Here is a 114751-nt window from a genome sequence, read left to right as displayed (position 1 = left end):
TCGTGTAGCCCGCGACGGAGCATCCCGCTGCAGCGGCCAACATCTTGGCGTAAGCCAAGCTCAGCTGTTCTTTCATAGTCGATTCCGAAAGAGAATCGTCCGGCAATGTGCTGACTATGCGCGCCTGAGTCATGTTTAGTTGCTCGCCCCCATCCTGGGACTGTATCCCGCGCCTTTCCGATTCAGCAGAGGAACACGAACTGCTGGCCACGTCGATTTCTGGGGCAGCGCTGAGCGCCTGAAGAAAAGGCCAAGGCTAATGCTGCGACGCACTCATGTTGAGATCTTCGTCATCGTCTGGAGGTCGGTGGCGACAAGAAGTCCGGTAGCCACCCCGTCGCAATCTTTGATGCCACCTCCTATCTCAACCCCCCTCCGACTGGCAGTCCTCGAGCCGCGCGATGCGTGCTGGTTTCGTCGCCGCTTTAGGCGACGTCGCAGTCAAATACGATGAAGCGCAACAATACTGCGCGGCGCAGCATACCGGGGCACGATCTCGCTGACCTCCCCAGGCGGCAGCTAAGACAGGAAGGACATAGTGCGGGTGCAGGGCGTATCGGGATGACGTCTTTGAAACGTCGAACCATCGACACGGCGCCGGGTCAATTCGGCGATGGCGGCCAACCGGCGGGCCGCAGCCTGAGCCTCGTCCCTTGCGGCTTGCTCGATCGCGCCCACCAAAGCTTCGTCGGCGACGTCGGCGAACATGTGTTTAAACATGGTTCTCAGTATGCCGCCCTGCGCAGACGATTCGGCCCGCGAGAGCGCCCCGGGCCGCCGCCTGTGGATGAAACTCGATGTGGGGATAACTCCGGCGGGCGCGCAGCCCCGTAGGTCAGCCGAGCAGATCGCTGATCGGTGCACCCGCAGCGATCTTCGCCCGCACCTTCATGACCTTGCCGGGCATCCCACCGCCGACGACGCCCACGACGACACCGTCGCGCTCGTAGTAGGCCAGGAACTTGCGGCCATCGTCCTCGACCACGTGCACGACATCAGCGGCCTCGGGCTCACCCAGCGCCTGGATCTTCACGTCGTACTGGTCGCTCCAGAAGTACGGCACGGAGACCGCGGCGGGCGCGTCCTGACCCAGCAGTGCGGGTACCAGAGCCCGCGCCTGATCGGCGACATTGCTCCAATGCTCTACCCGCACTTGGCCTTTGGTCTCATCGCGCCAGGACGCGACGTCTCCGATCGCCCAGACGTGCGGCGCACTGGCGCGGCCGGCGTGATCGCACACCACGCCGTTGTCCACCGCGATGCCGCTGCCCTCGAGCCAGTCGGTGGCCGGATGGGACCCGATGCCCACGACCACGAGGTCGGCGTCGATCTGCTCACCGTCCGACAGGGTCACCGAGCGCACCCGGGAGTCCCCGGTCACGGAATCGACGCCGACGCCGCACCGCACGTCCACGCCCTCGGCCTTGTGCAACCGCGTCACCAGGGCGCCGATCTGCTCGCCCAGCACTGATGCCAGCGGGGCCGGTTGAGGTTCGACGAGTACCACGTCGACACCCAGGGTGCGCAGGCTCGCCGCGACCTCACAGCCGATGAAGCCAGCACCGATGACCACCGCGCGACGCGCGTCCGCCGACTCACGCCGCAGCGCCAGGCTCTCGTCGACATTGCGCAGCACGTGGATGCCGGCCAGATCAGGGAACGACCGAATGCGCTTGGGCACCAGACCCGTCGCGATCACGAGCTCGTCGTAGCCGAGCTGTGAACCGTCGGCCAGCGTCACCGTCTGCGCCGCAGTGTCCACCGAGCGCGCACCGTTGCGGAGAACGAGCGTGATGTCCTTCTCCGCGTAGAAGTCGGCCGGCTTCAGCGTCGTCTCGTCGAGCTCGGCCCGCAGCACCTCCTTGGACAGAGGCGGCCGGTCGTAGGGCAGGTGCTCCTCGTCGCTGACGATGGTCACCGGCCCCGCATACTCCGCCCGGCGCAGCTGCTCAGCCGTGCGAGCCGCCGCCAAACCGCCTCCGACGATCACGACACCAGAAGTGCTCATCAGGGTGTTCTACCGCATCGGCAGGCGCCGCCGAGCGCCACCCTCAGCTCAAGGCCCGCTCGATGATGTTCGACAGGACGACGATGCTCTCGCTGCGTTCGATGTCGGCACTGGACCTGATGCGCTCGAGCGCCTCTTCGAGATGACGCATGTCGCGGGCCAGCACGTGCAGCATGGCGTCGGCCGTGCCCGTGACCGTGGCCGCACTGACCACCTCGGGGATGTCCTGCCACGCGGCACGCAGCTGGTCCGGCGCGATCGTGCCGTGGCAGAACACCTGCACGTAGGCCTCGGTCGTCCAGCCGAGCGCGGTGCGATCGACGACCGTGGTGAAGGTGCGGATCACCCCGCTGTCCAGCATGCGATCGACACGTCGTTTGACCGCGGGCGCCGAGAGGTTCACACGCTGACCGATCTCGGCGAATGTCGCACGAGCATTGTCGGCCAGCTCCGCGAGGATCCGTTCGTCGGTCTCATCCAACCGCTCAGCCACCGATTCCCCTCTCCACGCAACAAACGGCCGCCGATACGAGTTTGGCACAACAAACAGCGCGTAGACACGCAACATCTGAAGATTGATTGCGTCAGCCACCGCGAAATATCGTGCAGTCATGACGATGGACATTGCCGCCACCGCCCTCCCACTGCCCGAGACGCGGCCCCACACGACGGTCGACCGCACCGCCCGGCATCGCCGCTTCGTGATGATCCGCCCCACCCACTTCGCCGTCGACTACGTCATCAATCCGTGGATGGACCTGTCCACGCCCGTCGACACCGCACGCGCCGTTGCCCAGTGGGAAGCGTTGCGGCAGGCCTACATCGACCTCGGTCACACCGTCGACGAGGTCGATCCGGCGCCTGGCCTCCCCGACATGGTCTACGCCGCCAACGGCGCCATGACGGTCGGCGGGCGCGCTGTCGTGGCCCGCTTCGCCCACGCCGAACGCGCCGGCGAGGCACCGGCACACGCGGCCTGGATGCTCGATCACGGCTTCGTCAGCGTGCAGACCCGGCACACCAACGAAGGCCAGGGCGATCTCCTGCTCGTCGGCGCGACGATCCTCGCCGGTTACGGATTCCGCACCGACCGACGGGCCCACCACGAGGTCGCCGACCATCTCCAGGTCCCGCTCGTCAGCCTGGAACTGGTCGACCCGCGGTTCTACCACCTCGACACCGCGCTGGCCGTTCTCGACGACGAGAGCATCGCGTACTACCCGCCCGCGTTCGCCGACCACTCACTGGCCACGCTGCGCAGGCTCTATCCCCACGCCATCGAAGTCGCCAGCGCCGACGCCTACGCCCTCGGCCTCAACGTCGTCTCAGACGGCCTCAACGTCGTGATGCCCGCCGCCGCCACCGGCTTCGCCGATCAATTGCGCCAGCACGGATTCCGGCCGGTGGGCGTCGATCTGTCCGAGTTGCTCAAGGGCGGTGGCTCGGTGAAATGCTGCACCCTGGAGGTTCATTCATGACCGCGATGCATGCCCCCACCCGCACCGAGGACGCCATTGCGCTCGACAGCCGCAATGTCGCGCACAATTACGCGCCTCTGCCCGTCGTCGCCGCGCACGCTGACGGCGCCTGGATCACCGATGTCGAGGGCAGGCGCTACCTGGACTGTCTGGCTGCGTACTCGGCGGTGAACTTCGGCCACCGCCACCCCGACATCATCGCCGCCGCACACGCCCAACTGGACCGGGTGACGTTGGTGAGCCGCGCTTTTCACGCCGTGCCTCTCGCGCCGTTCTGCGCCGCACTCGCCGGACTGTGCGGCAAGGACATGGTGCTGCCGATGAACAGCGGCGCCGAAGCCGTCGAAAGCGGCATCAAGGTCGCCCGCAAATGGGGCCACGACGTCAAAGGTGTACCTGCGGACACGTCGAACATCATCGTCGCGCACAACAACTTCCACGGTCGCACCACGACGATTATCAGCTTCTCCGACGACGAGACGGCGCGGCGCGGATTCGGTCCGTACACCCCCGGCTTTCGGTCCGTCCCGTTCGGTGACGCCGACGCCCTGGCCGCCGCGATCGACGACCACACCGTCGCTGTTCTGCTCGAGCCGATTCAAGGTGAGGCCGGCATCATCGTGCCGCCCGACGGCTACCTGCAGCGGGTGCGCGCACTGTGCACCCAGCACAACGTGCTGATGATCGCCGACGAGATCCAGTCCGGTTTGGCCCGCACCGGCGCGACGTTCGCCTGCGACCACTGGGGAGTCGCGCCCGACGTCTACCTGCTGGGCAAGGCACTCGGCGGCGGGGTGGTGCCGCTGTCAGCGGTGGTCGCCGACCGTGACGTACTGGGTGTGCTGCATCCGGGCGAGCACGGGTCGACGTTCGGGGGCAACCCGTTGGCCGCCGCGATCGGCCACACCGTGGTCGAGCTGCTCGCGACCGGCGAATTCCAGCGCCGCGCAGCCGAACTCGGCGAGGTGCTGCATGCCCGGCTGACGACCCTCGTCGGCCGCGGTGTGCTGAGCGTGCGCGGCAAGGGACTGTGGGCAGGGGTGGACATCAACCCGGTGCACGGCACCGGAAAACAGATCAGCCTGAGGCTGGCCGAGCGCGGTGTGCTGGTCAAGGACACCCACGGCTCGACGCTGCGCTTCGCGCCTCCGATCGTCGTCACCGAGGACGAGATCACCCGGGCCGTACAGCAATTGGCCGAGGTGCTGGCCTAGTACTTGGCCGTGCCCCGGTCGACGGCGATCTGCGAGCCGGAGATGGTCGCCGAACCGTCGCCGGCCAGCCACGCGACCACGTCGGACACTTCCTCGGGAGTCATGAACTCCTTGAGACCCTTCTTGCCGTCGTGGTTCACCGGGTGATACGGCATCGGCGAAAAGCTGTGCAGGAAGGCGGGATACTTCCCGAAGATCTCCATCATCGCCTCCGGCTGCACCATCGGCGTGTCGATCGAATACGGATGGATCGAGTTCACCCGGATGCCGAACTCACCGGCTTCGATCGCGAGCGCGTTCGTCAGCGCCACCAGACCGTGCTTGGACGCCGCATAGTGGGCATTGCCCGGCGTCGCCTTCGTGCCGGCCGACGAGCTGACGACGATGATCGACCCGCCGTTGCCCGCCTCGATCATCGCCGGCACCGCAGCCTTGATGGTGCGCCACGTCCCGTTGAGATTGACGTCGATGACGGTGTCCCACTGCTCTTCCGACATCTCCCAGATCCGGCCCCAGCTGAGAATGCCGGCGTTGGCCACCACGATGTCGAGCCTGCCGAACTGCTCGATACCGTCAGCGACGAGCTGCTGCTGCGCGGCGAGATCTCGGATGTCGACTTCGCGGGTCAGCACCTTGCGGCCGGCCTCTTCCACCAGCCGCGCGGTCTCGGCGAGATCCTCGGCGGTGGGCATCGGATAGGTGACGGTGTCGGTGACCGCCTTGCAGACGTCGATCGCGATGATGTCGGCGCCGTCAGCGGCCAACCTGACGGCATGCGCACGGCCCTGCCCACGCGCGGCCCCGGTGATCAGCGCAACGCGCCCTTCCAGTGATGTCACCGGCTCAGGCTAACAGCAGAACTAGAACGCGTTCTAGTCCCTAGAGCTCGGCGATGATCTGCTGCCGTTTGGCGGTGTACTCGGCCTCGCTGATGGTGCCCGTCGCACGCAACGTCTCGAGTTCTTGGAGCCGCTGTGCCGTCGTCGGCTCTGCGGGTGCCATGGGTTGAACGGCAGGGGTGACCGGCACCGGCGGCGGCGCCTGCTGCGCGGCCGCCCGCCTCACGATGGCCTGCACCTGCTGACGCGCGGCAGGATTGGACCGCAGGTCGACCATGCTGTCGATGCCGATCCCGTTGGCCTTGAGTACCTGCATGATCTCCATCAGCGGCTCCACCTGGCCGGCCAGGTCATAGGTCCGGTTGTCGTCGGAGACCCAGAACGTCGCCGGCATCAGGCCACTGATCAGGGCGCTTCGCTCCCAGTCGATCTGGTAGTCGTTGGTGACCGGATCGACCAGCACCACGAGGCGGCGACTCATGATCATCGGCTGCCGACCCATCGACGCGACCACCTTGTCCTGTGTGGCGAACGGCGTGATCCCCGGCCCGGAGACCCGCAGATCGAGCTTCACCAGGGGCTGTTCGTTGATCCGCGTGTTCGTCTCGTGAATCCCGACGACCTGCGCCAGCGCGAGTACCCCGCTGGCCTCCAGCTCCTGGGTCTTGGCCGCAGCCCGAGCGCCGAAGCTGGTGATACCCAGCGCGATGAGGATGTCGACCGCGGTGATGAGCAGGCCGCCCCACAACAACCAGCTCATCATCGGGTCGCGGCCCGAGACGACATAGATCACCAGGAAGATCGGCCCGACGATGCCGCAAAGCAGCACGAATGCCTGGACCTTCAGATAGCGCCAGAGTGTCGCCACGGGTCAGATTATGACCCGATCGTTCACGCTCCGGGCGGGACCTGAACAGGATTGGCGTCGGGAACAGGGACGGGACGCTGCTGCACCAGCCGGTACAGCGGCGCCACCCAGGCGTCGACCGACGACTGCGAGCGCGCATAGCTCGTGTGGACCGCCACTGCGGCCGGGTTCTCGGCGTCCTCGGCGTCGGGGTCATAGTCGCAGACCGCATCCCCGAGATCGCAGACGCTGATCGTGCGGGCGCCCATCACCGGGGTCAGCGGAGCCGGCGCATGGGCCAGGATCGGCCAGTCCTGCGCGACACCCTTGCCACGTCCCGGTATAGAGCTGACCGAACCCAGGTTCAGCGTCGGATCTGCAGGCAGGCGGTCACCGTCGGCGACCAGCAGGGCGGCGGCGAGGTTGGGGCTGGGCTCCAGTGCGGCCAGGTTGCGGTGCACGACCATCGCGCCCTGCGAATAGCCGGCGAGCACCACCTGCGTCGTCGGGCACTGTGCGACGAACGCGGCATACTGCGCGCCGAGCGCAGTCGCGCCGGTGTCGACGCTGCCCATGAAGCCCAGCCACTCCATCGCACCGCCGTCGGCGGGCACGGGAACAGCCGGGTAGTTGACGGCTTCGGCGGTGATCGTGCGGCCGCTCTGCTGGACGAGCTGGGCGAAATCACGGTACGAGGAGTTCACGACGCGGCCCATACCGTCATCGGCGGCGATGTCGGCGGGAGTGCGCTCACCGGACCCGGCGGCGCCGATCCAGTGCACGTCAGGACATCCCGGCTGAGCCGAGGCAGTGCCGGCGGACAGGCCGATCATCGCGGCGCCGCCGACGAGCGCGGCGGCCGCAGCTGCAGCAACAGAACGAATACTCAAGAAACCGATCCCAACCTTCGACCAAAAGTGAAGGCGGCGGACCCCTCGACCGCCGCCGTGTAGTACATCGTCACCGGGCGTCGAAGCGTTACGGCTGGTGGAGACACAAAAGTGGCGCCCACCCTTTCGGGTGAGCGCCACTCTCGCAGCTTGTATCTAGATCACTTGATGATCTTGGACACGCGGCCGGCGCCGACGGTACGGCCGCCCTCGCGGATCGCGAAGCGCAGGCCCTCGTCCATGGCGACGGGCTGGATCAGCTTGACGGAGATGTCGGTGTTGTCACCGGGCATCACCATCTCGGTGCCCTCGGGCAGGGTCACCACGCCGGTCACGTCCGTGGTCCGGAAGTAGAACTGCGGACGGTAGTTGTTGAAGAACGGCGTGTGGCGGCCACCCTCGTCCTTGGACAGGATGTAGACGCTGCCCTCGAACTCGGTGTGCGGGGTGGTCGTGCCGGGCTTGACGATGACCTGGCCGCGCTCGACGTCCTCGCGCTTGATGCCACGAACCAGCAGACCGACGTTGTCGCCGGCCTGGCCCTGGTCGAGCAGCTTGCGGAACATCTCGACACCGGTGACGGTGGTCTTGGTGACGCCCGGGCGGATGCCGACGATCTCGACTTCCTCGTTCACGTTGATCACGCCGCGCTCCACACGACCGGTGACCACGGTGCCGCGGCCGGTGATGGTGAAGACGTCCTCGACGGGCATCAGGAACGGCTTGTCGGTCTCGCGGACCGGATCCGGGATCGACTCGTCCACGGCCTCCATGAGCTCCTGGACCGACTTGACCCACTTCTCGTCGCCCTCGAGCGCCTTGAGCGCCGAGACGCGCACGACCGGGGCGTCCTCGTCGAAGTCCTGAGCGGCCAGCAGTTCGCGGACCTCCATCTCGACGAGCTCGAGGAGCTCCTCGTCGTCGACCATGTCGGACTTGTTCAGCGCGACCAGGATGTAGGGCACGCCGACCTGACGGGCGAGCAGCACGTGCTCGCGCGTCTGCGGCATCGGGCCGTCGGTGGCGGCGACCACGAGGATGGCGCCGTCCATCTGCGCGGCACCGGTGATCATGTTCTTGATGTAGTCAGCGTGACCGGGGGCGTCGACGTGCGCGTAGTGACGCTTCTCGGTCTGGTACTCCACGTGGGAGATGTTGATCGTGATACCGCGCTGACGCTCCTCGGGCGCATTGTCGATCTGGTCGAATGCGCGCGACTCGTTCAAATCGGGGTACTGGTCGTGCAGCACCTTGGTGATTGCTGCGGTCAGCGTGGTCTTGCCGTGGTCAACGTGACCGATGGTCCCGATGTTGACGTGCGGCTTCGTCCGCTCGAACTTCGCCTTCGCCACTTCTGTGTCCTCCTGGACTTGTTGGTGCTCTTACTTAAGCAGGGTTTGATCTTTGCAGTTGTGGTTCACCGCACCGGCGGCAGGTCAGACTACTGAACGGTACCGATGAGGCCGTTCACTTCGTTCACTGACCTGTCGCCTTCGCGATGATCTCCTTCGACACGTTCGCCGGAACTTCGGCGTACGAGTCGAACACCATGGAGTAGTTGGCCCGGCCCTGGGTCTTCGACCGGAGGTCGCCGACGTAGCCGAACATCTCCGACAGCGGCACCTGCGCCTTGACGACACGCGCACCGCTGCGCTCCTCCATGGCCTGGATCTGACCACGGCGGGAGTTCAGGTCGCCGATCACGTCACCCATGTAGTCCTCGGGTGTCGTGACCTCGACGGCCATGATGGGCTCGAGAATGACGGGCTGCGCAGCCTGCGCGGCCTTCTTGAGCACCTGCGAGCCGGCCACCTTGAACGCCATTTCCGACGAGTCGACCTCGTGGAAGGCGCCGTCGAGCAAGGTGACCTTGATGTTCACCAGCGGGTAGCCGGCCAGCACGCCGTACTGCATGGCGTCCTGGGCGCCGGCGTCCACCGACGGGATGTACTCACGCGGGATGCGGCCACCGGTGACCTTGTTCTCGAACTCGTAGGTCGCACCGTCCTCGCCGCTGAACGGCTCGAGGTCGATGAGCACCTTCGCGAACTGGCCGGAGCCACCCGTCTGCTTCTTGTGGGTGAACTCGACCTTCTCCACCTTGCGGCGGATGGTCTCGCGGTAGGCCACCTGCGGCTTGCCGACGTTGGCCTCGACCTTGAACTCGCGACGCATCCGGTCGACGAGGATGTCGAGGTGGAGCTCGCCCATGCCGCCGATGACGGTCTGGCCGGTCTCCTGATCGAGGTGCACCTTGAAGGTGGGGTCCTCTTCGGCGAGCTTCTGGATCGCGGTGCCCAGCTTCTCCTGGTCGCTCTTGGTCTTGGGTTCGATCGCGACCTCGATGACCGGGTCCGGGAACGTCATCGACTCGAGGACGATCTGGTTGTTCGGGTCGCTCAGGGTGTCACCGGTGGTGGTGTCCTTGAGCCCGATCACGGCGTAGATGTGGCCGGCGGAGGCCGTCTCGACCGGGTTCTCCTTGTTGGAGTGCATCTGGAACAGCTTGCCGAGCCGCTCCTTCTTGCCCTTGGTCGAGTTCACGACCTGCGAGCCCGAGTCGACCTTGCCGGAGTACACGCGGACATAGGTCAGCTTGCCGAAGAACGGGTGGGTGGCCACCTTGAACGCCAGACCCGAGAACGGCTCGTCGGCCGACGGCTTGCGCGAGATGACCTCGTCTTCCTTACCGGGGACGTGTCCCTCGGCAGCCGGCACGTCGAGCGGGTTCGGCAGGTAGTCGATGACGGCGTCGAGCATGGGCTGCACACCCTTGTTCTTGAACGCCGACCCGCACAGCACCGGGTAGCCCTGGCTGGAGATCGTCAGCTTGCGCAGACCGCTCTTGATCTCGTCGATCGTGAGCTCTTCGCCGCCCAGGTACTTCTCCATCAGGTCGTCGTCGGTCTCGGCGACGGCCTCGATCATGGCGGTGCGGTACTCCTCGGCCTTCTCCTGCAGGTCGGCCGGGATGTCCACGGTGTCGTACTTCTCGCCGAGCTTCGTCTCGCCGCGCCACACCTTGGCCTTCATCTCGACCAGGTCGACGACGCCCTCGAAGTCACCTTCGGAGCCGATCGGCAGCTGGATCGGGACGACGTTCGCGCCGAGGCGGTCCTTCATCGTCTGCACCGAGAAGTAGAAGTCGGCGCCGAGCTTGTCCATCTTGTTGACGAAGCAGATACGCGGGACGTCGTACTTGTCGGCCTGGCGCCACACCTGCTCGGACTGGGGCTCCACGCCCTCCTTGCCGTCGAACACGGCAACGGCACCGTCGAGCACGCGCAGCGAACGCTCCACCTCGACGGTGAAGTCGACGTGGCCGGGGGTGTCGATGATGTTGATCTGGTTGTCGTTCCAGAAGCAGGTGGTCGCAGCCGAGGTGATCGTGATACCCCGCTCCTGCTCCTGCTCCATCCAGTCCATCGTGGCCGCGCCGTCGTGCACCTCACCGATCTTGTAGCTGATACCGGTGTAGAAGAGAATGCGCTCGGTCGTCGTCGTCTTGCCGGCATCGATGTGCGCCATGATGCCGATGTTGCGGACCTTCGTGAGGTCGGTCAGCACGTCCTGTGCCACGGCTAAATTCCCACTCTTTCGCTTGCTTGGTTGCTGTCGTCTTGCACCACCCTCGGCAGCACTGCCGGGGGTGCTAAATCACCAGCGGTAATGCGCGAAGGCGCGGTTGGCCTCAGCCATCTTGTGGGTGTCCTCGCGGCGCTTGACCGCGGCACCCAGACCGTTACTGGCGTCGAGGATCTCGTTGGCCAGACGCTCGATCATGGTCTTCTCGCGGCGAGCCTTGGAGAAGCTGACCAGCCAACGCAGTGCCAGCGTCACCGAGCGGTCCGGACGGACCTCGACGGGAACCTGGTAGGTGGCACCACCGACGCGGCGGCTACGCACCTCGAGCGAGGGCTTGACGTTGTCCATGGCCCGCTTCAGCGTGACCACCGGATCGGTGCCGGTCTTCTCGCGAGCCTGTTCGAGCGCACCATAAACAATGCGCTCGGCCAGCGATTTCTTCCCGTCCAGCAGGACTTTGTTGACCAGCTGGGTGACCAGCTGCGACCCGTAGACCGGGTCGTTGACCAACGGACGCTTGGGCGCGGGTCCCTTGCGCGGCATCAGCTCTTCTCCTTCTTCGCGCCGTAGCGGCTGCGGGCCTGCTTGCGGTTCTTGACGCCCTGGGTGTCCAGCGACCCACGGATGATCTTGTAACGCACACCCGGGAGGTCCTTCACACGACCACCACGCACCAGCACCATCGAGTGCTCCTGCAGGTTGTGGCCCTCACCGGGGATGTAGGCGGTGACCTCGACCGAGCTGGTCAGCCGGACACGCGCGACCTTGCGCAGCGCGGAGTTCGGCTTCTTGGGGGTCGTGGTGTACACGCGGGTGCACACGCCGCGACGCTGGGGGCTCCCCTTCAGCGCCGCGGTCTTCACCTTGGCGACCTTGTCGTGGCGACCCTTGCGGACCAGCTGGTTGATCGTTGGCATGTACCGGCTTCCTGTGTTGCTTTCGTCTTCTATAAGTTTCGTGTTGCGGGCTACCCCGCATCCGGGCGTGTCGCATGCGGCCGCCGCGTGTTCTCGGAGTATTTTCCAAGGCACCGCGGCGCTAGACATGCGAAGTTGCCCAGCGTGCAGGCGTGCTCGAGGCCTGAGAAAGCCTCAAGCGCCTAGTCTGCCAGGCACGACGGTCCACGATACCAGGGCCCGCGACCTCGACAAAACCCGCTGACCTGCGCACCTGCGATGATGTGTCACCGATGCCGCATACCGGCGGCCAACCGCATGACCATATCGCTGAACACCGCGTCGGTGTCGATACCGGTCATCACCCCGGTCATCTCCAGAAGCACGAACCCGTGCATCGCCGACCAGAACTCCAGCGCCGCGTAGAACGCCGACTCCTCGGTCAGCCCGTAGGTCGACAGCACGGAGATGACGGGCGCCGCGGCGTCATGGGTGGCAGCGGTGAACTCCGGATCGTCGCCGCCGAGCGGCATCCGCGTGAACGCCGAATAGCGGCCCGGGTGATGGTGGGCGTAGCTGCGATAGGCGCCGGCCATCACCATCACCGCGTCGTCAGGGGTCCGGCCCTGCCCCACCGTATTGAGCATCTCGATGATGTCGCCCACCACCCGCATCCGCACCGACCGGCGCAGATCGTCGAGGCTGTGCACGTGGTTGTAGAGCGACGGACCCTTGGTGCCGAGCTGATTGGCCAGCGCATTGATGGTCAGCGCATCCCAGCCCTCGCGATCGAGGAACGTCAACGCGGCGTTGACGATGGCTTCACGGCTCAGCCTCGCCGTACGCGGCGGCCGAGTAGCCATCTCGTCGTTCCCCCTTCGCGCCCGTGTACCCGGGTCGACGAGAGACTCTAGTTCACGCGGTCCTGGCTGAGCTGCGCAAGCTGCCCCACGATCGTGCACAGATCCGGCAGGGTCTCGGAGTTCAGGGTCTGGATGGACCAGGTGATCACATCGCCTCCCTTGGCCACGTAGATGCTGCACGCCGAGTCGTCATACGCCTTGAACCCCTTGTTGCCGTCCAGCGACAACTCCGTCAGGGTGCGGCCGGCCTGCTGCTCCAGTTGCCGCTCGGTGTCCATGTCACTGCCGCGGTACCACCAGGTCGAGATGCCCATGCCGGCGCCGACGTCGCCGATCATCGAGTTCTCCTGCCAGAAGCATCCGGTGTCGCTGACCAGGGCGCGGGTGAACAGGTTCCCCCCGGCCGCGGCGGCGACGTCGGAATCCGAGATGCCGTTGCAGTCGGCGCTGCGGAATCCGCCGCTCGACGACGAGCCGGCGTCTGCGGGCTGTACCGGCTCGGCGGGTCCGCCGCATGCGACCAGCGCCCAAGAGACGGTGAAGGCCAGGCCAAGGCCGGCCAGGGCGCGCGTGATGGTCACGTCACATGTCCGAGCGCAGGGTCGCCGTCAACAGCTTCACCGCATCGACGCACGGATCGCCGGTCTTGCGGCCGCGGTACTGCACCCACCAGCTCAGCACGCCGGTGCCCGCTGCCGCGGTCGCCGAGCACGCCGCTCCCGTGACGTCGCGGCGCGCCGAGAACGCCTGATGCCGTTCCAGCACAGTGTCTTTGACGACGGCACCGCGCGCAGCGGCCACCTCGCGCTCGCGGGCGAGCGAGCCGGTGTCGAACCAGGAGAACGTCACGTCCACCGTGACCGCCCCCGGCCGGGACAGGATGTACTGGCACACCGCCCCGCTGAACGGTCGGATCACGTCGTCGGCACCGAGGGTCGCCTGCACCGTGCTGTCGTCGAGCAGACCGCAGCGATCGTCGACGTATCCGTAGGAACGATCGGGGTCGGGGACCGATCCCTCCTGGCGCTGCGCGACACCGCCCACCGTGTGCGCGCAACCACCCGCCGTCGCCGTCACGAGGACACCGGCGACAGCAACGGTGAGGGCACTCACCACACGTCGGCTCACACGCTGGCACATCGCAGCTCACGCTACCCAGCGCAACTCGCTGTGGCGACTCGCTCGACGTCGTAGGCTGCCGGGGTGACCACAACGGGACGAGTGTTGGCCGCGGGCGTGCTCACGGTGTCCGCCGTGCTGATCGCCGCGCCGAGCGCGCAGGCAGAGAACGGTGACACCCACATCACCGGCCAGGGCGTGACACGCACCATGGACTGCAACAACGCGACGCTGATCGTGGTGGGCACGGGAAATTACATCAACGCGCTCGGAACCTGCTGGGCGGTGACGGTGCAGGGGTCGAGCAACGTCATCGTCGCCGACAACGTCATCAACGACATCACCGTGTACGGATACGACCAGGCGGTGTTCTACAAGAACGGGTCGCCGGTGGTGTGGGACCGCGGCCGCGAACTGGGGATGACAAATCGCGTCGATCGGGTACCCGCGTAGCCGTGAAGCGACTTCTCCTCGGCGGGGCCGCGCTCTGCGCGGCCACCCTCGGTCTCTCGGCGTGCGGTTCCACCAGCTCCGACACCGATCAGCCCACGGCGACAGCCGGTTCATCGGGCGCGCAGATCGAGATCGGCAACACGATCAACTACGGCTCGTTGGGGACGACGGCCGACCTGGACTGCGCCGACGGCAAGTCCCTCAACGTCGGCGGATCGAACAACACGCTGACGGTCACGGGGACCTGCGCGAACGTGAACATCGGCGGGGCCGACAACAAGATCACCTTCGATCGGGTCGACAAGGAACTGTCCGTGGTGGGGATCAACAACACGGTCACCTACCGGGACGGCGATCCGAAGGTCAACGACACCGGTAGCAACAACACCATCAGCAAGGGCTGATCCCGCGTCGGCGCGGCTAGGCGCTGGCCCCGTGCCGACCCGCGCCCGCCGCGAAACGCGCTGCCCCATCCAGGGATTCCGCGGCGACCCGCGACATGCTGCCGAACTCGACGTCCATGGCGTCGGCCTCCGAGAGTCCCCACTGGCGCAGCGCCGAGAGCCGGTCGTTGCGCATGCACTGCTGCGGAAGGCGGGCCAGCTGCGCAGCGAGGTCCTCTGCCGCAGCGCGGGCCTGCCCCGTCGGGACGACCCGACTGGCCAGCCCGATGGCCAGCGCCTCGTCGGCATCGACCGCCCGTCCGGTCAGAATCAGGTCCATCGCCCGGCTCTGGCCGATCAGCCGGGGCAGGCGCACCGTGCCGCCGTCGATCAGCGGCACCCCCCACCGCCGGCAGAACACGCCCATCACGGCGTCCTGTTCGACCACCCGTAGATCGCACCACAGCGCGAGCTCCAAGCCGCCGGCCACCGCGTGGCCGCTCACGGCGGCGATCACCGGCTTGGACAGCACCATGCGACTCGGACCCATCGGGCCCGGGCCGCTGCGATGCACCGCGTTGGCCTCGGGTGTTCCGAACGCCTTGAGATCTGCTCCGGCACAGAAGGTTCCGCTGTCGCCCCACAGCACAGCCACCGCGGCGCTGTCGTCGCGGTCGAACTCGTCGAAGGCCGTGTACAGCGCCGCCGCCGCGGGGCCGTTGACCGCGTTACGGGCGTGCGGGCGGTTCATGATGACCGTGGTGACCGGGCCGTTCTTCTCGACCCGCACTCCTGAAGTCGTGTCACTCATGTTGCCTCCATGATCTCCTCGTGACGCCGGGCGGCCAGTTCCGCGGCGAAGTCCTGATAGGCGGCCCGCAGCGCCGCGCCCGGCCAGCCCGCCGGCACGAGGTCTGCGGGCAGTACCGGGTCGGTGCGCAGATGCCGCACGATGCCCGCGGCCGCCGTGAAGCGAGCCGGAACATCAGGGGCGGCGGCCATCTCGGCGAGCAGCTCATCGCCGTCGGCCACCCACCCCGGGAGATCCCACAGCGCCGCCGCGAGCCCCGCCGGATCGTCGTCGTGCACGCGCAGCACCCGGGTGTGCGGCCGCACATCCTCCGGTAGCTCGACATCGAGGTTGGTCGGACGCAACCACAACCCCTCACGTAGTTCACCGAACCTGCTGTCGTGCAACGCTGTTCGCATCGTCGACCGGGTGCGGGCGTCATTGCCGACGCTGGTCACCACCACCCCGATCCAGGAGCCGTCCCAAGGCCGGGTGCGCGGGTCGATCGCGTCATCCTGTCGGCGCTGCCGCGCCAGCAGCCGGTCGGACAGGCGGTAGCCATCATCGGAGCGCACCAGATCCCCCGCGCTGACCATCCTGGTCAGCGCAACCCGCACCGTCGGCTCCCTCAGATCGAAATCGGCTGTCAGGCGTAGCAATTCACTCGCCGTCGCCCATGCCGGATGCGCCCCCAGCAGCACGCTCAGCACCACCGAGCGCGCCGTCATCCGCCTCACCGGCTGAGGCATTCACACCCCCGAAGTGGCGCGCCCGTGATCGCCGTACGGTTCGTCGCGGCGGCGCACCGCCTCCCGGAAGCCGTGCTCGCGGGCCTGCGCGACGAACGCGTGCCCCTCCGGGGTGTGCCGGGCGATGCCGTCGAACACCGTGGAGATCATCGCGCTGGTGTCGACCCCCTGGCTGTAGAGGGCGCTGTTCATCGCGAGCTTGACCATGATGAGCTGGTTCACCGGCATCGCCGCGATGCGCTCGACGAGGCGCTCGGTGCGCTCGTCGAGATCCTCGGGTGCGGGCGCCTCGACCGCCAGTCCCCACTCCGCGGCCTGCGCGCCGGTGATGCAATCCCCGGTCAGCAGAAGCCTTTTCGCACGCTGATCACCGAGGCGATGCGCCCACAGGCCCGCCGCGGGCACACCCCAGACTCGGGTGGGCGGATATCCGATCTTCGCGTCGGCGGCGGCGATCACCTGGTCGGCGTGCAGCGCGATGTCGGTGCCGCCTGCCACGCAGTACCCGTGGATCTTCACCACTGTCGGCTTGTCGGCGCGCATCAGGCTGCCGAAGCCGCGCACGAACCGGCTCATCATCTGATAGTCGATCATCGGATCCCACGGCTGATCGGGCAGATGGTTGATCGCCTGCGTCTTACCCGACAGCACGGTGTCGCGATACGGACTGCCGCCACCGGCCGACGACGATCCCTCGGCATAGGCCGAGAGGTCGAACCCGGCGCAGAACCCCTCGCCCCGGCCGGAGATCAGGATGACGTGCACATTCGGATCGAGATCGGCCCGCTCGACCAAGGCCGACAACTCCAGCGGAGTGTCGGCGACGATCGCGTTGCCCTTCTCGGGCCGGTTGAACGTGATCCGGGCGACGCGGTCGGTGACCTCGTAGGTCATCGTCTTCAGGTCGTCGAAGTCCACCGGCCTGATGGCGTGAGTCATGCGCGATCCCGCTTCGCTTCTCGCTGGGAAGTCATGCCTTGACCATCGCGCGCTCGAGGATCGGCGCGAGATCCAGCCCGGTGGGCAGCGTGCCGAACGCGCCGCCCCACTGCCCGCCCATCCGGGTGGCCAGGAACGCTTCGGCGACCGCCGGGTGCCCGTGCCGGACCAGCAGCGCGCCCTGCAGGGCCAGCGCGATGTCCTCGGCGACCTGGCGGGCCCGGTACTGGATCGTCACTGGATCGAAGTCACCGAGCGACTGCCGAAGGCTCGTCACGTGCGCATCCTGCCGCGGATCGTGTCCCGCGGTCGCAGCCAGTTCGTCGAACAGCACGTCGATGCACTCGGGTCGGGTTGCCATGGCGCGCAACGTATCCAGCGCGCTCACGTTGCCCGAACCCTCCCAGATCCCCATCAACGGCGCCTCACGGTAGAGCCGCGGCATGCCCGAGTCCTCGACGTAGCCGTTGCCGCCCAGGCACTCCATCGCCTCGGCGGCATGCGGCGTCGCCCGCTTGCAGACCCAGTACTTGGCGGCGGCCAGTCCGATCCGGCGCAGCAGCGTCTCCCGTTCGTCGCCGCGCACGGCGTGATCGGTGGCACCGGCCATTCGCATCGCGAGCATCGTCGCCGCCTCGGCCTCCACGGCGAGATCGGCCAGCACGTTGCGCATCAGCGGCTGATCGATCAGATACGCACCGAATGCCTTGCGGTGCTGGGCGTGGTGAATGGCCCGCATCAAACCGGTCCGCATGCTCGTCGCGCTACCCAACGTGCAATCCAATCGCGTCAGGTTGACCATCTCGATGATGGTCGGCACCCCGCGGCCCTCCTCCCCGACCAGCCAGGCCGTCGCGCCGTCGTATTCGACCTCGCTGGAGGCATTCGCATGGTTGCCGAGCTTGTCCTTGAGCCGCTGCAGGAACATCCGGTTGCGACTGCCGTCGGGCAGCACCCGCGGCAGCAGGAAGCAGCTCAAGCCGCGCGGAGCCTGGGCGAGCACCAGGAAGATGTCGCACATCGGAGCTGAGGTGAACCACTTGTGGCCGCGCAGCGAGTAGGTGCCATCGCCGTTCGGGGTCGCTTCAGTGGTGCCCGCGCGGACGTCGGAGCCACCTTGCTTCTCCGTCATCGACATTCCCGCGGTGATGCCGGCCTTGGTGGTGGCCATTTTCAGTTCGGGGTCGTAGACGCGGCTGGTGAGCAGAGGCTCGTAGACCGCGGCCAGATCGGAGTTGTGGCGCAGCGCGGGCACGACGGCGTAGGTCATCGAGATCGGGCAGATGTGACCGGGCTCGGGGGTCCACACCGAGGTCTTGGCCGCGCGCACGACATGCGCCCCCGCGCGGTCGTCGGCCCACGGCGCGGCGTGCAGACCGTGGCCGACGGCGACGGTCATCAACTGGTGGTAGGCGGGATCGAACTCGATCTCGTCGACCCGATTGCCCACCCGGTCGTGGGTGTGCAGCACTGGCCGGTTGCGGTCGGCGAGCTCACCCCACCGCTGCGCCTGCGAAGAACCGCCGAGCGCGCCGAGTTCGTGCACCTCGTCGGCACCCCACTGGCCGCCCTCCCGGATCAGCGCCTCGGCCAGGACGGGCGAGGCGGCGGGGTTGAAGTCCTCCAGCGGAGGGACCTGATTGGTGACGACGTGCGTGTCCATGCCCACACTGTTACATCTTTACGACGGTCACACAAGATCTGTAATAGTCGCGCGAGCGCGCCACGCGTCGTAGCGATGCAGCCCGATCAGGACCACCGCCGCCAGCGCCCAGCCCAGCAGCAGATCGATCACGTAGTGCTCGGCGCTGTAGACCAGCGTGAACGCCATGACCAGCGGATAGGCGACCAACAGAGGGCGCCAGCGCCGCTGCACCCGCGTCCACAGGAATGCGGCCAGCGCCGCGGACATGCCGGCGTGAAGCGACGGGATCGCAGCCACCAGGTTCACGCTGGCCTGCCCCTGGTCCAGCAGCGCGGTGGCCGAATGGAGGTTCAGCTTGCCCCACCCACGGCCCACGATGCGCTCGACCCATCCGTGCGCGTCGTCCTGGGTGAACTGCATCGAGCCGAGCAGACCACCGTCGGGCACGCCGCGCGCCGAGCGGAACATGCAGCCCGGCCCGGACGGCCCACCGGACACGTCACCGGGCGTGCAGCGGGCCGCGGCCCATGGCGGGGCGGCCGGCAGCAGCGCATAGATCAGCAGCGCGATCAGGTTCAGCCCGACGAACAGTCGGACGAACGCCTTCCACTCCTCCCGGTCGCGAAGCCACAGCACCCCCGCGATCACGTACGGCAGGATGAAGAACGACATGTAGACGGCGCTGATCACCACCTCCCACCACGGCGGAGTCGGCATCTTCAGGCGTTCCTGCAGCCACACCGTGGGTATCGCGCCACCGAACATCGCGCGGTCGGCGTCGGCCTGCCAGTGCCACAGCGTGGGCCGGCCGATCAGCGTGGCCGCTCCCCTGCTCAGGTCATAGGCGATGAGCACCAGCGCGAACGGCAACCAGTCGCGGATCACCGCGATCATCCGCCGTCCCTGGCCGATGCTGGCGGCCAGCAGACCGGTGCAGATGTAGACCAACAGCAGCTCGCGGTTGAACGCCAGACCGTCAGTGACCGTCCGGTACGCCACGACGGCGGCCCACACCGCGACCGCGATCCAGCGCACTATGCGCAGCCGGCCGATCCGGCGCCGCGGCGGGGTGTCGAGGTCGGGCGCGGACGCAATCGACGTCTGTTCGATTGCGGACACATGAGCCTTTCGACGCGGGAAGGGCAGGGATTCCCGGCGCCAGACTAATTAACCTCGCGGCCAGCTGCCGTTCAACATGGCGTCGGCTACGAAGTTGTGACCGTCAGGTGTGTCAGAGGTTGTCGCGCAGGAACGCGATGTCGTCCTTGCGGCCCTCGTCGGCGGTCTCGCAGATGACGGGTGCATTGGCCGCGGACACGACCGCGACCAGCAGCTGCGGATCGATCTGCCCGGTGCCGAAGTTCGCGTGCCGGTCCGCACCCGATCCGGCCGCATCGCGCGAGTCGTTGCAGTGCACCAGGTCGATGCGGCCGGTGATGGACTTGATGCGCTCGACGGCGTCGATCAGGGCCTCGCCGGCCGCCCAGGCGTGGCACGTGTCCAGGCAGAAGCCGATGCCCTTGTCCCCGATGTGGTCCCACAGCCGGCCGATGGTGTCGAAATGCCGGGCCATCGCGTGGTCGCCGCCCGCGGTGTTCTCGAGGTAGACCGGAACGTCGGTCTCGAGATAGTCCAGCGCCTTCACCCAGCGTTCGAAGCCGGCATCCATGTCGTTGTCGTCGGCGTGGCCGCCGTGCACGATCACCGCGGTGGCGCCGACCTCGGCGGCCGCATCGCAGGTGTCCTGCAGGATCTTGCGCGACGGGATGCGCACCCGGTTGTTCGCCGACGCCACGTTGATCAGGTACGGCGCATGCACGTAGATCGGTGTGCTCGCCGCCCGCAGCGCCTCGGCGTCCTCGCGTGGTTTCGGCTTCTTCCAGCTCTGCGGGTTGCCGAGGAAGAACTGGACGACGTCGGCGCCGTCAGCGGCCGCCGCTGCCAGGGGGTCGTCACCGTGGACGTGGGATCCGATGAGCACGCCGCCGAGTCTAAACGCGGCGTCAGACAGGGGTGCGAAGCGGCGAATTGGGGAAAGGTAAGGGCATGGCGTCGCAGACGGAATACGACCTGGTGGTCATCGGCTCGGGCCCCGGAGGGCAGAAGGCGGCGGTGGCCGCAGCCAAACTCGGCAAGTCCGTCGCGGTGATCGAACGCGGCTGGATGCTGGGCGGGGTGTGCGTCAACACCGGGACGATCCCGTCGAAGACGCTGCGCGAGGCCGTCATCTACCTGACGGGGATGAATCAGCGCGAGCTGTACGGCACCAGCTACCGGGTCAAGGAGCACATCACCACCGATGACCTCCATCAGCGCACCCAGCACGTCATCACGCGGGAGATCGACGTGGTCCGCTCCCAGCTGATTCGCAACCGGATCGACCTGTTCACCGGACACGGTCGCTTCGTCGACCCGCACACCGTCATCGTGGAGAACGACAACGACAGCGAGCACATCACGGTCAGCGCCGAGAACATCGTGATCGCCACCGGCACCAAACCGGCCCGGCCCGACGACATCGAGTTCGACGGCGAGCACGTGCTCGACTCCGACGGAATCCTCGGGCTCAAGAAGGTGCCGCTGTCGATGGTGGTGGTCGGCGCCGGCGTCATCGGAATCGAGTACGCCTCGATCTTCGCCGCGCTCGGCACCAAGGTCACCGTCATCGAGAAGCGCCCCTCGATGCTCGACTTCGTCGACTCCGAGATCGTCGAGGCGCTGACGTTCCACCTGCGCGACCTCGCGGTGACGTTCCGGTTCGGCGAGGAGGTCACCGGGGTGGAGATCGGCGAGAACACCACGTTGACGACGCTGGCCTCGGGCAAGCGGATCGCCGCCGACACCGTGATGTACTCGGCCGGGCGGCAGGGCTTGACCGAGACGCTGGACCTCGAGGCGGCGGGCCTGGAAGCGGACAAGCGGGGACGCCTGCAGGTCGACGACGATTTCCGCACCTCGGTCGACCACATCTTCGCCGTCGGCGATGTCATCGGGTTCCCGGCGCTCGCCGCGACCTCGATGGACCAGGGGCGCCTGGCGGCCTACCACGCGTTCGACGAACCGGCCAACGACATGACGGCACTGCAGCCGATCGGGATTTACACGATTCCCGAGGTGTCGTTCGTCGGCGCCACCGAGGCCGAACTGACCGAGAAGTCGGTGCCGTACGAATTCGGGGTGGCCCGCTACCGCGAGTTGGCCCGTGGGCAGATCGCCGGCGATTCTCACGGCATGCTCAAGCTGCTGGTTTCCACCGAAGACCGGAAGTTGTTGGGAATCCACATCTTCGGCAGTAATGCCACCGAGCTGATCCACATCGGGCAGGCCGTGATGGGCTGTGGGGGCACGGTCGACTATCTCGTCGACGCCGTGCTGAACTATCCGACGTTCTCCGAGGCCTACAAGATCGCCGCCCTCGACGTCACCAACAAGCTGCGCGCCGTCGAAGAGTTCCAGAAATAGAAAGAACCCCCACTCGTGGTAAGTGGGGGTTCTTCCTGTCTGACTCCGACTACCTACCGGTAATCGCTGTAGCCGTAATCGTCCAGCGGCACCGCAGCGCCGGTGGCCTGGCCGAAGTCCGGGCTGTAGTACTGATCCTCGTAGGACGGGATCGTGTACGCCGCAGCACGGGCCTCTTCGGTCGGCTGAACCTGGATGTTGCGGTACCGGTTGATGCCGGTACCGGCCGGGATCAGCTTGCCGATGATCACGTTCTCCTTCAGACCCTGCAGCTTGTCGCTGCGGCAGTTGATCGCCGCATCGGTCAGCACGCGAGTGGTCTCCTGGAACGACGCCGCCGACAGCCACGAATCCGTGGCCAGCGATGCCTTCGTGATGCCCATCAGCACCGGACGGCCCGCCGCGGGCTCGTTGCCCTCGGCGACGACCCGACGGTTCTCCGACTCGAACTCGCCACGCTCGGTCAGCGAGCCGGGCAGGAACTCCGTCGCACCCGAATCGATGATCGTGACGCGACGCAGCATCTGCCGGACGATGACCTCGATGTGCTTGTCGTGGATCGACACACCCTGCGCGCGGTACACCTCCTGGACCTCCTTGACGAGGTGGATCTGCACCTCGCGGGGACCCTGGACGCGCAGCACCTCGTGCGGGTCGGCCGAGCCTTCCATCAGCTGCTGGCCGACCTCGACGTGGTCACCGTCGGTCAGCAGACGCTCGGAGCCGTCGTCGTGCTTGAACACCTTCAGGCGCTGACGACGAGAGAGCTTGTCGTACACGACCTCTTCGCCCCCGTCGTCGGGAACGATGGTGATCTTGTAGAACTTGTCGCTCTCCTCCAGGCGAATCCGCCCGGTGACGTCGGCGATCGGGGCGCGGTTGCGGGGCACGCGGGCCTCGAACAGCTCCTGCACGCGGGGCAGACCACCGACGATGTCCTGCCCACCGGTGACACCACCCTGGTGGAAGGTACGCATCGTCAGCTGCGTGCCGGGCTCGCCGATCGACTGCGCGGCAACGATGCCGACAGCCTCGCCGATGTCGACCAGCTTGCCGGTCGCCATCGAACGGCCGTAGCACATCGCGCACACACCGGTGCCCGTCGTGCACGTCAGCACCGACCGCACCTTGACCTCGGTGATGCCCGCGGCCAGCAGTGCGTCGATCGCCGGGTCACCCAGGTCGTGACCACGCTCGACGACGACGTTGCCGTCGGCGTCGACCGCGTCGGTCGCCAGGGTGCGGGCGTAGGCCGACGTCTCGATGTGCTGATCGCGCACCAAGGTGCCGTCGTCCTGCTTCTCGGCCAACGTGACGTTGATGCCACGCTCGGTCTCGCAGTCGTTCTCGCGAACGATGACGTCCTGGCTCACGTCGACCAGACGGCGGGTCAGGTAACCCGAGTCGGCGGTACGCAGCGCGGTATCGGCCAGACCCTTACGAGCACCGTGGGTGTTGATGAAGTACTCCAGCACCGTCAGGCCCTCGCGGAACGAGGACTTGATCGGACGCGGGATGAACTCACCCTTGGGGTTCGTCACCAGGCCCTTCATGCCGGCCAGGGTGCGGGTCTGCGTGAGGTTACCCGTCGCGCCGGACTTCACGATCGTGATGATCGGGTTGTCCTCGGGGTAGTAGTCCTCCAGCGCCTTACCGACCTCTTCGGTCGCGTCCTGCCAGATCTTGACCAGGGCCTCGTTGCGCTCGTCGCGGTTGAGCGCGCCGCGCTGGTACTTCTTCTCGATCCCGTCGGCTTCGCCTTCGTAGCGATCGAGGATGGCTGCCTTCTGCGGCGGCACCAGCACGTCGGCCATCGAGACCGTCACCCCGGAACGCGTTGCCCAGTAGAAGCCGGCGTCCTTGAGCTTGTCGACGGTCTGCGCGACCACGATCATCGGGTAGCGCTCGGCCAGATCGTTGATGATCCGGGCCTGCACCTTCTTGTGCATCTGCTCGTTGACGAACGGATAGCCCTTGGGCAGCAGCTCGTTGAACAGCACGCGACCCAGCGTCGTGTCGGCGGTCCAGGCGTCGCCCGGGGTCCAGCCGTTCTCGAACAGTTGCGCCTCCAGATCCGCCGGCGGACGCTGCTGCGTCAACCGGACGCGGATCTTCGCGCGCACCGACAGGGCACCGCGGTCGAGCGCCATGATGGCCTCGGCGGGGCTGCTGTACACACCGGACTCCGGCTGATCCGTGGCGGCCGGCGTGTACTCGCCGGTGTCGCCGTCGATCTCGGTGGTCAGGAAGTACAGGCCGGTCACCATGTCCAGACGCGGCATGGCCAGCGGGCGGCCCGACGCGGGAGACAGGATGTTGTTCGAGGACAGCATCAGGATGCGGGCCTCGGCCTGCGCCTCCGCGCTCAGCGGGAGGTGCACGGCCATCTGATCGCCGTCGAAGTCGGCGTTGAAGGCCTCACACACCAACGGGTGCAGCTGGATGGCCTTGCCTTCGACCAGTTGCGGCTCGAAGGCCTGGATACCCAGGCGGTGCAGCGTGGGTGCACGGTTCAGCAGCACCGGGTGCTCGCCGATGACCTCTTCGAGGACGTCCCACACCTGCGGACGCTGACGCTCCACCATCCGCTTGGCGCTCTTGATGTTCTGCGCGTGGTTCAGGTCGACCAGACGCTTCATCACGAACGGCTTGAACAGCTCGAGAGCCATCAGCTTCGGCAGACCGCACTGGTGCAGCTTGAGCTGCGGGCCGACCACGATGACCGAACGGCCCGAGTAGTCGACACGCTTGCCGAGCAGGTTCTGGCGGAACCGGCCCTGCTTGCCCTTGAGCAGATCCGACAGCGACTTGAGCGGACGGTTGCCCGGTCCGGTGACCGGACGGCCGCGGCGGCCGTTGTCGAACAGCGCGTCCACCGACTCCTGGAGCATGCGCTTCTCGTTGTTGACGATGATCTCGGGCGCGCCGAGGTCGATCAGCCTCTTGAGCCGGTTGTTGCGGTTGATGACGCGGCGGTACAGATCGTTGAGATCCGAGGTCGCGAAGCGGCCACCGTCAAGTTGCACCATCGGGCGCAGCTCCGGCGGGATCACCGGCACCGCGTCGAGAACCATGCCCATCGGCGAGTTCCGGTTCGTCTGGAACGCCGCGACGACCTTGAGCCGCTTGAGCGCACGCAGCTTCTTCTGGCCCTTGCCGTTCTTGATCGTGTCGCGCAGCGACTCGGCCTCGGCGTCGATGTCGAAGGTCTCGATGAGCTTCTTGATCGACTCGGCACCCATGGCGCCTTCGAAGTACTCGCCGTAGCGGTCCTGCAGCTCGCGGTAGAGCTGCTCGTCGACGATCAGCTGCTTGGGAGCCAGCTTGGTGAACGTCGTCCAGATCTCCTCGAGCCGGTCCAGCTCGCGCTGGGCACGGTCACGCAGCTGACGCATCTCGCGCTCGCCACCGTCGCGGACCTTGCGCTTGACGTCGCTCTTGGCGCCCTCGTCCTCGAGCTCCTTCATGTCGGCTTCGAGCTTCTGCGCCCGGGCCTCCAGGTCGGCGTCGCGCTGGTCCTCGAGCGCCTTGCGCTCGACGGCCATCTCGGCCTCCAGCGTGGAGAGCTCGTTGTGGCGCATCTCGTCGTCGACCGCGGTGATGACGTACGCCGCGAAGTAGATGATCTTCTCGAGATCCTTCGGGGCGAGGTCGAGCAGGTAGCCCAACCGCGACGGCACACCCTTGAAGTACCAGATGTGCGTGACGGGCGCGGCCAGCTCGATGTGGCCCATCCGCTCACGGCGCACCTTGGCGCGGGTCACCTCGACGCCGCAGCGCTCGCAGATGATGCCCTTGAAGCGGACGCGCTTGTACTTACCGCAGTAGCACTCCCAGTCGCGAGTCGGTCCGAAGATCTTCTCGCAGAACAGGCCGTCCTTTTCCGGCTTGAGCGTGCGGTAGTTGATGGTCTCCGGCTTCTTGACCTCACCGAAGGACCAGTTACGGATGTCGTCCGCGGTGGCCAGGCCGATGCGGAGTTCATCGAAGAAGTTGACGTCTAACACGTAACTCCCTTTCCCCTTTCGGGACTAGAAAACTTAAGCAAGATCTTCGACAGAGGCGGACTCGTTGCGGGACAGGTTGATACCGAGGTTGGCAGCAGCACGCTCCAGGTCCTCGTCGTCACCGTCACGCATCTCGATCGCCGCGCCGTCCGAAGACAGCACCTCGACGTTTAGGCAGAGCGACTGCAGCTCCTTGAGAAGCACCTTGAACGACTCCGGAATGCCCGGCTCGGGGATGTTCTCGCCCTTCACGATGGCCTCGTACACCTTGACGCGGCCGACCGTGTCGTCGGACTTGATCGTCAGGAGCTCCTGCAGCGTGTACGCCGCACCGTAGGCCTGCATGGCCCAGCACTCCATCTCACCGAACCGCTGACCACCGAACTGCGCCTTACCACCGAGCGGCTGCTGGGTGATCATCGAGTACGGACCGGTCGAGCGGGCGTGGATCTTGTCGTCGACCAGGTGGTGCAGCTTCAGGATGTACATGTAGCCCACCGTCACCGGGTACGGGAACGGTTCGCCGGACCGGCCGTCGAACAGTTCGGCCTTGCCCTGCGCGTTGACCATGACATCGCCGTCGCGGTTCGGGAGCGTCGAGCCGAGCAGGCCTTCGAGCTCCTTCTCCTGCGCACCGTCGAACACCGGGGTGGCCACGATGGAGTCGGACGGAGCCGACTGCATGCCCTCGGGCAGCTTCGCCGCCCATTCGGGTGCACCCTCGATGTTCCAGCCGGCCTTGGCGACCCACCCGAGGTGGGTTTCCAGGATCTGGCCGATGTTCATACGACGCGGCACACCGTGGGTGTTCAGGATGATGTCCACCGGGGTGCCATCAGGCATGAACGGCATGTCCTCGACGGGCAGGATCTTGCCGATGACGCCCTTGTTGCCGTGGCGTCCGGCGAGCTTGTCGCCGTCGGAGATCTTGCGCTTCTGGGCCACGTAGACGCGGACCAGCTCGTTGACACCGGCGGGCAGCTCGTCGTCATCCTCGCGACTGAACACGCGGATGCCGATGACCTTGCCGGACTCACCGTGCGGCACCTTGAGCGACGTGTCGCGGACCTCGCGGGCCTTCTCGCCGAAGATGGCGCGCAGAAGGCGCTCCTCGGGAGTCAGCTCGGTCTCGCCCTTCGGGGTGACCTTGCCGACCAGGATGTCGCCGTCGCGGACCTCGGCGCCGATGCGGATGATGCCGCGCTCGTCGAGATCGGCCAGCACCTCATCGGAGACGTTCGGGATGTCCCGGGTGATCTCCTCGGCGCCCAGCTTGGTGTCGCGGGCATCGATCTCGTGCTCTTCGATGTGAATCGAGGTGAGCACGTCCTCTTCGACCAGGCGGTTGGAGAGGATGATCGCGTCTTCGTAGTTGTGGCCCTCCCACGGCATGACGGCGACGAGCAGGTTCTTGCCCAGCGCCATCTCACCGTTCTCGGTGCACGGACCGTCGGCGAGCACCTGACCCGACTCGACACGCTGCCCGGCGTCCACGATCGGGCGCTGGTTGGCGCACGTGCCGTGGTTGGAGCGGGCAAACTTGCGCATCCGGTAGGTGTGCCGGCTGCCGTCGTCGGCCATCACGGTGATGTAGTCGGCCGAGACCTCCTCGATGACGCCCGCCTTGTCGGCGACGATGACGTCACCGGCGTCGATGGCGGCGCGCAGCTCCATACCGGTACCGACCAGCGGGGCCTCGCTGCGGACCAGCGGAACGGCCTGGCGCTGCATGTTGGCACCCATGAGGGCACGGTTGGCGTCGTCGTGCTCGAGGAACGGGATCATCGCCGTCGCGACCGACACCATCTGGCGCGGCGAGACGTCCATGTAGTCGACCTCGGCGGCCGAGACGAATTCGACCTCGCCGCCCTTACGGCGGACCAGGATCTTCGCCTCGGTGAAGCGACCGTCACCGTCGAGCGGCGAGTTGGCCTGCGCCACGACGTGGCGATCCTCCTCGTCGGCGGTGAGGTAATCGATCTGGTCGGTGACCTGGCCGTCGATGACCTTGCGGTACGGCGTCTCGATGAAGCCGAACGGGTTGACCCGCGCGTACACCGACAGCGAACCGATCAGGCCGATGTTCGGGCCTTCCGGGGTCTCGATCGGGCACATGCGGCCGTAGTGGCTGGAGTGCACGTCGCGGACCTCGAGGCCGGCGCGCTCACGCGACAGACCGCCGGGGCCCAGCGCCGACAGGCGGCGCTTGTGGGTCAGACCCGACAGCGGGTTGTTCTGGTCCATGAACTGGCTCAGCTGCGACGTGCCGAAGAACTCCTTGATCGCCGCCACGACGGGACGGATGTTGATCAGGGTCTGCGGCGTGATCGCCTCGACGTCCTGGGTGGTCATGCGCTCACGCACGACGCGCTCCATCCTCGACAGGCCGACCCGGATCTGGTTCTGGATCAGCTCGCCGACGGTGCGCAGGCGGCGGTTGCCGAAGTGGTCGATGTCGTCCACCTCGACCGGCACCTCGACCCCACCGGGCACCGTCATCGAGGTCTGGCCGTCGTGCAGACGAACCAGGTACTCGATGGTCGCGACGACGTCCTCTTCGGTCAGCGTCGAGCTGGTGATCGGCTGGCCGGCGTTGAGGCCCAGCTTCTTGTTGACCTTGTAGCGGCCCACCCGGGCCAGGTCGTAGCGCTTCTCCTTGAAGAACAGGTTCTCCAGCAGGGTCTGCGCGGACTCCTTGGTCGGGGGCTCGCCCGGCCGCAGCTTCCGGTAGATGTCCAGCAGCGCCTCATCGGTGCCTGCGGTGTTGTCCTTCTCCAGCGTGCCCATCATGATCTCGGAGAAGCCGAAGCGCTCGGTGATCTGCTCGTTGGTCCAGCCCAACGCCTTCAGCAGCACGGTGACCGGCTGCCGGCGCTTGCGGTCGATACGCACGCCGACGGTGTCGCGCTTGTCGACGTCGAACTCCAGCCACGCACCGCGGCCGGGGATGACCTTGACGCTGTGCAGCGTCTTCTCGGTCGACTTGTCGATCGTCTCGTCGAAGTACACGCCCGGCGAACGGACCAGCTGGCTCACCACGACACGCTCGGTGCCGTTGATGATGAAGGTGCCCTTCTCCGTCATCATCGGGAAGTCACCCATGAACACCGTCTGGCTCTTGATCTCGCCGGTGTTGTTGTTGATGAACTCGGCGGTCACGAACAGCGGCGCCGCGTACGTCATGTCCTTGTCTTTGCACTCGTCGACGGGTGCCTTGACCTCGTCGAAGCGCGGATCGGAGAAGGACAGCGACATCGAGCCCGAGAAGTCCTCGATCGGGGACAGCTCCTCGAGGACCTCCTGCAGACCACCCTTGGGGTCCACGTCGCCGCGGTCGACGGCACGCTGGAACCAGTCCTGCGCACCGATCAGCCATTCGAACGATTCGGTTTGGACGTCGAGAAGCCCGGGAACCTCGAGGGGCTCACGGAGCTTCGCGAAAGAAATCCTGTTTGGTGCTCCGGGAACGGAGTTGTTGGTTACTGACTCGATCTGGCGGGACCCTGCCAAGATGCATCCTTCCAGCACCTCATGCGACCGTAGTACCGGTGGACACCGGACCGTCGTGCCGCGATTCTGCGTCGGTTCGGCTGGCTCCACGAGCCGCCTCCGGCGCACGGCACGCGTCTAGATCGCTGAGCAGGGCTCAGGCTTCGACTACGTGGGCGGTGCGGATGAGGTGGGCAGGATGCAGCCAGCGCAACGTCCAACGATAGCGCAGGACGGACTATTCCTCAACATCCGGCCATGGATCGCATGCCACGAAGGCTTGGTCGCTGGCTGGCGTCCTCATCCCGTGCAAACATGCTGGCCAATAGATTGGCCCGGTTTCGCTCTTCCGTCAAGAGACAACGCGGTGTTTGGGGGTAATTGCCGCATCAGATGCTCATCAGATCGTCACGGCGCGTACGCGCCGGGTCGATGACGAGGTCAGCTGATCCCACCACCAGCCGGTGACGACGCTCCACGCCGAGGCGCCGCTGTTGTAGAGCCGGTCGGTGTGGGTGCCGTCGAGCATGTCGTTGATCCAGCCCGCGGCGAGCACCTTGTTCGCCAGCACATCCACCGGCGACGAGTGCCCCATCGCGAGGTAGGCGAAGTACTGCACGATCGGCGCGGTGGTCTGCATGCCGTCGGCGTGCGAACCGTCCCGGAAGGTGACGCCCGTGAACATGCCCGGCCGCACGGAGTTCAGCTTGCGATTCGTGTCGCCGTACCAGTTCCACGAGCTGGGCCCGGCGGCGATGTTGTACACCGGGATCGACGTGGGGATGGCCGCGATGTCCTGCCCCAGAAAGCTCAGCGTGCCAACCCCGTCGAACATGATGAGACCGGCCAGATCGTCGGCATTGCCGGTCTCGACCATGTATCTGCCGACCATCGCCACCAGGCCGCCGCCGGCCGAGTGTCCGGCGAGCACGACCCGCGTGGGCAGGACCCCGTCGTAACCGGCGGCGCGCGCACTGGCGGTCAGCGCGGCGCGGTCGCCGGCGAACAGAGCCGCGATCGCGCGCCCGGTGCTGGGCCATTCGAGGGGATAGTCGTCGATGTCGAACGGGTTCCACGTCAGCGACGGCACCACCACGATGCTGTCGGTCTTCTCGGCCAGGTAGGCCGCCGTCGCGCTGTAGAACGAGGCATTGGCCAGGAAACCGTGCTGCAGGTAGATCAGCCCGGCCGGTGAGTCGGTGTCCGGGAAGTACCAGTCCGCGGGGACGTCCTTGTGACCGCCGATGGTCAGCGTCGAGGACTCCACCCGGACGCTGCTGCCAAAGGGTGTGCGGACCGGACCGGCGAAGAACTGCATGGTGTCGGTGTAGAAGTCGTAGAACTTCTTCCCGATGGTGTTCAGCACGTCCAGCAACGTCGACTTGGTCTGCACCGGCGGCGCCTCGGCAGCGGCCAGCTGCATCACCATTGCGCCGTCCTGTGCACCCAGATCGGTCTCGACACTCGTGGCGAACGCGCTGAAGTGGGAGCGACGCTGCTCGGAGGACGTGGCGGCGGGCTCACTGACGGGTTCGGTGACGGATGCACTCGTGGGCTCGGTGACGGACGGTTCGGCCTTCACCCCGTCAGATTCCGGGTCAGACTCCGGCGCGCGGTGCTTGCCGCCGCCGAACAGTGACCGCACGGGCTTGCGCGTCGGACCGGTGGTTTTCGGGTCGTCCGTCGCCGTGGTCGGCTCGGGATCCGGGGACGCCACGACAGGCGTTCCCGCGTCGGGATCGCTCGCGTCGGGATCGGTTTCAGGCTTGTCGGCGTCCGGTTTCGTCGCGTCCGGTTTCGTCGCGTCCGGTTTCGTCTCGGACTCGTCCCGGTGCGGCTTGAGACCGAGCCTGCGGTCCCGCTTCGGAGCAGTCTTCACCGTCGTCGCGTCATCGCCGCCTCGTGTGGCGTTCGATGATGCCTGGGTGTCCGTGCCCGACGAGGTCCCCTCGTCAGCCGCCGCGACACCCGCACTGGTCAGCATCGCAGCTGACATTCCCCCCGCTAGTAAGCCTGTCCCCAACCAGACCCGATAGCGGTCGACCATTTTTCTCCTGTTTCAGACAGCACCGAGAAATCACGCGCAACTGTCGTGAGTGCGGTTTTCCGCGCGACGACGCGATTCTGGCAAACTGTATAGCCGCTATGACGGCCCCGCAAGAGAACGGGCGATGAAAACTTGACAGGCGCCGAGAACGGCGCCTGTCGGGGGGTTGATCAGCGCGCGGCAAAGCCGCTCACGTCAGATGATTGTGTCGCCCGGGGAACGGGCTGCCGTCAGCGTTCGCCGCTGACGGGGATACGCCCGGTGGGCGCATCGTCCTCGTCACGACGCGACTGCTCGCCGTCGTAGTCGCGAACAGAGGAATTCTGCGTGCTTTCGAGGTCCTCGCGGATGGCTTCCTGGGCAGCCGGGGGCAGGGTGTGCATGATCTCGCGCACCCGCGCCTGACGACGCGCGACGGCTTTGCGCTCGGGCATGCCCGGCGTGGCCATCACCTGCGGCGGCACACCCTCGATCTCCTCGACACCACCGTCGTGGTGGCCGGCGTCGACCATGGCCTGCTCCTCGGCCATCGTCGACTCGTCCTTCTCCTCCGACATACCGATCGGACCGAGGCGGCGGCCGTTGAGGAACTGGCGCACCACCGGCTCGTCAGAGGTCAACAACACCTCACGCGGCCCGAACATCACCAAATGCTTGCGGAACAACATGCCCATGTTGTCGGGCACCGTCCGCGCGATGTTGATGTTGTGCGTCACGATCAGGATCGTGCAGTCGATCTGGGCGTTGATGTCGATCAGCAGCTGCGACAGATACGCCGTACGCACCGGGTCCAGACCCGAGTCCGGCTCGTCACAGAGAATGATCTGCGGGTCCAGCACCAGCGAGCGAGCCAAGCCGGCACGCTTGCGCATACCACCGGAGATCTCCCCGGGGAATTTGTTCTCGTCCCCACCCAGACCGACGAGGTCGAGCTTCTCCATCACGATCTGACGGATCTCGGATTCCTTCTTCTTCGTGTGCTCACGAAGGGGGAACGCCGTGTTGTCGTACAGGCTCATCGAGCCGAACAGCGCGCCGTCCTGGAACATCACGCCGAACAGCGTGCGGATCTCGTAGAGCTCCTTGGCCGAGCACTCGATGATGTTCGTGCCATCGACGATGATCTTGCCGCGCTCCGGCCGCAGCAGGCCGATCAGCGACTTCAAGAACACCGACTTACCGGTACCCGACGGGCCCAGCAGCACGCTCACCTCACCGGCGGGCAGGTCGAACGTGACGTCTTCCCAAATTCGCTGCGAACCAAAGGACTTCGTCAATCCCTCGACCTGGATACCAATGCCCACGCGAATTCCTCTCGCCTCACCAGCACGTGCTCGCCACGGATTACCCGCCTGTGGCTTGAGTCACTGTAACCTACCGGCCCACGTGCCGAAGCCGGACCGGCCTGAACGCAGTGTGGGGCTGGTCTGTTTGCCAGACCAGCCCCACTTTTGACGTTGTCGTCGATGCCCGATTCGAACCCGACGGCTACGTAACTGCGTCTTACTTGACGGACACCGATGCGCCGGCGGCCTCGAGCTTGGCCTTGGCGTCCTCGGCGGCCTCCTTGGTGACCTTCTCGAGCAGCGGCTTGGGCGCGCTGTCGACGAGGTCCTTGGCTTCCTTGAGGCCCAGGCCGGACACGATCTCGCGGACGACCTTGATGACGCCGATCTTCTTCTCGCCGGCACCCTCGAGGATGACGTCGAATTCCGACTGCTCCTCGGCGGCCTCGGCGGGGGCACCGCCGGCCGGGCCGGCAGCAGCAACGGCGACCGGCGCCGCAGCGGTGACCTCGAAGGTCTCCTCGAACGCCTTCACGAACTCGCTCAGCTCGAGCAGGGTGAGCTCCTTGAACGCGTCGAGCAGCTCTTCAGTGGACAGCTTGGCCATGATGGTCCTTCCTTCGTTACTTCTTGATGTCTGTGGGTGGGTGGAACGTGCGGGAGCCGCTATGCGGCTTCCTCAGCGGCCTTCTTCTCTTGCAGCGCGGCAGCCAGACGTGCGACCTGCGACGCCGGAGCGTTGAACAGACCGGCAGCCTTGGTCAGGTTGCCCTTCATCGCGCCGGCCAGCTTGGCCAGCAGCACCTCGCGCGACTCGAGGTCCGCGATGCGGTTGACCTCGTCGACGGACAGCGCGCGGCCGTCCATGTAGCCGCCCTTGATGACCAGCGCCTTGTTGTCCTTGGCGAAGGTCTTGATCGCTTTGGCGGCGTCGACGGCTTCTCCCGTGACGAACGCGATCGCGGTGGGACCTGCGAACAGTTCGTCGAGACCTTCGATGCCCGCCTCCGCCGCCGCACGCTTGACCAAGGTGTTCTTGGCAACGGTGTAGGTGGCGGAGTCGCCGAGCGAACGGCGCAGCTGCGCGAGGTTGGCGACCGTCAGTCCGCGGTATTCGGTGACGAGCGTCGCCGTCGCCTCCTTGAACTGCTCGGCGATGTCGGCGACCGCGGTGGCCTTGTCAGCCTTGGCCATGCATGCCTCCTCGTGGTGGGTGTACGGATGTCCCATCGAGGAGCGCCGGCCGGGCGCAGGAGAGAAGGTCGCGAAACGACGAACGCCCCGACGCAGACAGGTCGGGGCGCACACATGTGAGGTACGTGCCTCGTCCTCCTGCGTGGGCCGCCGGGTAAAACCCGGACCTTCAACCATGTGACTGGTGACCGACGGTCTTCGGTGGAACGCCCGCAAGAATAGCGTGCTGCGCCCCGATCAGCCAAAACGGCCCAGGGCGGCGGCACCGATCAGCCCGGCATCGCCACCGAGCCGGGCCGGCACCACCTGAACATCGTGCAGGAAGCTCAGGCCGGCGTAGTGCTTCAGCGCCGCCCGCAGCGGATCGAACAGCAACGTCCCGGCGCGAGCGACGCCACCGCCGATGACCACGAGGTCCAGATCGCACGTTGCTGCGACGGAAGCGATCATCCGCGCCAGCGCGTCGGCGCCGCGGCCGAATGCCTGCAGCGCGACCGGGTGGCCGCGTCGTGCATCGTCGGCCAGCTCCCTGGCGCTGGCTTCGGCCGAGGCCTGCCATCCGTGCTCGCGCGCCCATCGCACCAGCCACGGGCCGGCGGCAACGGTCTCGACACAACCGTGTCCGCCGCACGTGCACGGCGATCCGTCGGGTTCGACCACGACGTGACCGACGTGGCCGGCGTTGCCCGTCCGTCCGTGAAACGGCGCTCCGTCGACAACGAGTCCGCCGCCGACGCCGGTGGAGACCACCATGCCGAGCAGGAAACGGGCGCCCACCGCCGCGCCGCGCCACTGCTCCCCCAGCGCCATACACAATCCGTCGCCGCCGAGACGCACCGTGGCACCGGTGACCTCCGCCGTCCGCGCCACGATCGGAAAGCGTTGCCAGGCAGGGATGTTGATCGGACTGACGGTGCCCGCGGGGACATCGATCGGGCCGGCTGATGCGATACCGATGGCGTCCACGGTGCCACCGGCGGCCGCCAACGCACCGCTGAGCAGGTTGTCGGCGGCGGCCCAGATCGTCTCGGCGTCGGCGCGCGGTGTCGGCAGTTCCGCGCGGTGTCGCAGCGCGCCGGAGTCGTCGACCAGTCCCACCGCCAGTTTGGTGCCGCCGATGTCGAGGGCGAGCGTGAGCATCCGGTCATCCTCTCGTGGCACGTCGCATCCGCGCCGCCATCGCCACCATCGCGTCGGCCAGCTCGGGAGACTCCAGGATCTCGAAGTCGGCGTCGACCATCGCGAGCCACGGCACCATCGCCCGGGGATCGTCGGCACCGGCGGTGACGATGGTCGCGTCGGGGCCGTCGGCTTCGATGTCCACGGAGCCGGCCGGGAAGTGCGGGGCGACGATGTCGACGGGTGCGTGATAGCGGATACGGGCCACATACCGGTACGGCGACGTGCTGATCGAGCGGCGCACGTAGGCGGCCGCGTCCGGAGCGTCGCGCGCCGCGAACGTGGTGCCGACCGCGGTGACGTCGGACATCCGGTCCAGCCGCAGACTCCGCCAGTCCTGCCGGTCGCGGTCGAACGCGAGCAGGTACCAGCGGCGACCCGTGGTCACGAGCTGGTAGGGCTCGAGACGGCGCCGCGTCGCGGTTCCGCCCCGGTCCACATAGCCGGCGGTGACGTGTTCGCGGTCCCGGCTGGCTCGGGCGAGCGTCATCAGCACGTCGGGTTCGACGACGGACTCGGGCGCGCCCGATGTCAAGGTGACCGTGGCCTCGTGGACGGCGGAGACCTGGGAGCGCAGCCGCCGTGGCATCACCTGGTCGAGCTTGCTGAGTGCGCGCAGTGCCGATTCGCCGACTCCGGCGACGCTGCCACCTGCCGCGAGCCGAAGGCAGACCGCCATGGCGACCGCCTCGTCGGGGTCCAGCAGCAGAGGCGGCAGCGCGGCGCCGGCGCCCAGTTGGTAACCGCCGCCGTGGCCCCTGCTGGCGGCGACGGGGTAGCCGAGCTCACGCAGCCGCTCGACGTCTCGGCGCACGCTGCGGGTCGTGACACCGAGCCGGGCGGCGAGCTCGTCGCCCGACCAGACGCGTCGGGACTGGAGCAGTCCGAGGAGCTGCAGCACGCGGCTCGTCGTCTCGGACACCTCGTCAGCGTGACACAGCTTCAGGACAGGAACTGTCCTAACGTCGGTTGCGGTCGGCCACCGCGCGCCAGATGATCTGGCAGGTTCTACTGGTGTCGCCGATCGCCTCGGCGGAGATCTTCGATGCCTGGTAAAAGTTGCGTTCGATCATCCAGCACAGCGCGCGGGCGAGTGCCGCAGCGCCGTCCGGACCGTCATGAGACGGGACGTCGCTGCGCTGGAGGACCTCGGCGATCACGTCGATGGATTCCTCCGCTGCCGCAGACCACAGCAGCCCGATGTCGGGCACCGTGGAACCGAGGTCGACGGCCATTCTCATCACCGGGCCGTGAGCGAGCCACAGCGCTGCCGTGCGCTCGACTGCGCCCGCGATCACCTCCTCGACCGACCTTCCGTCGGTGCGGGCCAGGCCGGCTTCCTCTGTCAGGACCTGCGCCATGCGGGCCACCAGGGCCGCGAGTACGTCCTGTTTCGAGCCGAAATAGAAGTACAGCGCAGCCCGGGTGAGCCCGGCGGCCTGCGCGATGTCTCCGACGGTCATGGCGGCGTAACCGACCGTGGACAGCAGATTCTCGGCGGAGTCGAGGATCTGCTCCTCGCGCAGATCCCCCTTGCGCACGGTGGGTGCCGCCCGCCTGGACTGCCACGGCTTGCTCATACGGCCGGACCCACGGACATGGCCGAACGCTACCGTAGCCACATGGCGACCGAGCCCGGCAAGTCGAGCGACGCGGGCGCCCGCATCCGGCCCGTCGTGCTGTCCCATGCCGCTGATCTGTTCGCCGAACGCGGGCCGGCGGCCACCAGTCTGCGAGATATCGCCGAACGCTCAAAGATCAACGCAGGCCTGATCTTTCGCCACATCGGCACCAAGGAGGCCGTGGTGGCCGCGGTCTTGGAGCATCTCGCCGATCAGCTCGAGGCGGCCCGGTCCACCGCAGCGGCCCCCGAAGACGTGGAAGCTCTCGCACACCGCAACTGGACGGTGATCGCCCGCGCGCTGCTCGACGGTTTCGACGTCGGCCGCCTCCAGCACCGGTTCCCGAACGTGGAGCAGTTGATCGGTGTCGCCCGGGAACGCCTCGGCGACGACGACGCGGCGCGGGCGGCCACTGCCGACGCGTTGGCGCTCCAACTGGGGTGGCACCTGTTCGGACCGTTCCTGCGAGCGGCGACGGGCCTCGACGACCACGCACCGACGGGGCCGCCGGGCGGCGGGGTGCTCGCCGACCAGCTGGCCGACCCCCGGGGCGGTCAGCGCCCGCGCCGTGCCGAGACCGCGAGCCAGCCCGCCGACACGACGAAGTAGAGGGCGCCGAACGCGGCGTACGGCCCGATGTCGGCCACACTCGGCGATGGCGCACCGCCGGCCTTCACCAGGAACATCGCTCCCGCGACCACGGATTGCGCTCCGCTGACCACCATGACCCACTGTCCCCCGGCACGGGTTCGACGACGCAGGGCGGTTGCGAGTTGCAGCGCGCCTGCGAGTGCAGCCCAGACGCCGAACACCGCCAGGACGGTGTTCATGTTCTGCGTGAGTGCTGCGCCGACGGCCAGCGTGGTCACGACGCTGACCACGACATTGACCGCCTGAGTGGGGCTGCGTCGCAGCCCTGCGCCCCGCCGGGCGTCGGCGACGTTCGCGAGCGCATCCCACGCCGGGTAGCCGACCAACAGGACCGCCGACACCGCGGGCGACATCCGCCCGACGGTGAGCGCCGCAGCGACCCAGGTCAGCGAGAACACCCCGCGTATGGCGTAGTAGCCCGGCAGCCAGGCGGTTTCTGGTGTCGCGCGGCGCTCGGCGCGGGTGATCTCTGACATCGCTTCCTCCATGTGTAGTCGACTGACTACACATATGTAGTCGATCGACTACAGCGGAGCAGGAATTAAATTGACAGTACGTCGATTACTTATCGACATAACGTCAATCAACGATCGTGGAGGGTTCATGCGCACGCTTTTCATCACAGGAGTGAGTTCCGGATTGGGCCGCGCCATCGCGACGGTCGCCCTGGAACAAGGCAATCGGGTGGTGGGCACGGTGCGCAGCCGCGACGACAAGCGAGCCTTCGAAGCACTGTCTCCGGACCTCGCCCACGCCCGGTTGCTGGACGTCACCGACGACGACGCGGTGTTCGCGACGGTGGCCGATGTCGAGGCGACAGTGGGCGCGATCGACGTCGTCATCGCCAACGCCGGCTACGGCGTCGAGGGCGTCTTCGAAGAGACCCCGCTCGCGGTCATGCGCGAGCAGTTCGCCACCAATGTGTACGGCGTGGCAGCCACTCTGCAGGCCGCGCTGCCCGGGATGCGAGCTCGGCGTGCGGGCCACCTCATGGCGGTCACCTCGATGGGCGGGCTGATGGCAGTGCCCGGGATGAGTGCCTATTGCGCTAGCAAGTTCGCCGTGGAGGGGATGTTGGAGAGTCTGCGGCAAGAAGTGTCTTCGTTCGGCGTTCACGTCACGGCGATCGAGCCGGGGTCGTTTCGCACCGAATGGGCGGGCCGATCGATGACGCGCACCCAGCGCCGCATTTCCGACTATGACGCTCTGTTCGATCCGATACGTGCTGCGCGCCGCACCAAAAGCGGCCGCCAGCTGGGCGATCCGGTCAAAGCCGCGCGGGCCATCCTGTCGATCCTGCAGGTCGATTCGCCGCCTGCCCACCTCGTGCTGGGCTCCGACGCGCTCACCCTTATCGGGACCGCCCGCGCGGCGGTCGACGACGACATCCGCACCTGGGAGCACGTGTCCCGGAGTACCGACTTCGCCGACTCATAGGACCGTATCTGTCCTGAACGGGTGACAGGGTGTTGTCATGGACGTCACCGACGAACTGATCGACCAGCTCGACCTCCACTGGCGGACGCAGCTGCGGCCACGTCTGGAAGGCCTGACCGACGACGAGTACTTCTGGCAGCCGGTGCCGGACTGCTGGACTGTGCACCCCGACGGCCGCGTCGACTTCGCCTACCCACCACCGCAACCCGAGCCCTTCACGACGATCGCGTGGCGGATGGCGCACCTGATCGTCGGCGTGCTGGCGATGCGCAGCCACGCGCATTTCCAGGGCCCACCCGCGGACTACGCATCGTGGCCCTACGCCACGGATGCGACGACCGCGATCGCCCAACTCGACACCGAGTACCACCGCTGGGTCACCGGCGTTCGCAGCCTCGACGCCGCGGCCCTGACACGCCCGTGCGGCCCGGCCGAGGGTCCTTACGGCGAGCGCCCGATGATGACGCTGGTGCTGCACATCACCCGCGAGATGATCCACCACGGTGCCGAAATCGCCTGCATCCGTGATCTTTACGCACACACCCCGCACGATCGAACCAAGGAGAACTGACATGCCCGGACTGCCACCGCCCGCCGACGGCGAACGCCTGACGCTCATCGAGTTCCTCAGGCTCAACCAGAATGCGTTCTTCTCGGTGGCTCACGGCATGACCGACGAGCAGGCCCGCGCGACACCGTCGGCGAGCGCGCTGTCGATCGGAGGCCTCGTCAAGCATGCCGCCGGCGTGCAGCGCGGTTGGCTCGCACGCGTCGCCGCCGCTCCCGACTTTCCGCCTCCCGACCCGCGGCCGCTCGAGGAGCAGATGGCCGAGCATGCCGACCAGCACGTGATGCGCGATGACGAGACGTTGAGCGATCTTCTCGACGACTTACGCACGGTCAACGACGACGTGCTGAGGGCATTCGCCGAGAAGGACCTCGACACTCCCGTGCCGGTGCCCCATGAGGTGCCGTGGTTCCCCAGCGACGTCGACTTCTGGACCGTCCGCTGGGTGGCATTGCACCTGATGGAGGAGCTGACCCGGCACGCGGGCCACGCCGACATCATTCGCGAAACCTGTGATGGCGCAACGATGTACGAATTGATGTCCGCACACGAGGAATGGCCGGAGACCGACTTCATCAAGCGCTGGCGCCCGGCGAACTAACGCAGCACCAGGGCCAGCGCATGGTCGACGACGGCGTCGAGATCGTCGCCGAGGCGCCCGGCCAGCCATTGTTGCGCCAACTCGGCCATCGCGCCGGTGTACAACGCGGCCGCGACCTGCGCCGCCACCGGGTCAGACCCCGGGTGCAGTCGCCAACCTTCTGACAGCACCGCCTCACGCAGCAGGTCTTGCGTGGCGGCCCGGCGGGCAGCGAGCACAGGATTGGCTCGTGCATCGGTGAACAGCACTCGGCCCCGCCGCGGATCGGTGGAGCTGAACTCCAGAACCGCCGCCATCCCGGCCCGGGTGCGAGCGCGCAGCGACGCGCCTGCCGCCGCCATCGCGGCGTCGACGGCCAGGGCCAACTCCGCGCTGACCCGGTCGTAGACGGCGCCGAGCAGGGCGTCGACATCAGGGAAGCTCTCGTAGAAGTACCGGGAGTTCAGACCCGTCTCCCGGCACACCGATCGCACCGACAGTGCCTGCTCGCCGCCCTCCCCGAAAATCCGGTACGCGGCGTCGACCAGCAGTTGCCGCCGCTCGGCACGGCGGTCGACCAGCGGCACGCCCGCCCATCTCGTGGGAGTCGACACCCGGTCAGCGTAGGCCGCCGCGAGTCTGGTCACAACCGTATCCAGAAGCTAAACTGGGCACACCCGTGACCAGGAGGATCAGATGTTCCTGCCGCACCAGCTCATCGGCCAGGTGCTCGACCGCCGCTTCGACCAGGATGTGCGCCGGCACTTCTTCAAAGGGATGGAGTTCGCCGCGCCCGCGGGCGATCCGGGCTGGTTCGGCCCGGGCAGCGCCGTGTGGCACGTGCACTCGCACACCCACGCGCTGATCTTCGGCCTCCAGTGCGCCGCATTCCTGGAACGTCTGGACCCCTCCATCTACTGGATGGGCGTCCACCACTCCCGGCTCGTCCGAGACGACACCCGCGACGATCCGATGCCTCAGATCGACCCCGAGGGTGCGCTCACCCGCCTCGGACACTCCGTCGCCTTCTTCATCGGCACCGCCTACGGCTCGACCCCGACCGCCGAACGGCTGGCGACCACGGTGCGTTCCATGCACCACACGATCAAGGGCACCCGGCCCGACGGCGCGCGCTACGACGCCGACGACCCCGAGTGGCTGCGCTGGAACTATGCGACGGTGGTCTGGGGCATCGCCACCGCGCACGAGCTCTACCATCCGAATCCATTGCGCGGCAAGAAGATCGATCGCTACTACGGTGAATTCGTCCGCGTCGGCCACGCGCTCGGCGGCACCGACCTGCCCACCACCAAAGCCGACACGCTGGACTGCCTGAAGTCATACCTGCCCAAGCTCGCCGTCACCTACGGCACCGCCATGGCCACCGGGCCGAACCTGCCGCTGCCGCAGGCGGCGCTGAACTGGGCCGTTCGCGACACCATGCCGCCCTGGGCCAAGGGCCTGATCCAACACAGCGACCCGAACATCGTCGAGCGCACCGCCCGGCGCGCCCTCGTCTGGTCGATCATCAACGGGGTACATGAGGCGTCCGGAACGATGCCGGAGTTCGAGCAGGCCAGGGCGCGGGCATCTGCCGATCCGGTTGCCGACGTTCCTGTGACCCGGAGCACACAGATTTTCGAGCGTGCAGGGGCTTTTGAGACACTGCAGGGATGAGTACAACGCGGAACACACAGCACCGCGGGGTAGCCAAGCTCGACCGTGTGCCCCTGCCCATCGAGGCAGCGCGCATCGGCGCGACCGGCTGGCAGGTCACTCGCACCGGCGCGCGGGTCGTGTCGAAGCTGCGCTCCCGCGGTTCGCTGCAGCAGAAGATCGTCAAGCAGATCCCCCAGGCCTTCGCCGACCTGGGACCGACCTACGTGAAATTCGGCCAGATCATCGCGTCCAGCCCGGGTGCGTTCGGCGAGCCGCTGAGCCGAGAATTTCGCAGTCTTCTCGACCGGGTACCGCCCGCCGATTCCGAGGCCGTACACAAGCTGTTCCGGGAACAGCTGGGCGACGACCCGGCGAATCTGTTCGCCTCGTTCGACGAGAAGCCATTCGCTTCCGCGTCGATCGCGCAGGTCCACTACGCGACACTGCACAGCGGCGAAGAGGTGGTCGTCAAGATCCAGCGACCGGGCATTCGCCGCCGCGTCGCCGCCGACCTGCAGATCTTGAAGCGGGGAGCCCGCCTCGTCGAGTTCGCAAAGCTGGGTCAGCGGCTTTCCGCACAGGACGTCGTGGCCGACTTCGCCGACAACCTCGCCGAGGAACTGGACTTCCGGCTCGAGGCGCAGTCGATGGACGCCTGGGTGGCCCACATGCACGCCTCCCCGCTGGGCAAGAACATCCGCGTGCCGCAGGTCTACTGGGACCTCACCAGCGAGCGGGTGCTGACCATGGAACGCGTCTCGGGTATTCGCATCGATGACGTGGCCGCGATCCGCAAGAAGGGCTTCGACGGCACCGAGTTGGTCAAGGCGCTGCTGTTCAGCCTCTTCGAGGGTGGGCTCCGGCACGGCCTCTTCCACGGCGATCTCCACGCCGGGAACCTGTCCGTCGACGACGACGGCAAGATCGTGTTCTTCGACTTCGGCATCATGGGGCGCATCGATCCGCGGACTCGCTGGCTGCTGCGCGAACTGGTCTACGCGTTGTTGGTCAAAAAGGACCACGCCGCCGCGGGCAAGATCGTCGTGCTGATGGGTGCGGTCGGCACCGTCAAGCCCGAAGCACAGGCCGCCAAGGATCTCGAGAAGTTCGCCACCCCGTTGACGATGACGTCGCTGGGTGATCTGAGCTACGCCGAGATCGGTAAGCAGCTCTCCGCGCTGGCCGAGGCCTACGACGTCAAGCTGCCGCGCGAGCTGGTACTGATCGGCAAGCAGTTTCTCTACGTCGAGCGCTACATGAAATTACTGGCGCCCAGCTGGCAGATGATGAGCGATCCGGCACTGACGGGATACTTCGCGAACTTCATGGTCGAGGTGTCGCGCGAGCACGACCAGGAGTTGGACGCCTGATGCAGGTGCGCAGCGGCACCGCGCCCTCCGGCGAGATCGACATCCACTACGAGGACATGGGCGACCCGAGCGACCCGGCTGTGGTGTTGATCATGGGGCTCGGCGCCCAGATGATCTTCTGGCGCACCGAGTTCTGCGAAAAGCTGGTCAACCAGGGACTGCGGGTCGTCCGCTTCGACAACCGCGACTGCGGACTGTCGGGCAAGCTGCGCGGCCGGCGCGCCCGGTCCCCGCTGCCGCTGAGCATGGCGCGCTCCTTCCTCGGACTGGCCAGCCCGGCGCCCTACCGGCTCGAGGACATGGCCGACGACACCGCCGCCCTCGCCGACCATCTCGGCATCGAGCGCGCCCATGTCGTCGGGGCATCGATGGGGGGCATGATCGCGCAGGTCTTCGCCGCCCGGCATGCCGAACGCACGCGCTCACTGGGTGTGATCTTCTCCAGCAACAACCAGTCGGCGCTGCCGCCGCCCGGACCGCAACAACTGCTCGCAATCCTGTCCAAGCCCTCGGGTAGCGGCCGCGACGCGATCATCGACAACGCGGTCAAGGTCAGCAGGGTGATCGGCAGCCCGGGGTATCCCCGATCCGACGATGCGCTGCGCGCCGACGCCATCGAGGGCTACGACCGGTCCTACTACCCGGCGGGAATCGGCAGGCAGTTCTCGGCGATCCTGGGCAGTGGCAGCCTGCGCGGGTACAACCGCAAGACCACCGCGCCCACCGTCGTGATCCACGGCACGGCCGACAAACTGATGCGCCCGTCGGGTGGCCGTGCGATCGCCAACGCGATCCCCGACGCACGACTCGTGCTGTTCGACGGCATGGGCCACGAACTGCCCGAACCCCTGTGGGATGACATCGTCGGCGAGCTGAAGACGACGTTCGCGCAGGGCTAGCAGAAGCACGTACCATGCCTGACGGGCATGCGTGACCGCCGTTTCAGGAGATCCTCTTCGGGCAGCTTGCTCAGGAAGGCCACCTCATGGCCGAAACAAAAAAGAAGAACTTGAAGCCTCACTTCGACGACGTCCAGGCGCATTACGACCTCTCCGACGAATTCTTCCGGCTGTTCCTCGACCCTTCGCAGATGTATAGCTGTGCGTACTTCGAGCGCGACGACATGACACTCGAAGAGGCGCAGCGCGCCAAGGTCGACCTGGCGCTGGGAAAGCTCGGTCTCGAGCCCGGGATGACGTTGCTGGACGTCGGCTGCGGGTGGGGCTACACGATGATGCGGGCGATCGAGCTCTACGACGTCAACGTGATCGGCCTGACGCTCAGCGAGAACCAGAAAGCACATGTGGAGCAGGTGTTCGCCGCATCGGACAGCCCGCGCACCAAGGAGATTCGCCTCGAAGGCTGGGAGAGCTTCGACCAGCCCGTTGACCGCATCGTCTCCATCGGGGCGTTCGAGCACTTCGGCAAGGACCGCTGGGACGACTTCTTCACCACTGCCTACCGGGTGCTGCCCGACGACGGTGTGATGTTGCTGCACACCATCACCGCGCTGACGATCCCGCAGATGATCGAACGCGGCATTCCGCTGACGTTCTCGGTCGCCCGGTTCATCAAGTTCATCCTCACCGAGATCTTCCCGGGCGGGTACCTGCCGACGATCGAGCTGGTCGGCGAGCATGCCGGCAAGGCGGGCTTCACTCTCACGCGTGAGCAGTCGCTGCAGCCGCACTATGCGCGCACCCTGGATCTCTGGGCAGCCGCGCTCGAGGCGCACAAGGACGAGGCCATCGCGGTCCAGTCCGAAGAGGTCTACGACCGCTACATGCACTACCTGACCGGGTGCGCGGATTCGTTCCGCAAGGGCTACACCGACGTCAACCAATTCACGTTGGTCAAGCAGCCCTGAGCGGATTGGCCCGTATATGGGCCCACCCGATAGGCTGAGCGCCCGAGAAGCGTGTTTACCGGAAGGCTGTGCGCCGTTTGGGTACGGTCAGGACACGATTGCGATGTGGCATCGGGCGGGGACCCCTGGAAGTAGAGTCCCCACGAAATCAGGACGAAGGAAGACATGTCTGACAACTCCACCGGCACTAAGGATCTGACTCCTCATTTCGAGGACATTCAGGCGCATTACGACCTGTCGGACGACTTCTTCGGCGTCTTCCAGGACCCCACCCGCAAGTACAGCTGCGCGTACTTCACCGGCCCCACCGTGACCCTGTCGGAAGCTCAGATCGCCAACGTCGACCAGCACCTGGACCGGCTCGATCTGAAGCCGGGCATGACTCTGCTCGAGGTGGGCTGCGGCTGGGGCCTGACGTTGCAGCGCGCCATGGAGAAGTACGACGTCAACGTGATCGGCCTGACGCTGAGCAAGAACCAGCAGGCCTACTGCAGCCAGCTGCTGTCGAAGGTGGACAGTGAGCGCACGTTCGACGTCCGCCTCGAAGGGTGGGAGCAGTTCCATTCACCCGTCGACCGGATCGTGTCGATCGAGGCGTTCGAGCACTTCGGTTTCGAGCGCTACGACGACTACTTCAAGACGTGCTACGACATCCTGCCCGACGACGGCCGCATGACGATCCAGAGCAGCTGCGGCTACCACCCCTACGACCTGCAGGCGCGCGGCAAGAAGTTGACGTTCGAACTGGCACGGTTCGCGAAGTTCATCGGTGAGGTGATCTTCCCGGGCGGCCGCATCCCGACGACGCAGATGATGGTCGAGCACGGCGAGAAGGCCGGCTTCACCGTGCCGGAGACGTTGTCGCTGCGCAATCACTACATCAAGACACTCGGCATCTGGGCCGCACGTCTCGAGCAGCACAAGGACGAGGCGATCGCCGCCGCCGGCGAGCAGTCCTACAACGACTACATGCGCTACCTGACCGGCTGCCAGTACTACTTCGTCGACGAGGCGTTGGACGTCAGCCTCGTCACCTACCTGAAGCCAGGCGCCGCGGCGGCCTGAGCCGCGCTCGTATTTCGCTGATGCCGGCGCGGCGACACAGCGCCGGTGTTATGTTTTGCCAAAGGGCTCCTCGGCCACCGCATCAGGGTTCGATGTGGGGGACAACTCGGATCTCCGGCTGATTCTGCACACTGTCGTTCGTGGGGGACGACGGCTGCGGGACGGCCGGGTACGCCGGTGGTCGAGGAGCTTTTTTGATTCCCGAGATACAGAAAAGTCCCCCGCGCCGAAGCGTGGGGGACTTTTGCTGTGGTCGGATTCGGCTGGCGCCTACTCCTCCGTGAAGTTACGGGTCACCGCCGGGTCCACCGGGATACCGGGGCCGGTGGTGGTCGAGACGACGACCTTCTTCAGGTAGCGGCCCTTCGAGGAGGACGGCTTGGCACGCAGGATCTCGTCGAGCGCGGCACCGTAGTTCTCCACCAGCGACTTCTCGTCGAACGACGCCTTGCCGATGATGAAGTGCAGGTTGGCCTGCTTGTCGACGCGGAAGTTGATCTTGCCGCCCTTGATGTCGTTGACGGCCTTGGTGACGTCCGGGGTCACGGTGCCGGTCTTCGGGTTCGGCATCAGGCCGCGGGGGCCCAGGATGCGCGCGATGCGGCCGACCTTGGCCATCTGGTCGGGGGTGGCGATCGCGGCGTCGAAGTCGAGGAACCCGCCCTGGATCTTCTCGATCAGGTCGTCGCTGCCGACGACGTCGGCGCCGGCGGCCAGCGCCTGCTCGGCCTTGTCACCGACGGCGAACACCGCGACGCGCGCGGTCTTGCCGGTGCCGTGCGGCAGGTTCACGGTGCCGCGCACCATCTGGTCGGCTTTGCGGGGATCGACGCCCAAGCGGATCGCGACCTCGACGGTGGCGTCCTGCTTCTTCGACGACGTCTCCTTGGCCAGCTTCGTGGCCTCCAGCGGCGTGTACAGCCGGGTCTTATCGACCTTCTCGGCGGCTTCCTTGTAGGCCTTGCTGTTCTTGCTCATTGATGTCTCCTAGTTGCTGAGTTGTGGTTGGCGGGCCGCAGCTGGCCCTCCCACGACTACCGGTGTCGAGTTACTCGACTTACTCGACGGTGATGCCCATGGAGCGGGCAGTGCCGGCGATGATCTTGGCGGCCTGATCGATGTCGTTGGCGTTCAGGTCTTCCTTCTTGGTCTCGGCGATCTCGCGCACCTGATCCCAGGTCACCTTGGCGACCTTGGTCTTGTGCGGTTCACCCGAACCCTTCTGCACGCCGGCAGCCTTGAGCAGCAGCTTGGCTGCGGGCGGCGTCTTCAGCGCGAACGTGAAGGTGCGGTCCTCGTAGACGGTGATCTCCACGGGGATGACGTTGCCGCGCTGCGACTCGGTCGCCGCGTTGTACGCCTTGCAGAACTCCATGATGTTGACGCCGTGCTGGCCGAGCGCGGGACCGACCGGCGGGGCGGGGTTGGCCTGCCCGGCCTGGATCTGCAGCTTGATCAGCCCGGAGACCTTCTTCTTCGGGGGCATGGTTGTGCTGTCCTTCTTCTATCTCGTGGGCGTCCTCATGGCCGAGGGGCCCGGCTTAAATCTTGGCGACCTGGTTGAAGGTCAGTTCGACCGGTGTCTCGCGACCGAAGATCGACACCAGCACCTTGAGCTTCTGCTGCTCGGCGTTGACCTCGCTGATCGATGCCGGCAGGGTCGCGAACGGCCCGTCCATGACGGTGACCGACTCGCCGACCTCGAAGTCGACCAGGATCTCGGGACGCTCCATCGACGCCTCGGAGGACGCCGCGGCCGTCGACGCCGCCTTGCCGGGCTTCTTCGCCGCCGCCGGCGGCAGCAGGAACTTCACCACGTCGTCGAGCGACAGCGGCGACGGCCGCGACGTCGCGCCGACGAAGCCGGTGACGCCGGGGGTGTTACGCACCGCACCCCACGACTCGTCGTTCAGTTCCATGCGCACGAGGATGTAGCCGGGCAGCACCTTGCGATTGACCTGCTTGCGCTGGCCGTTCTTGATCTCGGTGACCTCTTCGGTGGGCACCTCGACCTGGAAGATGTAGTCGCCGACGTCCAGGTTCTGCACGCGGGTCTCGAGGTTGGCCTTCACCTTGTTCTCGTAGCCGGCGTAGGAGTGGATGACGTACCAGTCGCCCGGCTTGAGGCGCAGCTCCTTCTTGAGCGCGACGGCGGGGTCCTCGTCCTCGGCCGGCTCGTCGGCTGCCGGGGCCTCGTCGGCGTCGTCCGGCGCCTCGACCAGCGGTGCGTCCTCCACGGCCTCGGCCGGGCTGGTCTCGTCGAGATTGCCGGCCCCCGCGGCGGTGATCACCACCGCCGGATCCGCATCGGCGATGCGTGCCTCGGACACGTTCGCGGCGCTCTCGCCGTCGAAGCTGGTCACGTGTCAGTCCTCTCTCAGATGTATTGCGTCGGGTGGGGTGACCGCGTGGGTCAGCCGAACACCAACGTCACGAGCTTGGCCAGGCCCAGGTCAACTCCACCGATCAGCGCCACCATGAAGACCAGGAACACCAGCACCACGGTGGTGTAACTGACCATCTGCTTGCGGTTCGGCCAGATGACCTTGCGCAGCTCGGCGACGACTTCCTTCAGGTAGTTGAAGATGAAGGCGATGGGGTTGCGCCCCGGCCCGTCCTTGGGCTTCTTCGCGGTCTTCTTCTTCGCCTTCGGGCCCTTGCCGTTGTCCTTGCCACCCGACGCATCGGTCTCGGGCGCGGCGTCGGTGTCGTCGGTGTCGTCGACATCGACAGGCCGACGCGACCGCTTACCGGTCGGTCGTAGCGGACGGTTCACGACCGCGGTCTGCACTCGTGCGTCACCGCCGTCGGTCTCCGCGCCGCTGTCGGTGCCTGCCGAGCTGGCACCGTCGCGCTCGTCGCTCACCGCGTGCTCCCTCGTGATCGGTCGTCATGGGTCCCGGTTCGTGGGCCCTGCTGTCCAGTATCCAGACCAGGCCGGGCCGGCCCCACGTATCGAGTATTCAGTTGAGCAGGGGCGACAGGACTTGAACCTGCAACCTGCGGTTTTGGAGACCGCTGCTCTGCCAGTTGAGCTACGCCCCTAGAGGGTGTCCCTGCAGGGCTCACACAATTTGCGCGCTCCCCGTGCGGTGACACAAGCCCCGACGGACAGCGCGCTCAACTGGGAAAACCCAAGTGCCGAGTGTAGCGCGCCGCGGGTCGGAGTTACTAATCCGCCGCCGACCCGGTGTCGTGGGCGACGGGCTTGCGGACGACCTGACCCGTCTCCGGGTCCCAGCCCGCCGAGATCGAGTTGTCACCCTCATGACCCATCAGGGTGGTGAAGGATTCCATCACGATCTCGCCGTTGGGATCGGTGAGGACGTTGCGGGTGGTCACGATGTCGGCGCCGAATCGTTCGTCCACAGTCTGAATGTGCATCGTCCCGTTGAGCGCGTCTCCGGCCTTGATCGGACGGTGGAACAGGAACTTCTGATCGACCTGCACGATCTGCATCGTCTCGAGGCCTACGTCGACGTGCTGAAAGAAGTGGTTCTGGATCATCACCGCGAAGATCGCCATGAACGTCGGCGGGGCGATCAGCGATTCGTGCCCGAGTTCGGCAGCAGCCTTCTCGTCCAGGGTGGCCGGATCAGTGGCCTTCACGGACTTGGCGTACTGGCGGACCTGTTCGCGGCCCACCAGGAAGGTGTCGGGGTATTCCCACACCATTCCGCGGATGTCGGTTTTGAGTGCCATGTGCGCAGACCTGCCTACGCCAGCTTGGCCACGGCCACGGCGCGGCCGAAGATCTTCTTGCCGCCCGCGGTGGCCGTGAGCGCGATGGTGACGGACTTGGCGTCGTCGTCGACTGATTTCACCCGTCCGTTGAACACGATCTCAGCGCCCTTGCCGTCGTTCGGGACGGGGACGACCGCGGTGAAGCGCACGTTGTACTCGGTGACGGCGGCCGGATCGCCCACCCAGGAGGTGACGTACCCGCCACCGAGACCCATCGTGAGCATGCCGTGGGCGATGGCGGTGTCCAGGCCGACCTGCTTGGCGATCTCGTCGTCCCAGTGAATCGGGTTGAGGTCGCCGGACACGCCGGCGTAGTTGACCAGGTCGGCCCGCGTCAGCGGGATGGTCTTCTCGGGCAGCTCATCGCCGACCTTGACCGAACTGAATTCACGCAGTGCCATCTGAAAAGCCACTTTCTCCGTCTTCTTCGCTCCGCCCCGCCAGGGTGGTGTAGGACTCCTGGACGACGTCGCCGTTGCCGTTGCTGACCACGTTCTTGGTGACGATGATGTCGGTGCCGTGCGCCGTGCGGACCGAGTCGATCCACACGTCGATGTACAGCGTGTCCCCGGCCAGGATCGGGCGAACGAACTTCAGGGACTGGTCCACCTGGACGATCTGGGCATCGGTGATCGCGATGCCGGCGGTCTCGAACATCGCCCGCTGCGCCTGATATCCGAACACCGAGATGAATGTCAGTGGCGCGAGAAGCGCCCGGTGACCGAGCTCGGTCGCCGCACTCTCGGCGAAGAAGGAGTCGTCGTCGTTCTTGACCGCGGTCGCGTACTCGCGGATCTTCTCACGCCCGACGACGTAGTGGTCGGGGTGGCGATAGTGCAGCCCGACGTACTCGTCCAGGAAAGACACGGCGCAGCGGTGGTCCTAGCGGGACTCTTTGTGAGCCTGGTGCTTGCCGCAGTTCGGGCAGAACTTCTTGATCTCGAGGCGGTCGGGATCGTTGCGGCGATTCTTCTTGGTGATGTAGTTGCGGTGCTTGCACACTTCGCAGGCCAAGGTGATCTTGGGCCGTACATCGGTACTGGAGGCCACGGCAGTCGTCTCTCTCTTTTACGTCTCTTGCGATACGTCTCGTTAGTGTCTTGTAGCGGTGGGGGGACTCGATCCCCCGACCTCACGATTATGAGTCGTGCGCTCTAACCAGCTGAGCTACACCGCCCCGGACGGACCTGCACAGCGGTCCACCGAGCCCCCTAACGGAATCGAACCGTTGACCTTTTCCTTACCATGGAAACGCTCTACCGACTGAGCTAAGGGGGCCTGCAGCACGTCACGGAGCGACGGGCCTTAAAGAGGGTACATTCTCACCGATTGCGGCGCCAAACCGCTGGTCATGCTGGACACCCGGCTGCTGGTGAGGGGCATGCGCCTACGCTGACCCGCATGGCCGAAGACGATCGTCTCTACTTCCGTCAGCTCCTGGCAGGTCGCGATTTCGCGGCCGGCGACATGATCGCCGAGCAGATGCGCAACTTCGCCTATCTGATCGGCGACAGGGAAACCGGCGACGCGGTGATCGTCGACCCGGCGTACGCCGCGACGGACCTGGTGGACGCCCTCGAATCCGACGGTATGCGGCTGTCCGGCGTGTTGGTCACCCACCACCATCCCGACCACGTCGGCGGCTCGATGATGGGCTTCGAGCTCAAGGGACTCGCCGAACTGCTGGAACGCACCAGCGTGCCGGTGCACGTCAACACCCACGAGGTCGACTGGGTCTCCCGGGTCACCGGGATCGCCCCGAGTGAGCTCACCGCACACCAGCACGGCGACACCGTCGAGATCGGCGCGCTCTCGATCGAGCTACTCCACACCCCGGGCCACACGCCGGGTAGCCAGTGTTTCCTGCTCGATGGCCGGCTGGTTGCCGGGGACACGTTGTTCCTCGAGGGCTGCGGCCGCACCGACTTCCCCGGCGGCAACGTCGACGACATGTTCCGCAGCCTGCAGGCCTTGGCAGCGCTGCCTGGCGATCCGACAGTCTTCCCAGGGCACTGGTATTCGGCGGCCAAGAGCGCGCCGCTCGACTCCGTCCGGCGCAGCAACTACGTCTACCGCGCGAGCTCTCTCGATCAATGGCGCACGCTGATGGGCGGCTGACCCGGCGCCGGTCAGCACGAGCTGGGGTCGACCATCAGCGCCAGCCCGCGCCGATCCCGCATTCCCAGAGACCGAGCGCAGGAATCCCGCTGTCGCGCCGCACTTTTCGGCCTTTCACCCGCCGTCTGCGGCGATCCGGTTCAGGCTGTGCCGGCTTACGGTGTGCGCCCATGGTCGTCCTCCTGTGGTTAGGAGCGCGGCGACCCCTCGTCACCGCCGCGCTCGACGATCACGTTAGGAAGACGCAGGGGCGGGGTCGTGCGTAGTCGAGTACCCGATTACCGGTGCGGGGCGAGACGACAGCTGAGTAGTCGCCCCCGCGTGGCCTTTCCCGTCCCCGCCGCTGTTAGGTTCGATGCGCCCCACCACCTCGCCCCAGGAGGCCGCATGACCAGCACCGTGTCCTATGAGCTCGCCGAATCCGTGGCCACCATCACGCTCGACGACGGCAAGGTCAATGTGCTCGGGCCGGACATGCAGGCCGCGATCAACGAGGCGCTCGACCGCGCCGAGTCCGACGCCACGTCCGGACAGGTGAAGGCCGTCGTGCTGGCGGGCAATTCGCGGGTGTTCAGCGGCGGCTTCGACCTCGCGGTCTTCCAATCCGGAGATCCCGCCGCGGCGCTCGGCATGCTCGCCGGCGGGTTCAAGCTCTCGCTGCGCACTCTGACTTTCCCGGTCCCGGTGATCATCGCCGCGACCGGCCCCGCGATCGCCATGGGATCGTTCTTGCTGCTGTCGGCCGATCACCGCGTGGGTGCACCGAAGTCGCGCTGCCAGGCGATCGAGGTCGCCATCGGCATGACCATCCCTATCTCGGCGATCGAGATCATGCGGATGCGGCTGACACCGGCGGCCTTCGAACGCGGTACCGCACTGGCGGCGACGTTCGTCGGTGACGCGGCGATCGCGGCGGGCTGGCTCGACGAGATCGTCGAGGCCGATCAGGTCCTCCCCCGCGCGCAGCAGGTGGCCAAGGAGGCGGCGACCACGTTGCACGCCGGCGCCCACCTGGCCACCAAGCTCAAGGCTCGCAAGCCTGCCCTCGATGCGATACAGGCTGGAATCGACGGCCTGGCAGACGAATTCAAGCTCGGCTGAGACATGCACCCACTGCGATGACCCACGTGCGCGGCCGGATCTGGCGGCACGGTGAACCTCAGGACGACTTCGATTTCTCGGCGATCTCGGACTGCCTCAGCGGCGACGACACGCTGGTGTGGTGCGACATCTATGACCCCGACCACGCCATCCTCGAAGACCTCGCCGACGAACTCCATCTGAACTCGTGGGCGGTCGAGGATGCACTCGCCGAGTCCGAACGCACGAAAGCGGTGGTGTACCGCACCCACACCTTCTTCACGGTGTACGCGGTGACGATGACCGAGCCGGCCGCGCAGGAGGAACCCTCGTCGCTGCTCGAGGTGCACCGCATCTCCGGTTTCGTACTGCCGCGCGGGCTCATCACGGTCCGCTTGTCGCCGCACGTCGACATCAACGAGGTGTCCCGCCGCTTCGACGAGCTCGGCGGTCAGGAATACGGGGTCGGCTCGTTGGTGCACGGCCTGCTCGACGTCGTGGTGGACGGCCACTTCGCGGCGGTGCAGGCACTCGACGACGCGATCGAGGGACTCGAAGACGACCTCTTCGCCGACGAGACGCCAACGAAAGGTCTGCAACGCAAGACCTTTCAGCTGCGCAAGGATCTGGTGGCGTTGCGCCGGGTGGTGCTGCCGATGCGGGAGGTGGTCTCGGCGATCCAGCACCGTCGACTCGATGCCAAGACCGCCCCGGAGCTCGACGCGGTGTACGCCGATCTGTACGACCATGTGCTGCGAGCCTCGGAGTGGACAGAATCGTTGCGCGACATGGTCACCACCGTGTTCGAGACGAATCTGTCACTGCAGGATGCACGGCTCAACGTCGTGATGAAGAAGCTCACCGGGTGGGCCGCCATCATCGCGGTGCCGACGGCGATCACCGGCTACTACGGACAGAACGTCGAGTATCCCGGCATCCAGACCGTCACCGGGTTCATCACCAGCACCGCGCTGATCGTGGTCATGGTCGTCATTCTCTACGTCGCGTTCAAACGCCGAGACTGGTTGTAGGCCACACCGGGTCGCGTGTGGCCGGATCCGTTGAGCGGGGCCGACCGGTGTGCGAGCATCTGCCCATGGAGCCAACCGGGGATCCCGAGGCCCGCATCCGGGACCTCGAGCGGCCGCTCGCCGGCCAGGCCAGTGCCAGCGAGTTGGGTGGTTCGACGGTGCCGGTTCCTCCCTACCCGTACCCCGCCCCGCCGCCCGACCCGTACGCCACATCCGGATACCAGTCGCCCTACTACTCCGCGCCCCAGCAGGTCGTACACAAGCGATCCACTCCTGCGGTGTGGTTGATTCCGCTGATCGCCGGTCTGGTGATCCTCGGAGGGGTCATCGGCGTCGTCGTCTACTTCGTCGGCGGTGATTCCGTTCCCGGGCGGCCCAACGTCTCCGGTGGCGGCGGTACCGTCGCCGGACCCTCGATGCCGGCCGTCCCCGGCATCGGCGGCGGCGACCAGGTGCTCACCGTCGACGCAGGCGGGTCGCTGTCGATCGGCGGCGTGGACCGCACGCAGACGGTGATCTGCAACCAGGGCACCGTGAGCATCAGCGGCATGAACAACACCATCGAGGTGCAGGGATCGTGCGCCGAGGTGTCGGTGTCGGGCATGGAGAACAGGCTGACGGTGGAGTCGGCGGGCTCCATCAGCGTGTCGGGCTTCGACAACACGGTGACCTACCGCACCGGCGAACCGACGACATCGCAATCGGGCTCCGGCAACGTCATCGAGCGCGGCTGACCCTGCCCTGTCGGAGCGCCCCCGTAAGGTGAGTCCCGATGGCGCTACATCTCCATCGGGCTGACCGCACCGACCTGCTCGCCGACGGTCTGGGTGCCATGCTGGCGGCCCCTCCCTCCGACCCGTTCGCCGAGGATCTCGTGCTGGTCTCGGCGCGCGGCACGGAACGCTGGCTCAGCCAGCGGCTGTCCCACATCCTGGGTCGGGGCAGCGGGCAGGACGGCGTGTGCGCGGGGATCACCTTCCGGCATCCGCGCTCCCTGGTGGCCGAACTGACCGGCACCGCCGATGACGATCCGTGGGCGCCGGATGCCATGGTCTGGCCGCTGCTCGCAGTCATCGACAGCTCGTTGGACGAGCCGTGGTGTGCCACGCTGGCCGCCCATCTCGGCCATGGCGAGCAGGGTGAGGAGCGGGAACTGCGCCAAGGTCGGCGCTACGCCGTCGCCCGGAGACTCGCCGGCCTGTTCGCCTCGTACGCGCGCCAGCGGCCGCACCTGTTGATCGACTGGGCGCACGGCCGCGACGATGCCCTCGATGCGGATCTGGCGTGGCAGCCTGAGCTGTACCGCGCACTGCTCGCCCACGTCGATGCCGATCCCCCGCCGGTCCGGCACGCCGAAACCGTTGCACGCCTGCAGGATTGCGCCACCGATCTGCCGGCGCGGCTCTCGCTGTTCGGTCACACCCGGTTGCCTCTCACCGAGATCGAGCTGTTGGACGCCCTCAGCACGCATCACGACCTGCATCTGTGGCTGCCGCATCCCAGCGACGAGCTGTGGACGGCGCTGCGGGACGGTCGTGGCCCCGTGCCGCGACGCACCGACACCTCGCACCGAGCCGTGGCACACCCGCTGCTCGCGACTCTCGGTCGCGATCTACGCGAGTTGCAGCGGGCTCTGCCCGCCGATCCCGCGGTCGACGAGTTCCTCGGCTCCGCCGATCGCCCACCCACGCTGCTCGGGTGGCTGCAGTCCGACATCGCCGCCAACAGCGTTCGCCCGCAGGGCCGTTCACTCGACGATGGCGACCGTTCGGTCCAGGTGCACAGCTGCCACGGTCCGGCGCGCCAGATCGACGTGCTGCGGGAGGTGCTACTGGGGATGCTCGCCGACGATCCCACGCTCGAGCCGCGCGACATCCTCGTGATGTGCCCCGACATCGAGACGTTCGCACCGCTGATCGTCGCGGGCTTCGGCCTCGGTGACGTAGTGCCGGACGGGCATCCGGCTCACCGGCTGCGGGTCAAGCTGGCCGATCGCGCACTCACCCAAACCAATCCGCTGCTCGGCGTGGCGAGCCAGGTGCTCGCCCTCGCCGGCGGACGCGCGACCGCCAGCGAGGTCCTCAATCTCGCCGAAGCACCCCCGGTCCGCGCCCGCTTCGGGTTCACCGATGACGATCTCGACACGATCGGAGATTGGGTGCGGGAGGCCAACATCCGCTGGGGGTTCGACCGCGGGCACCGGCATCCCTACGGCGTCGACTTCGTGCAGAACACCTGGCGGTTCGGCATCGACCGGGTACTCGCCGGTGTGGCCGTGTCCGAGGACGCCCGCACCTGGTTGGACACCACGCTTCCCCTCGACGATGTCGGCAGCAACCGGGTGGAGCTGGCCGGCCGATTGGCCGAATACGTCGAACTGCTCCGCGCGAGTGTCGAGACTCTCAGCGGCACACAGACGGTGCGTGACTGGCTGACGGCGCTGCGCAGCGGTCTGGACCAGCTGACCGCGGCTTCCGACGCCGATGCGTGGCAGGGCGCCCAGGTGGATCGGGAGTTCGCCGACATCCTGGCCCATGCCGGCGCGCAGTCCGAGACGCTGTTGCGCCTCGCCGATGTGAAGGCACTGCTGGACCGTCACCTCGCGGGTCGACCGACCCGGGCCAATTTTCGTACCGGCACGCTGACCGTGTGCACGATGGTGCCGATGCGTTCGGTGCCACACCGGGTGGTGTGCCTCGTCGGCCTCGACGACGGGGTCTTCCCGCGCCAGGGAGTCACCGACGGCGACGACGCGCTGGCGCGGGACCCGGTGACCGGTGAACGGGACAGCCGGTCCGAGGATCGCCAGCTACTGCTCGACGCGATCGGCGCGGCGACCGAGCGGCTGGTGATCACCTACACGGGCGCCAACGAGTACTCGGGCCAGCGCAAGCCGCCGGCCGTGCCGCTCGTCGAGCTCCTCGATGCGCTCGATGTCACCACCCCGCAGCCGGTCCGCGAGCATGTCCACATCCGACATCCGTTGCAGCCGTTCGATATCCGCAACGTCACGCCAGGGGCGCTGGGTACCAGGCCGGAAGAGCCGTTCACATTCGACGTCGCCGCACTGACCGCGGCGCGGGCTTCCACGGCGCACCGGACCGTCAAGCCGCCGCTGATCGGGGCACCGTTGCCCGCCCCAGCGCTCGACGACGTCGTGCTCGACGACCTGGTCGCCTTCTTCAAGGACCCGGTCAAGGGCTTCTTCCGGGCTCTCGACTACACGCTGCCGTGGGACGTCGAGGCAGTCGAGGACGGGATGCCCGTCGAGATCGATGCGCTGGCGGAGTGGAAGATCGGCACGCGGATGCTCGAGGACATGCAGCGTGGGATGACACCGGCGCAGGCACAGCAGGCCGAGTGGCGCCGCGGTTCACTGCCACCGGGCCGGCTGGGCTGGCGGCAAGCTCAGGAACTCGCGCAGCGCACCGGTGCCCTCGCAGCGGCCGCCCAGCAGCACCGCACATCTGATCCCCGGGCGTTCGACGTCGACGTCACGGTCGGGGCCGGGCGCCGCGTCACGGGCACCGTGCCGCGCGTCTACGGCGAGCGCCTGGTGTGGGTGACCTACTCCAAGCTCGACGGCAGGCATCTGCTCGAATCGTGGATTCGTCTGGTGGCGTTGGCCGCTCGCCATCCCGGCCGGGAGTGGTCGGCGGTGTGCATCGGCCGCGCCAAGCGGGGCGACACTCCGCGGCAGCGGTTGCTGGGACCTCCGGAGGACGCCACCGGCGTGCTGGCTGACCTCGTCGAGATGTACGACGACGGTCGTTGCGCACCGATTCCGTTGCCTCCCAAAACGTCCTATGCCTGGGCTGAGACCGAGCACCATCGCGGCGCGCCGTCGCGGGAAGCCGGCTGGAAGTGGAAGTCTGGCAAGTATCCCGGCGAGGATGCCGAACCCGCGCACGTCACGGTGTGGGGGCCGGGCCGCCCGCTGGTCGACCTCGTCGCGGCCGGTCTTCCGGCCTACGCGTCTCGGTTGTGGTCCCCGATGCTGCGCGCAGAGAGGATGCCGGACTAGATGGAACCGTTCGACCTGCTCGGCCCGCTGCCCGAGCCGCGTACCACGACCGTGCTGGAAGCCAGTGCGGGCACGGGAAAGACGTTCACGTTGGCCGGCCTGGTGACCCGGTACGTGGCCGAGGGCGTCGCGACGCTGGACCAGATGCTGCTGATCACGTTCGGGCGGGCGGCCAGCCAGGAGCTGCGCGAACGAGTGCGCGCCCAGATCCTCGACGCACTGCTCGCGTTGGGCGATCCGTCCCGCGCTCGCGGCAACGCGTTGCTCACCCACCTGGTGGCGGGACCTGCCGATGAACTCGAGCTGCGTCGGCAGCGATTGCGTGATGCGCTGGCCGGTTTCGATGCCGCCACGATCGCGACCACCCACCAGTTCTGCCAACTGGTGTTGAGGAGCCTCGGGGTGGCCGGGGACACCGATTCCGGTGTGCAGCTGGTGGAGAACCTCGAGGATGTGGTGCGCGACATCGTCGACGATCTGTACCTCGCGCATTTCGGGCAGGAACGTGATGAACCGCTGTTGTCCTATGACGCCGCGCTGCGCCTGGCCCGCGAGGTCGTCGCCGGCGCGCACACCGAGCTCCGGCCCGCCGGTCCGGCGCCCGGCACGGACGCGGCGGTGCGGGTCGATTTCGCGACTTCGGTCTGCGCGGAGCTGGAGAAGCGCAAACGCCGGCTCGGCATCCTGCACTACGACGATCTGCTGTCCCGGCTCGCCGACGCGCTGGAGGCCGACGGTTCGCCCGCACGCACCCGGATGCGGCGGCGCTGGTCGATCGTCATGGTCGACGAGTTCCAGGACACCGACCCCGTGCAGTGGCAGGTCATCGACCGGGCGTTCAGCGGGCACTCCACGCTGATCCTGATCGGTGACCCGAAGCAGGCGATCTACGCCTTCCGCGGCGGCGACATCGTCACCTATCTGCACGCCGCGTCGAGCGCGGGTCGGCAGCGCACGCTGGGCACCAACTTCCGCAGCGACGGTCCGCTGGTGGCGAGCCTGCAGGCGGTGATGCGCGACGCGCAGCTCGGAGATCCGCGCATCGTGGTGCGGCCGGTGGACGCCGCGCACGCTGACCACCGCCTCGAGGGTGCACCGAACAACGTGCCGTTCCGCTTGCGGGTGGTCACCCGCGAGCAGCTGCGGGTCCGGCCCGACAAGACGATCCCGATCGACAAACTGCGCGAACACATTCCGAAGGACATGGCCGCCGACATCGCCGCGCTGCTGGCCGCCCGCGCGACGTATTGCGGTGAGCCGGTGGTCCCCGGCGACATCGCGGTGATCGTCGAGAGCCACCGCGACGGGCGGGCCTGCTTCGACGCGCTGAACGCCGCGAACATCCCCGCCGTCTACACCGGGGACTCGGATGTGTTCGCCTCACCGGCGGCCGACGATTGGCTGTGTGTGCTCGAAGCGTTCGACCAGCCGCAGCGTTCCGGCCTCGTGCGGGCGGCGGCCACCACGATGTTCTTCGGGGAAACCGCCGAAACCCTTGTCGCCGAGGGTGATCGGCTCACCGACCGGATCACCGAGACGCTGCGCAGCTGGGCCGACCACGCCCGGGAGCGCGGCGTCGCCGCGGTGTTCGAAGCAGCTCAGCGCGCCGGGATGGGCAAGCGCGTGCTGTCCTGGGTCGACGGTGAACGGCACATGACCGACCTGGCGCATCTCACCCAGCTACTGCAGGAGACCGCGCACCGCGAGCACTTCAGCCTGCCGGCGCTGCGGGACTGGCTGCGCACCCAGCGCGACGAGCGGGGCGGCGCGGTCGAACGCAGCCGCCGCCTCGACAGCGACGCCGCCGCCGTGCAGATCATGACGGTGTGGGTGAGTAAGGGTCTGCAGTTCCCCGTCGTGTATCTGCCGTTCGCGTTCAACCGCAACATCCAGACTCGCGACGTCGTGCTCTACCACGAGGGTGACACCCGCTGTCTGCACATCGGCGGCGAGAACAGTCCCGATCACGACGCGGTGCAACGTCAGGGCCGCAGGGAGGCGGCCGGGGACGACGTCCGGCTCACCTACGTCGCGATGACGCGCGCCCAGTCCCAGGTCGTCGCGTGGTGGGCGCCGTCGGCCGATGAACCCAACGGCGGGTTGTCCCGGCTGCTGCGCGGCCGCCGGCCCGGCGAGGCAGTGGTGCCGGATCGCTGCGATCCACCCCGCATCGACGACCCCGACGCGATGGCCGCGCTGCGCGCCTGGGCCGACGCCGGTGGGCCGGTCCTGGAAGAGTCGGTGATCGCGGCTCCGAAACCGGTCGACGACTCCGCGCCGCCCGCCGGTTTGGATGTGCGTCACTTCCACCGCCACATCGACACGTCGTGGCGGCGCACGTCCTATTCGGGGTTGATCCGCGCTGCGGAGGAGACGCCCGGGGTGTCCAGCGAGCCGGAGGTGACCGAACTCGACGACGAGGTCGCCGACGTACCGGTGTCCGAACAGGTCGACATCGGTGCCGACGTCCGCTCGCCAATGGCCGATCTCCCGTCCGGCGCCACGTTCGGCTCGCTGGTGCACGCGGTGCTCGAGACGGCTGATCCGTTCTCCGCCGACCTGCCCGCCGAGCTGGAGAATCAGATCGGCCGACACGCGCAGTGGTGGCCGGTCGACGTGGCCCCGGCCGACCTGGCGGGGGCGCTGATCCCGATGCACGACACGCCGCTGGGACCCCTGGCACCCGGGCTGACGCTGCGGGCGATCGGCTTGCGGGACCGGTTGCGTGAGATGGACTTCGAGTTCCCGCTCGCCGGGGGTGATCTTCGCGCTGCCGGGCCGGCGCTCTCCCTCGCTGACGTCGGCGCGCTGCTGCGCACGCACCTACCGGCGGACGACCCGCTGGCCGGCTACGCCCGTCGCCTCTCCGACGGCGCGCTGGGCGCACAGTCACTGCGGGGCTACCTCACCGGGTCGGTGGATGCGGTGCTGCGGGTCGGCGGTCGGTACCTGGTGGTGGACTACAAGACGAACTGGTTGGGGGAACCGGGGGCGGATCTGAGCGCCGCCGACTACGGGCAACCCCGGCTGGTCGAGGCGATGCTGCACTCCGACTATCCGCTGCAGGCGCTGTTGTACTGCGTTGTGCTGCACCGATTCCTGCGCTGGCGTCTCCCGGACTACACACCGGAGCGCCATCTCGGCGGGGTGCTGTACCTGTTCGTGCGCGGAATGTGCGGGTCGGACACGCCGGTGGTGGACGGGCATCCTGCCGGGGTGTTCAGCTGGCGGCCACCCGCGGATCTGATCGTGGCGGTGTCCGATCTGCTCGCACAGGCCGCACCGTCGGAGACACTGGTGCGATGACGGACTCCCAGGACTCCCGCGTCGCGGTCTACTTCGACTTCGACAACATCGTGATCAGTCGCTATGACCAGGTCAACGGCCGCAATTCGTATCAGCGGGACCGGGCCCGGGATACCGGCACCGGCACGGGTGACTTCGCCGAGAAGCTGACGCGCGCCACCGTGGACGTCGGCGCGATCGTGGACTTCGCGTCGTCGTTCGGCACGCTCGTGCTGACCCGCGCGTACGCCGACTGGTCGGCAGAGGTCAACGCGAACTACCGTGGCCAACTGGTGGGTCGCGCAGTCGATCTGGTGCAGCTGTTCCCCGCCGCGGCGTACGGCAAGAACGGCGCAGACATCCGGCTGGCCGTCGACGCGGTCGAGGACATGTTCCGACTGCCCGATCTGACCCACGTCGTCATCGTCGGCGGCGATTCGGATTACATCGCGCTGGCGCAACGGTGCAAACGGCTGGGCCGCTACGTCGTCGGCATCGGGGTCGCGGGTTCGTCCAGCCGCTCGCTGGCGGCGGCGTGCGACGAGTTCGTCACCTACGACGCACTTCCGGGCGTACCGGTGTTCGAGCCCGACGAGTCCCAGGTCGGCGCTGAGCCGAAGAAGCGTGGCCGCCGGACGAAGGTCCACGACACCGCACCGGACGAAACCGAGGACGAACCTGATCCGCTGGACGCGGCGACGGCGCTGCTCACCCGGGCGTTGCGCATCGGGCTGGAGAGAGACGACGTGGACTGGCTGCACAATTCGGCGGTCAAGGCCCAGATGAAGCGGATGGATCCGTCGTTCTCCGAGAAGTCGCTCGGCTACAAGTCGTTCAGCGAGTTCCTACGCTCCCATGACGACCTGGTCGAGCTCGACGAGAGCTCGACGGCCCGCCGGGTCCGGTTGCGCGGGGAGTCCCCGTGACCGCGCCGACGCTCGACGCGTTCAGCGAGCTGTTGGAGCCCGCCGATGTCCATGTGGCACAGCGCCTGTGCACCCTGACCGACGAACCCGATCCGAATGTTGCGCTGGCTGTCGCGTTCGCGGTGCGGGCACTGCGCGCGGGGTCTGTGTGCGTCGATCTGAGATCGCTCGCCGAGCAGATCGGTCAACCCGAATTACCCTGGCCCGCAACGCAGGACTGGCTCACGGCGGTGAAGGCGAGCCCGCTGGTGAGTCAGCAGGTGGTGCACGTGCGCTCCGATGCCGATGCCGATCTCGTCTACCTCGATCGGTACTGGCGCGAGGAGCAGCAGGTGCGCGACGATGTGCTGGCGCTGTTGGCCTCGCGGCAACCCACCGCGGCACCCGGCCTGGAGCGGCTGTTCCCCATGGGGTGGGAGGAGCAGCGACGCGCCGCCGACATCGCTCTGGCGCAATCGCTAACGGTGCTGACGGGTGGGCCGGGAACCGGAAAGACCACGACGGTGGCCCGTCTGCTGGCCGTGCTCGCCGAGCAGGCCGCCCTCGCCGGGCGGCCGCAGCTGCGCATCGCGCTCGCGGCGCCGACCGGTAAGGCCGCAGCGCGCCTGCTCGAGGCGGTGCGTTCGGAACTGGGAGCACTGGATGCCCAGGATCGCGACCGGCTTCCGGCGTTGACGGCCTCGACGCTGCACCGGCTTCTACGGCCACGGCCCGACAGTGGCTCCAGGTTCCGGCATCATCGAGAGAACCGGTTGCCCCACGACGTGATCGTCGTCGACGAGACATCGATGGTGTCTCTGACGTTGATGGCGCGCCTGCTGGAGGCCGTGCGGCCCGACAGCCGCCTGGTGCTCGCCGGTGATCCGGATCAGCTCGCCTCGGTGGAGGCGGGTGCAGTGCTCGCCGATCTGGTCGACGGCCTCGGTGCGCGCAAGGATGTGCGGATCGCAGCGCTGCACACGTCGCACCGGTTCGGTGTCCGCATCGGCGAACTGGCGGCCGCGATCCGCGACGGGGACGCCGACCGAGCGGTGGAAGTGCTGCGCGACGGCGGTGACCACGTCGAGTGGGTCGATGCCGACGCGCCCGGCGAACGACTGCGCGACGTGCTGCTCCCCCCGGCGTTGCGACTGCGCGAGGCAGCGATTCTGGGCGACGCGCAGGCTGCGCTGAACACGCTCGACGAGCACCGCCTGTTGTGCGCCCATCGTCGCGGGCCGTTCGGCATCGGCCACTGGAACCGTCAGGTCGAGCGGTGGCTCACCGACGCGACCGGTGAGCCCATCTGGGCGGATTGGTATGCCGGCCGGCCGGTCCTGGTGACGGCCAACGACTACGGCCGCAAGCTCTACAACGGCGACACGGGCGTCGCGGTGGTGCGCGGCGAGGGCCTGCGCGTGGCGATCGGCGAGCAGGAGTTCGCCGCCGGCCGGCTCGCCGAGGTGGACACCATGCACGCGATGACGATCCACAAGAGTCAGGGCAGCCAGGCCGACGAGGTCACGGTGCTGTTGCCGCAGCAGGAGTCCAGGCTGCTGACCCGGGAGCTGTTCTACACCGCGGTGACGCGGGCGAAGAAGCGGGTGCGGGTGGTGGGGACCGAGGCATCGGTGCGCGCCGCGGTCGGCCGGCGCGCCGCGCGCGCCTCAGGGCTGGCCCGTCGCCTCGCCGTCTGAGCGAGACTCCGACAGCGCGCTTTCTGCCAGCCATCGGTCAATTCCTGCCAGGTGAAATGAACCCCGGCTCACAGGGGTTTGACGGGTCAGATCACGAAGATCAACCAACCGAAGAAGGCCGGAAATGAAGAAGTTCACCGTCACCACCGCCGCCGCAGCCGCGCTCACCGCCGGTGTCCTCGGGCTGGCCTCGCCCGCGCAGGCCGCCCCGACAGGTGGCAGCGCCGCCGACACGATCAGTTCGCTGGAGGCCCAGGGTCTCCGCGTCATCGTCACCCGCCAGTCCAGCACGCCGTTGGACAAGGCGTCGGTCGTGTCCGTCACCCGCGGTCCCTCGACCCCGCAGAGCGTGCCGTTCGCCACCTCGCAGGGCGACGGCAGCCGCACGGTCCGCAGCCAGACCGTCTACGTCACGGTCAAGTAATCGTTCGACAGGACAAGGGGCGCCTCCTGAACCGGAGGCGCCCCTGTCTCGTGTAGGGGGTATGAACAGACCTTCACTCCTGGCCGCCGGCACCGTCACCGTCGCGGCAGCATTGAGCCTGGCCGCACCGGCGGGCGCCGCTCCTACCGGCGCAGGCCACGCCGACACGGCCATCATGGCCCTCGAGGATCAGGGCAACCGCGTGATAGTCACCCGGCTGTCCGCCGCACCCCTGGACGAGGCCTCGATCGTGTCGATCACGCACGGACCGATCGTTCGTCAGGGTGTCCCGTTCTCGACGTCGCAGGGCGACAATTTCCGGTCGATCGCCAATCAAACCGTCTACGTCACCGTTCGCTGAGCGGCCAGCCGCTATGATCGGTTGGCCATGCGCGTTGACGGGCGGGACATCATTGTCTCGGGAGACCTGCTCCAACCGCTGACCCGGCGCACCAACGACATCCTTCGGCTCGTCTCGGCCGGGGTCTTGCTCGTGATCGTCGTGACGAGCTCGCTGATCACCCGCTACGAGTGGGAAGCGCTGGAACGCTCGATCTCCGAGATCGTGGGCGTGCTGACCCCGACGCAGTCCAACACCGTCTACCTGGTCTACGGCATCGCGATTCTGGCCCTGCCGTTCATGATCCTGATCGGCCTGATCCTCGCCCGGCAGTGGAAACTGCTCGGCGCGTACGGCGCGGCGGGCATCATCGCGATTCTGTCGCTGTCGATCACCGGTAACGGCATCGCCGCGCCGCGTTGGCATTTCGACCTCTCCGACCGTCTCGACACCGTGGCTTCACAGTTTCTCGACGATCCGCGGTGGATCGCGATGCTCGCTGCCGTGCTGACGGTGTCCGGACCGTGGTTGCCGGCGCGATGGCGACGATGGTGGTGGACGCTGCTGCTGGCGTTCGTTCCGATCCACCTGGTGGTCAGCGCGGTGGTGCCGGCGCGCTCGCTGCTCGGGCTGTCGGTCGGCTGGTTCGTCGGCGCGCTGGTGGTGCTGGTGGTCGGCACTCCGGCGCTCGAGGTTCCGCTCGACGGCGCGGCGCGTGCGATGGCACGACGCGGCTTCGGGGTGTCGGCGCTACGCGTGGTGCGGCCCGCGGGCCGAGGACCCATGCTGTTGCACGCCACTCAGGACCGCTCGGCCGACCACGCCGACCCCCACGAGGACGTGGCCATCGTCGAACTCTACGGTCCGCATCAGCGCGGTGGCGGCGTCCTGCGGCAGTTCTGGCGCAAGCTGCGGCTGCGTGACAGCGAGACCGCTCCGCTGCAGACCTCGATGCGCCGCGCGATCGAGCACCGAGCTCTGATGGCGATCGCAGTCGACGATGTGGGACTGGCCAGCACAACGCCGATCGCTGTCTCGGCTCTGGAGCGCGGATGGACGCTGTACGCGCACCGACCGGCGCGGGGAGTTCCGATCGACGAGTGCGCCGACCAGACGCCGGTCGCCCGGTTGTGGGATGCGTTGGCAGTTCTGCACAGCCAGCAGATCTCGCACGGGGACCTGCGCAGCAAGGAGATCACGGTCGTCGACGGGACGCCTCTGTTCGGCGGGTTCAGCCTCGCCGAATACGGCGCGTCGGAAGCGCACCTGCACAACGACATCGCACAACTCCTGGTCACCACGACCGACCTGTACGGGGCCGACGAGGCGGTAGCGGCGGCGATCACCGTCTTCGGCAACGACGCCGTGCTGGCCGCGTCCCGCCGGCTCACCAAAGCGGCCATGCACCAACGTCTTCGGCAGTCCGTCAAGGATCCGGCCGCGACGATGGCCAGCGCCCGCGATGAGGTGAAGCGTCAGACCGGGGCAGACCAGATCACGACGGCCACGATCACCCGGTTCAGCCGCAGGCAGTTGATCCAGACCGTGCTCCTGGTCGCCCTGGTCTACGTCGCCTACCCGTTCATCAGCTCGGTGCCGGTGTTCTTCTCGGAGTTGAGTTCTGCCAACTGGTGGTGGGCCGTGGCCGGGCTCGCAGTGTCGGCTTTGACCTATGTCGGCGCCGCTGCCGCACTGTGGGCGTGTGCCGACGGTGTGGTGAGTTTCTGGTCTCTGACGGTCATGCAGGTGGCGAACACGTTCGCGGCGACGACGACCCCCGCCGGCGTGGGCGGGCTCGCGCTGAGTGCGCGGTTCCTGCAGAAGGGCGGGTTGGGCGCGCTCCGGGCCACGACCACGGTGGCGCTGCAGCAGGCGGTGCAGGTCATCACCCACGTCTCTCTGCTGATCCTGTTCAGCGCGGCCGCCGGGGCGTCGGCGAATCTGTCCCGGTTCGTGCCAAGCGCCACGGTGATCTATCTCCTCGCCGGCACCGCGCTCGGGGTGGTGGGCGTGTTCCTGTTCGTGCCCACGCTGCGGCACTGGCTGGCCACAGCTGTGCGGCCCCGGCTCAAGGAAGTGGTCGACGATCTCGTCGAGCTCGCACGCGAACCCAAACGCCTGGCGATCATCATCCTTGGTTGTGCGGCAACCACTCTCGGCGCTGCCCTGGCATTGTGGGCGAGCATCGAGGCGTTCGGCGGCGATGCCAGCTTCGTCACCGTCACGATCGTCACGATGGTCGGCGGCACGCTGGCCTCGGCGGCACCCACCCCCGGCGGCGTCGGAGCCGTGGAGGCGGCCCTGATCGGTGGCCTCGCCGCATTCGGCGTGCCCGCCGCGGTCGCGGTCCCTTCGGTGCTGCTCTATCGCATCCTGACGTGCTGGCTGCCGGTGTTCCTCGGCTGGCCGATCATGCGCTGGCTGACCCGCCGCGACATGATCTGATCAAAACCCCGCGGGAAAGAGAATCGCGGTGAGACAAACTGGTGCTCACAGCGCCGTCACTCGGCACCCTTTCGCAGTGACCCGTGTGATTCGCTTCAACGCCTTCGACATGAACTGCGTCGCCCACCAGTCCCCTGGCCTGTGGAAACACCCCGAGGACCAGTCGTGGCGGTACAAGGATCTGAGGTACTGGACCGAACTCGCGCAGCTGCTCGAGCGCGGACGCTTCGACGGTCTGTTCATCGCCGACGTCCTGGGCACCTATGACGTCTACGGCGCCAGCGACGAGGCCGCGATCCGCCAGGCCGCCCAGGTGCCGGTCAACGATCCGCTGCTGCTGGTGTCCGCGATGGCCTACGTCACCGAGCACCTCGGGTTCGGCGTCACGACAGGCACCGGCTTCGAACATCCGTATCCGTTCGCCCGCCGCCTCTCCACGCTCGACCATCTCACCGGCGGCCGGATCGGCTGGAACGTCGTGACCGGCTATCTCCCCGCCGCTGCGCGCAACATGGGTCAGACCGATCAGCCCGCCCACGACGCCCGCTACGACCACGCCGACGAGTACCTCGAAGTGCTCTACAAGCTGTGGGAAGGGTCCTGGGAGGACGACGCGGTGGTCCGCGACGCGGCTCGCGGAGTGTTCACCGACCCCGACAAGGTGCATCACATCGGCCATGACGGCACGCACTTCCGCGTGCCCGGCATCCATCTGAGTGAGCCGTCACCGCAGCGCACGCCGGTCATCTACCAGGCCGGGTCGTCGCCGCGCGGGGTGCGGTTCGCCGCCGAGAACGCCGAGGCCATCTTCACGGCTGCGCCCACCAAGGAGATTCTGCGCGACACGGTGACGACCATCCGCCGCGAACTCGAGATCGCCGGCCGCGACCCGTATGGGGTGAAGATCTTCAACCTGTCGACGATCGTCACCGCCGCCACCGACGAGGAGGCCCACGCCCGCCACGCCGAATACCTCTCCTACGGGGATCCCGAAGGCGCACTGGTGTTCATGTCGGGCTGGATGGGTGTCGACCTGGCGCGTTACGGACTCGATGAGCCGGTGGGCAACGTCGACTCGAACGCGATCCTCTCGGCGGTCAAGGCCTTCCAGTCCGCTGACCCCGACGGCCGCGAGTGGGCCGTTCGCGACATCGCCGAGTGGGGCAAGATCGGCGGCATCGGTCCGCGTTTCGTGGGTTCGGGTGCGCACGTGGCGGATTCGCTGCAGGAGTGGGTGGAGGAGACCGACGTCGACGGGTTCAACCTGGCCTACGCGATCACCCCCGGTTCGTTCGCCGAGTTCATCGATCACGTCGTGCCCGAGCTGACCGCGCGCGGCGCCTACCAGGAGAACTACACGCCGGGGACGTTGCGCCACAAGCTCACCGGAGTCGGCGACCGACTGCCTGCCGAGCACCGGGGCGCCTCGTACCGGGTGGGCGGGCCCCGTTCGACGATCATCGACAGACCGTCCACCGTTCCCTCCTCCTCTGCCTCGGTCGCGGCCCAACCCGCCCGCGGCCGCTGAAAGGACTCTCAATGGAGAAGTCAAGCCGCCGTTGTGGTGACGGGGGGTGAATCAGGTTGCCAGGTGCGGTTGTCGCGGATGAGTGCGTAGAGGACGTTGGTGCGGCGTCGCGCCAGGCAGATGGTGGCCGGGACCGGACGCTTTCCTTCGTTTCGTTTGCGCTGGTAGTAGGCCCGAGAGTCGGCGTCACAACGTATCGAGGTCAGCGCCGACATGTACATGACTCGACGCAGACGACGGCTGTAGCGCTTGGGGGTGCGCAGGTTTCCGGTCCGCGTTCCCGAATCTCGAGACACCGGGGCCAAGCCGGCCCAGGCAGCGAGTTGGTCGGCCGAATCGATCAGCGCGGGATCACCGACTGCGGCCAGGAACTCGGCGCCGAGTCGGAATCCGATACCGGGCATGCTGGTGATCACCTCGGCCAGCCGATGGCGGCGAAATCGGCCCTCGATGTTGGCGTCAGTGGTCTTGATGCGGTCATCGAGGGCGATCACCCCCTGGGCCAGTTCAGAGACCAGGGTGGCGGCGACCTCCTCGCCGGGCAGCTTGACTGTTTGGGCCTTGGCGGCCGAGACAGCAGCGGCGGCGATGGTCGACGCGTTACGGACTCCAGCATCGGACAGTATCTTCGTCAGTCGCGAAACACCGCTCTGCCGAATGGCTTTGGGTCGTTGGTAGCGCGCCAACAGCACCACCCAGCCGCGGTCGGAGCTGAGTTCGGCGACCCGTTCCAACGCTGGGCAGATGGCGATCAGTTGCTGATGCAGCCTGTTGATGGTGCGGGTGCGATCAGCCACCAGATCAGCGCGATGAGCGGTCAGCATCCGAAGTTCGGTGACCAGGTCGTCGTCGGGATGCAAGACCGGCAGATCCTGCCCGCGCATCCGCGATTGATCAGCGATCACGCGGGCATCTTTGGCGTCTGTTTTGGACTCACCTCCGCGATAAACCGTCGAGGCCTGCCACACCGCTCGGCCCGCCAGATAGCGCACCGACTTGCCAACGTCGGCCAGCACCGTCAACAGCAGGGTGGCGTAGGTCATGGTCAGGTCCACCGTCCAGGACACCCGCGGCCCCAACCCGTCGACCTGCGTGATCAGCTCGCGGATGGACTGCTCGTCGTTGACCAGCTTGCGCGAGAGCACCACTGTCCCGGTGGTGTCGACCACACACACCCAATGATGTTCCCTACCGACATCCACACCAGCCCACAACTGGTCCGTTGTCATCGATTCTCTTTTCGTTTGTCTGCCAACATCATTCCCACGGACAACCCCGCCAGCATTTCCTTAAACAAGCGATCACATCGCAGATCTCAATCAGCGGCCAGAGAAGTCCAGGCAGGCCGGGCGGCCAGTCCTTTCAAGCCGCACCACCAGGGCCGGCTACACCCACACAGCCTCACCCGACCCACCCGGGTCACAGCACAACGTAACAACACGAAGTAACTGCACCTACGAACTTAAGGACCACCTCTGATGTCTTTGAGCCTGCACTGGTTCCTGCCCACCTACGGCGACAGCCGGTTGATCGTCGGCGGCGGCCACGGCACGCCGGCCGGCGCCGCGCACAGCGATCGTGACGCGTCGATCGACTACCTCGCCTCGATCGTGCGGGCCGCCGAGTCGTTCGGCTTCACCGGCGCGCTGATCCCGACCGGCGCCTGGTGCGAGGACGCGTTCGTCACCGCGGCACTGCTGGCCCGGGAGACGACGTCGTTGGCGTTCCTGGTCGCGTTCCGGCCTGGGCTGGTCAGCCCCACGCTGTCGGCGCAGATGGCGGCCACGTTCGCCCGCCACGCCCCCGGGCGTCTGTTGTTGAACGTCGTCGTCGGCGGTGAGGCCCACGAACAGAGGTCGTTCGGCGACTTCCTGGACAAGGACGGCCGCTATCAACGCTGCGACGAATTCCTGGAGGTGGTGCGGCGCCTGTGGACCGGGGAGACGGTGACGCTGGAGGGTGAGCACATCCGCGTCGACGAGGCCGCGCTGGCGACGCTGCCGAACCCGGTGCCGCCGCTGTACTTCGGGGGCAGTTCCGCCGCGGCAGGTCCGGTGGCCGCCAAGCACGCCGACGTGTACCTCACCTGGGGGGAGCCGCCGGCTGCGGTCGCCGAGAAGGTGGAGTGGATCCGCAAGCTCGCCGCTGACGAGGGGCGCCCCGTGCGCTTCGGCATCCGCCTCCACACGATCTCCCGCGACACCTCTGACGAGGCGTGGCAGCAGGCCGACCGGTTGGTGGCCGCGCTGGACGAAGAGACGGTCCGTAAAGCGCAGGAGGGCCTGCATCGCAGCCAGTCCGAGGGGCAAAAGCGCATGCTGGCTCTGCACGAAGAGAACCGACGGGCCGGCAGTTGGCACGACGCACGATCGCTGGAGGTTGCGCCGAATCTGTGGGCGGGTGTCGGCCTGGTGCGCGGCGGCGCGGGCACCGCGCTGGTGGGCAGCCATCAGGAGGTGGCCGACCGCATCGCCGAGTACGCAGAGGTCGGTATCGACGAGTTCATCTTCTCGGGCTACCCGCATCTGGAAGAGCTGTACTGGTTCGGCGAGGGCGTGGTGCCGATCCTGCGGGAGCGTGGGTTGTTCACCGCGACGACGAAAGCCACCGCAGCGCCGTCGATCCCGTTTGTGGGAGCCAGCCGGTGATCACGTCCGTCGACGACGTTCTGCCGGTTGCTCGATGTCTGGCCGAGGACATCGCCGTCGGCGCGTCTGAGCGCGATGCCCAGCGCGTCCTACCGCACACCGAGATCAAGGCCTTGAAGGACTCCGGCCTGCTGGCCATCACGGTGCCGAAGCAGTGCGGCGGTATCGCCGCACCGGCGCCCGTCGTGGCGGAGGTGTTCCGCCTTCTCGCCCATGCGGATCCGTCGCTGGCTCAGATCCCGCACTCGCACTTCACGTTCCTCGAGGCGCTGCGTCTTCAGGGCACGGTCGCACAGCATGAGCAGTTCTTCGGCGCAGTGCTCGGCGGTGCGCTGGTGGCCAACGCGCAGAGCGAACGGGGTCCGCATCCGATCGACGTGGACTCGACGACGTTGACGCCCCGTGCGGGTGGGGATTACGTGTTGACGGGCCGGAAGTTCTACAGCACCGGGGCGCTGTTCGCCGATTGGGTCGTGGTGCGCGCCTCGCGCAGCGACGGCTCCGGCGAGGTCCCGGTGGCATCGACACCGAAGGCGGTTGCGTTCGTGCCGCGCGACGCACCAGGGCTCGAGGTCGTCGACGACTGGGACGGGATGGGGCAGCGCACCACGGCCTCGGGGACCGTGACGCTCGACGACGTCATCGTGCCGGCAGCGCACGTCGTGCCGTTCAGCCCGATCTTCTCCGGGCCGACCACCTACGGGGCGCGAGCACAGTTGTGGCACAGCGCCATCGACGTCGGCATCGCCACCGGCGCACTCGCGGCCGGGGTTCATCAGGCCGGCCGTGCCAGAGCGCATTTCGAGGCGCGCGTACCGGCGGCCGTCGAGGATCCGACGGTGATCAATGCCGCGGGTGAGCTCGCCGTCGCGGTCCGCTCCGCTCAGGCGTTGCTGGCCGAGGCGGCCCGCCGGGTCGACGAGGCGTCTGCGCACCTGACGGAGGAATCGGCCGCCGAGGCGTCGGTGGCGGTGGCGGCGGCCAAGGTGGGCGCGGTGCGAGCGGCACTGGCCGCCTCCAACGGGCTGTTCGAATTGGGCGGCACGCGAAGCGCTTCCGCATCGGACAACCTGTCGCGGTTCTGGCGCGACGCACGCACGCACACGCTGCACGATCCGACGCGGTGGAAGCTGCAGCACATCGGCCGCTACACCCTGTCGGGCACGCCGCCCCCCAGGCACGGGCAGATCTGAGTGGCAGGGTTGTCCGGCGACTGCGTGGGTACAGGACCGAGGTAGCGATCATCCCGCCGCAGAGGAGTCCGTCATGTCGCCGTCCCTGTCCGACCAGGCCAAAGAGATGCTGGCCAAGGCGAACCCCGCGGTGATCAGCACCGTGCGCTCCGATGGCCAACCGGTGTCGGCGGCCACCTGGTACCTGCTGCGCGGCGAGGAGATCCTGGTCAACATGGACGAGGGCCGGGTCCGCTTGAAACACATGCGGAAAGATCCCCGAGTCTCGCTGACGGTATTGGACTCCGACGACTGGTACACCCACGTCACCGTCATCGGTCGCGTCACCCGGATGTACGACGACGACGGACTGGCTGACATCGACGCACTCTCGCGGCACTACAGCGGTCAGGAGTACCCGCAGCGGGACCGCCGACGGGTCAGTGCCGTCATCCAGGTCGACCGGGTGCACGGGTGGGGGTCGCAGAAGAACAACGACCAGCCCGACGGAAGCCAATAGGTCGGCGCCGTCGCGGACACTGTACGGGCACATACGGTCAATCGACCGACTTCTGTTCTGGCGGAGTCAAATCGGTGCATGTCCGCACGGGTGTGGTCCACTGTGCTGTCGTGACCGATCTCGCCACCCGCCCCAGACTTGCACTGGCCCGTGCCCACTTCGCCGACGTCTTCGCTCAGATCGCCGCCGGGACCCGGGATCGAGAACTGACCGGATCCCTGCCCGTCGAGGCCGTCGCATCGCTCAAGGAGGCCGGTTTCGGGACGCTGCGGGTGCCGGCCGAATTCGGTGGGTGGGGGCTGGACTGGCCCGAGATCACCGCGCTGTGGATCGATCTCGCCGCGGCAGACGCCAACCTGGCGCAGGCGTTGCGCGGGCATTTCGTCCTGGTCGAGGACACTGTGTTCCGGCACCGCCGCGGCGAGGACCAATCTCGCTGGTTTGCGCGCTTCGTCGCGGGCGAGATCGCCGGCAACGCCTGGACCGAGACGGGCTCGACAGCCATCGGAGATGCGCAGACGACGGTCACTCATCGCGACGGGCGTCATGTGGTGAACGGACGCAAGTACTACACGACGGGCACGATCTTCGCCGAGTGGGCGGATGTGTACGTCAAGGACGGTGATGGCTGGGCGACCGCGGTGGTCGACACCCGCCAGCCTGGCGTGGTGATCCACGACGACTGGGATGGTTTCGGGCAGCGCGGCACCGGTACGGGCACCACGGAATTCACCGACGCGGTGGCCGACGATGTCATCCCTTTCGAGCGCAGGCACCCCTACCAGACGGGGCTGTACCAGTTGAATCTGGTGGCGACGCTGGCCGGCATCACCCGGGCGGTGCTCACCGATGTGACCGCCGAAGTGCAGCAGCGTGATCGGAACTACTCGCACGCCAGCGCCGCGCGCGTGCGTGACGACGCCCAGGTACTGGGCCGGGTGGGTGACATCTGGGCAGCGGCCTACACCACCGAAGCCGTGGCCCTCAGGCTCGCCGAGGCAATCGACGCGGCCGCGATCGCTGACGATGCAGCGCTCCCCGGCGCGGCCGAACGCACGGAACTGGAAGCGGCGGCAGCCCAGTTGACCGCATCGCAGCTGGCGATCGACGCGGCGTCGAATCTTTTCGACACGCTCGGCGCCTCGGCCGCCTCTCGCGCCCGCGGATTGGATCGGCACTGGCGCAACGCCCGTACCGTCGCCTCGCACAATCCGCGACTGTTCAAGACGAAAGTCCTTGGCGCCCACGCTGTCAACGGCACTCCCCCGCCGTATGCCTGGGGCATCGGCCGCACGCAGCGCGACAGTTAGCCGAGCCGGTCGCCGCTCGCGGTGTCGAACACGTGGGCGTGCTCGGCCCGCACATCCACGGCGACCGTGTCGCCCGGTACCGGTGCAGCAGGCCAGCCCGCCACCGCGGCGGCCTCCGCCACGGCGGTCAGACGGTGCTCCCCCACTCGGACAATCAGAACGTAACGGGGGCCGAGCAATTCGACGAGCTCCAGCGTTCCGTTTCCCGACTCGTCGGGGGTGACGGTCAGGTCTTCAGGCCGGACCCCGAGCGTGACGTCGCCGCCGGGGGCGCCGGCCACCCTGGTGCGCAGGGGCCCGGCCTCGAACACCCCGTCGCGCACAGCGCCGGGGATCAGGTTGGCGCTCGGTGAGCCGATGAAGCCCGCGACGAATGTGTTCGCCGGCCGCCGGTACAGCTCGGCCGGGGTGCCTGTCTGCGCGATGCGTCCGGCGCGCAGCACCACGAGCTGATCGGCGATCGTCATCGCCTCCTCTTGGTCGTGGGTGACGTAGAGCGCCGTGATGCCGGACTCCTGCTGTAGCCGCCGGATCTCAGACCGCAGCTCGACCCGCAGCTTGGCGTCGAGATTGCTCAGCGGTTCGTCGAACAGGAACAACGCCGGAGTGCGCACGAGTGCGCGGGCGATGGCCACCCGCTGCTGTTGGCCGCCGGAGAGCTGGCGTGGCTTGCGGTCCAGCAGCGCCGTGATCCCCACCCTCTCGGCTGCCTGCCGAACCCGCTGCGCAGCTGCATCTCTGGCGACGCCGGCGTTCCGCAACGGGAAGCCGATGTTTCGTTCGACACTCAGATGTGGGTAGAGGGCGTAGTTCTGGAAGACCATCGCCACGTCGCGTTCGGACGGGGTCGCGGCGGTGACGTCACGTCCCCCGATGTGCACCGTGCCGCTGTCAGCGGATTCGAGGCCGGCGACGATCCGCAGCGTGGTCGACTTCCCGCATCCTGACGGCCCGACGAGGACGGTCATGGATCCTTGCGGCAGCGAGAGGCTGATGCGGTCGACGACCGTCGTCCGCCCCGAGGATGTGTCGAAGGTCTTGGTGATGTCGCGGAGTTCGACCGCACTCACTTGGTGGCTCCTGTCGTCAGTCCGCCGACCAGATAGCGCTGAGCGGCCAGGGCGAGTACGTAGACCGGCAGGATGCCGAGCAGCCCGGCCGCGGCCTGCTGTCCGAACTGCACGTTGCGGTCACCTTGGAACAGGGACAACCCGACGGTCAGGGTCTGACTCTCCTTGGTCACGGCGAGGTACACCGCGAAGAGAAAGTCGTTGTAGCTGAGGAAGAACACGACCAGCAGGGCGGCCACCACGCCGGGCAGGAGCAGCGGCACCACGACTCTGCCGAAGATCGCGGCGGGCCGCAGCCCGTCGACGGCGGCGGCCTCGTCGATCTCGACGGGGATGCGGCGCACGAAGCCGTCGAGCAGCCAGGCCGCGACCGGCACACCGGCGATTCCGTTGACCAGGATCAGCCCGCCGACGCTGTTGACCAACCCCACCGAGCGCAGCAGGAAGAACAGCGGGATGATGGCGACGATCGGCGGTGCGCAGTAGCTGGCCAGAAGCACGGTGAGCAGGCGCTCTCCACGGACATGGCGGGCAGTGACATACGCTGCCGGAGCGGCGATCACGACGGCGAGCACCGCGGCGCCCACGGCGGAAAGCCAGGAGTTCTGCAGCATGGTGCCCAGCTCGATGGTGTCGAACACCGTGACGACGTTGCTGAGCGTCCATGCGCGGGGCAGCAGGCTGGAGTTCAGCACGTCGGACGCGGGCCGCACCGCCAGCGATACCAGGTAGGCGATGGGCAGCAGCGCAACGACGACGGCACCGGCCAGCGCGAGCCGACTTCTCACGTGTCGGCCTTCACCGCGCGCGCCCGCAGCGTCGTGACCACCGTCGCCACCGCACCGACCACCAAGCCGAAGACCAAGGTCTGCGCGGCCGCGGTACCCATGTCGAAGCTGCCCCGCAGCCCGGTCTGGTAGATGACGAAAGGTGTCAGCGTGGTGGAGAAGCCGGGTCCGCCGGAGGTGATGACGACGATCGAGTCGAACACCTTGTAGCCGATCACCAGTTCGAGCACCGCGACGGCCCATACCGTCGGCCCGATCGCGGGCCAGGTCACGGTCGTGAAGGTGCGCCAACGCCCGGCGTTGTCGATGCGTGCGGACTCGAGGAGTTCGGGCCGCACGGCCCCGAGCGCGGCGAACGAGATGAGGGTCGCGAACGGTGTCCACTGCCAGATGTGAATCACCATCAGCACGATCAGCGCTCCCACGCCGGACCCCAACGGGTTGACACCGCCCAGGCCGACGGCCGCGAAGATCCCGGCCAGACCGCCACCGACGGGCGCCAGCAACAGCTTCCATGCGACGCCCACCAAGACGGGTGCGGTCACCAACGGGAGCAACAGCAGCGCCCCGGTCACTCCGAAGCCGCCGCCGCGGTGGCGCAACAGCAAGGCCAGGGCCAGCCCGAGCACAGTGGTGATCACAGCCACGACGACAGCGAACAGCGTCGACTTTCCCAACGAGGGGACGAACGCCGGCGACGCGAAGGCCGACGCCACGTTGGCGCCCCCGGTGAAGCTCCGTAACGGATGGGCCAGCGACGATTTCGTCACGGTCAGCGCAACGAGATACACCGTGGGGTAGACCAGGAACAGGATCAATCCGGCGATCGCGGGCGCGGCCAGCCACAGCGGAACGCGCCGAATCATGTAGCGGCGCTCTCCCATCCGCGCTGCGCATTCTCCAGCGACTGCTCGACGGTCTGACTGCCGCTGATGGCCAGCGCCAGCTGATCGACGAGATCCTGCAACAGTTTCGGCGCACCGGCCTGCTTCGGCCACACCAGAGGATCGCCACCGAGCCCCTGCCGGATGGGCCCGATCGCCTTGGTGACCACCTTGGCGTACCCCTCGGAGTCGAGGACCTCGCCGCGCACGGGGTCGATGCCCGCACCGGCGGTGGACGACGTCACGAGGTTCTGCGGGCCCGCAGTGGCCCAGTTGATGAAAGCCGCTGCGGCGTCGGCGTTCTTCGTCGCCGTCGAAATACCGAGGCCGAAGCCGGCATCCAGCGCGGTGCGCGGCGTGGTGTTGGTGCCCCCGACCGGCAGCGACACCGCCCCCCACTTGCCGGCGATCTGCGACGCGGTCGGGTCCTCTGCCCGCAGCGCCATGTCGGTCCAGGTGTCCAGTAGCGCGCCCTGACCGGTCAGGAACGCCGTGTTGGCCTGGTCGAAACCGATCTGCAGCGGGGTCGGCAGGGCGGCAGGCGCCACTGCGACCAGGTGCTTGAGCGCCGCGATCGAGGCATCGGAGGTCAAGGCCGGTTTCCCGCTGCTGTCGAACAGGTTTCCGCCGTAGCCGGTGAGCCGGTTGATGTACGAGCAGCCGAGGATCATCGGGACCTGTTGGCCGGACACGATGGCGCCGTATGCGGCGCCGCGCGCGTCGGTGGTGATCTTGGCGGCGACGTCGTCGTACTCGTCCCAAGTGGTGGGCGGCGTGACGCCGTACCGGTCGAGCAGTTCGGCGTTGTAGAAGAGGATGTGGATGTCGCCGTCGTAGGGCAGCCCGTAGCGCTTCCCGTCGAGCAGCGTGTACGGATCGTAGATCGACTTCAGATAGCCATCCACACCGATCTGCTTGGCGTTGGCGTCGATCCACGGCGTCAGCTCGGTGAGCGCCCCCGCGTCGACCAGGTCCCCGAGTCCGAAGTAGAAGTAGTCGAAGACGTCGAATTCACCTGTGCCGCTCTGCACGTCGAGAATCTGCTTGCTGGTCAGCTGGTCGTAAGGGGAAGCGGTCACGTCGAGCGTCCCACCGGTGGCCGCTGCCCATTTCGGGGCCAGGACGTCGCGGAACGATGTCACGTGCGGTTGGTTGACGAGCAGTTTGAGGGTGACACCGTCGAATCGGCCCGACAGCGGCGCGGTCGACGGCAGTGCCGAGCTGGTGCTCGACGATCCGCATGCGGCCAGAGCCGGAGCGAGCACGGCCGCACCGCCGGCGAGACCGAGCAGTTGGAGCGCACGACGGCGTGAGAGGGCAGGGACGGTCACACCGCGACACGCTACGAAAGCCCGCGGGCTCTTCCGAGGGAAAAACTCAGCCCGAGTTTTGCACCTCAGTCCACCGAGCACGGTAGCGCTTTGACACCGTGCACGAACACCGAGCGGAGCGTGACCGGCGGTGCGGTCGCATGCAGGTCGGGGAAGGCCGCCAGCAGCTTGCCCAGAACCACCCGCATCTCCATGCGCGCCAGGCCGGCGCCCAGACAGAAGTGCGGGCCGCCGGCACCGAATGCGACGTGATCGCGGGCATTGCCGCGATGGATGTCGAAGCGCAACGGATCGGAGAAGACGGCCGGGTCGTGGTTGGCCGCGATGTACCACACCACGACCTTGTCGCCTGCTGCGATGGCGTGCCGGCCGAGCACGACGTCTTCGGTCGCGGTGCGCCGCATGTGCAACACGGGTGAGCACCATCGCAGCACCTCCTCGATCGCATTGCCGGCCCGCTTGTCGAAATCGTCGACGAGCGCTCGCTTCTGCTCGGGGTGGCCACTGAGCAGATGCATCGCCCACGCCAAACCCGTTCGGGTGGTGTCGTTTCCGGCAGCCGCCAACAAGATGATGAACGAGCCGAATTCGGCTGCCGTCAGCCGCTTCCCGTCGACCTCGGCCTGCATGAGCAGCGACGTGACGTCATCGCCGGGGTTCTGGCGACGACGCCGACCGAGTTCCATCGTGTACTCGAAGAACTCCGTGACCGCACGCAGGCTCGTGTCCACATCGCTGACCTCGTGATCATCGACCCCGAGAATCAGGTCGATGAGTTCCCGCAGCTTCGGCCTGTCCGCGGTGGGAATGTCGAGGAGGTCGGCGATCACCTGGAACGGAAGGTTGGCGCCGACGGTCTCGACGAAGTCGAAGGTTCGTCGCTCACGGATGTCCTCGACGATGGCGTCGGCCAGCTCGCCGACGTAGGCGGTCATCTGCCTGATGGCTCGTGGTGAGAACGCCACCTGCACGAGGCGCCGATACTGCTGATGCTTGGGATCGTCCATCGCGATGATCGAGCCCAGCATGGCGAGCAGCTCCGGTGGCATGTCGTCGAAGGAGAACCCCCGGGTGCTCGTGAATCGGAGAGGATCGCGGGTCACCGCCCGTACATCGGCATAGGACGTCACCGACCAGTAGCCCGCACCGTCGTCGCGTGTGATGAATTCCAGTCCGTCACTGCGCTCCCTCAACAGAGCGAAGTCCGCCAGCCGCGTGGCGATGTCACTGTCCCAGAAGGGCGTCGGCACCGAAGGATCGGCCGGACGCGTGGCTCCCATACTCGATAGTATGGCATCCACGTGATGCCATGAGCATACTTTTGAGTATGTTATGGTCACGCCATGACCGCGACGGATTCGGCGCCGGCCGTGATCGACGCCCACTTCGTGGAGCGAATCGCCGAGCGCGCCAGCATCACTGAGGAGTTACGCCGGCTTCCCGACGAGACCATCGCCGAGGCTCGCAGCAGCGGGCTCTTCGAGCTGCTTCTACCCGCCCGCTACGGCGGCGCGCAGGCCCCGTTTCCTGCAGTGCTCGAGCCGGTCCGACGACTCGCTCGCGGCTGCACGTCGACAGCGTGGACCCTGGGCTTCTACGCCCTGCACAACTGGATGATCGCACTGTTCGACGAGCAGGCGCAGGACGAGATCTTCGCCGGCGGAGCCGTTCTCGCACCGGCACCGCTGGCTCCGTCCGGTCGGGGCGAGCCGATCGACGGCGGTTACCGGATCACGGGCCGCTGGTCGTGGGCAACCGGGGTCATGCACGCCGACTGGGTGCTCGTCGGCGTCCTGCTCGGTAGCGGTTCGTCGATGTTCCCCGCGCTGGCGGCGCTCCCCATCGCCGATGTCACGGTGGCCGACGTCTGGCACACCGCCGGCATGCGCGGCACAGGCTCCAACGATGTGATCGTCGACGACGTGTTCGTCCCTGCACATCGGATTGTGTCCGTACCGAAGGTGTATGCCGGCGACAGCCCGGGCGCTGCCGTGCACGCGAGCGACACGTATCGGTGGCCCATCGTCTCTGCGTTGGCCCTGACGGCCTGTATGCCGGTGCTGGGCACAGCCGAACGGGTGGTAGAGCTGTTCGGGCAGCGGCTGGAGGGCCGCATATTGGCCTACGGTGGCGGTGCGCAGAAGGATCAGCCGGCGGCCAAGATGCGTCTCTCTGAGGTGACCATGCGCGTCGCGGCCGTCGGTGGGCTCGCATTGTCCGTCGCCGACGACATAGAGAATGCGGTATCCCGCGATGGCGCAGTCGATCTCCGACTGCGCGCACGCGCGCGGGCCACCGCCGCCCACGTCGTCCACGAATGCCGCGCCGTCATCGGCGACGTGTTGGGAGCGGCCGGGGCGAGCGCCCACTTCCTGGACAACCCGATGCAGCGGGCGCGACGCGATGTCGACATCGTCGCCGGGCATGCCGTCTTCGACTACGACGTCAGCCGGGAACTCGACGGCGCGTTGCACGTGGGCGCCTCGATCTCACCGATCGCAATGGTCTGAGTCACTCCGGTTTTGGTGGCCCTACACTGGCGCCGTGGCAGGTTCCGAACGCCGAGGCGCAAGTCGAAGCTCCGCCGACGAGTGGCTGCAGACCGGCTTCGAGATCCTCGCCGAGGACGGCTTCACCTCGTTGAAGATCGACACGCTGTCGGCTCGGCTGGGCATGACGAAGGGCAGCTTCTACTGGCACTTCACGGACATGGCGGCATACAAGGCGGCACTGGTGTCGGCGTGGGCCCAGTGGCGCGACGACGACCACCGTCACTTCAGCGAATTGGCGGCGCTGCCGGCGCGTGAGCGGCTGATCAAGATGACCGCATTCCTGGTCAGCCCGCGTCAGTGGATGCTCGAGCGGGCGATGCGCGAATGGGCCCGAACCGACCGCGCCGCAGCCCGCAGCGTCAGGGCCGCCGACCGCCGCGCCCGTGCCGCGGTACGCCAGGCATTCATCGACAGCGGGTTGAGCGAGGACATTTCGGAGCAGCGATCACAGTGGCTGTTCGCGATCGGCATCGGTGCGCTGCACCTGTCGAGTTCGAAGTCACCGCAGATCCCGCCCGCACAGCGGCAGGAACTCGTGGATTTCCTGTTGCGGCCGTGAAGCCGTCTTGGGGCGAACGCCTCAGCAGAGCGAGCCGGCGAACACCGCCCCGGTCATCAGCGCGACCACGATAGCGACGGTCGGCAACCCGCTGGACAGCGCCAACACGACACCGGCGATTCCGGCGATGAGCACCGCCGCCATCACGAACCCGATCAGCCAGTTGACGGGGTGAGCGGCGTGGGATGGCTTCACGTCCTGCGGGACCGTCGCACTCTCGCCGATTGCGGCCATGTTCGCCCTCCTTGTGATGACGGACACAATATAACCCTGCAATGGCGCAAATCACAGCAGCAACGGCGACACCCGATATCGAAAGCCCTACTAACAAAAGCGATTAGGCGGTCTAATCGAGGCTTGGGTGCAGCCCCGGTACGTTCGCAGATGTGCGGCACAGGAGGCTGGTCGTGGCGACGGCCCTGACGGCTGTCCTGGTGCAGTGCGCGTCCCCCCACCCGTCAGCGCCGACACCAACGCCGATGCCGAAAACAGCGGAAACGCCGGCTTCGCAGCCCCAGCCACCGCAATCCCGGCCACCCACGATCAGCCCCGTCACCGCCGCTGATCTCGGCGCGACCTGGCGGCCGGGCTGCCCGGTCTCCCCGGACCAGCTGCGTCGCGTCGAGTTGGACCACTGGGGATTCGACGGCCGCCTCCACCGCGGCGAATTGGTGGTCAACGCCGAGATCACCGGCCCTGTGATCGATGTGTTCGCTCGGCTCGCCGCCCTGCGCTTCCCGATCGAGAAGATGCGCAACCCGGACCGCTATCCGGGGGCCGAGGACGAACTCTCGATGCGCGACAACAACACCTCGGCGTTCAACTGCCGCGGTATCCCAGGGTCGAGCAGCTGGTCCTGGCACGCCTACGGCCGCGCCGTCGACATCAATCCGCTGGTCAATCCCTCCGTCGATGCCCGCGGTGGCCGCATCGAACCGGCGACCGGCGCAGCGTGGCTCGACCGCACCCGCCACGATCCGGGCATGCTCCACGACGGCGATCCGGTCGTGACAGCGTTCGTGACCAGGGGCTGGAGCTGGGGCGGCCATTGGCGCAACCCGCTGGACTACCAGCACTTCGAACTGAAGATCATGATCTAGATCACACCCGCGCGGAAGCCGTGAACCGAAGCGACGGCCGCGTCGTGTCCTCTCCAGGCACACCGACAGGAGACGAAGCTGCTCACTCGAATCGCGTCGCTCGCCCTCACCGCCCCGCGCAGGATCGTCGCAGCCGCAGCGATCCTCACCGCGCTGCTCGCGATCGTCGGTGTGCCGGTCGCCGCCCGCCTGTCCCCGAGCGGCTTCGCCGATCCGGGTTCGGAGTCGGCCCGGGCGTCGCGCACCCTCGCGGACACCTTCGGCCAGGGTGATGTCGCCATGGTGATCGTGGTGTCCTCCCCCGACGGCGTCGACAGCCCGGCAGCGCGCCGGACCGGCGAACGCATCGCCGCGCAGGTCAGCGGCCGGGCTCACGTCGCCACCGTGTCGTCCGCCTGGACCGCTCCGCCGAGTGATCGGGCCGGCCTCGTCAATCGCGACAGGACCGCCGGGCTCGTCGTCGTCGGCATCAGCGGAACCGAGGCCGAGCAGCAGAGTGAGGCCGCGCAGATCGACGAGCAGGTCACGCGTGACGTGCCCGACGGCGTCACCGTGCGCACCGGTGGCATCGCGATGGTCAACGTGCAGATCACCGAGCATTCGCAGCGGGACCTGCTGATGATGGAGGGCCTGGCGATCCCGCTGAGCTTCCTGGTCCTGGTGTGGGTCTTCGGTGGGCTGCTCGCCGCGGCGCTGCCGGTCGCGATCGGGATGATGGCCATCGTCGGCGCCCTCGCGGTGCTCAGGGCGGTCACCGCGTTCACCGATGTGTCGATCTTCGCGCTGAATCTCGCCACCGCGATGGGCTTGGCGTTGGCCATCGACTACACGCTGCTGATCCTGAGCCGGTACCGCGACGAGCTGGCCGCGGGCGCCGACCGCGCACAGGCCATCCGGACCACGATGGGCACCGCCGGGCGCACGGTGGTTTTCTCGGCGACGACGGTGGCGCTGTCGATGTCGGTGATGGTGCTCTTCCCGATGCACTTCTTGAAGTCGTTCGCCTATGCGGGCGTGGCGACGGTGGCGTTCGCGGCAGCGTCCGCGGTGGTCGTCACCCCGGCCGCGCTGGTGCTGCTCGGTGACCGGCACACTGCGCTGGACGTGCGCCGCCTCGCGCGCCGAGTACTGCGCCGACCCGAACCTTCGCCCGTTCCTGTGGAGCAGCGGTTCTGGTACCGCTGCGCACGCGCCGTGATGCGCCGCGCCATCCCCCTCGGCCTGGCCGTCGTTGCGCTCCTGGTCGTCGCGGGCCTGCCGTTCCTCGGCGTGCGGTGGGGCTTTCCCGACGACCGCGTGCTCCCCCGGTCCGCGTCGGCCCACCAGGTGGGCGACCAGCTGCGCGACGAGTTCGCCGAGAACACCGACACCGCGGTCACCGTCGTGCTGCCCGATACGCGCGGCCTGGGTCGTGCCGAGCTGTCGGCCTACGCCACTGATCTGTCCCGCGTCCCCGACGTCGTTGCGGTGTCCGCTCCGACCGGGACCTACGTCGACGGGCGCGCTGCCGGCCCGCCGTCCGCGCCGACCGGTGAGCGCGACGGTGCCGCCTATCTGACGGTGTCCAGCAGCGCGCCGCTGTTCTCCGTTGCCTCCCAGACCCAGCTGGACCGACTGGAGGCGGTTGCTGGACCGGGTGGCCGGGCAGTGGAGCTCACCGGCACCGCCGCAGCCAATCGGGACAGCGTCGCTGCGATCACGTCCACCCTCCCCCTGGTTCTCGGCTTGATCGGCGTGATCATGTTCGTGCTGCTGTTCCTGCTCACCGGCAGCCTCGTCGTACCGTTGAAAGCACTTGTGTTGAACGTTCTCTCGCTGAGCGCCGCGTTCGGCGCACTGGTCTGGGTGTTCCAGGACGGGCATCTCGGCGGATTGGGCACCACGCCGACAGGCACCCTGATCGCGAACATGCCCGTGTTGTTGTTCTGCATCGCCTTCGGCCTGTCGATGGACTACGAGGTGTTCCTCGTCGCCAGAATTCGTGAGATCTGGCTGCGCACGGGAGATTCCGATGAATCGGTGGCACTCGGTATCGCTTACACCGGGCGCATCATCACCGCCGCGGCGCTGATCATGTCGATATCGTTCGCGGCGCTGATCGCCGCCAGCACCTCGGTCATGCGGATGTTCGGTCTCGGACTGACATTGGCGGTGCTGGCCGACGCGACGCTGGTGCGCATGGTGGCGGTACCCGCCTTCATGCGGTTGATGGGGGGCTGGAACTGGTGGGCCCCGCAGTGGCTCAGCCGGATTCACCGCCGCCTCGGTGTCACCGAGAGTGCGGCGGTGCCTTCTCGAGAACACACGGAACGGATAGCACCATGAACCCTGTCAGTGTCATCGCCGGCGTTGCCGGCGCCTTACCCGAACATCGGTACAGCCAGCAGGAGATCACCGAGACCTTCCTCGCACTCCCCGGCTTCGATGGTTGCGCCGACGTCGTGCGCGCCCTACACGAACACGCAAAGGTGCAGAGCCGCCACTTCGTGCTGCCCCTCGACCGATATTCGACACTGCGGGATTTCGGCGAAGCCAACGACATCTACCTCGAGCACGCGGCCGACCTGGCCTGCAAAGCGCTGAGCGCGGCACTGGACGAGGCTGGTCTGCGCGCGGCGGATCTCGACATGATCATGACCACGACGGTGACGGGCATCGCCGTGCCCTCGCTGGACGCCCGCATCGCGTCACGGCTGGGGCTGCGGGCCGATGTGCGCCGCGTCCCGCTGTTCGGACTCGGTTGTGTCGCAGGGGCAGCCGGGATCGCCCGCCTGCACGACTATCTGCGCGGCGCACCCGGACATGCCGCCGCGTTGATCTCGGTCGAGTTGTGCTCACTGACGTTCCCGGCTGTCGAACCGACGATGGCGAGCCTGGTGGGCAGCGCGCTGTTCGGGGACGGGGCGGCTGCGGTGGTCGCCGTCGGCGAGGAGCGCAGCCGTCGCCTCGACCCGCATGGGCCGGCGGTGCTCGACTCCCGCAGCAGGCTCTATCCCGACTCACTGGACACCATGGGGTGGCGGGTCGGGAGCAGCGGCTTGTCACTGGTGTTGTCGGCAGACCTTCCCGATCTCATCGATCGGTACCTGTCCGATGACGTGACCGCCTTTCTCGGCGCCCACGATCTCGCGGTCGACGACATCGCGGCGTGGGTGTCACATCCCGGGGGTCCCAAGGTGATCGAGGCGATCACGTCGGCTCTCGATCTGGGGCCCGACGCGCTGGAGTTGACGTGGCGCTCGTTGGCCGAGGTGGGCAACCTGTCCTCGTCGTCGGTGTTGCACGTGCTGCGGGACACGATCGCCAAGAAGCCGCCGGCCGGTCGACCCGGTCTGTTGATGGCGATGGGACCGGGCTTCTGCGCGGAGTTCGTTCTGCTCGGTTGGCGGTGAGCGGTGCTCGCCTACACCGCGTTGATCATCGCCGTCGCGCTGGAACGGATCGCTGAACTCGTTGTCTCTCAACGTAATCTGGCATTCAGCCGGAAGCGTGGCGGCGTGGAGTACGGCGCCGGGCACTATCCGGTGATGATAGTCCTGCACACGGCCCTGCTGGTCGCCTGTCTCCTCGAGGCCGCGCACCGAGAGTTCCTGCCCGCGCTGGGATGGCCGATGTTCGGCATCGTGCTGGCCGCGCAGGGCCTGCGGTGGTGGTGCATCAGCACCCTCGGTCACCAGTGGAACACCCGCGTGGTGGTGGTGCCGGGCGCCGCCCGGGTCACCGGCGGACCGTACCGGTACGTTCCTCACCCCAACTACGTGGCCGTGGTCGCCGAAGGTATCGCGCTGCCGCTCGTCCACAGCGCCTGGATCACCGCGGTCGTGTTCACCGCACTGAACGCCTTCCTGCTCCGCACTCGGATCACCTGCGAGAACCGGGCTTTGGAGAGTCTGCGGTGATCGACCTGGTGGTCGCCGGTGGCGGGCCCGCGGGCCTGGCCACCGCATTGGCCGCCGCCCGACTGGGCCTGGAGACCGTGGTGGTGGAACGGCGGCAGGCGCCCATCGACAAGGCGTGCGGCGAGGGATTGATGCCTCACACCGTGCGTCATCTCGCGGCGCTCGGCGTCCGTCCCGACGGGGTACCGTTTCGGGGCGTCGCCTACCTCGACGGCAGGCGCAGGGTCAGCGCCACCTTCGACGACGGTCCCGGCCTGGGGGTACGACGCACGACGCTGCACCAGGCGATGCTCGACGCCGCCGACGCCGCCGGGATACGTGTCATCGGCGGCTCGGTGGACACGATCGAACAGCGCCCGGACAGTGTGTTGGTCAACGGTTTTCGCGCACGCTACCTGGCCGCGGCCGACGGGCTGCACTCGCCCATCCGGACTCAGCTGGGCTTGCAGCGACCCGCGGGTGGACGTCGCCGGTGGGGCCTGACCCGCCATGTCGGCGTCACGCCGTGGACCGACCGCGTCGAGGTGTACTGGGCGGCCGAGCCCGACGCCGGCGAAGCGTACGTGACGCCGGTCGCCGACGACTGTGTCGGGATCGCGATCCTGACGTCGCGCCGCGGCGGATTCGACGACCACCTCGGGGCGTTTCCCGCTCTGCGCGAACGCATCTCGGGATCAGTGCACGGTTCCGATCGTGCCGCCGGACCGCTGCGGCAGCGGGTGGCGCGCCGCGTCGCGGGCCGGGTGATGCTCGTCGGTGACGCCGCCGGCTACATCGACGCGCTGACCGGCGAGGGTCTGGGATTGTCGTTCGCCGCCGCTCGGGCACTTGCCGAGTGCGTTGCCACCGACCGGCCTGCCGCCTATGAGCGGCTCTGGCGTCGATCCACGCGCCGCTACCGCCTCATGACCTCGATGATGGTGCGCGCGAGCGCATCACCGTTGCGGCGCGCGATCGTGCCTGCCGCACACGGATTGCCGACGGTGTTCGGGCGGGCGGTCAACCTACTCGCCGAGTAGCACCCCCGCCTCGCGGTATACCGACACTGCATCGCGCCCCAGGCTCTTGGCGGCATAGAGCGCCTTGTCGGCCCGGTCGAGCAGATCACGCACCGCCAGGTCGGCGTCGGTGACCCACGGCCGCAGCGTCGCCACACCGACGCTGACGGTCACGGTTCCCTTCGGGGCTCCGGCGTGCGGTATGGCCAACGAGCGGATGGCCGTCACGAGCCCTTTCGCGAAACCGCCCGGGTCGTCGCATCCGGAGCAGACGACCGCGAACTCCTCGCCGCCGTAGCGCGCGGCGACGCACACACTCGGGTCGGCGAGGTGGGCCAGCACCTCGCCGATGTGCCGCAGGCAATCGTCTCCGGCCTGATGACCGTAGAGGTCGTTGAACGACTTGAAGTGGTCGATGTCGACGAACAGCGCGGTCACCTGCTCCCCGGCGGCGCGGGCCCGCACCCAGAGGTCACCGGCACGCAGGTCCAAGCCGCGGCGGTTGGCCAGACCGGTCAGCGGATCGGTGTTCACCATGTCGGTGAGCGACTCCTGCACTTCCCGCTCCAGCGTCACATCGCGCATGATCGCAGCGGTCAGGCCGTCCGCGGTGCGCCGGCTGTGCAGGACGTACCAACCCCATGACCCGTCGACCCGCAGGACGCGGAAGGGTTCCGAGGCGCCTTTCGAGACGGCCCCGGTCGCGGCCGGGAAATCCGCGAGGGCCACCCGGTCGTCAGGGTGAACCTGGTTCAACCAGTCCAGTTTGGTGATCGGTGCGTCCGGGATGTCGAGGATCTCGTGTCCCTGACTCGCGCGATGCAGCACGGTGCCATCGGCGTCGACGACGATGACCACATCGCCGGTCAGGTCGGCGATTAAGTCGTAGGCCTTGTGGCTGACATCCTCCAGGGCGGCCAGCCGCATCCGGTCCTCCAGCGCGGCAGCAACGAGCACGAGCATCGTGAACGCGCCCAGGACGAACACCTGCGCCGAGATCAGGGCTTGACCGGGGTTCTCGAGGGACAGCGCGAACGGACCGTAGCCGGCGAACGTACCCCCCAGTGCCATCGCCGAGCCGACCGCCGTCGCGGCGAATGCCGCCGCGATCCCCGACCGGATCAGCACCAGCAACGCGGGCAGCCCGGACAGGAACACCAGGACGAAGCTCGACATCGTCGCCGACGCGGCGAACAACGCCACCGTGACCGCGATCATCGTCGCGAACCACGCCGTGTCGCGCCAGCTGTGCGGGCGCACGTAGTGCCGCCACCGCAGCATGAGGGGCACCAGGAACGCGATGCCGACGGCCTCGGTCAGGTACCACGCCATGGCCGCGTGCAGAAGCTGCCCCGGGGCGGTGCCCACCTCGCCGTTGATCACGAGCCCGGCGACGCCGATCGGGCTGGCCAGGGCCGGCCCGAGGTAGACGCCGTAGAGCAGGAACCGTCGCCAGCTGCGCAGCGTGTCGGTGCGCCCGACCACCCAGTCCTGGTCGCGGTGCAGCATCGTCGCCGCGAACACCACCGCCGCGAGCGTGGACACCACTCCGATCTCCGGGGCGATCCCCAGCGCCAGCCGCGCAGGGATGATCTGGACGGCCATGAATGCGGCCAGATAGGCGGGCCACTGACGGCGCGGCGAGGTGAGGAGGGCGACCAGCTGCGGCGCGACGGCGGGCCACACCATCGCATAGGACCAGCTGTCCAGATGGACCAGGGCGCGGACGGCGAAGCACGTGATGCCGACGACCAGCGTCCAGCCGAGCAATCGGGACAGCGGCGGGACGCCGAGCACAGCACGACGCGCCACCGTGGGGTGTGCGCCCGTCGCCATCGGAACAGTGAACCGCGTCGACAACCGGTGCGCCAACGTTTGCGCACAACCTGCTCGGAGGTGTCGTTCACGATCAGGATTCATTTCCGAAACATCGAACCGCCACAATGGCGCGGTGACCGACCTCGCGAACTCTGCCGCCGATCAGTCTGCCCAGGTGAACGGCGCTACACCCGGCCCTACCGGTCAGACCCGGACCGGCATGACCGCTGATGCTCTGCGCGCGGCGGTCACCGACCACCTGCTGTACTCCATCGCCCGCCCGCCTGCGGTGCTGCAGCCCGAGCACTACTACCGCGCGCTGTCGCTGGCGGTGCGCGACCGCATGCAGAAACGCTGGATGGCGACCACGCAGGACTGGTTGGACCTGTCGGCGAAGGTCACCTGCTACCTGTCGGCGGAGTTCCTGATGGGGCCGCAGCTGGGCAACAACCTGCTCAATCTGGGCATCGAGGACGAGGCCCGGCAGGCCTTGGCCGCCCTCGGCCAGGATCTCGACGAGATCCTCGACTGTGAGGGCGAGCCCGGGCTGGGCAACGGCGGCCTGGGCCGGCTGGCCGCCTGCTACCTGGACTCGCTGGCCACGCTGGAGCGGCCGTCGATCGGCTACGGCATCCGCTACGAGTTCGGCATCTTCACCCAGGAGATCCAGGACGGTTGGCAGGTCGAGAAAACCGACAACTGGCTGGTGCACGGCAACCCCTGGGAGATCGACAAGCCAGACGCCAGCTACTTCGTGAACTGGGGCGGGCACACCGAGACCTATGAGGACCTGGCCGGCAGGCTGCGGGTGCGGTGGGTGCCGCAGCGGGTGCTCAAAGGCGTCTCGTACGACACGCCCGTGCAGGGCTACGGCGTGAACACCTGCAACACGCTGACGCTGTGGAGCGCCCGCGCCGTCGAATCGTTCGCCCTCGACGCGTTCAACAGCGGCGACTTCTACAAGGCCGTCGATCAGGAGGTGGTGTCCGAGACCGTCTCCAAGGTGCTCTACCCCAACGACGAGCCGGAGGCCGGTAAGCGACTGCGCCTGCTGCAGCAGTACTTCTTCGTCACGTGTTCGCTGCAGGACATCCTCAACATCCACCTCGAGCGGGCGGGTCTGCCGTTGTCGGCGCTGCCCGACAAGTGGGCGATCCAGCTCAACGACACCCACCCCTCCATCGCGGTGGCCGAGCTGATGCGGCTGCTGATCGACGAGCACCACCTGGCGTGGGAGGACGCCTGGGATCTGACGGTGCGCACGTTCGGGTACACCAACCACACGCTGCTGCCCGAGGCGCTGGAGACGTGGTCGCTGCATCTGTTCGGGGAGGCGCTGCCGCGCCACCTCCAGCTGATCTACGAGATCAACGACCGGTTCCTGGCCGAGGTGCGCGATAAGTTCCCCGGTGACGAGGACCGGGTGAGCCGCATGTCGCTGATCGGAGAGGACGGCGGCAAGTCGGTGCGGATGGCGCACCTGGCCACCGTGGGCAGCCATGCCATCAACGGTGTCGCCGCACTGCACTCGGAGCTGCTGAAAGCCAGTGTGCTGAAGGACTTCTACGAGATGTGGCCGGAACGTTTCGGCAACGTCACCAACGGCGTCACCCCGCGGCGGTTCCTCGCGCTGTCCAACCCGGGGCTGCGGGGGCTGCTCGACGAGGCGATCGGGCCCGGGTGGTTGACCGATCTGGAGCGGCTGCACGGCCTCGAGTCGTTCATCGAGGACGCCTCGTTCCGGGCACGGTGGCGAGAGGTCAAGCGGGCCAACAAGTCTCGGCTCGCCGAATACGTGCACTCGACGACGGGCATCGAGCTGGACCCGCTGTGGATGTTCGACGTGCAGGTCAAGCGCATCCACGAGTACAAGCGTCAGCATCTGATGGTGCTGCACATCGTGGCTTTGTATCACCGGCTGAAGACGAATCCGGGAGTGACGATTCCGCCGCGGGTGTTCCTGTTCGGCGGCAAGGCCGCACCCGGCTACTACATGGCCAAGCGGATCATCAAGCTGATCACTGCGGTCGGCGCGACCATCAACAACGATCCCGACGTCAATCGCTACATGAAGGTCGTGTTCCTGCCGAACTTCAACGTCAAGAGCGCGCACCTGGTGTATCCGGCGGCCAATCTGTCCGAACAGATCTCGACCGCAGGCAAGGAGGCCTCGGGCACCGGCAACATGAAGTTCATGATCAACGGTGCGCTGACTATAGGGACGCTCGACGGTGCGAACGTCGAGATCCGCCAAGAGGCCGGCTCGGAGAACTTCTTCTGCTTCGGGCTCACCGAGGATCAGGTCGTGGCGGTCAAGGCCGACGGGTATCGGCCGCAGAGCTATGTCGAGCGCGACCCCGAGCTGGCCGCGGTGCTGGAACTGATCGCGGGGGGAACATTCACCCACGGCGACACCGAGGTGCTTCGCCCCGTCGTCGACAACCTGATCGCCCACGATCCGTTCCTGGTGCTCGCCGACTACCGCGCGTACGTGGACAAGCAGGCCGAGGTGTCGCGGGTGTGGCTCGACGACGAGGTGTGGACGCGGATGTCGATCCGCAACACGGCCCGCAGCGGGATGTTCTCGTCGGACAGGGCGATCCGCGAGTACTGCGACGAGATCTGGGGCGTGGGCCCCATGAGCGTCGACCTCTAGCGATTTCGGCGTGTTTGCCGTCGCTCAGCGATCTCAAACACGCCGAAATCCGCTCTCGAGCGCACGCAACAGCTCCAGCGTCGACGTGATGTCGTGCTCCTCCCCCGACGCCGCGAGGGCATCGCCGAGCAGCCTGGCCCAGATCGTACGAAGGCGCGCCAGGTTCTCCGCGGCGCGGCGGGTCGAGCGCAAGACGACCTGACGGCTGTCGGCCGGATCAGCCGATCGGCTCACCAGCCCCTTGGCCTCGAGGTCGCGCAGCGCCCGACTCAGGTTGCTGCGCTGTAGGCCGGTTCCGGCAGCGACGGTGCCAGCGCTGACGTCGGGATGGTGGTCGATGTAGCGCAGCACCGTCACCTCGGTCGCCGATAGTTCGACGACGTCGGGATCCGCCGCGGCCTGCGACCTGACCGCGCGCGCGACGGACATGACGACGTCGGCGAGATCCGCGAGTTGCTCGGCGCGGGGTTGGCGGGCTTGCACGAATCCACCATACCTGATAGTTATGTATTGATAATTATATTCTGATAACCACACCGGGAGATTCCATGACCTCCACCGTCGACGCGCCGGCACGCCGGACTGCGCCGCCGCAAATCACCGCCGGGCTGCTCGTCACGCTGGCGCTGCTGTCGGCCGTCGCTCCGTTCGCCACCGACCTCTACCTGCCCGCCTTCCCGCAGATGGTCGACGACCTGCACACGTCCCCGACGAATGTGCAACTCACACTCACCGCGTTCCTCCTCGGCCTGGCAGCAGGGCAGTTGGTGTTCGGGCCGCTCTCGGATCGCTACGGTCGGGTCAAGCCGCTGGTGTTCGGGGCCGCGGTGTGCGTGCTCGCCAGCGTCGTCGCCGTGGTCGCCCCCACGATCGAGGTGCTGGTCGCGGCCCGGCTCGCACAGGGGCTCACGGGCGCAGCGGGCATGGTGATCGGCCGGGCGATCATCTCGGACCTGGCCACCGGAAGAGCCGCGGCACGGGCGTTCAGCCTGATGATGATCGTCGGCGGCGTCGCTCCGATCGCCGCGCCGCTGGCGGGTGGCTTCCTGGTGCAACCGTTGGGCTGGCGCGGCGCGCTGGCCGTCATCCTGGCCCTCGTCGTGGCCATGCTCGTCGCCGCGCTGGTCGTGATCCGCGAAACCCACACCGAGGAACGTCGCGCCACGCTGCGCGCGAACAGGGCCACCGAGGGCTCGCCGCTGCGGGATCTGGCCCGCCGCGAATACCTGGGCCATCTGGTCACTTTCGGCTTCGCGTTCGCGGTGATGATGGGCTACATCTCGGCGTCGCCGTTCGTCTACCAGACGATGATGGGCCTCAGCTCGGCGCAGTACGGGGCGATGTTCGGGGTCAACGCCTGCGGGCTGCTTGCGATGAGCGCGGCGAGTGCGCGGCTGGCCGCGCGCGTCGAGCCGCGCCGGTTGGCCGGCGTCGGCCTCGCGATCATCGTGACGGCCAGCATCGCGGTGCTGACGCTCGCTGTATCCGGCGTCCCCGCGGGTTGGCTCGCGTTGCCGCTGTTCTTCTCCGTCGCGGGCATGGGTCTGGTCTTCGGCAACACCACGGCGCTGGCGTTGTCCGCCGCGCCGAGGGCGGCAGGCACCGCGTCGGCGCTGCTCGGTGCCACACAGTTCGGGCTCGCGGCCGTGGTGTCGCCGCTCGTCGGTCTCGGCGGTGAGCACACCGCGACGCCGCTGGGTATCGCGATGGTGTGCGCCGCAACGGTGGCCGTCCTGGGCTTCGCCGCCGCCCGCCGGTAGCGATTTCGGCGTGCTCATCGTCGCTGAGCGACGACGAACACGCCGAAATCGCGGGTGGATAACAACCCGGTCACCGCCCCGCGTGCCCCCGAGCTCTGCGCCTGCGTCGCGAATAGGTTCGCGCGCGTGATCTCTTTGGGCCAGCGGTTCCGGCGCATCGCCGTCGCGGCGCTGCTCGCCGCCACCGCACTGACCGTCACCCCGCAGGCGCACGCGTTCTCCCGCGAGGGCTTGCCCATCGAACAGCTCGATGTGCCGTCGCCGTCGATGGGCCGCACGATCCGCGTCGAATTCCAGGGCGGGGGCCCGCATTCGGTGCTGCTGCTCGACGGCCTGCGTGCGCAGGACGACTTCAACGGCTGGGACATCAACACCGCCGCGTTCGAGTGGTTCCACGAGTCCGGGGTGTCAGTGATCATGCCGGTCGGCGGGCAGTCCAGCTTCTACGCCGATTGGTACCGGCCCGCCAAGAACCGCAACGGCGTGCTGACCTACAAGTGGGAGACGTTCCTGACCAACGAGCTGCCGACGTGGCTCGCCGCCAACCGTGGGCAGGACCCGTTCGGCAATGCCGTTGTGGGCCTGTCGATGTCGGGCGGTGCGGCGTTGACGATGGCCGCCTACTACCCGCGCCAGTTCAAGTTCGCGGCTTCCCTGTCGGGCTATCTGGCTCCCTCGCAGAAGTTCTGGCCGCCACTCATCGACATCGCGATGCAGGACGCGGGCGGTTTCGATTCCTTCGACATGTGGGGGCCGTCGGGCTCACCGGCCTGGAAGCGGGCCGATCCGATGCTCAACATCAACCGGCTCGTCGCCAACCGCACCGCGCTGTGGATCTACTGCGGCAACGGCGTCGCCTCCGACCTGGACACCGGCACGGATCTGGGCATCAACCTCAGTGCGGGTTCGTTGGAGACGATCACGATCGCGACCAACAAGGAGTTCCGCGACAAGTACATCGCCGCGGGCGGACGCAACGCGGTCTTCAACTTCCCACCCAACGGCACCCACAGCTGGGGGTACTGGGGTGCGCAACTACAGCAGATGAAACCCGACATCGTCCGGCTGCTGGCGCCACCACCACCTCCGCCGCCGCCGGCGCCACTGCCTCTCCCCCAACAGCCCCCGGCGGCACCGGCGCCGCGCTGATCACTTCAGGTGCGGGTCCAGCAGGGTCGACCACGCGTTGTCGAGCTGGTTCCATTCGTCGGCGCAGCCGTCGGCTCGGCCTTCCGGCAGCTGGCCGGACGTCACGAGATCGGCACCGGCCTCAGGGTCCGCGCCGTAGATCCAGCACTGCAGGTTGAACATCCGCGTCTCGTCGAGTGAATGCACATCCGCGAAGTCGGCAGCGCCGAGTTGCTCGCGTTCAGCGCCCGAGGCCTCGAAGGTGCTGGCGAAATCCTTGACAGCCTTGACGGATTCGGGGTCGGGTTTGCCGTCGTCACCGGGCTGCAGCAGGACGAACGCCGCGAGTTGGTCGGCGACGTCTTCTTCCCGGCCGGTGATCGGCAGATCGTAGATGCTGATCGCCATGTGGCCGACCTCGTGGTAGAACGTCGCGTACTCGGAGTTGACGGCTGCCGCCGTCGGGTCGGGATCGCCCAGCGCGGCGAACACCTTCTTGGCCGAATCCGCGTCCTCGTAACACAGCGTGATGCTGTCGGCTCCGGCGTCCCAGAACGCATTCGGCTCGTCACACTGGGCGCCGCGCAGGGTGATGTCGTGCGGCAGATACAGGGACTCGTTGATGTCGGCGGCGAGGTCGTCGAGCACCGTGTTGTCCTGGAGCAGCGCGCGTCCGGCCGCCGCGTCGGGCGTCGTCGCGTCCTCGTAGGTGACGATCATCGTGCCGTCACCCGGTGCGCCTTCTGCGCCCTCAGCTTCCCCGTTCGCCTGCGGGTCCTGCGGCGCACCCGAGGCTTTCGCAGCCGGAGGCGCCGATGACGGGAACGGGGCCGGACTGCTGCTGCACCCCGCGACGAGTCCGACAGTCAACACCACGATCCCCCATACGCGCATGGTGCATACCGTCGCATACGGGCGGGCCCGCCGAGGCCGGTTACCGCAAACACCTCAGCCGGCGCGCACCAGTTCGAAGATCGGGATGATGCGGTCGGTCCGCTTCTCGTAGTCGCCGAATCCGGGCGCCTGCTCGACCACCCGAGGGTAGAGGCGGTCGCGTTCCTCGCGCGGTAGCTCACGGGCCCGCACCGGCCGCGGCGGATCGGAGCCGATCTCGACCTGAGCGTCCGGATGCGCGCGAATGTTGAACGCCCATGCGGGATCTGAGTCCCGGCCCGCCGCGGACCCGACGATGTAGATGGCATCGTCGAACTCGAAATAGGCAACCGGGTTCACCCGTTGCTCACCGCTCTTGGCGCCGGTCGAGGTCAACAGCAGCAGCGGGAAGCCTTCGAACTGGCCGCCCACCTTGCCGCCGTTGGCCCGGAATTCGTCGATGTTGCGCTGATTGAAGTCGCGCTCTCCGCTCATCTCATCGGCCATGCCCCGATCGTATGGCGGCGCGCGCCGCGCCGGACGAGGATGGCGAGCATGGATCACGTCACTTTCATCCCGACCGCCGACCAGATGGCCTATACGTTCGGCGGCGCGGCGCCGGTCTTGAGGATCACGCCGCCGACGGTGCTGACGCTGTGGACCGAGGACGCCTACGGGGGCCGGATCACCAGCGCCGCGGATGTCGCGACCACCGCGTTGGACACCGAGGATCTCAACCCGCAGACCGGGCCGTTCTGGATCGAGGGCGCCGAACCCGGTGACACTCTCGTCGTCCATCTGGTCGACCTGACGCCCGCGCGCACGTGGGGCGCGTCCACGCTGATTCCGTTCTTCGGCGGGCTGACCAGCGTTCCGGTCAGCCCGACGCTGCAGGACCCGCTGCCCGAACGCACCTACATCTACGAGTACGACTCCGCGGCCGACACGGTCGCATTCTCCGCGCACGGCAGCGACTTCGAGCTCGCGCTGCCGGCCAACCCGATGCTCGGCACGGTCGGTGTCGCACCCGCTCGCCGGGAGGTGCGGACGTCGCTGGTGCCCGACGTATTCGGCGGCAACATGGACACCCCGGAGATGAGGGCGGGTGCGACCTGTTATCTGCGGGTCAACGTGCCCGGCGCCCTGTTCTCCCTGGGCGACGGTCACTATCGGCAGGGCGAGGGCGAGTCGTGCGGCACCGCGGTCGAGGGTGCGATGAACGTGACCGCGATCGTCGGGCTGGTTAAGGGTGGTGGGCCGGCGTGGCCGCGGATCGAGTCCGACACGCATCTGATGTGTGTGGGCTCGGGTCGCCCGCTGGAGGAGGCGTGGCGGGCCGGCCAGGTGGAGATGATCACGTGGCTGGGTGAGCTGTACGGACTGGACCGTCTCGACGCCTACCAGCTGCTGACCCAGATCTCGCTCGCACCGATCGCCAACGTCGTCGACACGAACTACAGTTCGGTCACCAAGGTCGACAAGCGACTGCTGCCCGCTGCTGCCGCTTTCGGCGGCGTGCATCAGGAGATGCGTTCAGCGGCAAGGGCATTCGGAACCATCACGTACTAGAGGAGGATGCGCATGGATCTCGGGCTGGCGGGAAAGCGCTTCGCGGTCACCGGCGGAACCCGTGGCATCGGCCGCGCGGTCGTGGAGGGCCTGATCGCTGAGGGTGCCACCGTGGCCTATTGCGCGCGGACACCGGAGGCTGTCACCGACGCGCAGAAGGAACTGGGCTCGAATGCCAGAGGTTCCGCGGTCGACGTGGGCGATACGGCGGCGTTGACCGCGTGGGTGGATGCGACGGCCAAGGCGTTCGGTGGACTCGACGGGGTGGTCGCGAATGTCAGCGCGCTGGCGATCCCGGAGTCACCGGAGAATTGGCGGACGACGTTCGAGGTCGACCTGATGGGCACGATCGGTCTCGTCGACGCGGCGCTGCCTCACCTGCTCGCCGGCGAATCCGGTTGCATCGTCACGATTTCCAGCGTGTCGGGTCGCGAGGTGGATTTCGCGGCCGGGCCGTACGGGACGATGAAGGCGGCGATCATCCACTACACACAGGGCCTCGCCTACAAGCTGGCCGCCCAGGGCGTGCGCGCCAACACCGTCAGCCCGGGCAACACGTACTTCCCCGGCGGCGTGTGGCCGACGATCGAGACCGAGAACCCCGAATTGTTCGCCGAGGCGCTCGCGCTGAACCCGACCGGCCGGATGGCCACACCGCAGGAAGTCGCCAACGCGGTGGTGTTCCTGAGCAGCTCAGCCGCCAGCTTCATCACCGGCACCAATCTCGTGGTCGACGGAGCGCTGACGCGCGGGGTGCAGTTCTGACCCCGCGCAGCAGCCCCGGTCAGTCAGGCTGATCAGCACCGTCGAGCTTAAAGCCGACCTTCAACGCCACCTGAAAATGGGCAACAGCACCGTCCGCGAGATGACCGCGGATGGTGGTCACCTCGAACCAGTCGAGGCCGTGCAGCGTCTCTGAAGCCCTTGCGATGGCGTTGGTGATCGCGTCATCGATGCCCGTCGACGAGGTGCCGACGATCTCGACGACCCGATAGATGTTGTCGCTCATGCAAACCCTTTCAACGACGAAGTTGTCCACGACCACTGTGGTGTCCCGGAGATCTGTGCGCACCCCATCGGCGCACGGTGATTTCACCCCAGTCCGCGCAACAGCACCGCCAGCCCGAACTCGAACGCGTCGTCGGCGCGCTGCGGTTTCGGCGAGCCGGTCTCCAGCGCGGCGGCCAGTTCCGGCCCGACTTCGGCGCGATGGCGCCACGGCTGGTCGGGGGCGGCGACGTCGAGCGCGGAACCGAGCACGTAGGAGTCCACCAGCGTGATCGAGCGCAGGGTGTCGGCGGGATCGAAGCCGGCCCGGGTGAGCGTGGCCGCCAGCGCGTTGTACATCGTGATCGCCTGCGGGCTGTTCACCGCGTACTCGGTGAGCAGCGGGATCAGCTGGGGGTAGCGGGCGAAGCTGCGGCGGTAGGAGCGCGCGATGTCGGCGACCACGTCCCGCCACGGCCGCTCGGGATCGTCGAGGGGTAGTTCGACATCCGACATCGCCCGTTCCCGTAGGAGTTCGACGACGTCGTCGCGGCCGCTGACGTGGTTGTAGAGCGAGGACGGCTGCACCCTCAGCTTGCGCGCCAGGCCCGCGATGGTGAATCCGCCGGTGCTGATCACCAACTCCAGGGCGGCCTCGGCGATGCGCTCGGTCGAGAGCAGAGGCGTCCTGGGTCGGCCCACGTTCGCGCTCCCCTCTTGCACGGTTGGGTGAGTCAGTTCACAATAAACGAACTTCATTCGTTTTAGGAGTCCGATGATCATTCTGGTAATCGCGTGAGCGCGACACTGTTCACCGGCGGCACGGTGTGGACGGGCGGCCATGCCCCTCAGGAGACCGACGCCGTCCTCGTCGTCGACGGCGTCGTCGCCGCCCTCGGCGACGACGCGAGAGCCCGCGCGGCCGAGGCGGAGACGGTCGATCTCGAGGGTGGCTTCCTGATGCCGTCCTTCGGCGACGGGCACGCCCATCCGCTCTACGGCGGCCTGGAAGCGGTCGGACCTGCCGTGCGGCCGTGCACCTCGGTCGACGAGATCGTGCTCGCCGTCAAGCAGTACGCCGAGGACAATCCCGACGAGGAGTGGATCGTCGGCGCCTCCTATGACGGCAGCCTCGCCCCCGGTGGGTTGTTCGATGCGCGGTGGCTCGACGCGGCTGTGCCGGATCGGCCAGTGGTGCTGCGCGCATGGGATTACCACACGGTGTGGTGCAACAGCGCCGCCCTGCAACGCGCGGGTATCACCGCCGACACCCCCGACCCGGTGCTCGGCGAGATCCCGCACCGCGAGGACGGATCCGTGCTCGGGACGCTGCGCGAATGGGGCGCAACGGATCTCGTGATGAACGTGATGCCCGCCCGCGACGAGGAGCTCCGCATCGGGGCGCTCGGCACCGCCGCGGACTACTACCTCGCCCGCGGTGTGACGTGGGTGCAGGACGCCTGGGTCGAGCCGGCTGATGTCGCGACCTATGTCGAGGCGGCCCGCCGCGGCGCCCTGCGGATGCGGTTCAACCTCGCGCTCTACGGCGATCCTCGCCACTTCGACAGCCAGGTCGCCCAGTTCGCCGAGCAGCAGCGCATGGTCGCCGAGGCCGCGAACCCGTTGCTCACCGCCAACACCGTGAAGTTCTTCGCCGACGGAGTGGTGGAGAACGAGACGGGCGCTCTGCTGCAGCCGTACTGCTCGGGCCTGCACTCCCACGAGAACCGCGGAATGCGGAACTGGGAGGGCGACTCGCTGGCCGAGGCCGCCCGCCGCGCCGACGAGCTCGGTCTGCAGATCCACATCCACGCGATCGGCGATGCGGCGGTGCGGCAGGCACTCGATGCCATCGAACACGTTGTGGCACAGAATGGCCCGCGTGATCGACGGCCGGTGATCGCTCATTGCCAGCTTATCGACGATGCCGATCTGGCCCGGTTCGCCGCACTCGGGGTGATCCCGAACATGCAGCCGCTGTGGGCACAGCTGGACGCGCTGATGACGGTCCTCACGGTGCCACGGTTGGGCACCGAACGTGCGGACCGCCAGTACCCGATCCGCACGCTGGACACCTCAGGCGCACCGCTGGGTTTCGGCTCGGACTGGCCGGTGTCCTCCGGCGCGCCGCTGGACGGCATCGCCGTCGCCACATCGCGACGCACCTCCGGGGGTGAGCCGGAGGGCGGCTGGACGCCACACGAGATCCTGCCGGTGGAGCGGGCGCTGTCGGCGTATACCGCCGGCGTTGCGAATCAGGCGTTCGCCGATAACGATTGGGGCGTTATCGCCCCGGCGGCCAGCGCCGACCTGGTATGGCTGGATCGCGACCCACGGGCCGTGCCGCCGCTGGATCTCCCCGGTGTCGGTGTCCGCGCCACCTACCTGCGCGGCGCACCGGCCTACCGCGCCGAGAACGAAAGAGAGCTGACATGAGCACAGATTCGGGCGCGTTCCTCGCCGACCCCCATGAGGGTCATCTGAAACGAGCACTGGGCCTGCCGTCGCTGGTGCTGTTCGGTCTCGTGTACATGGTGCCGCTGACGGTGTTCACCACCTACGGAATCGTCACCGAGACCTCCGGCGGCCGGGTGCCGACGTCGTACGTGGTGACCACCATCGCGATGGTGTTCACGGCGCTGTCGTACGCCCGGATGGCCGGCGCGATCCCCGTCGCCGGTTCTGCCTACACGTACACGCAGAGGACCTTCGGCGCTCCGGTCGGCTTCCTCGCCGGTTGGTCGCTGCTGCTCGATTACCTGTTCCTGCCGATGCTGAACTACCTGGTGATCGGGCTGTATCTGAACGCCGCCGTCCCCGCACTTCCCGCGTGGGTGATCGTGCTCGTCTCCATCGCGATCGTCACCGTGCTCAACATCGTCGGCATCGTGTCGGTCGCGCGGGCCAACTTCTTGATCATCGCGATCCAGGCGATTTTCATCGTGGTGTTCATCGCGCTGGCGCTGTCGAAGATCTCCGGCTACGGCACCGTCGATCTGATGGCACCCTTCACCGGCGACGGCAGCGCGGGCGGCATGAGCCCGGTCCTGGCCGGCGCCGCGATCCTGTGCCTGTCGTTCCTGGGTTTCGACGCCGTGTCGACGCTGTCCGAAGAAGCCCGTGACGCCAAACGCACCGTGCCGCAGGCGATCATGATCGCCACGGTCGTCTCGGGCATCATCTTCATCGTGCTGTCGTACGTGTCGCAGCTGGTGTTCCCGTCCAACCAGTTCGAATCCGTCGATACCGGCTCGACCGACGTGATGATCGCCGCGGGCGGGTCGTTCGCCAACGTGTTCTTCACCGCCGCCTACGTCGCCGGTGCGCTCGGCTCGGCGCTGACCTCGCAGGCGTCGGTCGCGCGCATCCTGTTCGCGATGGGCCGCGACGGCATCCTGCCGCGCAAGGTGTTCGGACATGTCTCGCTGAAGTTCAGCACCCCGGTGTACGCGATCATCACGGTCAGCGTCATCTCGCTGCTGGCGCTGGTGATCGATCTCGCGATCCTGGCGTCGGTGGTCAGCTTCGGCGCGCTGGTGGCGTTCTCGGTGGTCAACCTGTCGGTGATCAAGCACTACTTCGTCGATCAGCGCCAGCGCAACGTCGTGCTCAACGTGGTGCTGCCCGGCATCGGTTTCCTGCTGACGGTGTGGCTGTGGACGAGCCTGTCCGGGGAGGCCCTGACCATCGGGTTGATCTGGCTGGCCGTCGGTGTCGTCTGGCTCGCTGTGGTCACGCGAGGCTTCCAGCGGCCCACCCCGGTGCTGGATCTGGACGAGACGGCATCACTCACCGAGAGCGACCGGGCGCGCTGACTCCGCGCTGTACTGCGACCACGAGCCGGGGAACAGCGCGGCCGCCACTCCGGTCGAGGCGAGGGCGGCGACGACGACGGCCGCGGTGACCCCGGAGCCGCAGTACACCGCGGGCTGTGCACCGACGGAGCCGAACTGTGAGGTCAGGTCGTCGCGTAGCGTCCCGTCCTCGCCGAGCAGGCTGGTACTGGGAATGTTTCGCGCGCCGGGGATGTGACCGGCCACCGGGTCGACGGGTTCGGTGTCGCCGCGGAAGCGTTCGGGGGCGCGGGCATCGATCAGTACCGATGCCGCGGTCGCCTCGTCGGCCGTCACCGTCGGCAGCGCACCGGTGTACAGGTCGTCGTGGGCCACTGTGACGTCGCCGGGCTCGACGGACTCTGTGCCCGAACGCAGTTCGCCACGCCAGGCGGCCAGACCGCCGTCGAGAATGCGGACGTCCGGGATGCCCGCCGCCGTCAGCACCCACCAGGCCCGCGCCGAGCCGGCGCGGTTCCAGTCGTCGTAGACCACCACCGGAACTCCGGTCCGCACGCCCCAGCGGCGCGCAGCCGCCTGCACCGAGGCACCTGACGGCAGCGGGTGCCTGCCGCGGCCGGCGACGCTGTGGTCGGACAGTTCCTCGTCGAGGGACACGTACACCGCGCCCGGCAGATGCCCCCGCTGATAGGCCGCGGTCCCATCCGGTTCGGGCAGCGACCACCGGACGTCGAGCAGCGTCACGGGTTCGGCGCGCTCGAGCATCCCGGCCAGTTCGTCGGCGGTGATGAAGACCTGGCTCATCGCTGCGCCGCCAGCGCCAGCACCTCGTCGGCCGACGGCGGGCTCGACGGGTGGAACGACAGGCACCACGGTTCGACGACGCGGTGGAACGACTCCCCCTCGGTGGCCACGTAGAAATTGCCTGCCCGCAGCCGGCTGATGTCGTCGACGAGTCCGCCCTTGGCTCTGGCCATTTCGCGGGCCGTCTCGATCTGCGCCGGCGCGTTGAGCAGCCCGTAGAACTGCGTGGCCGCGTTGCCGGGGATGTTCAGGTTGAGCCCCTTCGGCGCCTGCGTGGCGAACACCAGCCCCAGACCGTACTTGCGGGCCTGCGACGAGAGAGCCAGCGTGCTGCGCGTGCACGCGGTGAAACCCCGTGCGGGAGCGAAGTTCTGCGCCTCGTCCATGACGAGCAGACCGCCCAGCGGCCGGTCCCCGGCGGGGTTGCGTTTGATCCACGCGAACAGCGCCATCTGCAGTTGGTTGACGAAGCTCTGCCGCTGCTCGTCGGACGGCAGCCCGATCATGCTGATCACCGACACCCGCGCGCGGTAGCCGTCCGAGGGGGTCAGCAGAACCCCGGGGTCGACGGGGGTACCCGCGCCGCCGAACAGCGGGTCGTTGACCATCGCGGCACGCAGATTCTCGGAGAGGTCGCCGGCGATCTCGTGTGCGTCGGCCATGTTGCTGACGTCCTCGGGCAGGTCGGCCAGCAACCGGACGAACCCGGCCAGCGTCGGCTCGGCCGTCCTGCCGTAGTGCTGCAACGCTTCTCGCAGCACCGCTCGCGCGCGGGTGGCCTTCTGCGTCTTGCCGGTGATCAGTGCTTGAGGTTCCAGCGCCGAGCACGCCGCTTCGACGGCTTCGTAGAACTCGTCGTGGTCGTCGACGACGCTGGCGAAGTCGGGCAGCGGTTGGAAGGACAGCGGGCGGCCGTTGGTGCGTCTCGGCGTCCAGACCGTGACCTCGGTGGAGCGCAGGTAGTCCTCGGCGCGGTCGTCGTCGGCGCGCTGCCAGCCGTCGGGCTTCTGGGGCCATTCGGTCCCGAGCCGGGAGAGATCGTTGTTGGGGTCCAGCACGATCGAGGACACGCCGCGTAGCGCGCACTCCTCGACCAGCCGCCGGATCAGGACCGTCTTGCCCGAGCCCGATCCGGCGAAGATCGCGACGTGCTTGCGCAGCGCCGACATCGGGATCGTCACAGGTTCTCCGCTGTGCAGGTCGCGACCGAGCGGCACCTCGTCGTCGGGGACGTCGGCACCCGGTGCCTCGTCCGCCGGCTCGGCCACAACATCACTGTCCGAAGCGAATTCGGGCCCGTCTTCAACCACACCGTCGCCGAGGGTTTCCGCGAGCAGCGTCATCCGGTGCGCAGGTCGGCGCGTCTGGAGCCACGCCGCCAGCCCGGGGTCGTCCTCGGCGAACAGGTCCCGCAGTGCGGCCATCGTGCGCACATCGTCCTCGGACACCGGCACGGTCGCGCCGCCCCATGCGTGGAACGCCGCGATCTCTTCGGCGGTCTTCTTCCCGGTGGGCCACGGCGTGTTGCGGATCAGGTACAGCTGGCGCCGGCCCGCCCCCGGTCCGAAACCTGCTGCGGTGATGGCTTTTCGGACCCGACTCAGCGCGGCGCTGGCGTTGTCGGCCGCGACGGCGCGAAACGCCCAGTGCCGTTCGTCCTCGGTGGCGCTGTCCAGTGTCTCGCGCAGCCGGGCGTGCAGCGTGACATGCGTGCCGGGCGGCGGGTCGCAGGCGAAGGTCTGCTCGCCGTCGCGCTCGGCGATCCACGCGGTCAGCGCGGCGCCGAGCAGCTCTGGCATCGTGATGTCCTCACCGTCGGACGCGATCGCCGCCGCGGGCACCGCGCGCCTGCGGTATTCGGCGAAGCGCCGATCGAGGACTGCAGACTCCTGACCGGAGTCGTTGTCCGGCAAATGTTCCCACGTAACGTCATCGCCCGCCAGGTGGTGCAGTTCGACGACGTCGCCGTGCTTGAGGCATTCGCGGACGTGGGTGTCGGCGCGGATCAGCAGCTGCCGCGGCGTGTAGGACGGCGCCTCGTCGAAGGCCTCGGGCGCGATCGGCCAGCTGGGGTACGGCGGCGTGAACCCGACCGCGCGGTAGCTCGTGGTGAAGCGACGCTCGAGGATCGCGCGCCCGATGTCGGCGGTGGGTAGCGGCGTGAGCACGCCGGTGACCCGGAAGCGGTCGGCCACACTGGCTGTCGCGGTGTCCCGGATGTGCTCCCACACCGCGGGCAGGCACGCCACGACCGGCACGGTGCGCCGCATGGTCTGCCGCACCGCCATCAACCCGTGGGCGACCTGTTCGAGCACCCGATCGTCCCCGTGGTCGTCGGAGGCGGATTGGCCTGTGGCGGCTAATGATTGCGCGATCAGCGTGTCGATCTGGTCGACGGCCAGCACCGCCGGGCCCGCCAGCGCCACCAGCCGAGCGATGTCGCGCACGCACTCCTGGGCCGAGCCCGGCGCCGCCCGCAGTCCCCAGGGGCCGCGCTCCTCGGCGGTGAATTCCTCACTGCCCTGCAGGAAGCCTTCGCCGACGTCGTGGGCCATGAAGTCGTTGGACGCCACCAGCACCAGTGCGCGCAGCGCCTGATGGCATTGCCGCACCGTCTCTTTCGCCGACGGCTGCTTGGCCAGCGCCATCACGAAGCGGTACAGTGTCTCGGCGTCCAGGTCGTCGTCACCGACCAGCGCGCGCCGGTCCGCGCGCGAGACGTGCGCCAGCGATGCCAGCTCCCACAGCACGTCCTTGAGCTGGGTCTCCAGCCGATGCCCTGGCCTGCCCAGGCTCTCCAGCACGCCGCTGCGCACCGATTCCCAGAAGCTGGCCGCATCGAGCAGTTCGACGACGAAGAAGAAGCCGCCGTCGGCCTGCACGCGTTCCCGGATCTGGCCCAGCAGATGGGTCTTGCCGGAGCCGGCGGGTCCGCGGATCACCACGCCCAGAGGGCTGGATTCGGGGTCTGCCCGGGCGTCGCCGAAGGCCGCCGTCACGTCGTCGACCGCGGCGTCGTTGAGCCCGCTGACATGGGTGGCGGCCTGAGGGCGCCACAGGTCGTCGCTGGTCGGCGCCCAGGTGAGGCGCAGCGCGGTCAGCGCTTCCCGCTGCGAAACGTCCATCAGGCCTCGATCGCGATCAGGTGTTTGGGGCGGTCACCGATGAGCACGGCGGCGGCGCGGTCCTCGTCGGTCAGCTGTTTCTGGTTCTCCTCGGGGATCACGCTCACCCCCGGGGTGCGATGCAGCGTGGCCAGCGCGGCGTCGACGGCGTCGCGTGGCGCGTCGAGCTCGGCGCGCAGCCGGCGCAGCGGCACCCAGCCACCCGGCCGTGGCGCCAACTCGGTATAGACCGCGCGGATACGGTCCTCGACGCTGGGCGTATCCGGGGGCGCCGCCGTCTCGCCGAACACGTCGGCCAGGCTCAGGTGCGCGGTCTCGAGGTAGCGTCCCAACCCTGCGAGGATCGTCTGCAGCGCCTTCGCCGGTCCGGTGGCCCGCGCTGGTGGCGGCGCGTCGAGCAGTTCGCGGCACAGTCGCCAGCCCCGGTCGGTCAGCTCGTGGACGTACCGGTTGCCGACACGCTCGGAATCGATCAACCCCAACCGGTTCAATTTCTCGCGGCCCGGTTTGTCCAGCGCGGGGCCCAGGGCCGCCAGCTCGGAGTTCGGCACGGGCCGGGCCCGCGCCATCAGTACCAGCAGCACTGCGCGTTCGGTGCCCGTCAGCTCCCCCGGCGTTGCAGTCACCCTGCCAACTTAACGGGCTACGGCAGGATGGCTCTCGGCATGGTTGACCCCGAAGGCACCCCGGAGACGTCGCGACGCCGCCACATCGTGCGGCTCGCGCTGTTCGTCGCGGTCTTGGGCGTGCTGTTCTACCTGACCGCGATACGCCAGGTCATCGACGTCGCCGAGGTACGCACGTTCATCGAGTCGGCCGGCCCGCTGGCGCCGCTGGTCTACGTCGCGGTGTCCTCGGTCCTGGGCGCGGTGCTGGTGCCCGGGCCGCTGTTGGCCGGCGGCAGTGGTTTCCTGTTCGGCCCGGTGCTGGGCACGTTCGTCACGTTGGGTGCCACTGTCGGCTCGGCGGTGTTGACGTCGGTGGCGGGGCGGCGCGCCGGCCGGGACAGTGCCCACGCGCTGCTGGGGCCCGAACGCTCGGCGCGGGTGGACGCGCTGATCCGCCGCGGCGGACTGTGGGCCGTGGTCGGGCAGCGCTTCGTGCCGGGCATCAACGACGCGCTGGCGTCCTACACGTTCGGCGCCTTCGGAGTCCCGGTGTGGCAGATGGCGGCCGGCGCGGTGATCGGTTCGGCGCCCAAGGCGTTCGCCTACACGGCGCTGGGCTCGACGCTCGGCTCGTTCTCGGCGCCGCTGCTGATCGCGGCGATCGTGGTGTGGTGCCTGACGGCAGGCGCCGGAGCGTATGCCGCCCATCGTGGGTGGCGGGCGTGGCGGTCCAAGCCGTGATCGTCCTGACCGACGAGTTCCGCCACGCGCTCGACCGGCTCGCCGACGGCGGGCACGTGTTCCTCACCGGTAAGGCCGGCACCGGTAAGTCGACGCTGATCCGCCGCTTCCTGGCCGACACCGATCGCAGCGTCGTGGTGGTGGCACCGACGGGGATCGCCGCGCTGAACGTCGACGGCTACACCATCCACCGGCTGTTCGGGTTCCGGGCGACGACGACGCTGGCCGACGTGCGCGGTGGCGACTACCGGCCCGGCCGTTTCACCAAGACGCTGGCCTCGTTGCAGACGTTGATCATCGACGAGGCGTCGATGGTGCGTGCCGATGTCTTCGACATGATCGCCGCGGCGCTGTCCCGGTTCGGTCCTGCGCCGGGCACGCCGTTCGGCGGCGTGCAGATCGTGCTCGTCGGTGACCTGTATCAGCTGCCGCCGGTGGTCACCGAACACGAGACCGGCTTCTTCGAGAGCACCTACGAGACGCCCTACTTCTTCTCCGCGCACTCGTTCCGTCGCGACGACTTCCCGACCGTCTCGCTGACCACGGTCTTCCGTCAGCTCGGCGACGACCGGATGACGGCCATCCTGAACGAGATTCGCGAGGGTGTGCTCCTCGGACACGCCCAGGATCAGCTGAACGCCCGCGCCGACAAGGACTTCGTACCGCCCGACGACGAGTTCTGGCTGACGCTGGCGCCCACCAACCGTCTGGTGACCGCCCGTAACCGCCAGCAGCTCGAGCGCCTTCCTGGTTACGAATTCGTTCATCAGGCAAGGATTTCCGGCGATCTGAGCCTGTTCGACCCACCCGTCGAGGAGACGCTGCGCTTCAAGGTCGGCGCCCAGATCATGATGCTGAACAACGACCAGGGCAATCGCTGGGTCAATGGCAGCATCGGCCGTGTGGTCGGGGTCGGGTACGACCGCTACGGCGCCGTGGTCGAGGTCGAGTTCCCGGACGGCTCGTGCGCTGACGTCGCACCGTTCAGTTGGGAGGCCACCCGGCCGGTGCTCGACGGTGGATCGCTGAGCCGTGAGGTGATCGGGTCCTACACGCAGCTGCCGTTCAAGCTGGCGTGGGCGATCACGATCCACAAGAGTCAGGGTCAGACACTGGACCGGGTGGTCGTCGATCTGACCGGCGGCATGTTCTCCACCGGGCAGCTGTACGTGGCGCTGAGCCGCTGCACGTCGTTGGCCGGGCTGGTGCTGAAAAGGCCTGTGCTGCCCAAGGATCTGAAGACCGATCGGCGGATCGCGCGGTTTCTCCGGGGCGGCGACGATAGCGCAGGGCCGCGCCGGTTCTGCGCGTTCGGGATGCTGACGGTGGGTGACGAGGGCCGGATGTCGCGACCGCGGCCGGTGGAGCTCGCGGTCGCGTTCGACGACGGCACCGCGGTGTCGACGCTGATCAACCCGCAGCGCGATCTCGCCGATGCGCGGTCGGCGTACGGCATCACGGTGTCGGATGTGCTGCTGGCGCCGACGCTGCGGCAGGCGTGGGCGGTGATCGCTCCGATGCTCGCCGGGTTCACCCCGGTCGGTTCGGGGGTCGACGAGCAGCTGGGGCTGGTCGATTTCGAGCTCAAGCGTCTCGGCTACGTCACCGCGATGCCGCTCGGAATCGAGGTGCGGGGCACGCGCGTCACGGGACGCACCGCGCTGGAACGGGCGGAGGCGGCGCTGGCGGCTCGCCGGGATGCGGCGAGCACGAAGGGGGCGACGGCGTTCGACGAGCCCGATGCGGTCGAGTCGGCGGGGCTGCTGGTCAGCAGGGATGCGGCGGCGCCGACGCCGGCGGCCGAGCATCTGCCGGGGTTGTCGGCGCTGTTGCGGATCAGCCGGGACGTTGGGACGGTGCTGCTGGGCGGGCAGCCGGGGCCGGGTGCGGCATCCACGTGGGCCCCGGCCGCGCGGCAGACGGTGGCCGATCAGTTGCGCCGCGCGGCGTCGGAGGTTCGCCTGCCGGCCGACGTCCGCGCCCGGCTACGGGTCGCCTCGGAGCTTCTCGGCGTCGACCTCGTCGCGGACATCGCGGAGGGCGCCGACGAACCCGACATCGGCGCCGTGCTCGCAGCCGGGGCGCGGATCTGCTTTACCGGGACCGCACAGGATCCGGCGGGTCGCATCGTGGAGCGTCCGGAGATGGAGGCGTTGGCCGAGGACGCGGGGCTGGTGCCGGTGAAGACGGTGTCGAAGACGCGGTGCGACGTGCTCGTCACGGCGGAGGCCGGTACGCAGTCGGGCAAGGCGCGCAAGGCCGCCGAGTACGGCAAGCCGGTGTTCCATGCCCAGGAGTTCTTCGCCTGGCTCGCCACCCGTTGACCGGGGGCACAATGGCGAGCGTGCCTGTTTCCGCCGCTTTCGCGTCCGACAACGCCGCACCCGCGCACCCGGCCGTCCTGGAGGCGCTGACCCGCGCCAACACCGGGCCGGTGCCGTCGTACGGCGACGATGACATCACCGCGCAGGCGGCCGCCGCGCTGCGGGAGGCGTTCGACTCGCCCGATGCCGAGGTCCTCTACGCCTACACAGGCACCGCGGCGAACATCATCGCGCTCTCGTCGGCGGTGCAGCCGTGGCACGAGATCCTCTGCAGCGACATCGCGCACGTGCTGATCGATGAGGCGGGCGGCCCGGTGCGGCTCTCCGGCGCGCAGTTGACGTGGCTGCCCAGCGCGGACGGCATCATCGGGATCGACGAGTTGGATCGCCGGGTGAGCAGCCGCGATCCGGTGCATCATTCGCAGCCACGCATCGTGACGATCACACAGTCCACCGAGAACGGCCGCGTCTGGTCGGCGCCCGTCATCAAGGAGTTCGTCGATCACGCGCACGATCTCGGCCTTCTGGTGCACGTCGACGGGGCGCGGGTGGCCAATGCTGTTGCCGCGCAGCAGGTCGCGCCGATCGACGCGGTCGGCGACGCGGACATCGTGACGGTCGGCGGGACCAAGAACGGCTTGATGTTCGGCGACGCGATCCTGGTGCGCAGACCCGAGCACTTCCCCGGCATCGGCTTCGTGCAGAAGCAGATCGGCCATCTGGCCAGTAAGCACCGGTATGTGGCGGCACAGTTCCTGGCGCTGCTGTCCGACGATCTGTGGCTGCGTGGTGCCGGGCATGCCAATTCGATGGCGAGTGCGCTCGGTCGGGGGCTCGAGGGGCTCGGCTTCAGCTTGGCCTCGCCGGTCGAGGCGAACGAGGTGTTCGTGCGGCTCGATCCCCTAGCGATCGAACGGCTGTCGCAGTCCTATCAGGTGCACCAGCCTGATCACGGGGAGCCGGTCTGGCGGCTGGTGTGTTCATGGGCGACGACGCAGGACGAGGTCGACGACGTGCTGGCGACGCTGGGCTGAAGCAACCTTCCCGCCGGCCCACCCCGAGCGACTTTGTCGGCGGATACCGAGCCCACCTCATCAATCACCGACACTGTCGCTGAGGGTGGTCCACGACCATTCTCACTCCGGAAAGCCCGACGCGTAGTTCTCCTTGACGACGTCGAGGTGCACCCAGCTCTCGACGGCGGTGACCCCCGGCAGCCCCCGGATCTCGTCGACGACATCGACCAGCTGAGCGGCCGAGAACGCCCGCACCGTCGCGAGCACATCGCATCGACCGACCACCCGCGCGACGAAGATCGCCGCAGGCATCGCACGAAACGCGGCGATCACCGGCTCGGCCGGACCGGCCAGCCGTATCCCCAGACCCAACGCGCTTTGGCGGTCCTGGCCCGAATGACGCACCACCGCACCGACACGCACCACGTTGTTGGCCACCAGCCGCACCACCCGCCGTCGGGCGCCGGCCGCCGAAAGCCCGACCGCGGCAGCCAAATCGACGTACGACGCACGCCCGTCGTCCTGCAGCGCGCGCAGCAACCGGCGGTCCGTGTCGTCGATCGTCACGCCGACCTCTCCGACCGGACCGATGACGTCACGTATCACCTCGACATACGACAGCGTGTCCACGCCGACGACGTCGGGCAGACCGCGCACCTCGCCGATGGCGCGATCGATCTCGGCCATCGAACGGGCCCGAAGTTCAGCGACGATCCCGTGGGCCCCGCTGGTCAACGACAGGAAAGCCACATCGCTGCGCATGGCCAGCGTCCGCGCAATCGGCGCGGACCGGCCCGCCACGACGATGCCGAGGTGCGCCAGCGCGCCACGGCCGAGCACCGCGGGATGGACGACGCCGCGCACGACGACCTGCCTCGAACTGAGCAATCGGTGCACCCGCGTGGCCGCTGCTGAACGGGACAGACCGACGGCCGCGGCGATCTCGTGATGCGTCAATCGGCCGTCGTGTTCGAGCAAACCGACGATCGCACCGTCCACCTCGTCCAAGATTTTTCCGCCTCACCCCGTGCGCACATGGTGCGCTGTGATCGCCCGATTGTGCCATCAAACGACGGTTCTGACCCTTCACAGCGGCATTTCACGACGCCTGCGCGGGACCACGTGAGCGATGCGATTGCGGACCGGCGCGGCCGGTTCTAGCGTTGTTGCGGTGACCTCCGCCACCGGTCGCGCCGCTCCACCGAAGGCCACCGAGGTCGAGGTCCGCGGCGTCGAGCCCATTCCCGATGACGAACGCACCGCCGGTCCGCTCGATCTGTTTCGGCTGATCTTCGGCGGCGCCAACACCATCGCCACCGTGGTGCTGGGCACCTTCCCGATCATCTTCGGGCTGTCGTTCCGCGACGCCCTGCTCGCGACCCTGGCGGGGCTGCTGCTGGGCGCGGCGATCCTCGCGCCGATGTCGCTGTTCGGGCCGCGCAACGGCACCAACAACGCGGTGTCGTCGTCGGCCCACCTGGGCGTGCACGGCCGCGTCGTCGGCTCGTTCCTGTCGCTGCTGACGGCGGTGGCGTTCTTCTCGATCTCGGTGTGGACATCGGGAGACGTGCTCGTCGGCGGCGCCCACCGCGCGATCGGACTACCGGACAACGACATCGCCGTCGGTGTCGCATATGGCGTGTTCGCGCTCCTGGTCCTGGTCGTGTGCATCTACGGGTTCCGATTCATGTTGCTGGTCAACAAGATCGCCGTCATCGCCGCCACCGTGCTGTTCCTGGCGGGCATCTTCGCCTTCGGTGGCACCTTCGATGCGGGCTACGCCGGCACGGTGACCGCGGGCGATCCGCTGTACTGGCCGTCGTTCGTCGGCGCGGCGTTGATCGTGATGTCGAACCCGGTGAGCTTCGGCGCGTTCCTGGGCGACTGGGCCCGCTACATCCCGCGCGACACCCCCTCGTGGCAGCCGATGCTCGCTGCGTTCGGCGCGCAACTCGCCACCCTGGTGCCGTTCCTCTTCGGACTCGTCACCGCGACCGTCGTCGCCACCACCGCACCCGAATTCATCGATGGCGGTGACTATGTCGGCGGTCTGCTGGCGGTGTCCCCGGGGTGGTACTTCGTCCCTGTGTGTCTGATCGCGTTGATCGGCGGCATGTCGACGGGCACCACCGCGCTCTACGGGACGGGGCTGGACTTCTCGAGCGTGTTCCCGCGCTTCAGCCGGGTACAGGCCACCGTGTTCATCGGAACGCTGGCGATCGTGTTCATCTTCGTCGGACGCTTCGCGTTCAACGTGGTGCAGAGCATCTCGGCGTTCGCGGTGCTGATCGTCACGTGTACGGCGCCGTGGATGGTGGTGATGATGTTGGGCTGGTTCACCCGTCGCGGGTGGTACGACTCGGATGCGCTGCAGGTGTTCAACCGGCGTCAGCGCGGCGGCCGCTACTGGTTCAGCCACGGTTGGAACTGGCGTGGACTCGGCGCCTGGCTGGTCGCGGCGGCGCTGTCGATCTGCTTCGTCAATTCGCCCGGCCAGTTCGTCGGCCCGCTGGGAGATCTCGCCGCCGGGATCGATCTGAGCATCCCCGTCGGCCTCGGGCTGGCAGCAGTCATGTATCCGCTTGCGCTGCGGCTGTTTCCAGAACCCGCAGACGTTTTCGGCCCACAGGGCCCCCGGCTCGTGCCCGCCGGGCCGGCCGCCAACACCCCTATCGTCTCGGAGGACTGAATCATGCCTGTCGGACCCGTCGATGCGTCTGTCACCCCCCGCTATGCCGGGCCGGCGACGTTCGCGAAAGTGCCTCGGCTCGACCAGGTGACGTGCGCCGACATCGTCGTCGCCGGTGTGCCGTTCGACTCCGGGGTGTCCTACCGCCCCGGCGCCCGGTTCGGCCCCACCTACGTGCGTGAGGCGTCGCGTCTCCTGCGGCCCTACCACCCGGCGATGGACGTGTCCCCGTTCGAGCTCGTGCAGGTCGCCGATGCCGGAGACATCTCGGTGAATCCGTTCAACATCGACGAGGCGATCGAGACGATCGAGGGTGCGGCCGCCCAGCTGACTGCCGACGAGACCAGGCTGGTGACCATCGGCGGCGACCACACCATCGCGCTGCCCCTGCTGAGGGCCGCCGCAGCCAAGCACGGGCCCGTCGCGCTGGTGCATTTCGACGCCCATCTCGACACCTGGGACACCTACTTCGGCGCGGCCTACACCCACGGCACCCCGTTCCGGCGTGCCGTCGAGGAGGGCATCCTCGACACCGAGGCGCTGTGCCACGTGGGCACCCGGGGCCCGTTGTACGGCAAGAAGGACCTCGACGACGACCGCCGGTTCGGCTTCGGGATCGTCACGTCGGCTGACGTGTACTACCAGGGGGTGCGGGAGGTCATCGACCGGCTGCGCACCCGGGTGGGCACGCGACCGGTCTACGTGTCGATCGACATCGACGTCCTCGATCCCGCCCACGCACCGGGCACCGGCACGCCGGAAGCCGGCGGTATCACCAGCCGCGAGCTGCTGGAGATCCTGCGCGGGTTCCGCGGGCTGAACCTCGTGGGCGCCGACGTGGTGGAGGTCGCACCCGCCTACGACCACGCCGAGATGACTGGCGTGGCCGCCGCGCACGTCGCCTACGACCTGGTGTCGCTGCTGGCGCTGGGAGCGCAGGGCTGAGCGTTCAGCTGGCGCGTTTGCGTTCGCGCTTGACGCGGTAGAGGTCGCCGTCCGCGCGCGCGATCAGGGCCTCCAGGGTCCGCGCATCCAGCGGCTGGCCCACCGCGATCCCGGCGCTGACCTGGACCGGGCCGCCGGCGGCCAGCCGCTGTGCCAGCGCGAGAGCGCTGGTGTCATCGTGGCCAGCGACGACCACGACGAACTCGTCGCCGCCCAGTCGCCCGACGACAGCTTGGTCAGGCAGCTGCCCTCTCCAGTCCCGCACGAGCTGCGCCAGCACC

General features: G+C 67.7%; 105 protein-coding genes, 3 tRNA genes and 1 pseudogene (2 of these 109 cut by a window edge). 49 read left to right on the top strand and 60 right to left on the bottom strand.

What is annotated here, in order from left to right:
* The 4 genes from ACZ50N_RS05430 to ACZ50N_RS05415 all read right to left on the bottom strand — a co-directional run.
* Positions 1-76 carry the 5' portion of a DUF4365 domain-containing protein gene (locus ACZ50N_RS05430; RefSeq protein ID WP_464474852.1) on the bottom strand. The gene continues 422 nt to the left of window position 1, outside the view, so the window shows 76 of its 498 coding nt (coding positions 1-76); the start codon lies at positions 74-76; its stop codon lies off the left edge, out of view.
* A gap of 443 nt (positions 77-519) precedes the next feature.
* Positions 520-708 (bottom strand): hypothetical protein, encoded by a 189-nt coding sequence (locus tag ACZ50N_RS05425; protein WP_464474851.1) that lies wholly within the window; start codon positions 706-708, stop codon positions 520-522.
* Between the two features lie 127 nt (positions 709-835).
* Entirely contained in the window at positions 836-2008 is a 1173-nt protein-coding gene (locus ACZ50N_RS05420) for an NAD(P)/FAD-dependent oxidoreductase (RefSeq protein WP_464474850.1), read from the bottom strand.
* A gap of 43 nt (positions 2009-2051) precedes the next feature.
* Complete coding sequence (locus tag ACZ50N_RS05415) at positions 2052-2501, bottom strand: Rv2324 family transcriptional regulator (protein WP_464474849.1); 450 nt, start codon at positions 2499-2501, stop codon at positions 2052-2054.
* Between the two features lie 118 nt (positions 2502-2619).
* Between ACZ50N_RS05415 and ddaH the strand changes: the two genes are divergently transcribed.
* Both ddaH and rocD read left to right on the top strand, forming a co-directional pair.
* Positions 2620-3486, top strand: a complete 867-nt coding sequence (gene ddaH, locus ACZ50N_RS05410; RefSeq protein WP_464474848.1) for a dimethylargininase — start codon at positions 2620-2622, stop codon at positions 3484-3486.
* Positions 3483-4700, top strand: a complete 1218-nt coding sequence (gene rocD / locus ACZ50N_RS05405) for an ornithine--oxo-acid transaminase (RefSeq protein WP_464474847.1) — start codon at positions 3483-3485, stop codon at positions 4698-4700. The genes ddaH and rocD overlap by 4 nt, the downstream gene beginning before the upstream one ends.
* Here rocD and ACZ50N_RS05400 read toward each other — a convergent pair.
* From ACZ50N_RS05400 to ACZ50N_RS05355, 10 genes are all read right to left on the bottom strand, one after another.
* Entirely contained in the window at positions 4697-5530 is an 834-nt protein-coding gene (locus tag ACZ50N_RS05400; RefSeq protein ID WP_464475595.1) for a mycofactocin-coupled SDR family oxidoreductase, read from the bottom strand. The two genes, rocD and ACZ50N_RS05400, sit on opposite strands and share 4 nt — an antisense overlap.
* 49 nt (positions 5531-5579) lie before the next feature.
* A complete protein-coding gene (locus ACZ50N_RS05395) occupies positions 5580-6407 on the bottom strand; it encodes an SHOCT domain-containing protein (protein WP_464474846.1) in 828 nt (275 codons plus the stop codon).
* Between the two features lie 23 nt (positions 6408-6430).
* On the bottom strand, positions 6431-7219 hold the full coding sequence (locus ACZ50N_RS05390; protein WP_046361139.1) for a cutinase family protein: 789 nt from the start codon (positions 7217-7219) through the stop codon (positions 6431-6433).
* Positions 7220-7437: 218 nt separating this feature from the next.
* Positions 7438-8628, bottom strand: coding sequence for an elongation factor Tu (tuf, locus tag ACZ50N_RS05385; RefSeq protein WP_046361109.1), 1191 nt, complete (start codon positions 8626-8628; stop codon positions 7438-7440).
* A 124-nt stretch (positions 8629-8752) separates the two neighbouring features.
* Complete coding sequence (gene fusA, locus ACZ50N_RS05380; protein WP_236694397.1) at positions 8753-10804, bottom strand: elongation factor G; 2052 nt, start codon at positions 10802-10804, stop codon at positions 8753-8755.
* A gap of 129 nt (positions 10805-10933) precedes the next feature.
* Positions 10934-11404, bottom strand: coding sequence for a 30S ribosomal protein S7 (gene rpsG / locus ACZ50N_RS05375; protein ID WP_011895901.1), 471 nt, complete (start codon positions 11402-11404; stop codon positions 10934-10936).
* Positions 11404-11778 carry a 30S ribosomal protein S12 gene (rpsL, locus tag ACZ50N_RS05370; RefSeq protein WP_046361107.1) on the bottom strand — a complete coding sequence of 125 codons (375 nt, stop codon included), beginning with the start codon at positions 11776-11778 and terminating at the stop codon, positions 11404-11406. Before rpsL ends, rpsG begins: the two co-directional genes overlap by 1 nt.
* Positions 11779-12044: 266 nt before the next feature.
* Positions 12045-12620 carry a TetR/AcrR family transcriptional regulator gene (locus tag ACZ50N_RS05365; protein WP_046361106.1) on the bottom strand — a complete coding sequence of 192 codons (576 nt, stop codon included), beginning with the start codon at positions 12618-12620 and terminating at the stop codon, positions 12045-12047.
* 47 nt (positions 12621-12667) lie between these two features.
* A complete protein-coding gene (locus ACZ50N_RS05360; protein WP_464474845.1) occupies positions 12668-13201 on the bottom strand; it encodes a DUF3558 family protein in 534 nt (177 codons plus the stop codon).
* Position 13202: 1 nt separating this feature from the next.
* Entirely contained in the window at positions 13203-13760 is a 558-nt protein-coding gene (locus tag ACZ50N_RS05355) for a DUF3558 domain-containing protein (protein ID WP_073682519.1), read from the bottom strand.
* A 63-nt stretch (positions 13761-13823) separates the two neighbouring features.
* On the opposite strand from ACZ50N_RS05355, the gene ACZ50N_RS05350 reads away from it, so the two are divergent.
* Positions 13824-14192 (top strand): DUF3060 domain-containing protein, encoded by a 369-nt coding sequence (locus ACZ50N_RS05350; protein WP_046361104.1) that lies wholly within the window; start codon positions 13824-13826, stop codon positions 14190-14192.
* Positions 14193-14194: 2 nt separating this feature from the next.
* Positions 14195-14596: a DUF3060 domain-containing protein gene (locus ACZ50N_RS05345; protein WP_277242433.1), complete on the top strand. Its 402-nt coding sequence runs from the start codon at positions 14195-14197 to the stop codon at positions 14594-14596.
* Between the two features lie 16 nt (positions 14597-14612).
* On the opposite strand, the gene ACZ50N_RS05340 is transcribed toward ACZ50N_RS05345, so the two are convergent.
* The 6 genes from ACZ50N_RS05340 to ACZ50N_RS05315 all read right to left on the bottom strand — a co-directional run bounded on the left by ACZ50N_RS05340 (position 14613) and on the right by ACZ50N_RS05315 (position 20679).
* Entirely contained in the window at positions 14613-15386 is a 774-nt protein-coding gene (locus ACZ50N_RS05340; RefSeq protein WP_464474844.1) for a crotonase/enoyl-CoA hydratase family protein, read from the bottom strand.
* On the bottom strand, positions 15383-16093 hold the full coding sequence (locus ACZ50N_RS05335) for a PaaX family transcriptional regulator C-terminal domain-containing protein (RefSeq protein ID WP_110814951.1): 711 nt from the start codon (positions 16091-16093) through the stop codon (positions 15383-15385). Before ACZ50N_RS05335 ends, ACZ50N_RS05340 begins: the two co-directional genes overlap by 4 nt.
* Positions 16094-16114: 21 nt before the next feature.
* Positions 16115-17053: a crotonase/enoyl-CoA hydratase family protein gene (locus ACZ50N_RS05330; protein ID WP_046361100.1), complete on the bottom strand. Its 939-nt coding sequence runs from the start codon at positions 17051-17053 to the stop codon at positions 16115-16117.
* Between the two features lie 31 nt (positions 17054-17084).
* Entirely contained in the window at positions 17085-18716 is a 1632-nt protein-coding gene (locus ACZ50N_RS05325; RefSeq protein WP_464474843.1) for an acyl-CoA dehydrogenase family protein, read from the bottom strand.
* 27 nt (positions 18717-18743) lie between these two features.
* The gene (locus ACZ50N_RS05320) at positions 18744-19817 is read right to left on the bottom strand and encodes a phosphatase PAP2 family protein (RefSeq protein WP_464474842.1); all 1074 of its coding nucleotides are present in this window, start codon (positions 19815-19817) and stop codon (positions 18744-18746) included.
* A gap of 112 nt (positions 19818-19929) precedes the next feature.
* Positions 19930-20679 (bottom strand): deoxyribonuclease IV, encoded by a 750-nt coding sequence (locus tag ACZ50N_RS05315; protein WP_464474841.1) that lies wholly within the window; start codon positions 20677-20679, stop codon positions 19930-19932.
* A 65-nt stretch (positions 20680-20744) separates the two neighbouring features.
* Here ACZ50N_RS05315 and sthA point away from each other — a divergent pair, with 65 nt between their 5' ends.
* A complete protein-coding gene (sthA, locus tag ACZ50N_RS05310; RefSeq protein WP_046361096.1) occupies positions 20745-22160 on the top strand; it encodes a Si-specific NAD(P)(+) transhydrogenase in 1416 nt (471 codons plus the stop codon).
* A gap of 53 nt (positions 22161-22213) precedes the next feature.
* Here the strand turns inward: sthA and ACZ50N_RS05305 are convergent, their stop codons facing one another.
* From ACZ50N_RS05305 to ACZ50N_RS05265, 9 genes and pseudogenes are all read right to left on the bottom strand, one after another.
* On the bottom strand, positions 22214-26167 hold the full coding sequence (locus tag ACZ50N_RS05305) for a DNA-directed RNA polymerase subunit beta' (RefSeq protein WP_133413601.1): 3954 nt from the start codon (positions 26165-26167) through the stop codon (positions 22214-22216).
* A gap of 33 nt (positions 26168-26200) precedes the next feature.
* Positions 26201-29695: a DNA-directed RNA polymerase subunit beta gene (gene rpoB, locus ACZ50N_RS05300; protein ID WP_046361094.1), complete on the bottom strand. Its 3495-nt coding sequence runs from the start codon at positions 29693-29695 to the stop codon at positions 26201-26203.
* A gap of 361 nt (positions 29696-30056) precedes the next feature.
* The gene (locus ACZ50N_RS05295) at positions 30057-31652 is read right to left on the bottom strand and encodes an alpha/beta hydrolase (RefSeq protein WP_464474840.1); all 1596 of its coding nucleotides are present in this window, start codon (positions 31650-31652) and stop codon (positions 30057-30059) included.
* Between the two features lie 281 nt (positions 31653-31933).
* Complete coding sequence (locus tag ACZ50N_RS05290) at positions 31934-33007, bottom strand: ABC transporter ATP-binding protein (RefSeq protein ID WP_046361093.1); 1074 nt, start codon at positions 33005-33007, stop codon at positions 31934-31936.
* Positions 33008-33206: 199 nt separating this feature from the next.
* Positions 33207-33596 (bottom strand): 50S ribosomal protein L7/L12, encoded by a 390-nt coding sequence (gene rplL, locus ACZ50N_RS05285; protein ID WP_046361092.1) that lies wholly within the window; start codon positions 33594-33596, stop codon positions 33207-33209.
* Positions 33597-33658: 62 nt separating this feature from the next.
* Positions 33659-34183: pseudogene (gene rplJ, locus ACZ50N_RS05280) on the bottom strand (50S ribosomal protein L10); the annotation flags it as partial.
* A gap of 237 nt (positions 34184-34420) precedes the next feature.
* A complete protein-coding gene (locus ACZ50N_RS05275) occupies positions 34421-35323 on the bottom strand; it encodes an ROK family protein (protein WP_464474839.1) in 903 nt (300 codons plus the stop codon).
* 4 nt (positions 35324-35327) lie between these two features.
* The gene (locus tag ACZ50N_RS05270) at positions 35328-36284 is read right to left on the bottom strand and encodes a helix-turn-helix transcriptional regulator (RefSeq protein ID WP_464474838.1); all 957 of its coding nucleotides are present in this window, start codon (positions 36282-36284) and stop codon (positions 35328-35330) included.
* A 37-nt stretch (positions 36285-36321) separates the two neighbouring features.
* Positions 36322-36942: a TetR/AcrR family transcriptional regulator gene (locus ACZ50N_RS05265; protein WP_464474837.1), complete on the bottom strand. Its 621-nt coding sequence runs from the start codon at positions 36940-36942 to the stop codon at positions 36322-36324.
* 42 nt (positions 36943-36984) lie between these two features.
* Between ACZ50N_RS05265 and ACZ50N_RS05260 the strand changes: the two genes are divergently transcribed.
* Positions 36985-37593 (top strand): TetR/AcrR family transcriptional regulator, encoded by a 609-nt coding sequence (locus ACZ50N_RS05260; protein WP_464474836.1) that lies wholly within the window; start codon positions 36985-36987, stop codon positions 37591-37593.
* Here ACZ50N_RS05260 and ACZ50N_RS05255 read toward each other — a convergent pair.
* A complete protein-coding gene (locus tag ACZ50N_RS05255) occupies positions 37539-38111 on the bottom strand; it encodes a DUF308 domain-containing protein (protein ID WP_464474835.1) in 573 nt (190 codons plus the stop codon). The genes ACZ50N_RS05260 and ACZ50N_RS05255 overlap by 55 nt on opposite strands.
* Before the next feature lie 127 nt (positions 38112-38238).
* Between ACZ50N_RS05255 and ACZ50N_RS05250 the strand changes: the two genes are divergently transcribed.
* The 3 genes from ACZ50N_RS05250 to ACZ50N_RS05240 are packed head-to-tail and all read left to right on the top strand — an operon-like array spanning position 38239 to position 40241.
* Positions 38239-39072, top strand: a complete 834-nt coding sequence (locus ACZ50N_RS05250; protein WP_464474834.1) for an oxidoreductase — start codon at positions 38239-38241, stop codon at positions 39070-39072.
* Positions 39073-39109: 37 nt separating this feature from the next.
* Positions 39110-39643 (top strand): DinB family protein, encoded by a 534-nt coding sequence (locus ACZ50N_RS05245; RefSeq protein ID WP_464474833.1) that lies wholly within the window; start codon positions 39110-39112, stop codon positions 39641-39643.
* A gap of 1 nt (position 39644) precedes the next feature.
* Complete coding sequence (locus tag ACZ50N_RS05240) at positions 39645-40241, top strand: DinB family protein (protein ID WP_464474832.1); 597 nt, start codon at positions 39645-39647, stop codon at positions 40239-40241.
* On the opposite strand, the gene ACZ50N_RS05235 is transcribed toward ACZ50N_RS05240, so the two are convergent.
* Positions 40238-40834 carry a TetR/AcrR family transcriptional regulator gene (locus ACZ50N_RS05235; RefSeq protein ID WP_133413607.1) on the bottom strand — a complete coding sequence of 199 codons (597 nt, stop codon included), beginning with the start codon at positions 40832-40834 and terminating at the stop codon, positions 40238-40240. The two genes, ACZ50N_RS05240 and ACZ50N_RS05235, sit on opposite strands and share 4 nt — an antisense overlap.
* An 82-nt stretch (positions 40835-40916) precedes the next feature.
* On the opposite strand from ACZ50N_RS05235, the gene ACZ50N_RS05230 reads away from it, so the two are divergent.
* The 5 genes from ACZ50N_RS05230 to ACZ50N_RS05210 all read left to right on the top strand — a co-directional run bounded on the left by ACZ50N_RS05230 (position 40917) and on the right by ACZ50N_RS05210 (position 46181).
* Entirely contained in the window at positions 40917-41897 is a 981-nt protein-coding gene (locus ACZ50N_RS05230; RefSeq protein WP_464474831.1) for an oxygenase MpaB family protein, read from the top strand.
* Positions 41894-43249 carry an ABC1 kinase family protein gene (locus ACZ50N_RS05225; RefSeq protein ID WP_464474830.1) on the top strand — a complete coding sequence of 452 codons (1356 nt, stop codon included), beginning with the start codon at positions 41894-41896 and terminating at the stop codon, positions 43247-43249. The genes ACZ50N_RS05230 and ACZ50N_RS05225 overlap by 4 nt, the downstream gene beginning before the upstream one ends.
* Positions 43249-44148: an alpha/beta fold hydrolase gene (locus ACZ50N_RS05220; protein ID WP_464474829.1), complete on the top strand. Its 900-nt coding sequence runs from the start codon at positions 43249-43251 to the stop codon at positions 44146-44148. The genes ACZ50N_RS05225 and ACZ50N_RS05220 overlap by 1 nt, the downstream gene beginning before the upstream one ends.
* A gap of 86 nt (positions 44149-44234) precedes the next feature.
* Complete coding sequence (locus ACZ50N_RS05215; RefSeq protein WP_046361083.1) at positions 44235-45116, top strand: cyclopropane mycolic acid synthase family methyltransferase; 882 nt, start codon at positions 44235-44237, stop codon at positions 45114-45116.
* 165 nt (positions 45117-45281) lie between these two features.
* A complete protein-coding gene (locus ACZ50N_RS05210) occupies positions 45282-46181 on the top strand; it encodes a cyclopropane mycolic acid synthase family methyltransferase (protein ID WP_046361082.1) in 900 nt (299 codons plus the stop codon).
* Between the two features lie 270 nt (positions 46182-46451).
* Here the strand turns inward: ACZ50N_RS05210 and rplA are convergent, their stop codons facing one another.
* From rplA to ACZ50N_RS05155, 11 genes are all read right to left on the bottom strand, one after another.
* Positions 46452-47159: a 50S ribosomal protein L1 gene (rplA, locus tag ACZ50N_RS05205; protein WP_046361081.1), complete on the bottom strand. Its 708-nt coding sequence runs from the start codon at positions 47157-47159 to the stop codon at positions 46452-46454.
* Positions 47160-47238: 79 nt separating this feature from the next.
* A complete protein-coding gene (gene rplK / locus ACZ50N_RS05200; protein WP_046361080.1) occupies positions 47239-47667 on the bottom strand; it encodes a 50S ribosomal protein L11 in 429 nt (142 codons plus the stop codon).
* 55 nt (positions 47668-47722) lie between these two features.
* Positions 47723-48544, bottom strand: coding sequence for a transcription termination/antitermination protein NusG (gene nusG / locus ACZ50N_RS05195; RefSeq protein ID WP_046361079.1), 822 nt, complete (start codon positions 48542-48544; stop codon positions 47723-47725).
* 50 nt (positions 48545-48594) lie between these two features.
* On the bottom strand, positions 48595-49047 hold the full coding sequence (gene secE / locus ACZ50N_RS05190; protein WP_046361078.1) for a preprotein translocase subunit SecE: 453 nt from the start codon (positions 49045-49047) through the stop codon (positions 48595-48597).
* Positions 49048-49153: 106 nt separating this feature from the next.
* Positions 49154-49226 (bottom strand) — tRNA-Trp (locus ACZ50N_RS05185).
* 126 nt (positions 49227-49352) lie between these two features.
* Positions 49353-49883 carry a (3R)-hydroxyacyl-ACP dehydratase subunit HadC gene (gene hadC / locus ACZ50N_RS05180; RefSeq protein WP_048424734.1) on the bottom strand — a complete coding sequence of 177 codons (531 nt, stop codon included), beginning with the start codon at positions 49881-49883 and terminating at the stop codon, positions 49353-49355.
* 14 nt (positions 49884-49897) lie between these two features.
* Positions 49898-50326 carry a (3R)-hydroxyacyl-ACP dehydratase subunit HadB gene (hadB, locus tag ACZ50N_RS05175; protein WP_073682507.1) on the bottom strand — a complete coding sequence of 143 codons (429 nt, stop codon included), beginning with the start codon at positions 50324-50326 and terminating at the stop codon, positions 49898-49900.
* The gene (gene hadA / locus ACZ50N_RS05170) at positions 50313-50792 is read right to left on the bottom strand and encodes a (3R)-hydroxyacyl-ACP dehydratase subunit HadA (protein ID WP_133413612.1); all 480 of its coding nucleotides are present in this window, start codon (positions 50790-50792) and stop codon (positions 50313-50315) included. The genes hadB and hadA overlap by 14 nt, the downstream gene beginning before the upstream one ends.
* Before the next feature lie 15 nt (positions 50793-50807).
* A complete protein-coding gene (rpmG, locus tag ACZ50N_RS05165) occupies positions 50808-50975 on the bottom strand; it encodes a 50S ribosomal protein L33 (RefSeq protein ID WP_003929651.1) in 168 nt (55 codons plus the stop codon).
* A gap of 53 nt (positions 50976-51028) precedes the next feature.
* A tRNA-Met gene (locus ACZ50N_RS05160) sits at positions 51029-51102 on the bottom strand.
* 28 nt (positions 51103-51130) lie between these two features.
* Positions 51131-51203, bottom strand: a tRNA-Thr gene (locus ACZ50N_RS05155).
* 123 nt (positions 51204-51326) lie between these two features.
* Between ACZ50N_RS05155 and ACZ50N_RS05150 the strand changes: the two genes are divergently transcribed.
* From ACZ50N_RS05150 to ACZ50N_RS05095, 12 genes are all read left to right on the top strand, one after another.
* Positions 51327-52043 (top strand): MBL fold metallo-hydrolase, encoded by a 717-nt coding sequence (locus tag ACZ50N_RS05150; protein WP_048424737.1) that lies wholly within the window; start codon positions 51327-51329, stop codon positions 52041-52043.
* 387 nt (positions 52044-52430) lie between these two features.
* Entirely contained in the window at positions 52431-53144 is a 714-nt protein-coding gene (locus tag ACZ50N_RS05145) for a crotonase/enoyl-CoA hydratase family protein (RefSeq protein ID WP_464474828.1), read from the top strand.
* 17 nt (positions 53145-53161) lie between these two features.
* Positions 53162-54154, top strand: coding sequence for a magnesium transporter CorA family protein (locus ACZ50N_RS05140; RefSeq protein WP_464474827.1), 993 nt, complete (start codon positions 53162-53164; stop codon positions 54152-54154).
* A gap of 65 nt (positions 54155-54219) precedes the next feature.
* Entirely contained in the window at positions 54220-54888 is a 669-nt protein-coding gene (locus ACZ50N_RS05135) for a DUF3060 domain-containing protein (protein ID WP_464474826.1), read from the top strand.
* Positions 54889-54926: 38 nt separating this feature from the next.
* On the top strand, positions 54927-58178 hold the full coding sequence (gene recC / locus ACZ50N_RS05130; RefSeq protein ID WP_464474825.1) for an exodeoxyribonuclease V subunit gamma: 3252 nt from the start codon (positions 54927-54929) through the stop codon (positions 58176-58178).
* A complete protein-coding gene (recB, locus tag ACZ50N_RS05125) occupies positions 58179-61484 on the top strand; it encodes an exodeoxyribonuclease V subunit beta (RefSeq protein WP_464474824.1) in 3306 nt (1101 codons plus the stop codon).
* Positions 61481-62389 (top strand): NYN domain-containing protein, encoded by a 909-nt coding sequence (locus ACZ50N_RS05120; RefSeq protein WP_464474823.1) that lies wholly within the window; start codon positions 61481-61483, stop codon positions 62387-62389. Before recB ends, ACZ50N_RS05120 begins: the two co-directional genes overlap by 4 nt.
* Positions 62386-64065 (top strand): exodeoxyribonuclease V subunit alpha, encoded by a 1680-nt coding sequence (recD, locus tag ACZ50N_RS05115; RefSeq protein WP_464474822.1) that lies wholly within the window; start codon positions 62386-62388, stop codon positions 64063-64065. The genes ACZ50N_RS05120 and recD overlap by 4 nt, the downstream gene beginning before the upstream one ends.
* A 124-nt stretch (positions 64066-64189) precedes the next feature.
* Positions 64190-64489 (top strand): hypothetical protein, encoded by a 300-nt coding sequence (locus ACZ50N_RS05110; protein ID WP_046361066.1) that lies wholly within the window; start codon positions 64190-64192, stop codon positions 64487-64489.
* 61 nt (positions 64490-64550) lie between these two features.
* A complete protein-coding gene (locus ACZ50N_RS05105) occupies positions 64551-64850 on the top strand; it encodes a hypothetical protein (RefSeq protein WP_048424744.1) in 300 nt (99 codons plus the stop codon).
* A 27-nt stretch (positions 64851-64877) separates the two neighbouring features.
* On the top strand, positions 64878-67274 hold the full coding sequence (locus ACZ50N_RS05100) for a lysylphosphatidylglycerol synthase transmembrane domain-containing protein (protein ID WP_046361064.1): 2397 nt from the start codon (positions 64878-64880) through the stop codon (positions 67272-67274).
* Positions 67275-67350: 76 nt separating this feature from the next.
* On the top strand, positions 67351-68802 hold the full coding sequence (locus ACZ50N_RS05095; RefSeq protein ID WP_464474821.1) for an LLM class flavin-dependent oxidoreductase: 1452 nt from the start codon (positions 67351-67353) through the stop codon (positions 68800-68802).
* 20 nt (positions 68803-68822) lie between these two features.
* On the opposite strand, the gene ACZ50N_RS05090 is transcribed toward ACZ50N_RS05095, so the two are convergent.
* Complete coding sequence (locus ACZ50N_RS05090) at positions 68823-70031, bottom strand: IS110 family RNA-guided transposase (protein WP_464473412.1); 1209 nt, start codon at positions 70029-70031, stop codon at positions 68823-68825.
* A gap of 249 nt (positions 70032-70280) precedes the next feature.
* Between ACZ50N_RS05090 and ACZ50N_RS05085 the strand changes: the two genes are divergently transcribed.
* The 4 genes from ACZ50N_RS05085 (at position 70281) to ACZ50N_RS05070 (ending at position 74452) form a co-directional block, all read left to right on the top strand.
* Positions 70281-71450 carry an LLM class flavin-dependent oxidoreductase gene (locus tag ACZ50N_RS05085; RefSeq protein ID WP_046361062.1) on the top strand — a complete coding sequence of 390 codons (1170 nt, stop codon included), beginning with the start codon at positions 70281-70283 and terminating at the stop codon, positions 71448-71450.
* Positions 71447-72643 (top strand): SfnB family sulfur acquisition oxidoreductase, encoded by a 1197-nt coding sequence (locus tag ACZ50N_RS05080; protein WP_464474820.1) that lies wholly within the window; start codon positions 71447-71449, stop codon positions 72641-72643. Before ACZ50N_RS05085 ends, ACZ50N_RS05080 begins: the two co-directional genes overlap by 4 nt.
* Positions 72644-72716: 73 nt before the next feature.
* Positions 72717-73142 carry a PPOX class F420-dependent oxidoreductase gene (locus tag ACZ50N_RS05075; protein ID WP_046361060.1) on the top strand — a complete coding sequence of 142 codons (426 nt, stop codon included), beginning with the start codon at positions 72717-72719 and terminating at the stop codon, positions 73140-73142.
* A gap of 110 nt (positions 73143-73252) precedes the next feature.
* Positions 73253-74452, top strand: a complete 1200-nt coding sequence (locus tag ACZ50N_RS05070; protein ID WP_464474819.1) for an acyl-CoA dehydrogenase family protein — start codon at positions 73253-73255, stop codon at positions 74450-74452.
* Here ACZ50N_RS05070 and ACZ50N_RS05065 read toward each other — a convergent pair.
* The 5 genes from ACZ50N_RS05065 to ACZ50N_RS05045 form a co-directional block, all read right to left on the bottom strand.
* On the bottom strand, positions 74449-75522 hold the full coding sequence (locus ACZ50N_RS05065) for an ABC transporter ATP-binding protein (RefSeq protein ID WP_464474818.1): 1074 nt from the start codon (positions 75520-75522) through the stop codon (positions 74449-74451). The two genes, ACZ50N_RS05070 and ACZ50N_RS05065, sit on opposite strands and share 4 nt — an antisense overlap.
* Positions 75519-76310, bottom strand: coding sequence for a carbohydrate ABC transporter permease (locus ACZ50N_RS05060; RefSeq protein ID WP_048424751.1), 792 nt, complete (start codon positions 76308-76310; stop codon positions 75519-75521). The genes ACZ50N_RS05065 and ACZ50N_RS05060 overlap by 4 nt, the downstream gene beginning before the upstream one ends.
* Positions 76307-77194 carry a carbohydrate ABC transporter permease gene (locus ACZ50N_RS05055; protein WP_237165510.1) on the bottom strand — a complete coding sequence of 296 codons (888 nt, stop codon included), beginning with the start codon at positions 77192-77194 and terminating at the stop codon, positions 76307-76309. Before ACZ50N_RS05055 ends, ACZ50N_RS05060 begins: the two co-directional genes overlap by 4 nt.
* A complete protein-coding gene (locus ACZ50N_RS05050) occupies positions 77173-78525 on the bottom strand; it encodes an extracellular solute-binding protein (protein WP_048424752.1) in 1353 nt (450 codons plus the stop codon). Before ACZ50N_RS05050 ends, ACZ50N_RS05055 begins: the two co-directional genes overlap by 22 nt.
* A 65-nt stretch (positions 78526-78590) precedes the next feature.
* Positions 78591-79805: a cytochrome P450 gene (locus ACZ50N_RS05045; protein WP_048424753.1), complete on the bottom strand. Its 1215-nt coding sequence runs from the start codon at positions 79803-79805 to the stop codon at positions 78591-78593.
* Between the two features lie 63 nt (positions 79806-79868).
* Between ACZ50N_RS05045 and ACZ50N_RS05040 the strand changes: the two genes are divergently transcribed.
* Together ACZ50N_RS05040 and ACZ50N_RS05035 are read left to right on the top strand one after the other, a co-directional pair.
* Entirely contained in the window at positions 79869-81035 is a 1167-nt protein-coding gene (locus tag ACZ50N_RS05040) for an acyl-CoA dehydrogenase family protein (RefSeq protein WP_048424754.1), read from the top strand.
* A gap of 34 nt (positions 81036-81069) precedes the next feature.
* The gene (locus ACZ50N_RS05035; protein WP_046361054.1) at positions 81070-81636 is read left to right on the top strand and encodes a TetR/AcrR family transcriptional regulator; all 567 of its coding nucleotides are present in this window, start codon (positions 81070-81072) and stop codon (positions 81634-81636) included.
* Positions 81637-81657: 21 nt separating this feature from the next.
* Here ACZ50N_RS05035 and ACZ50N_RS05030 read toward each other — a convergent pair whose 3' ends face one another.
* The gene (locus ACZ50N_RS05030; protein ID WP_046361053.1) at positions 81658-81870 is read right to left on the bottom strand and encodes a hypothetical protein; all 213 of its coding nucleotides are present in this window, start codon (positions 81868-81870) and stop codon (positions 81658-81660) included.
* Between the two features lie 173 nt (positions 81871-82043).
* On the opposite strand from ACZ50N_RS05030, the gene ACZ50N_RS05025 reads away from it, so the two are divergent.
* The 5 genes from ACZ50N_RS05025 (at position 82044) to ACZ50N_RS05005 (ending at position 87654) form a co-directional block, all read left to right on the top strand.
* Positions 82044-82736 (top strand): M15 family metallopeptidase, encoded by a 693-nt coding sequence (locus ACZ50N_RS05025; RefSeq protein ID WP_464474817.1) that lies wholly within the window; start codon positions 82044-82046, stop codon positions 82734-82736.
* Positions 82737-82814: 78 nt separating this feature from the next.
* Complete coding sequence (locus tag ACZ50N_RS05020) at positions 82815-85061, top strand: MMPL family transporter (protein ID WP_464475594.1); 2247 nt, start codon at positions 82815-82817, stop codon at positions 85059-85061.
* Positions 85058-86128 carry a type III polyketide synthase gene (locus tag ACZ50N_RS05015; RefSeq protein ID WP_464474816.1) on the top strand — a complete coding sequence of 357 codons (1071 nt, stop codon included), beginning with the start codon at positions 85058-85060 and terminating at the stop codon, positions 86126-86128. Before ACZ50N_RS05020 ends, ACZ50N_RS05015 begins: the two co-directional genes overlap by 4 nt.
* A gap of 3 nt (positions 86129-86131) precedes the next feature.
* Positions 86132-86635: an isoprenylcysteine carboxyl methyltransferase family protein gene (locus tag ACZ50N_RS05010; protein WP_046361049.1), complete on the top strand. Its 504-nt coding sequence runs from the start codon at positions 86132-86134 to the stop codon at positions 86633-86635.
* Positions 86632-87654, top strand: coding sequence for an NAD(P)/FAD-dependent oxidoreductase (locus tag ACZ50N_RS05005; protein ID WP_464474815.1), 1023 nt, complete (start codon positions 86632-86634; stop codon positions 87652-87654). The genes ACZ50N_RS05010 and ACZ50N_RS05005 overlap by 4 nt, the downstream gene beginning before the upstream one ends.
* Here ACZ50N_RS05005 and ACZ50N_RS05000 read toward each other — a convergent pair.
* Positions 87640-89469: a sensor domain-containing diguanylate cyclase gene (locus ACZ50N_RS05000; protein ID WP_464474814.1), complete on the bottom strand. Its 1830-nt coding sequence runs from the start codon at positions 89467-89469 to the stop codon at positions 87640-87642. The two genes, ACZ50N_RS05005 and ACZ50N_RS05000, sit on opposite strands and share 15 nt — an antisense overlap.
* Positions 89470-89671: 202 nt before the next feature.
* Between ACZ50N_RS05000 and ACZ50N_RS04995 the strand changes: the two genes are divergently transcribed.
* Positions 89672-92107 carry a glycogen/starch/alpha-glucan phosphorylase gene (locus ACZ50N_RS04995; protein WP_464470808.1) on the top strand — a complete coding sequence of 812 codons (2436 nt, stop codon included), beginning with the start codon at positions 89672-89674 and terminating at the stop codon, positions 92105-92107.
* A gap of 33 nt (positions 92108-92140) precedes the next feature.
* On the opposite strand, the gene ACZ50N_RS04990 is transcribed toward ACZ50N_RS04995, so the two are convergent.
* Entirely contained in the window at positions 92141-92590 is a 450-nt protein-coding gene (locus ACZ50N_RS04990) for a MarR family winged helix-turn-helix transcriptional regulator (protein ID WP_053079452.1), read from the bottom strand.
* A gap of 65 nt (positions 92591-92655) precedes the next feature.
* On the opposite strand from ACZ50N_RS04990, the gene ACZ50N_RS04985 reads away from it, so the two are divergent.
* Both ACZ50N_RS04985 and ACZ50N_RS04980 read left to right on the top strand, forming a co-directional pair.
* Positions 92656-93867, top strand: coding sequence for a multidrug effflux MFS transporter (locus ACZ50N_RS04985; RefSeq protein WP_464474813.1), 1212 nt, complete (start codon positions 92656-92658; stop codon positions 93865-93867).
* 156 nt (positions 93868-94023) lie between these two features.
* Positions 94024-95016 carry an esterase family protein gene (locus tag ACZ50N_RS04980; protein ID WP_236694398.1) on the top strand — a complete coding sequence of 331 codons (993 nt, stop codon included), beginning with the start codon at positions 94024-94026 and terminating at the stop codon, positions 95014-95016.
* On the opposite strand, the gene ACZ50N_RS04975 is transcribed toward ACZ50N_RS04980, so the two are convergent.
* The gene (locus ACZ50N_RS04975) at positions 95017-95889 is read right to left on the bottom strand and encodes a DUF4344 domain-containing metallopeptidase (protein ID WP_464474812.1); all 873 of its coding nucleotides are present in this window, start codon (positions 95887-95889) and stop codon (positions 95017-95019) included. It abuts the gene before it with no gap.
* A 54-nt stretch (positions 95890-95943) separates the two neighbouring features.
* Positions 95944-96375 carry a nitroreductase family deazaflavin-dependent oxidoreductase gene (locus ACZ50N_RS04970; RefSeq protein WP_048424762.1) on the bottom strand — a complete coding sequence of 144 codons (432 nt, stop codon included), beginning with the start codon at positions 96373-96375 and terminating at the stop codon, positions 95944-95946.
* 48 nt (positions 96376-96423) lie between these two features.
* Between ACZ50N_RS04970 and ACZ50N_RS04965 the strand changes: the two genes are divergently transcribed.
* On the top strand, positions 96424-97437 hold the full coding sequence (locus ACZ50N_RS04965) for an acetamidase/formamidase family protein (RefSeq protein WP_464474811.1): 1014 nt from the start codon (positions 96424-96426) through the stop codon (positions 97435-97437).
* Between the two features lie 12 nt (positions 97438-97449).
* Entirely contained in the window at positions 97450-98202 is a 753-nt protein-coding gene (locus tag ACZ50N_RS04960; RefSeq protein WP_464474810.1) for an SDR family NAD(P)-dependent oxidoreductase, read from the top strand.
* Between the two features lie 19 nt (positions 98203-98221).
* On the opposite strand, the gene ACZ50N_RS04955 is transcribed toward ACZ50N_RS04960, so the two are convergent.
* Positions 98222-98446, bottom strand: a complete 225-nt coding sequence (locus ACZ50N_RS04955; protein WP_464474809.1) for a dodecin — start codon at positions 98444-98446, stop codon at positions 98222-98224.
* An 83-nt stretch (positions 98447-98529) separates the two neighbouring features.
* Positions 98530-99126, bottom strand: a complete 597-nt coding sequence (locus ACZ50N_RS04950; RefSeq protein ID WP_133413635.1) for a TetR/AcrR family transcriptional regulator — start codon at positions 99124-99126, stop codon at positions 98530-98532.
* A 93-nt stretch (positions 99127-99219) separates the two neighbouring features.
* Between ACZ50N_RS04950 and ACZ50N_RS04945 the strand changes: the two genes are divergently transcribed.
* Together ACZ50N_RS04945 and ACZ50N_RS04940 are read left to right on the top strand one after the other, a co-directional pair.
* A complete protein-coding gene (locus tag ACZ50N_RS04945) occupies positions 99220-100860 on the top strand; it encodes an amidohydrolase (RefSeq protein ID WP_046361042.1) in 1641 nt (546 codons plus the stop codon).
* Positions 100857-102239, top strand: coding sequence for an APC family permease (locus tag ACZ50N_RS04940; RefSeq protein WP_464474808.1), 1383 nt, complete (start codon positions 100857-100859; stop codon positions 102237-102239). The genes ACZ50N_RS04945 and ACZ50N_RS04940 overlap by 4 nt, the downstream gene beginning before the upstream one ends.
* Here the strand turns inward: ACZ50N_RS04940 and ACZ50N_RS04935 are convergent.
* Genes ACZ50N_RS04935 through ACZ50N_RS04925 form a run of 3 tightly spaced genes read right to left on the bottom strand, consistent with a single transcriptional unit; the run spans position 102210 to position 106773 of the window.
* Positions 102210-103022: a sulfurtransferase gene (locus ACZ50N_RS04935; protein WP_464474807.1), complete on the bottom strand. Its 813-nt coding sequence runs from the start codon at positions 103020-103022 to the stop codon at positions 102210-102212. The genes ACZ50N_RS04940 and ACZ50N_RS04935 overlap by 30 nt on opposite strands.
* Positions 103019-106147, bottom strand: coding sequence for a helicase HerA domain-containing protein (locus ACZ50N_RS04930; protein WP_464474806.1), 3129 nt, complete (start codon positions 106145-106147; stop codon positions 103019-103021). The genes ACZ50N_RS04935 and ACZ50N_RS04930 overlap by 4 nt, the downstream gene beginning before the upstream one ends.
* Complete coding sequence (locus ACZ50N_RS04925) at positions 106147-106773, bottom strand: hypothetical protein (protein WP_046361038.1); 627 nt, start codon at positions 106771-106773, stop codon at positions 106147-106149. Before ACZ50N_RS04925 ends, ACZ50N_RS04930 begins: the two co-directional genes overlap by 1 nt.
* Positions 106774-106812: 39 nt before the next feature.
* On the opposite strand from ACZ50N_RS04925, the gene ACZ50N_RS04920 reads away from it, so the two are divergent.
* Genes ACZ50N_RS04920 through ACZ50N_RS04910 form a run of 3 tightly spaced genes read left to right on the top strand, consistent with a single transcriptional unit; the run spans position 106813 to position 110854 of the window.
* Positions 106813-107496, top strand: coding sequence for a TVP38/TMEM64 family protein (locus ACZ50N_RS04920; RefSeq protein ID WP_048425055.1), 684 nt, complete (start codon positions 106813-106815; stop codon positions 107494-107496).
* Positions 107478-109820 (top strand): AAA family ATPase, encoded by a 2343-nt coding sequence (locus tag ACZ50N_RS04915; protein WP_464474805.1) that lies wholly within the window; start codon positions 107478-107480, stop codon positions 109818-109820. Before ACZ50N_RS04920 ends, ACZ50N_RS04915 begins: the two co-directional genes overlap by 19 nt.
* A gap of 11 nt (positions 109821-109831) precedes the next feature.
* On the top strand, positions 109832-110854 hold the full coding sequence (locus ACZ50N_RS04910; RefSeq protein ID WP_464474804.1) for a threonine aldolase family protein: 1023 nt from the start codon (positions 109832-109834) through the stop codon (positions 110852-110854).
* A 102-nt stretch (positions 110855-110956) separates the two neighbouring features.
* Here ACZ50N_RS04910 and ACZ50N_RS04905 read toward each other — a convergent pair whose 3' ends face one another.
* On the bottom strand, positions 110957-111835 hold the full coding sequence (locus ACZ50N_RS04905; protein WP_464475593.1) for an Lrp/AsnC family transcriptional regulator: 879 nt from the start codon (positions 111833-111835) through the stop codon (positions 110957-110959).
* A 172-nt stretch (positions 111836-112007) separates the two neighbouring features.
* Between ACZ50N_RS04905 and ACZ50N_RS04900 the strand changes: the two genes are divergently transcribed.
* Complete coding sequence (locus tag ACZ50N_RS04900; protein WP_464474803.1) at positions 112008-113525, top strand: purine-cytosine permease family protein; 1518 nt, start codon at positions 112008-112010, stop codon at positions 113523-113525.
* Positions 113526-113528: 3 nt separating this feature from the next.
* A complete protein-coding gene (speB, locus tag ACZ50N_RS04895) occupies positions 113529-114470 on the top strand; it encodes an agmatinase (RefSeq protein ID WP_046361035.1) in 942 nt (313 codons plus the stop codon).
* Between the two features lie 4 nt (positions 114471-114474).
* Here speB and ACZ50N_RS04890 read toward each other — a convergent pair whose 3' ends face one another.
* Positions 114475-114751, bottom strand: the 3' portion of a protein-coding gene (locus tag ACZ50N_RS04890) for a GGDEF domain-containing protein (RefSeq protein WP_464474802.1). The gene runs 653 nt beyond the window's last position; the window shows 277 of its 930 coding nt (coding positions 654-930); the start codon falls outside the window, past its right edge; the stop codon is at positions 114475-114477.

The organism is Mycolicibacterium obuense (assembly GCF_055397605.1).
The sequence above is the reverse complement of the archived record's forward strand: the minus strand, read 5'-3'. Positions and strand labels throughout refer to the sequence as shown.

Excerpts from the sequence above, each read along its gene's own strand:
- ACZ50N_RS05250 (WP_464474834.1), top strand. The coding sequence starts at position 38,239 with ATGCGCACGCTTTTCATCACAGGAGTGAGTTCCGGATTGGGCCGCGCC.
- ACZ50N_RS05075 (WP_046361060.1), top strand. The coding sequence starts at position 72,717 with ATGTCGCCGTCCCTGTCCGACCAGGCCAAAGAGATGCTGGCCAAGGCG.
- ACZ50N_RS05030 (WP_046361053.1), bottom strand. The coding sequence starts at position 81,870 with ATGGCCGCAATCGGCGAGAGTGCGACGGTCCCGCAGGACGTGAAGCCA.
- ddaH (WP_464474848.1), top strand. The coding sequence starts at position 2,620 with ATGACGATGGACATTGCCGCCACCGCCCTCCCACTGCCCGAGACGCGG.
- ACZ50N_RS05335 (WP_110814951.1), bottom strand. The coding sequence starts at position 16,093 with ATGACGGCGCGCTCGGTGGTGCTGAGCGTGCTGCTGGGGGCGCATCCG.
- ACZ50N_RS04930 (WP_464474806.1), bottom strand. The coding sequence starts at position 106,147 with ATGGACGTTTCGCAGCGGGAAGCGCTGACCGCGCTGCGCCTCACCTGG.
- ACZ50N_RS05265 (WP_464474837.1), bottom strand. The coding sequence starts at position 36,942 with ATGAGCAAGCCGTGGCAGTCCAGGCGGGCGGCACCCACCGTGCGCAAG.
- ACZ50N_RS05150 (WP_048424737.1), top strand. The coding sequence starts at position 51,327 with ATGGCCGAAGACGATCGTCTCTACTTCCGTCAGCTCCTGGCAGGTCGC.
- rocD (WP_464474847.1), top strand. The coding sequence starts at position 3,483 with ATGACCGCGATGCATGCCCCCACCCGCACCGAGGACGCCATTGCGCTC.
- ACZ50N_RS04920 (WP_048425055.1), top strand. The coding sequence starts at position 106,813 with ATGGTTGACCCCGAAGGCACCCCGGAGACGTCGCGACGCCGCCACATC.
- ACZ50N_RS05340 (WP_464474844.1), bottom strand. The coding sequence starts at position 15,386 with ATGAGTGACACGACTTCAGGAGTGCGGGTCGAGAAGAACGGCCCGGTC.
- rpsG (WP_011895901.1), bottom strand. The coding sequence starts at position 11,404 with ATGCCGCGCAAGGGACCCGCGCCCAAGCGTCCGTTGGTCAACGACCCG.
- ACZ50N_RS04985 (WP_464474813.1), top strand. The coding sequence starts at position 92,656 with ATGACCTCCACCGTCGACGCGCCGGCACGCCGGACTGCGCCGCCGCAA.
- ACZ50N_RS05100 (WP_046361064.1), top strand. The coding sequence starts at position 64,878 with ATGCGCGTTGACGGGCGGGACATCATTGTCTCGGGAGACCTGCTCCAA.
- rplL (WP_046361092.1), bottom strand. The coding sequence starts at position 33,596 with ATGGCCAAGCTGTCCACTGAAGAGCTGCTCGACGCGTTCAAGGAGCTC.
- ACZ50N_RS05090 (WP_464473412.1), bottom strand. The coding sequence starts at position 70,031 with ATGACAACGGACCAGTTGTGGGCTGGTGTGGATGTCGGTAGGGAACAT.
- ACZ50N_RS04975 (WP_464474812.1), bottom strand. The coding sequence starts at position 95,889 with ATGCGCGTATGGGGGATCGTGGTGTTGACTGTCGGACTCGTCGCGGGG.
- ACZ50N_RS05325 (WP_464474843.1), bottom strand. The coding sequence starts at position 18,716 with ATGGACACGCACGTCGTCACCAATCAGGTCCCTCCGCTGGAGGACTTC.
- ACZ50N_RS04955 (WP_464474809.1), bottom strand. The coding sequence starts at position 98,446 with ATGAGCGACAACATCTATCGGGTCGTCGAGATCGTCGGCACCTCGTCG.
- hadB (WP_073682507.1), bottom strand. The coding sequence starts at position 50,326 with ATGGCACTGCGTGAATTCAGTTCGGTCAAGGTCGGCGATGAGCTGCCC.
- ACZ50N_RS05295 (WP_464474840.1), bottom strand. The coding sequence starts at position 31,652 with ATGTCAGCTGCGATGCTGACCAGTGCGGGTGTCGCGGCGGCTGACGAG.
- ACZ50N_RS05355 (WP_073682519.1), bottom strand. The coding sequence starts at position 13,760 with ATGTGCCAGCGTGTGAGCCGACGTGTGGTGAGTGCCCTCACCGTTGCT.
- rpsL (WP_046361107.1), bottom strand. The coding sequence starts at position 11,778 with ATGCCAACGATCAACCAGCTGGTCCGCAAGGGTCGCCACGACAAGGTC.
- ACZ50N_RS04970 (WP_048424762.1), bottom strand. The coding sequence starts at position 96,375 with ATGGCCGATGAGATGAGCGGAGAGCGCGACTTCAATCAGCGCAACATC.
- ACZ50N_RS04960 (WP_464474810.1), top strand. The coding sequence starts at position 97,450 with ATGGATCTCGGGCTGGCGGGAAAGCGCTTCGCGGTCACCGGCGGAACC.
- ACZ50N_RS05135 (WP_464474826.1), top strand. The coding sequence starts at position 54,220 with ATGGAGCCAACCGGGGATCCCGAGGCCCGCATCCGGGACCTCGAGCGG.
- ACZ50N_RS05140 (WP_464474827.1), top strand. The coding sequence starts at position 53,162 with ATGACCCACGTGCGCGGCCGGATCTGGCGGCACGGTGAACCTCAGGAC.
- ACZ50N_RS05425 (WP_464474851.1), bottom strand. The coding sequence starts at position 708 with ATGTTCGCCGACGTCGCCGACGAAGCTTTGGTGGGCGCGATCGAGCAA.
- ACZ50N_RS05240 (WP_464474832.1), top strand. The coding sequence starts at position 39,645 with ATGCCCGGACTGCCACCGCCCGCCGACGGCGAACGCCTGACGCTCATC.
- ACZ50N_RS04935 (WP_464474807.1), bottom strand. The coding sequence starts at position 103,022 with ATGAGCCAGGTCTTCATCACCGCCGACGAACTGGCCGGGATGCTCGAG.
- ACZ50N_RS05255 (WP_464474835.1), bottom strand. The coding sequence starts at position 38,111 with ATGTCAGAGATCACCCGCGCCGAGCGCCGCGCGACACCAGAAACCGCC.
- fusA (WP_236694397.1), bottom strand. The coding sequence starts at position 10,804 with ATGGCGCACATCGATGCCGGCAAGACGACGACGACCGAGCGCATTCTC.
- ACZ50N_RS05055 (WP_237165510.1), bottom strand. The coding sequence starts at position 77,194 with ATGGGAGAGCGCCGCTACATGATTCGGCGCGTTCCGCTGTGGCTGGCC.
- ACZ50N_RS05215 (WP_046361083.1), top strand. The coding sequence starts at position 44,235 with ATGGCCGAAACAAAAAAGAAGAACTTGAAGCCTCACTTCGACGACGTC.
- ACZ50N_RS05120 (WP_464474823.1), top strand. The coding sequence starts at position 61,481 with ATGACGGACTCCCAGGACTCCCGCGTCGCGGTCTACTTCGACTTCGAC.
- hadC (WP_048424734.1), bottom strand. The coding sequence starts at position 49,883 with ATGGCACTCAAAACCGACATCCGCGGAATGGTGTGGGAATACCCCGAC.
- ACZ50N_RS04910 (WP_464474804.1), top strand. The coding sequence starts at position 109,832 with ATGGCGAGCGTGCCTGTTTCCGCCGCTTTCGCGTCCGACAACGCCGCA.
- ACZ50N_RS04965 (WP_464474811.1), top strand. The coding sequence starts at position 96,424 with ATGGATCACGTCACTTTCATCCCGACCGCCGACCAGATGGCCTATACG.
- recB (WP_464474824.1), top strand. The coding sequence starts at position 58,179 with ATGGAACCGTTCGACCTGCTCGGCCCGCTGCCCGAGCCGCGTACCACG.
- ACZ50N_RS05045 (WP_048424753.1), bottom strand. The coding sequence starts at position 79,805 with ATGGGAGCCACGCGTCCGGCCGATCCTTCGGTGCCGACGCCCTTCTGG.
- ACZ50N_RS05365 (WP_046361106.1), bottom strand. The coding sequence starts at position 12,620 with ATGGCTACTCGGCCGCCGCGTACGGCGAGGCTGAGCCGTGAAGCCATC.
- ACZ50N_RS05230 (WP_464474831.1), top strand. The coding sequence starts at position 40,917 with ATGTTCCTGCCGCACCAGCTCATCGGCCAGGTGCTCGACCGCCGCTTC.
- ACZ50N_RS05245 (WP_464474833.1), top strand. The coding sequence starts at position 39,110 with ATGGACGTCACCGACGAACTGATCGACCAGCTCGACCTCCACTGGCGG.
- ACZ50N_RS05260 (WP_464474836.1), top strand. The coding sequence starts at position 36,985 with ATGGCGACCGAGCCCGGCAAGTCGAGCGACGCGGGCGCCCGCATCCGG.
- ACZ50N_RS04995 (WP_464470808.1), top strand. The coding sequence starts at position 89,672 with ATGACCGCTGATGCTCTGCGCGCGGCGGTCACCGACCACCTGCTGTAC.
- ACZ50N_RS05275 (WP_464474839.1), bottom strand. The coding sequence starts at position 35,323 with ATGCTCACGCTCGCCCTCGACATCGGCGGCACCAAACTGGCGGTGGGA.
- rplA (WP_046361081.1), bottom strand. The coding sequence starts at position 47,159 with ATGAGCAAGAACAGCAAGGCCTACAAGGAAGCCGCCGAGAAGGTCGAT.
- ACZ50N_RS05105 (WP_048424744.1), top strand. The coding sequence starts at position 64,551 with ATGAACAGACCTTCACTCCTGGCCGCCGGCACCGTCACCGTCGCGGCA.
- ACZ50N_RS05015 (WP_464474816.1), top strand. The coding sequence starts at position 85,058 with ATGAACCCTGTCAGTGTCATCGCCGGCGTTGCCGGCGCCTTACCCGAA.
- rplK (WP_046361080.1), bottom strand. The coding sequence starts at position 47,667 with ATGCCCCCGAAGAAGAAGGTCTCCGGGCTGATCAAGCTGCAGATCCAG.
- ACZ50N_RS05040 (WP_048424754.1), top strand. The coding sequence starts at position 79,869 with ATGACCGCGACGGATTCGGCGCCGGCCGTGATCGACGCCCACTTCGTG.
- ACZ50N_RS04940 (WP_464474808.1), top strand. The coding sequence starts at position 100,857 with ATGAGCACAGATTCGGGCGCGTTCCTCGCCGACCCCCATGAGGGTCAT.
- ACZ50N_RS05085 (WP_046361062.1), top strand. The coding sequence starts at position 70,281 with ATGTCTTTGAGCCTGCACTGGTTCCTGCCCACCTACGGCGACAGCCGG.
- ACZ50N_RS05225 (WP_464474830.1), top strand. The coding sequence starts at position 41,894 with ATGAGTACAACGCGGAACACACAGCACCGCGGGGTAGCCAAGCTCGAC.
- ACZ50N_RS05110 (WP_046361066.1), top strand. The coding sequence starts at position 64,190 with ATGAAGAAGTTCACCGTCACCACCGCCGCCGCAGCCGCGCTCACCGCC.
- ACZ50N_RS05220 (WP_464474829.1), top strand. The coding sequence starts at position 43,249 with ATGCAGGTGCGCAGCGGCACCGCGCCCTCCGGCGAGATCGACATCCAC.
- speB (WP_046361035.1), top strand. The coding sequence starts at position 113,529 with ATGCCTGTCGGACCCGTCGATGCGTCTGTCACCCCCCGCTATGCCGGG.
- ACZ50N_RS05330 (WP_046361100.1), bottom strand. The coding sequence starts at position 17,053 with ATGACTCACGCCATCAGGCCGGTGGACTTCGACGACCTGAAGACGATG.
- ACZ50N_RS05390 (WP_046361139.1), bottom strand. The coding sequence starts at position 7,219 with ATGATCGGCCTGTCCGCCGGCACTGCCTCGGCTCAGCCGGGATGTCCT.
- recC (WP_464474825.1), top strand. The coding sequence starts at position 54,927 with ATGGCGCTACATCTCCATCGGGCTGACCGCACCGACCTGCTCGCCGAC.
- ACZ50N_RS05145 (WP_464474828.1), top strand. The coding sequence starts at position 52,431 with ATGACCAGCACCGTGTCCTATGAGCTCGCCGAATCCGTGGCCACCATC.
- ACZ50N_RS05000 (WP_464474814.1), bottom strand. The coding sequence starts at position 89,469 with ATGGCGACGGGCGCACACCCCACGGTGGCGCGTCGTGCTGTGCTCGGC.
- ACZ50N_RS05420 (WP_464474850.1), bottom strand. The coding sequence starts at position 2,008 with ATGAGCACTTCTGGTGTCGTGATCGTCGGAGGCGGTTTGGCGGCGGCT.
- sthA (WP_046361096.1), top strand. The coding sequence starts at position 20,745 with ATGGCGTCGCAGACGGAATACGACCTGGTGGTCATCGGCTCGGGCCCC.
- ACZ50N_RS05210 (WP_046361082.1), top strand. The coding sequence starts at position 45,282 with ATGTCTGACAACTCCACCGGCACTAAGGATCTGACTCCTCATTTCGAG.